Here is a 114,975-nt window from a genome sequence, read left to right as displayed (position 1 = left end):
AAGCGGAAGTCCTGGCTGCACTTCTTTACTTTTAGGTTCAAACGGGTGCGAACCGGGCGTGAATGTGCTGTCGGTGCAGCTGTGACGTGCTCACATCGCCATCCCGCGTCGTCGGCTGGCGTACCAGACGAGCCCCGCGGTGGCCGCCGCCGCGCCTATGGCGGCCACGGCGACGAGTGCCGGTCGGGGCGGTACGGACAGTGCGGGCAGCCGCTGCTTCAGGCGCACCGGACGGTGGAAGTCCAGAATCGGCCACGAACGGGCGAGTGCGGCGCGGCGCAGCGCGCGGTCCGGATTCACCGCGTGCGGATGGCCGACGGACTCCAGCATCGGCAGGTCGGTGACCGAATCGCTGTAGGCGTAGCAGCGTGCGAGGTCGTACCCCTCGGACACGGCCAGCTCCTTGACCGCCTCGGCCTTCGTCGGCCCGTACGCGTAATACTCCACTTCGCCGGTGAAGCAGCCGTCCTCGCCCACGACCATGCGGGTCGCCACCACGCGGTCGGCGCCGAGCAGTTCGCCGATCGGCTCGACCACCTCTGCTCCGGACGTGGACACGATCACCACGTCGCGCCCGGCGGTGTGGTGCTCCTCGATGAGGGACGCGGCCTCGTCGTAGATGATCGGGTCGATCAGGTCGTGCAGCGTCTCGGCGACGATCTCCTTGACCTGCTGGACGTTCCAGCCGCGGCACATCGCGGACAGGTACTTGCGCATCCGCTCCATCTGGTCGTGGTCGGCGCCGCCAGCCAGGAACACGAACTGGGCATATGCGGTACGCAACGCGGCCCTGCGGTTGATCAGGCCGCCTTGGTAGAACGACTTGCTGAACGTGAGCGTGCTCGACTTCGCAATGACCGTCTTGTCCAGGTCAAAGAAGGCTGCTGTGCGAGGCAAGGAGTGGTTTTCCACGAGCTTGAGCATAGGGGCCCACCATTCGGCGTAAGGTGAGGCGCGTGGGTTTGCCTGAGAGGGCTCTCGGGTACACCATGGAAGTCACGGATCGTTCGCGACCGTGCTAACCCGGTCCGACTCCTCCCCCCCCGAGTCGGCCGTGGGGACGACCCCCGCTCTCCCCCCCGGCGGGGGTCGTCGCATGTCCGGATGGGTTTTCCCCTCTCTTGCGCGGCCTCGGACCCGTCTCGTCACCGCTGTGGCCGCTCTCTTCGCACGCTCATGATCCGTCACTGTGTGTATCCGTGGGGCTGCTCTGCGGAAGTTGCGCGAGGGTCACCGGTATGGGTGAAGGCGATATTCACATCCACTGAGTTGTCCACGCTTATCGACCAAGATCCACACGATTTCCGGGATCGCTGCACCGTGATTCCTGCGCGCTCCGCTCGCGGCGAGTTCCTCGCGGCAAGTACATGGCCGGTTCCGTTTGCCGGGCGCGTTTGGCCGGTTCGTATCGGCCGTTCATATGGAGGCCGCTTGCCGGTTCTTCGGACGAGCGGGAATCGCGGGGTCGCAGAGGGCCCCGCGCAGGAAGCAGCGGAAGCAGCGAAGGGGGCTGGAGATCGTGGCGGGAGCCATCACACATGACCGGCCGCCCGCCGCCGAGGGGCGGCAGGGCGGACCGTTGATCGTTACTGAAGACGCGGAACTCCTTGACGACCTGTTGCGCCTGTGCGCGGCGGCGGGCGCCAGGCCGGAGGTCCACCACGGGGTTCCGGAGCGCAGAGGCGGCTGGGAGGCGGCACCTCTCGTCCTCGTCGGCGACGATGCCGCGCGGCGCGTGCGCGGGGCATCGCGCAGACGCGGAGTGGTGCTGGTCGGTCGGGACCAGGACGACTCGGGCGTCTGGCAGCGGGCCGTCGAGATCGGTGCCGACCATGTCCTGGTGCTGCCCGATGGCGAGCAGTGGCTGGTCGACCGCATCGCCGACGTGGCCGAAGGCGTCGGCAGGCCCGCCCTCACGGTCGGCGTGCTCGGCGGCCGTGGCGGGGCCGGAGCCTCCACGCTGGCCTGCGCGCTCGCCATCACCTCGGCGCGCGAGGGGCGGCGCACCCTGCTCGTGGACGCCGATCCGCTGGGCGGCGGACTCGACGTACTCCTGGGCGGCGAGGCGGCCGAAGGTCTGCGCTGGCCGGCGTTCGCCGCGTCCCGCGGCCGGGTCGGCGGCGGCGCGCTGGAGGAGTCGCTGCCCGAACTGCACGGGCTGCGGTTCCTGAGCTGGGATCGCGGTGACTCCGTCACCATTCCGCCGCAAGCCGTACGAGCGGTGCTGGCCGCCGCCAGACGACGCGGCGGCGCGGTGGTCGTCGACCTGCCCCGCCGGATCGACGAGGGTGTCGCCGAGGCACTCGCCCAGCTCGACCTGGGAGTCCTGGTGGTCCCGGCCGACCTGCGTTCGATCGCGGCGGCCGGACGGGTGGCGTCCGCGGTCGGCATGGTCCTGCGCGATCTACGGGTCGCCGTGCGCGGTCCCTACGCGCCGGGCCTCGACGACCGCGAGGTGGCCCGGCTGCTCGGACTGCCCCTGGTCGGCGAAGTGCCCGCCGAATCCTCGCCGTTGGACGGGGGGCCGCCGCCCGGCGGAGTGGCGCGAGGGCCGCTGGCCCGGTTCTGCGCCGCCTTCTGGAAGCGGGTTCCGGTGGAAGGCGGGGGCGTATGAGCTGGGACGCCGCCACGGGGATGGACTGCGGGGCGGGCCTGCAGGGACGTACGGCGACGGAGGGCGCCGGAGGGCCGTACGGGCGTACGGGCCTGCTGGACGGCGTACGGCAATGGCTCGCCGAGAGCGGCTCCGAGCCGACACCCGCGCGCGTGGCGCAGGCGCTGCGCGAGCAGGGGCGGGTGCTCGGGGACGCCGAAGTCCTCGGCGCGGCTGAGCGGTTGCGCTCCGAGCTGGTCGGCAGCGGTCCACTGGAACCGTTGCTCGCGGACCCGTCGGTGACCGATGTCCTGGTGTCCGCGCCGGACCGGGTGTGGGTGGACCGGGGCGGCGGCCTGGAGCTGACGGCCGTCTCCTTTCCGGACGCGGCGGCCGTACGACGCCTAGCGCAGCGCCTCGCGGCCGTGGCCGGACGACGGCTGGACGACGCACGCCCCTGGGTGGACGCGCGGCTGCCGGACGGGACCCGCCTGCACGCGGTGCTGCCACCGGTCGCCGTCGGCTCCACCTGCCTGTCCCTGCGGGTCGTACGGCCGCGTGCGTTCACGCTCGACGAGTTGGTGGCGGCGGGGACGGTGCCGCCCGGCGGGGACCGGGTGCTCAGAGCCCTGCTGGAGGCCCGGCTGTCCTTCCTGATCAGCGGAGGCACCGGTTCCGGGAAGACGACGCTGTTGAGTGCGCTGCTGGGGCTGGTCGGCCCCGGGGAGCGGATCGTGCTCGCCGAGGACTCGGCGGAACTGCGGCCCGACCATCCCCATGTGGTGCGCCTGGAGGGGCGGCCCGCCAATCAGGAGGGTGTCGGGCTCGTCGCGCTCCAGGACCTGGTCCGTCAGGCCCTGCGCATGAGACCGGACCGGCTGGTCGTCGGAGAGGTGCGCGGACCGGAGGTCGTCTCCCTGCTGGCCGCGCTCAACACCGGCCACGAGGGCGGCTGCGGCACCGTGCACGCGAACGCGGCGGCGCAGGTCCCGGCCCGCCTGGAGGCACTGGGCACCGCCGCCGGGCTCGACAGGGCCGCTCTGCACAGCCAGTTGGCGGCGGCGTTGTCCGTGGTCCTGCATCTCGTACGCGATCGGGCCGGGCGGCGGCGGATCGCCGAGGTGCATGTGCTGGAGCGCGATCCGTCCGGGCTGGTGGTGACGGTCCCAGCGCTGCGGTGGGGCGCGGAGGCGTTCGCGTACGAGCGGGGGTGGGAGCGGCTGCGGGGGCTGCTTCGGGACGGGGCCGAGGGGAGTGGTCTGGCGTGACGGAGATCGGCGGGATGTCGGTGGGGGCGGCCATGGCGTGCGCCGGGGCGGCGGCCTGGTTGATGGGCGGCTGGGACTCGGGGGCGCGCAGGGCGCGGTCGCTGTGCGCGGGCGGCGGAGTCGTGGCGCCCGGTCCGCCGCCGTGGGAGAAGGCGCTCGCAGCATGGCGGCGGGTGCGGGGGCGGCTGCGGGCCGAAGGGTGGTCGGTGGCTGCCGGGTTGGTGATCGCACTGCTGGGCGCGTCCGTGGTGCCTCTGCTCCTCGGGGCGGCGGGAGTGCCGCTGCTCAGGCGAGTACGGCGGGCCGGGGAGGCGCGGCGCGAGCGGGAGCGCCGGGGCGATGCGGTGATCGCCCTGTGCGGGGCCCTCGCTGGGGAGGTGCGGGCCGGGCGGCAGCCGGGCGAGGCGCTGCTGCGGGCCGCACGCGACTCGGGCGGGCTCGGCGAGGCGCAGGCGTTCGTGCTGGCGGCGGCGAGGTTCGGCGGGGATGTGCCGGGCTCGCTCACCGATGCGGCACGTCAGCCGGGGGCCGACGGGCTGGTGGGGCTCGCCGCGTGCTGGCGCGTGGCGGTGGACCGGGGAGCGGGCCTGGCGGCGGGGCTGGACCGCTTGGAGGGTGCACTGCGTGCGGAGCGGGACCAACGAGCCGATCTACGCGCCCAATTGGCGGGATCACGGTCGACGGCGGTGATGCTCGCGGGACTGCCGGTCCTGGGACTCCTCCTCGGCACAGCGCTGGGCGCCGATCCGCTGCACGTGCTGCTGCACACCGGCCCCGGACTGGGCTGCCTGCTGGCCGGAGGGGTGTTGGAGGGCGTGGGGCTGTGGTGGGCGCTGCGCATCGTGAGGGGAGCGGAGACGGCATGAGTGCGGAAGTTGTCCACAGGCTGGGGGCGGTGGTGTGCGGGGCGCTGGCGCTCGGGTGGCTCGTCCAGTCGCTCGGGGCGGCGCGCCGCGAGCGGCGGGCGCGCGGCAGGTTGGCGGAGTTACTGGCCCTGGAGCGGGCGCCTGCGGCGCGGCGGAGGTTCGCGGTACGGGACGGGACGCGGCGGTGGTTGCCGGTGGCGGGTGTCGTATGCGCCGGCTGGGTGCTGGTCGGCGGTCTTGCCGGGGTTCTGGTGGGGCTGGCGGCCGGGTTCGGGGTCTGGCGGTGGCGCCGACGGCGTCGATCCGCGCCGGCGGAGGAGTACGACTCGGCATGGTCCGCCCGGCAACTCCCGCTCGCGGCCGACCTGGTGGCGGCCTGCATCGCAGCCGGTGCGGGCCCCGTAGTGGCGGCCCAGGCCGTGGGCGAGGCCCTCGGTGGGCCCGTCGGGGAGCGGCTGGCGCGGGGCGCGGCGGAGGTGCGGCTCGGCGGCGAACCGGCCGAGGCGTGGCGGAGGTTGGCATCGATACCGGGGGCCCGGGCGTTGGCGCGGCTGCTGGAGAGGGCGGGCGAGTCGGGCGTACCGGCGGCCGTGCCGGTCGGGCGTCTCGCGGCGGAGGCCCGCGCCGAGTGGGGGCGTACCGCGACGGCGCGCGCACGCCGGGCGGCCGTCATGGTCACCGCTCCTGTGGGCCTGTGTTTTCTGCCCGCCTTCATCGCGATCGGTGTGCTGCCCGTGGTGATCGGGCTGGCCGACGGGCTGTTGGGAGGAGGTGGTGGATGACGGGCGACGGTGACCGCGACGGCATGCGGTGAACGACAAGTGATCGACAGCGACTGACCAACTGCAAGTGACCGACAGCACGTGACAAGTGGCCAACAGGGCTGAACCTTACGGGGGTTGAAATGCGCAAGACGGTACGAGGTCTGGTACGAGGACGTGCACAGGTGGTGCGGGCATGGCTGCTCCGCCGGGTGCGCGGAGACGCGGGAATGGTTACCTCCGAGTACGCGGTGGGGGTCATTGCCGCGGTGGCCTTCGCGGCAGCGCTCTACAAGGTGGTGACGAGCGGGCAGGTCGGCGAGGAGCTGCAGGGCATCGTGGGGCGGGCGCTGAATGTCCAGATGTGAACGGGCGCCCGGCGGCCCGGCTCGGTATCGGGACCGTGGATTCGTGACCGCCGAGGCCGCTGTGGTGCTGCCCTCGCTGGTGCTCGTCGGCATGGCGCTGGTCTGGGCCCTGCTCGCCGCGTCCGCGCAGATCCAGTGTGTGGACGCGGCGAGGGCGGGCGCCCGGGCGGCGGCGCGCCAGGACCCGCCCGACGTGGTCCTGGCGACGGCCCGCCGCGCCGCACCGCGCGGCGCGAAGATCACGGTGAACCGGGAGGACGGCCTGGTCCGGGTGACTGTCACCGCGAGCGCGCCGGGTCCCGATGCGCTGTCCGTGGAGCTGAGCCACGAAGCGGTGGCTCTGGCGGAGGAGACGGTGGGGGTGGTGGGGGGATGACGGGAGGTGGTTGGGTCGGGCGGGTCCGCCGAGCGGGGCGGGTTCCCTGGGCCGTACGGGTCCTCCGGGCCGTGTGGGTCCCCCGGGCCGGGCGGACCCTTGGGGAGGCACGGGCCGCCTTCGCCGACGGCGGACCGGCGCCCTCAGACAGAGGATCGGCGACCGTCTGGACCGTCGGGGCGATCGCCGTGCTGTGTGTCGTGTTCGGGGCGGTTCTGGCCATGGGGCAGGCCGTCGTGGTTCGCCACCGTGCGGCGGGGGCGGCCGACTTGGCGGCACTCGCGGCGGCGGACCACTGGATGAATGGAAGTACGGCGGCCTGCGCCCAGGCGGACCGGGTGGCACGGACGCAGCGCGCACGACTCGTCCGGTGCGCGGTCGAGGGCGAGATCTCGGACGTGACGGCGGCGTCGGGGAAGGGGCCGTTCGCTGCGGAGGTCAGGTCCAGGGCGGGACCTGCGGGGCCGGTCGATCCTCGCCCGCCTGCGCGAGCGCTCCGGGCGGATCCGGAGTCACCGCCTGCCGGCCCGACCTGGGGCGGCCCCAGAGCCACCGCCCGCCGGACCACCCGGGCGGATCCGGAGTCACCGTCGGTCGGCGCAACCTGGGGCGCCGCCAGAGCCGCCGTCGGTCAATCCACCCGGGCGGATCCGGAGTCGGCACCGGCGCTCAGTCCTCCGGCGCCGCTCGCAGCAACTCCGTAAGCAGGCGTACAGCCCCCCTCTTGTGCAACGGATCGTTCCCGTTGCCGCACTTGGGGGACTGGATGCAGGACGGGCAGCCGGCGTCGCACTCGCAGGATGCGATGGCCTGACGGGTGGCGGTGAGCCAGTCACGGGCCGTGTGGAAGGCACGCTCCGCGAAGCCGGCGCCGCCCGGGTGGCCGTCGTACACGAAGACGGTGGGCAGGAGCGTGTCCGGGTGGAGGGGGATGGAGACGCCGCCGATGTCCCAGCGGTCGCACGTGGCGAAGAGCGGCAGCATGCCGATCGACGCGTGCTCGGCGGCGTGCAGGGCGCCGCCGAGGATCTCCGGGTTGATCCGGGCCGCGTCCAACTGGTCCTCGGTGACCGTCCACCAGACGGCGCGCGTGCGGAGCGTACGAGGAGGGAGGTCGAGTTTCCCCTCGCCCAGGACCTCACCGGTGATGACACGTCGACGCAGGAAGGAGACGACTTGGTTGGTGACCTCGACGGAGCCATAACACAACCGGCCCTCGCCCCAGGGGACTTCGATGTCGGTCTCCAGGACGGAGATGGACGTCGTGTCGCGGGCGACCGTCGAATACGGCGGGTTGGCCTCCTCGACCAGCGCGACGGAGTCCTCCAGGTCCAGCTTGCGCACCAGGTACGTACGGCCCTGGTGCAGATGGACCGCGCCCTCGTGGACCGCCGTGTGCGCCGCGTCCTCGTCGACCGTGCCGAGCAGCCGCCCGGTCCCGGCCTCGACGACCTGCACCGGGTTGCCGCCTCCCCCGCGGATGTCGGTCAGGTCGGCGGCCCGCTCCCGGCGCGTCCAGTGCCAGGCCTTGGTCCGGCGGCGCAGCAGTTTCGCGGCCTCCAGCTGCGGCAGCAGGTCGGCGGTGGCCGGGCCGAACAGCTCCAGGTCGTCGTCCGTGAGGGGTATTTCGGCGGCGGCGGCGCACAGGTGCGGGGCGAGGACGTACGGGTTGTCGGGGTCGAGGACCGTGGACTCCACGGGCTGGTCGAACAGGGCCTCGGGGTGGTGGACGAGGAACGTGTCCAGCGGGTCGTCGCGGGCGACGAGGATCGCCAGCGCGCCCTGCCCGGAGCGGCCCGCGCGCCCCGCCTGCTGCCACAGGGAGGCGCGGGTGCCCGGATAGCCGGCGATGACGACGGCATCGAGGCCGGAGACGTCGACGCCGAGTTCGAGGGCGGTGGTGGCGGCGAGGCCGAGGAGTTCGCCGGAGTGCAGGGCGCGCTCGAGGGCGCGGCGTTCCTCGGGGAGGTAGCCGCCGCGGTAGGCGGCCACGCGCCGGGCCAGCGCGCGGTCGACCTCGCCGAGGCGTTCCTGGGCGATCACCGAGATCAGCTCGGCGCCGCGCCGGGACCGTACGAAGGCGATCGAGCGTTCACCCTGGACGGTGAGGTCGGTCAGCAGGTCGGCCGTCTCGGCGATCGCGGTACGCCGAACGGGTGCACCCTTCTCGCCGTGCAGTTCGGTAAGCGGGGGCTCCCAGAGGGCGAACACCAGTTCCCCGCGTGGGGAGGCGTCGTCGGCGACCTCGACCACGGGGAGCCCGGTCAGGCGGCGCGCCGCGACCGACGGCTCGGCGGCGGTCGCGGAGGCCAGCAGGAAGACGGGCGACGCGCCGTAGCGGGCGCACAGGCGGCGCAGACGGCGCAGCACCTGGGCGACATGCGAGCCGAAAACGCCGCGGTAGGTGTGGCACTCGTCGATGACGACGTACTTCAGGGCACGGAGGAAGGAGGACCAGCGGGGGTGGGAGGGCAATATCCCCCGGTGCAGCATGTCGGGGTTGGTCAGGACGTAGTTGGCGTACTGACGTACCCATTCGCGTCCTTCGACCGGAGTGTCCCCGTCGTACACGGCTGGGCGAATGGCATTGCCCAAAGTTTGTGAAAGTTCCTTCACGGAACGCCACTGGTCGGCGGCGAGGGCCTTCGTCGGGGCCAGGTACAGGGCGGTGGCGCCGCGCCCGTTCGGGGCAGCGGAGCCGTCCAGGAGGGCGGTCAGGACCGGGACGAGATAGGCCAGGGACTTGCCCGAGGCCGTGCCCGTGGCGACGACCACCGACTCGCCGTCCAGGGCGTGCTCGGCGGCGCGTGCCTGGTGGGCCCAGGGGTGTTCGATGCCCGCGGCCTGCACCGCTGCGATGACCTCGGAGCGGATCCGGTCGGGCCAGACGGCATGGCGACCCTCGCGCGGGGGCAAGTGCTCCGTATGAGTGATGCGCGAAGCCCGGCTCGGTCCCGAGGCGAGCCGGTCCAGGATTGTGCCTGGCGAGGGGCGGGAAGCGGTGTCCGTCGAGGGTCGACCGGATCGGAGATTCTTGGCCATCGGCATCGAGTGTGTCACTGGCGTGACGGACAATGGGTCCAAGGCGTCGTGCGCGCCTGCCGGTAAGTGATTGAATGCCATCACGGCTGGCGAACCGTTCAGGGGGCTCTGCCGAGGTGTCCCATGGGGCGACCGCTCGATAGCAAGGTGCTGGAGGATCCGTGGACCTGTCCTTGTCGACTCGCAATGTGCCCGGCCCTAACGGCGACCGTACGGTCGTCGAGGTCGGCGGCGAAATCGATGTATATACCGCGCCCAAGCTGCGGGAGCAGCTGGTCGAGCTGGTGAACGACGGCAGTTTCCACCTTGTCGTCGACATGGAGGGCGTGGACTTCCTCGACTCCACTGGGCTCGGCGTGCTGGTGGGCGGCCTGAAGCGCGTACGGGCCCATGAGGGCTCGCTGCGGCTGGTCTGCAACCAGGAGCGCATTCTCAAGATCTTCCGTATTACTGGTCTCACCAAGGTGTTCCCGATCCACACCTCGGTGGAGGAGGCGGTCAACGCCACCGACTGACCACTGGTCTTCCCGGGCCGTGGGCCCGGGTTCGCAGCAGGTGGGGGTCCGGGCCGGCGGCCCGGCCCCCTGACAGCACGCCCGTAGTTCAGAGGGGGATGCATGGCCACCGTTGAACTCCGCTTCAGCGCGCTGCCCGAGCACGTCAGGACCGCCCGACTGGTGGCGGCAGCGGTGGCGCGCAGGGCCGGAGTGGACGAGGCCGTACTCGACGAGGTCAGGCTCGCCGTAGGTGAGGCCTGCAGCCGTGCCGTCGGGCTTCACCAGAGCAGCGGGATCTCAGAGCCGGTGCGCGTGTCGCTGATCGAGGACGAGAAGCAGTTCTCCATCGAGGTCGGCGACGAGGCACCGCGTACGGCGCCCGGTGAGTCGGTGCCCGGCGCCTCCCCAGGTGACGCGGACGCGGAGACCGAGGAGGACGACATGGGCCTCGCGGTCATCAGCGGCCTTGTCGACGACGTGGAGGTCACCGCCGGGGAGAACGGCGGACTGATCAGGATGAGCTGGCCCACCACGCCGCCGGCCACGCTCCTTCCCTGACCGGCCGCATCCCCGACCCCGGCCTAGGCCTCGACCCTGACCTCGTGGTCGATCCCGTCTCCTCGCAACAAACCCGAAGGGCCCTGCTCAGCAGGGCCCTTTTCGCATGTCCGGGCCGCGCTCCGCCTTTTCGTGAATTCATTCACGATCAATCACGCGATCATTTGATCAAGCGTCAACGCTTTTGGGGCATTACCTCTTTTGGGTTCCATGGATGGACTGCGATCATTCGCTGAAGGGCATGTGAAGGGCAATTCTGTTTGCCGCCCACTGTTTTGATCAGGTTCCGGTACCTAGAATCCGTCCACATCTTGAGCTCAGCACAGGCGTCAAGGAGGACGAATGGCGGGGCTTTTTACCCCTCATCAGTTTGACCAACCCACAACCTTCGCAGCCGCAGTACTGACCGACGACAACCGTCTCATCGTGATGGTCATCGGAGCCGTCGCGCTGACGGCGCTCGTAGTCGCCGGGATCCTGGTGCGCCAGGTGCTCGCGGCGGGCGAGGGCACCGACAGCATGAAGAAGATCGCGGCGGCGGTCCAGGAAGGTGCGAATGCCTACCTGGGGCGCCAGATGCGCACCCTCGCGGTATTCGCCGTCGTGGTGTTCTTCCTGCTCATGCTGCTGCCCGCGGACGACTGGAATCAGCGCGCGGGCCGATCGATCTTCTTCTTGATCGGCGCGGCGTTCTCGGCGACCACCGGCTATATCGGTATGTGGCTCGCCGTACGGAGCAATGTCCGCGTGGCCGCCGCGGCAAGGGAAGCGACCCCGGCGGAGGGTGAGCCCGAAAAGGATCTCACCGCCGTCTCGCACAAAGCCATGAAGATCGCTTTCCGCACGGGCGGCGTCGTCGGCATGTTCACGGTGGGGCTCGGTCTGCTGGGCGCCTCTTGTGTGGTGCTCGTGTACGCCGCCGAGGCGCCGAAGGTCCTGGAGGGCTTCGGCCTCGGGGCCGCGCTGATCGCCATGTTCATGCGTGTCGGCGGCGGCATCTTCACCAAGGCCGCCGACGTCGGCGCCGACCTGGTCGGCAAGGTCGAGAAGGGCATTCCGGAGGACGATCCGCGCAATGCCGCGACCATCGCCGACAACGTGGGCGACAACGTCGGCGACTGCGCGGGAATGGCCGCCGACCTCTTCGAGTCGTACGCCGTCACACTCGTCGCCGCGCTGATCCTCGGCAAGGCGGCGTTCGGCGACTCCGGGCTCGCGTTCCCGCTGATCGTGCCCGCGATCGGCGTACTCACCGCGATGATCGGCATCTTCGCGGTGGCGCCACGGCGCTCCGACCGCAGTGGCATGTCCGCGATCAACCGCGGCTTCTTCATCTCCGCGGTGATCTCGCTGGTGCTGGTGGCCGCGGCCGTCTACATCTATCTCCCGGCGAAGTACGCCGATCTGGACGGTGTCACGGACGCGGTGATCAAGGCCAAGGACGGCGATCCGCGGATTCTCGCGATCGTCGCCGTCGCGATCGGCATCGTGCTGGCCGCGCTGATCCAGCAGCTGACCGGCTACTTCACCGAGACCACCCGCCGTCCCGTACGGGACATCGGCAAGACCTCGCTCACCGGCGCGGCCACCGTCGTCCTCGCCGGTATCTCCGTGGGTCTCGAATCGGCCGTCTACACCGCCCTGTTGATCGGCCTCGGCGTGTACGGGGCATTTCTGCTCGGCGGTACGTCGATCATGCTGGCGCTCTTCGCGGTGGCCCTCGCCGGAACCGGACTGCTCACCACGGTCGGCGTCATCGTCGCCATGGACACCTTCGGCCCGGTCTCCGACAACGCGCAGGGCATCGCCGAGATGTCCGGCGATGTCACCGGCGCCGGCGCCCAGGTGCTCACCGACCTGGACGCCGTGGGCAACACCACCAAGGCCATCACCAAGGGCATCGCCATCGCCACTGCCGTCCTCGCGGCCGCGGCGCTCTTCGGCTCGTACCGGGACGCGATCGTCTCGGCCGCGAACGAGGTGGGCGAGAAGGTCTCCGGCGCCGGCGCGCCGATGAACCTGATGATGGACATCTCGCAGCCCAACAACCTGGTGGGTCTCATCGCGGGCGCCGCGGTCGTCTTCCTCTTCTCGGGGCTTGCGATCAACGCGGTCTCGCGGTCCGCCGGGGCCGTGGTCTACGAGGTGCGGCGGCAGTTCCGTGATCACCCCGGGATCATGGACTACACCGAGAAGCCCGAGTACGGGCGCGTCGTCGACATCTGCACCAAGGACGCGCTGCGCGAGCTCGCTACGCCCGGCCTGCTCGCCGTCCTCACGCCGATCGCGATCGGGTTCACGCTCGGGGTCGGCGCGCTCGGTTCGTTCCTCGCGGGCGCGATCGGCACCGGCACGCTGATGGCGGTCTTCCTCGCCAACTCCGGTGGCGCGTGGGACAACGCGAAGAAACTCGTCGAGGACGGCCACCACGGCGGCAAGGGCAGTGAGGCCCATGCCGCGACGGTGATCGGCGACACCGTCGGCGACCCGTTCAAGGACACCGCGGGCCCCGCGATCAACCCGCTGCTGAAGGTGATGAACCTGGTGTCGCTGCTGATCGCCCCGGCGGTCGTCAAATTCTCGTTCGGCGAGGACAAGAGCGTGGCTGTACGGGTGCTCATCGCCGTCCTCGCGATCCTCGTGATCGTGGGCGCGGTGTACATCTCCAAGCGGCGCGGGATCGCCGTAGGTGACGAAGACGACGCGGAAAGGGTGTCCAAGTCACCTGACCCTGCGGTGGTTTCGTAGCTCACAGGTCCCACACCTGGCCGGGTACGGACTCTTGTGCCTGGTCAGGTACCGGTCAACGGGCGGGCGGGCGGCACGCATTGGCGCGCTGCCCGCCCGCCCTGTGTGCGTTCACGCCTTCTCCGTGAGCCTTCTCTCGCTTGGAGTAAATGGCTAAATATGGGTTTTTTCGGACGTTCGACATGCCGTTGTGGCCCACATGGCGTGTATCTTCCGGGGCCGAAGGCCATGGAAGGGACCAATCCGGTGAACAAGAAGCTCGCGGCCGCACTGTCCGGCGGTGCGGTACTGGTACTGGCGCTGTCCGGATGCGGCAGCGACAACAACAACGACAAGCTGAATTCCTGGGCCAAGCAGGTCTGCGACGCGGTGCAGCCGCAGGCAACGAAGATCGAGGCCGCCAACGCCGCGATCCAGAAGGAGACCTCGGACAACAGCAAGCCGGAGAACGTCCAGAAGACGGACGCGAAGGCCTTCCAGGACATGTCCGACGCCTACAAGGCCATCGGCGCCGCCGTCGACAAGGCGGGAGCGCCGAACGTCGACAACGGCGAGACGAAGCAGACCAACGCGGTCAAGGAGCTCAACGGCATCTCCACGTCGTACGCCGACCTGAAGAAGCAGGTCGACGAGCTCGACACCAAGGACCAGGCCAAGTTCGCGGACGGCCTCAAGGACATCGCGACCCAGCTCGACAAGCTGAGCCAGAGCGGGAACGACGCCCTGAAGACGCTCGAGGAGGGGGACGTCGGCAAGGCGATGGCGCAGCAGGAGAGCTGCAAGAGCGCGTCCGCTTCCCCGGCGGGCACCAAGAGCTGAGCTTCGGCTACGAGGTCCCCGGCGCCGGGCGCTGATTGCGCCTCTACGGCGCCGGGGCCGGCCCCATGGCCCCGCGGAACGACTGCCCACAGCGGCGCCGCGGGGTTGAGGGTCACAATGGGGGCGTGAGTCATACCAGCCTGTCACCGTTGCCCTCGTCCGATCGTCTCGACGTCGCCGCTCGGCTGCGGGACGCCCTGCTGGGCGCCTCCTTCACCGCCGACGGACTGCTCGAGCTGCTCGGCGCCCCCGCGTACGCGGCGCTGGCGCGCAGCGAGACCGTGCCCGCGCTCCGGGCGACCCGTGGGGACACGCCGCTGGAGACACTCGTACGGCTCTTCCTGCTGCAGCAGCCCGTGCCGCACGCGCGCGTGGCGGACCTCCTGCCGGTCGAGGACTGTCTGGAGAGCGGCTGGCTGACCCGGGTGGACGGGGACGAGGTCGCCGCGACGGTGGACGTCCGGCCGTACGGCGGGCCCGGCGGCGAGGACTGGTTCATCGTGTCCGACCTGGGGTGCGCCGTCGGCGGCGCGGGCGGGATCGGCAGCAGGGAGCAAGGCGTCGTCCTCGGGGTGGGTGGGGCCTCCACGACCCTCGCCGGCATCACCGTCCGTACGCCCGTCGCCTCCGCGCTCGACCTCGGCACCGGCTCCGGCATCCAGGCCCTGCACGCCGCGCAGCACGCCACGCGCGTGACCGCGACCGACCTCAACCCCCGCGCGCTGCACATCACCGCGCTCACCCTCGCGCTCTCCGGCGCCCCGGCGGCCGATCTGCGCGAGGGCTCGCTCTTCGAGCCGGTCGCCGACGACGAGACGTACGACCTGATCGTCTCGAACCCGCCCTTCGTGATCTCCCCCGGCGCCCGGCTCACCTACCGCGACGGCGGGATGGGCGGGGACGATCTGTGCCGCACGCTCGTTCAGCAGGCGGGGGACCGTCTCAACGAAGGGGGGTACGCGCAGTTTCTGGCCAACTGGCAGCACGTGGAGGGCGAGGACTGGCAGGACCGTCTGCGCTCCTGGGTGCCGCGCGGGTGCGACGCGTGGATCGTGCAGCGCGAGGTCCAGGACATCACGCAGTACGCCGAGTTGTGGCTGCGGGACGCGGGCGACCACCGCAGCGACCCGGCCGCGTACGAGGCGCGGTACGACGCGTGGCTGGACGAGTTCGAGGCGCGCAAGGTCAAGGCGGTCGGCTTCGGCTGGATCACGCTGCGCAAGACGGCGGCTGAGGGGCCCTCGATCACGGTCGAGGAGTGGCCGCACCCCGTCGAGCAGCCGCTCGGTGACACCGTGCGCGCGCACTTCGACCGCGTCGACTATCTGCGGGCGAACGACGACGCGGCCCTGCTCGCCGGGCACTTCAAGCTCGTGGAGGAGGTCGTCCAGGAGCAGGTCGGGCTGCCCGGCGCCGAGGACCCGGAGCACGTGGTGCTGCGTCAGCAACGCGGGATGCGCCGGGCCACCAAGGTGGACACGGTCGGCGCGGGCTTCGCGGGCGTGTGCGACGGCACGCTGAGCGCGGGCCGCATCCTCGACGCCATCGCTCAACTGGTCGGCGAGGACCCGGTGTTGCTGCGCGACCGGACGCCCGCACAGATCCGGCTGCTGGTGGAGCAGGGGTTCCTCGAGCCTGCCGGGTAGCGGGGCTGCTGGGTAGCGGGGCTGCCGTGTGCCTCGCAGGGGCCGGCTGCGCCGGGGGCGGGCGCCGCGGCCGGACCCGGCGCGGCCGGACCGGGCGGTCACGCCACGCCGGGTGGCCCACGCGGACCGGTCGCCGGTACCCGTCGCCGTACGCCTCGTGGAGTTCAGTGGCACCGCACAGTGCGTACGTCGTCCGCCCCCTATGCGAGCGGTCCGGACTTACGCGGGGACCGGCCGGCGCGCTTCAGTCCCTGGTGACCGACAGTGCCAAGCCGCGCACCGACCGGGTCGACGAGTTCGAGTCGAGTTGGGCGCCCGGATCGGAGTCGCGGCCACGGTCGGCTGAGCGACAAGGAAGACAGGGAAGACCGGAACGACAGATTCGCCACAGTCGTGATCGCGGTGGGCCTCGCCGAAAAGAAAGAAAAGAAAAAAGACGACCGGGAAGATACCGGCGCCGGGTACGGTCTGAGCACCCCATGGGATGCCGGTTGCCCGGCGTTCACGGCAGGTTCGCCCGTCGGTTTCCGGGGCGTGCCAGCCTCCCGACTCTGAGGATTCGGGGCGGAAGGACACACCCATGGAAAGCGGACCGGCGATCTTCGCGGGGACGGTGTTCGCCCTGTTCGGAGGCGGACTGCTGGCCTGGACCGCGGTCCGGCTGCGGCAGGGCGAGCCGGTCGCCCTCGGTGTGAACCGCGTCGCATCGGTGACGCTCGCGAGTGTCGTCGGAACCGCTGCGCTGGTGGTCGGGATGTGGTGCTTGACGCGCGCGTGAGGACCGGCAATCCGGTAACTGGGAGGTCACGCTCCGGATAGGCCCGAAAGTGCTGGTCGACACTCTGGGCGGCAGGAATGGCGGTAGTCGGGTTACCGTTCGAGTGGCCGTTGCGGGCTTTTCCCGTTTGACACGGGGACGGGATGTACCGTCACACTCCGCAGCGTCAGCATGACCCGACCCCCGGGAGCAAGACCTGGGGAGCCCCCCTCGTCGACCGGAGAGAAGAGCGAAGTTGTCCCCGACCAGCGACACCGCACACGGCGGCCGCCGACTCGTCATCGTCGAGTCGCCTGCCAAGGCGAAGACGATCAAGGGCTACCTCGGCCCCGGCTATGTCGTCGAAGCGAGCGTCGGGCACATCCGCGACCTCCCGAACGGCGCCGCGGAGGTGCCGGAGAAGTACACCGGCGAGGTGCGCCGCCTCGGCGTCGACGTCGAGCATGACTTCCAGCCGATCTACGTGGTCAACGCTGACAAGAGAGCCCAGGTCAAGAAGCTCAAGGACCTGCTGAAGGATTCCGACGAACTCTTCCTCGCCACCGATGAGGACCGCGAGGGCGAAGCCATCGCGTGGCACCTCCTGGAGGTCCTGAAGCCCAAGGTCCCGGTCAAGCGGATGGTGTTCCACGAGATCACCAAGGACGCGATCCGCGAGGCCGTGGCCAACCCGCGCGACCTGAACAAGCGCATGGTCGACGCCCAGGAGACCCGCCGCATCCTCGACCGCCTCTACGGCTACGAGGTCTCGCCGGTCCTGTGGAAGAAGGTCATGCCCCGTCTGTCGGCGGGCCGTGTCCAGTCCGTGGCGACCCGCCTCGTCGTCGAGCGCGAGCGCGAGCGCATCGCGTTCCGCTCCGCCGAGTACTGGGACCTGACCGGCACCTTCGGCACCGGCCGCGTCGGCGACAACAGCGACCCGTCCTCGCTGGTCGCCCGCCTGGCGTCGGTCGACGGCCGGCGCGTCGCCCAGGGCCGCGACTTCGACTCGCTGGGCCGGCTGAAGAGCGCGAACACGCTGCACCTGGACGAGGCGAACGCCCGCGCGCTCGCCGCCGCCCTGGAGAACACCGACTTCGCCGTCCGCTCGGTCGAGTCCAAGCCGTACCGCCGCTCGCCGTACGCGCCGTTCCGTACGACGACGCTTCAGCAGGAGGCCTCGCGCAAGCTCGGCTTCGGCGCCAAGGCGACCATGCAGGTGGCCCAGAAGCTGTACGAGAACGGCTTCATCACCTACATGCGTACGGACTCCACGACCCTCTCGGACACCGCGGTCGCCGCCGCCCGTGCCCAGGTCACGCAGCTGTACGGCGCCGGCTACCTGCCGGCCCAGCCGCGTACGTACGCCGGGAAGGTCAAGAACGCGCAGGAGGCGCACGAGGCGATCCGTCCCTCGGGTGATCGTTTCCGCACCCCGGCCGAGACGGGTCTGACCGGCGACCAGTTCAAGCTGTACGAACTGATCTGGAAGCGGACCGTCGCCTCCCAGATGAAGGACGCGACCGGGAACAGCGTGACGGTCAAGATCGGTGGCACGGCCGCCGACGGCCGCGACGTCGAGTTCACCGCGTCCGGCAAGACGATCACCTTCCACGGCTTCCTCAAGGCGTACGTCGAGGGCGCGGACGACCCGAACGCCGAGCTCGACGACCGCGAGCGCCGGCTGCCCCAGGTCAACGAGGGCGACCCGCTGTCCGCCGAGGAGATCACGGTCGACGGGCACGCCACCAAGCCCCCGGCCCGCTACACCGAGGCCAGCCTGGTCAAGGAGCTCGAAGAGCGCGAGATCGGCCGCCCGTCGACGTACGCGTCGATCATCGGCACGATCCTCGACCGCGGATACGTGTTCAAGAAGGGCACGGCCCTTGTGCCGTCCTTCCTGTCCTTCGCCGTGGTCAACCTCCTGGAGAAGCACTTCGGGCGGCTCGTCGACTACGACTTCACGGCCAAGATGGAGGACGACCTCGACCGCATCGCGCGCGGTGAGGCCCAGTCCGTGCCGTGGCTGAAGCGGTTCTACTTCGGCGAAGGCGTCGGCGACGGCGGCGCCGCGGACGCCGGAAACGGCGACGGGGACCACCTCGGCGGCCTCAAGGAGCTCGTCACCGACCTGGGCGCCATCGACGCCCGCGAGGTGTCGTCCTTCCCGGTCGGCAACGACATCGTGCTGCGCGTCGGCCGCTACGGCCCGTACATCGAGCGCGGCGAGAAGGACGCGGAGAACCACCAGCGCGCCGACATCCCCGAGGACCTGGCACCCGACGAGCTGTCCGTCGAGCTCGCGGAGGAGCTGCTCGCCAAGCCGAGCGGCGACTTCGAGCTGGGCGCCGACCCGGCGACGGGCCACCAGATCGTCGCCAAGGACGGCCGCTATGGCCCGTACGTCACCGAGGTGCTCCCCGAGGGCACCCCGAAGACGGGCAAGAACGCCGTCAAGCCGCGTACGGCGTCGCTGTTCAAGTCGATGTCACTCGACACGGTGACTCTCGAGGACGCCCTCAAGCTGATGTCCCTGCCGCGCATCGTCGGCACGGACGCCGAGGGCGTGGAGATCACCGCGCAGAACGGGCGCTACGGGCCCTACCTGAAGAAGGGCACGGACTCGCGCTCCCTGCAGTCCGAGGACCAGCTCTTCACCATCACCCTCGAAGAGGCGCTGGAGATCTACTCGCAGCCCAAGCAGCGGGGCCGCGCGGCCGCCAAGCCGCCGCTGAAGGAGCTGGGCGAGGATCCGGTCAGCGGGAAGCCCGTCGTCGTCAAGGACGGCCGCTTCGGGCCGTACGTGACCGACGGCGAGACCAACGCGACCCTGCGCTCCGGCGACAGCGTCGAGGACATCACCGCCGAGCGCGGCTACGAGCTGCTCGCCGAGAAGCGCGCCAAGGGCCCCGCCAAGAAGACGGCCGCGAAGAAGACCGCCGCGAAGAAGACGGCTGCCAAGAAGGCACCTGCCAAGAAAACGGCCGCAAAGAAGACGACGACTTCGAAGACGGCCGCCAAGAAGGCGCCTGCGAAGAAGGCCGCCGCCAAGAAGACGGCTGCTTCGGAGGGCTGATCCCTTCGGTGCCTGATGTCGGTGCCTGATGTCGGCTTCGGATGCGCGTGCGCCCCTACACCATCCGGTGTGGGGGCGCCCGTATGTTCGGACACCCCTTCGGGGAGTCAGTGGGTCCGGATAGGCTTGCAGGATGACGCGAGCCGAGCAGCCAACGGCCCACACCCCGGCCCCCGACGACGCCCTGGTCGCGGATTCCCGCGAGCGCGCCGTCCGCGCGCTGCTGCGCCAGCCGCAGCTGAAGCGGCTGTGGAGCGCACAGCTCGTAGGAGGGGTCGCCGACGCGCTGGCCCTCCTCGTGCTGGTCGTCCTGGCCCTCCAGGCGGCGATCTACGAGGGTTCCTTCGGCGGTGGCTACCGCGGAGTGGCCCTCGCCGTGGCGGCCGTCTTCGGGGTACGCGTCCTCGCGACGCTGCTCTTCGGAGCCGTACTCCTCGGTCCGCTCACGTCACTGACGTCCCCCGAGGGGCCGCTCGACCGGCGCTGGACCATGGCCGGAGCCGACGGCCTGCGGGCCGCGCTCCTCATCGTCGCGCCCCTGTGGATCGACTGGACGCCGGACGACGCGCTGGCCATCCTCCTTGTCATCGCGTTCGTGACCGGTGTCGCCGACAGGTTCTGGACGGTGTGCCGGGAGAGCGCGGCGCCCGCGCTGCTGCCCGCGCCGCCGCCGGAGGGCGCCGCGGTGCGGCCGCTGCCGGACCACATGGACGCGCTGCGGCGCCTGTCGCTGCGTACGGGATTCCTGGCGGTGCCGCTCGCGGCCGCCGCACTCGTCGTGGTGTCGCTGCTCAACAATCTGCTGGGTGCCGGTATCGAGTGGTTCGACCAGCACCAGGTGGCGCTCGCCTCGTACGTCGCGGCCGGACTGTTCGCCGCCTCGCTCTCGGTACTCGTGTTCCTCGAACTGCCCGACGCGCGCACCCCGCGCGCGCGGTCGCCGCTCGAGGGACTGCGCCGCCCCAAGACGGGCACCGGTGTCGACAAGGGCCGCACCGGTGCGATTCCGCTGCTGGTCCTCGCCTGCGCGGCTGTCGCCGGGGCCATCGCGGCGGCCGTCGCCGTCTCCGTGCTGCACGCCAAGGACCTGGGCGGCGGACCGGTGACGTACGGGCTGCTGGTGCTGGCCCTGACCGGGGGTGTCGTCATCGGCATCCGTACGGCCCCTTCCCTGCTGCCGTCGCTGTCACGGCGCAGGCTGCTCGCGCTGGCGATCGCCTTCACCGGGGTCGCGCTGCTGGCCGCCGGGCTGGTCCCGGACGCCACCACCGTGCTGCTGATCGCCGCCTTCGCCGGCATCGGCGCGGGCACGGCCGCGAACACCGGGCACGCGCTGCTCGACCAGGAGGCCGAGGAATTCCGCCGGGGGCGTACGACCGAACATCTGCACGCGGTCGTACGGGTCTCCGTGGCGCTCGGCGCGCTGGTGGCGCCCGTGGTGGCCGCCGCGATCGGTCCGCACCGCCTGGAGAACGGCAAGTTCGTGTTCGCGCACGGGGGCGCCGCCTTCACGCTGATGCTGGTCGGCGCGCTGCTGCTGCCCGTCGCCGCGGTGGTGCTCGCCAAGGTCGACGACCGTTCCGGAGTGCCGCTGCGGCACGACCTGCGCGACGCGCTGCGCGGCGGCGACGACCCGGCGCAGGCACCCGCCGCGAGCGGCTTCTTCATCGCCTTGGAGGGCGGTGACGGGGCCGGCAAGTCCACCCAGGCCGCGGCGCTCGCCGAGTGGATCCGCGCCAAGGGCCACGAGGTCGTGGTGACCCGGGAGCCGGGCGCCACGCCGGTCGGCAAGCGGCTGCGGTCGATCCTGCTGGACGTGTCCTCGGCGGGGCTCTCGCACCGTGCGGAGGCGCTGCTGTACGCCGCCGACCGCGCGGAGCACGTCGACACGGTGGTGCGGCCCGCGCTGGAACGGGGTGCCGTCGTCATCTCCGACCGCTACATCGACTCCTCCGTGGCCTACCAGGGCGCCGGACGTGATCTGTCCCCGACGGAAATCGCTCGCATTAACCGGTGGGCGACGGATGGGCTCGTACCGCATCTGACGGTTTTGCTGGACGTGTCGCCCGAGGCGGCCCGCGAACGGTTCACGGAGGCGCCGGACCGGCTGGAGTCGGAGCCCGCCGAGTTCCACACGCGCGTGCGGTCCGGTTTCCTGACGCTCGCCGCCGCCGACCCGGGCCGCTACCTGGTCGTCGACGCCGCGCAGGAGCCCGAGGCGGTCACCACCCTCATCCGCCACCGGCTCGACGTGATGCTGCCCCTCTCCGAGGCCGAGGAGAAGGCCCAGGAGGAGGCCCGCAAGGCCGCCGATGAGGAGGCCCGGCGCCAGGCGGAGGAAGAGGCCGCGCGCAAGGCCGAGGAGGAGCGGCTCCAGCGCGAGCGCCAGGCGCAGCTCGCCCGGTTGCGCGCGGAGGAAGAGGAGCGCAAGCAGCGCGAGCTGGAGGAGGCCCAGCGGCGCGAGGCCGAGCGCCAGGCGGAGGAGGCCCGGCAGCGCGCCGAGGAGGCCCGCCTCCGGGCCGACGAGGAGCGGGTGCGCCGGCTGGCCGAGGAACAGGCCCGGGCGGCCGAGCAGGAGCGTCGGCGCAAGCAGGCCGACGAGGAAGCCCGACTGCGGGCCGAGGCGGAGGCGCGCCGTCTGGAGAAGCAGCGGAGGGCCGAGGAGGCGTTGCTCCGGGCGGAGGAGGCTCGACGGGTGGCGGCGGAGCCCTCGGCCGCGGCTGAGGCGTCGGGCTTGGGTTCCGGTTCCGGTTCGGGTGCGGGTTCGGACGCGGCTGGCACTTCCGCGTCCGACAGTGACACGACGGTGCCTACGCCGGTTGTGACGCCGTCGAACGCGCCGGGTGGGCCGGCGGACGAGACGGCTGTGCTGCCGCCGGTGCGGGCGGACGAGGGCCGTGCCGGTTCTCGTCCCGGCGCCCGCTCCGACGGGGAGGAGACGGCGAAGCTGCCGCGGCCGCCGGCGCCCGAGGGGGCGACGGACGAAACCGCTGTGCTGCCACCTGTTGCTCCGGGTGCGGCCGATGAGACCGCGGTGCTTCCTCCCGTACGGGACGGGGGCGCGGGTGCTGCGCCGGCTGCACCCACGGCGGGTGCTTCCGCCGGCGATCCGGCGGGCCGGGTCCCGCCCGGATTCTTCCGGGACGAGCAGCAGGCGCCGCAGCCGGGCGATTTCGGCGACCGTACGCGCGAGCTGCCCCAGGTCGACGACGCGGGTGCCCCGCGCCGTCGGCCCCGCCCCGACTGGGCCGAGGAGACTCCGCTGGACGACCTCCCGACCCTGGCGGACGAACTGCTGGGCCCGCGCGAGGACGACGAATGGGATGAGGAGCCGGGTCGGGGGCCGGACGGCCGCCGCTGATTTTTCAGCCCCGTCCGGCGTTTGAGGACGAGCGCGAAGCGCGACAGGGGGTCTGGGGACGGAGCCTCCAGGTAAGGGACGGGTAGGGGCGGAGGGGGCGAGAACCCGCTGGTCTGCGCTGGCACCGTAGGGTTCACCGGGGCTCGCGTTCACCGGGGCTCGCGCGGCTGGAGCCGGGCGAGGCTCCGCGGTGGGGGAGCGACCACGGCGGCCCGCTGACGCGGCCACGGCGGCCCGCCGCCACCGGCCGGGACCGATTGTCAGTGGCGACCCGCACAATGGACGCGGCAAGGCAAAGTGCGACGAAAGGGCGGTTCCCCATGCCCGTGTGGGACGACCTGGTGGGCCAGGAGAAGGTGAGCGGGCAGCTCGCCGCCGCTGCCCGGGACGCCGACGCCCTCGTCACGGCGGTCGCCGCGGACGCCCCGCCCCCCGAGGCGTCCAAGATGACGCACGCCTGGCTGTTCACCGGCCCGCCCGGCTCGGGCCGTTCCACCGCGGCGCGGGCTTTCGCCGCCGCGCTCCAGTGCGTGAGCCCCGACCGCGCGCTCGGCGGCGTCCCCGGCTGTGGCTTCTGCGACGGCTGTCATACGAGCCTGGTGGGCACCCACGCCGACGTGGAGATCGTCCGCACCGACCTCCTGTCCATCGGTGTGAAGGAGACCCGTGACCTGGTCCGCCGCGCCCAGATGTCGCCCGCCGGCGGTCGCTGGCAGGTCATCGTCCTGGAGGACGCGGACCGCCTCACGGAGGGCGCGGGCAACGTCCTGCTGAAGGCCGTGGAGGAACCGGCGCCGCGCACGGTCTGGCTTCTGTGCGCCCCGTCCATCGAGGACGTCCTGCCCACCATCCGCTCCCGCTGCCGCCTCCTCACGCTCCGCACGCCTCCGATGGACGCAGTAGCCGACATCCTCGTACGTCGTGACGGCATCGAGCCCGACGTCGCGGCGGCCGCCGCCCGCGCGACGCAGGGCCACATCGGCCGGGCCCGCCGCCTGGCCACGGACCCGCGCGCGCGTGAGCGCAGGGCCGCCGTCCTCAAGCTCCCGCTCCGGATCGACGACGTCGGGGGCTGCCTCAAGGCGGCCCAGGAGCTGATCGACACGGCTTCGGAGGACGCCAAGCAGCTCGCCGAGGAAGTCGACGTGAAGGAGACCGAGGACCTGAAGACGGCCCTCGGCGCGGAGAAGGGCGGCCGTATGCCGCGCGGCACCGCGGGCATCATGAAGGAGTTGGAGGACCGGCAGAAGCGTCGAAGAACGCGTACGCAGCGCGACAGCCTGGACCTGGCCCTGATCGACCTCACCGGGTTCTACCGCGACGTCCTCGCTCTCCAGCTCGGTTCCCGTGTGGCCCTCGGCAACACGGAGGCCGAGGACACGCTGGAGCGCCTGGCCCGCGGCAGCTCGGCGGAGGCGACCCTGCGCCGCATCGACGCGATCGCGGCGTGCCGCGAGGCCCTCGACCGCAACGTGGCTCCGCTGCTCGCGGTGGAGGCGATGACGATGGCGCTGCGGGCGGGCTGAAGCCGCCCGGAGCGCCTCAACCGCTCGCCGCGCCCGGAGCACCGGGCGTGACCGGCAGGACAAGGCCCACTATGAAGGTGCACGACGGGCTAGCGGCGAGGCGCACGACGGGTACACGACGTACGCACGGCGAGGCGCACGACGGGCCCACGGCGAGGTGCACGACGGGTTGACCGAATAACTCGTACGAGGCACGCAGGCGACTGAAGGTGATCAATTGATCGCGCAAGGTTACGCTCGCGGGATGTACATCAGGCGCACCCTTCGGCCGAACCGGTCCCGCCGGCCGAGCCGTTCCCCCTGGCCGTCTTCGTCTTTCCGCGCGAGCGGCGTGCTGCTGGCGGCAGCAGCGCTGCTCATCTCCGCCTGCTCCTCCGGGAGTTCCTCGACGGCGACGACGTCGACGGCGGGCGCCGCGCTGGCCGCGCTGCCGCGCTCCACGCCGTCGACACTGTCGCCGTACTACGAACAGAAGCTGACCTGGCGCACCTGCGGGGTCCCCGGCTTCGAGTGCGCCACGATGAAGGCGCCGCTCGACTACGCGAAGCCGGCCTCGGGTGACATCAAACTGGCGGTCGCCCGCAAGAAGGCGACGGGTCCGGGCGAGCGCCTGGGTTCGCTTCTGGTCAACCCGGGAGGGCCGGGCGGCTCGGCGGTCAACTATCTGCAGTCGTACGCCGGCATCGGCTATCCGCCGGAGGTCCGCGCCCGCTATGACATGGTCGCGGTCGACCCGCGCGGCGTGGCCCGCAGTGAGCCGGTCGAGTGCCTCACCGGCCGCGAGATGGACACGTACACGCAGACGGACACCACTCCCGACGACAAGAAGGAGACGGGGCAACTGGTCGACGCGTACAAGAAGTTCGCCGAGGGCTGCGGACAGCGCTCGCCGGACCTCCTGCGGCACGTCTCCACGGTGGAGGCGGCGCGGGACATGGACATCCTGCGTGCCACGCTGGGCGACCAGAAGCTGACGTACGCCGGGGCGTCGTACGGGACGTTCCTCGGGGCGACGTACGCCGGCCTCTTCCCGGACCGGGCGGGCCGCATGGTCCTGGACGGAGCGATCGACCCGTCCCTGCCCGCGCGCAAGCTGAACCAGGACCAGACGGCGGGGTTCGAGACGGCCTTCCAGTCGTTCGCGAAGGACTGCGTACGCCAGAGCGACTGCCCGCTGGGTGGCGAGGGCGCGAGCCCGGACCAGGTGGGCAAGAACCTGAAGGCGTTCTTCCAGCAGCTCGACAAGACGCCCATCCCGGCGGGCGACGCGGACGGCCGCAAGGTCGGCGAGGCCCTCGCGACGACGGGTGTGATCGCGGCGATGTACGACCAGGCGGCCTGGCCGCAGCTGCGCGAGGCGCTCACCGCGGCGATGAAGGAGAAGGACGGCGCAGGCCTGCTCGCCCTCTCCGACAGCTACTACGAGCGTGACGCCAACGGCAAGTACGCGAACCTGATGTACGCCAACGCCGCCGTGAACTGTCTCGACCTCCCAGCAGCCTTCTCCACCCCCGACCAAGTGGAGAAGGCCCTCCCCGCCTTCGAAAAGACGTCGCCCGTCTTCGGCGCGGGCCTGGCCTGGGCCTCGCTGAACTGCGCTTACTGGCCGGTCAGGTCGACCGGCGAACCCCACCGCATCGAGGCGAAGGGCGCGGCCCCGATCCTCGTGGTCGGCACCACCCGCGACCCGGCGACCCCCTACCCCTGGGCCCAGGCCCTCGCCTCCCAGCTCTCCTCAGCCCGCCTCCTCACCTACGTCGGCGACGGCCACACCGCCTACGGCCGCGGCAGCACCTGCGTCGACTCCACGATCAACCGCTACCTCCTCCAGGGCACCCCTCCCCCCAAGGAAAAGCGCTGCTCATAGCCGTGCCCCACACCCCGGAACGGGCCCCTCCGGGGTGTGTACGGAGCACCACCGGAAACTGTGTAGACTTACCGACGTTGCTGATCGCACCATAGTGCGGACAGCGTGCCGCCTTAGCTCAGATGGCCAGAGCAACGCACTCGTAATGCGTAGGTCTCGGGTTCGAATCCCGAAGGCGGCTCCAGCGAAAGCCCGGGTCAGATACAGCTGACTCGGGCTTTCTCTTATTCTGGGGCGCTTTCTCTGTCGCCGGCAGCCTGGCGCAGCGGGAGTCGGACATTCGCGGACAACGTCGGAGAGTGTCGGCGTGCGTGCCACACGTATATGCACGCGCATAGGCAGGTACGTCCGGTCTGCGGGCAGTATCGGGCCGCGAGCCCCAGGGAGCGGAACGTCCAGAGGTATGGCCGCCACCTCGAGGTCACCGGTGGGCGTGGCCATGGCCGTATCGCCGTTGCTGATGCTCATGGTGACCGGCCCGCCCAGCGCGGAGCACTGCCCGTGGACCAAGCTGATCCAGGGCATGGTCTTCGGCGTGGCACTGACCCTTGTGATCTTCGCCGGTGCCGAGCTGTACACCAGCAACATGATGACGATGGTGCAAGGTGCCTGTCGCCGACGGGTGTCGGTCGGCGGCGCGGGGGCCGTCATCGTCGTCTCCCTCCTCGGAAACCTGGTCGGTTCTGTCGTCTTCTCCTGGTCGGCGCGGCACACACGCTTGCCGGCCGCCGCACCACGCCGGACACCGTGCCGCCGCAGCGGGCGAACGAGGAACCCACGCCGCCGGTCGAGGTCCAGGTCGCGGTCGCGGCGGGCAAGAGCGCCTGACCCCCGCAACCTCGGGCAGTCCCATCTGACCTGCTGTCACCTTCTGCCGCATCTCGGGGGTACTTCACCATCGTGCCGAGGGGTGCATCGCTCCGTCCGGCGCCTGCGGCGGGTGATGGCGATGGCCGGTGGCAGGGGCGACGAGCGGACGTGATCCGTGGACTTGACGAAGGGTCACTAGCCCGATCGCCATCTTCTCGTATTTCTCCGGCGGCAGCCGTGTCCGCCTCGATGACCTGCGCAAACGGCAGAGCGGGCGCAGGCACTCCGCCTGCCCGGGGGACACGCATGGCGATGCGTCGTGTTGCGGAGGTGACGGGGTGTCGGTTGCCTCGTGGGTGGAGCACAGCAGACGTGCCCTGCGGATAGGCCGGTTACTGCCCCGTTGGAGGAAGCTCATGCGTTACGCACACATTGCCGCCGGCATCGGCCTGGTTCTCGGCGCCGTTGCCCTACAGGCTCCGGCCGCTGTCGCCGGGGACTCGGACATCGACATCAACCCGAGGAACGCCTCCCCGGGCTCCAAGGTCTTCGTCGAGACCACGGCCTGCGGTTCGGAGACCTATGGCAAGGGCGAGTCGAAGGCGGGAGGGTCCTTTCACCTCTTCGAGGGGGATCGTGAGGGCGTACTCGCCGGAGAGTTCCAGGTGCCGGAGGGGATGGATCCGAGCAGCGACGAAGTCACCGTCAAGTGTCCGCCGCGGACCCAAGTGACGGGAACGTACGAGGTCACGATGGGCGGCCAGCCACACGGCGCCGTCGGGGCCGGCTTCGGGGACGCCGGGAGTGGAGACACGCAGCCGCTGGTTCTGGGCGGTGTGCTGCTCGCGGGAGCCGCCGCCGGAGGTCTGATGCGGTGGCGCCGCTACCGCTCGGACAGCGTAGGTACGTGACAGCCAGGCTCCCGCACCACGTCGGCCCTCGGGCAGAGCATCAGCTGCTAGCCGCTGACCGGATACGCCAACGGCGTCAGCGCATCGGCCCGAGGTCCGGAGCCCGAAGACGAGGTCCGGGAGCCGGGGCGGGGGATCCCGGGTCCCTGGTCCGCGAGGCCCACCTCGCCCCACTGCGAGCAAGAGACCAGAGACATGGGGGCAGAGGGGCAGGGGCGCAGGGAGGGCAGAAGCGCAGAGGCGCGGGGGACAGGGGGCAGAGGGACGTAGGCGTAGAGAGGCAGGCTCGACCTCATGGAAACCCAGCGCAGGACCGATGCTTCCCTCTACTCGTCGGTCCTTTCGGTCAAGGTGCTGGCCTGCGCCGCGGCGGCAGGCATCGTGCTGGTGATCGGCGGGGTGCATGACGCGCAGCCACCGCAGCCCTCCGCTGCCCAGGGCTTCGCACCTCCCGCTGCCACCGCCCCCTCTCAGGGCTTCGCTGAACTCCCCGCTTCCGGCCGCACCCCCTCCGCCGTCATTCCCGCCGTCCAGCCGCTGCCCCCGGCGGATCCGGTGCGGATTCGTGTTCCCGCCCTCAAGGTTGACGCTCCCATGATGAGGCTGGGCCTCGACCGGGCGGGGGCGCTGCGGCCTCCGCCTGCCGACAAAGCCAACCTCGCCGGCTGGTACGGCGACGGCACGGCGCCCGGCTCGACCGGGACGGCTATCACCACCGGGCATGTGGACACACGCACCGGCAGCCCCGGCGTCTTCTTCGGCCTCGGCGCCCTGGCCAAGGGCTCCGTCATCGAGATCAGCCGGAAAGACCGGCGCACAGCCCTGTTCACCGTCGACGCCGTGGAGTTCTACAGCCGGAAGGAGTTCCCCAGCAAGAAGGTCTACGGCCGCTCCGAGCTGCCCCAACTGCGCGTGATCACTTGTGGTGGCCGTTACGCCAAGAAGACCGGGTACCAGGGCAACATCGTGGTCTATGCGACGCTCACCGAGGCGAGATAGCCGGCCGACGAATGCGGGTCCGCAGCCTTCCGATGCGCCGCGCCCCGGGCTCGCAACAGTCAGGTCCTAGTCCCCGTCGCCGAAGCCGAAACCTCCGCCGTCGCGTTTGGGTATGGAGAAACCGAGGACCGTGCTGGTGTCGCGTAGGACTTCGGGGAGGGGCTCCACGGCTCCGATGCCGCGGGCGCGGTCCAGTCTCTGGCGGTGGGTCAACGTGAGGCCGAGGTCTTTGGTGAGTTCGGCGCCGTCCAGCAGATCGCAGAGGAGCAGCAGGTGTCCGGTGAGCGGGCTCTGGCTGGTGTACGCGGTGCGGACCTCGTTGATCAGGGCATTGCGCACCCCGGGGTCGGGGTAGTAGCGCTCCTTCCCGAGCAGTTTCCCGGGCCTGTGGTGCAGCACGCCGCGTTCCGTGAGCGTCTGCCTGTGCAGAGGCAGCGCTTTACGGTGGCGTCGGCGGAGCCATCGATATACGGCGTGGGTCTCCAGGCCTGTCATGTCTGCCAGGTCTGCCAGCAGCTCGTCTGCCCAGGCGAGACCCGTGCGGCCCCTGTCGAGCAGTTCGATCTCGCCTTTGTGCCGGTAGACCTCGACGCCGAACTTCCTGGACTTGTGGGGCCGGACCAATACCTTGCGGCGCAGGGCGAGTTCGGCGAGTTCGGCTGCCGCGCAGCCGAACGCCGTTTGAGTGGTGTCGTGGACTTTGCCGGAGTCCAAGTGGGAGAGGACGATGAATTCCTCGGGCAGGGACAGGTAGCGCGATGTGGGACCAGGCGTGTCACTCCGCATGTCCCTCATCCTGCCCGGCGCCGCCCCGGCGCAGCAGGGTGGCGCCGGGCGCTCTTCGGGCGATCTCCTCGAACTCCGCAGGGTGGGTGGGCTGTTCGAGATGAGTGTCCGTACTCAGGTGCCCTGCCGGCTCTTCTGTCAGCCTGGCCTCATGCCTCTCCGGAAGAGCCGCCAGAGCCGCCAGAGCCGTACGAGCCGTACGAGCGTCGCTCGGCGCTCCGCCCTTCTGGCCGTGACCGCCGTCGCGTGCCTCGCCGCGTGTGGCACCCAGAAGCCGGGCCTGGGGCCGGCCGCGCCCGCGACGTCGGGTTCCGGCTCCGTCTCCCCGGGCGCGAGCCCGCACGCCGAGCCGGACCGGGGCGACAGCGCGCCGCACAACGCCGAGAACAACATCGGCCGCAGGGCGAAGGACATGAGTCCGGCGGACGAGGCGGCGGCTGAGGAGAAGGCGAAGCAGGTCAAGCCGCTGCTGGAGAAACTGCGCGGCGAGGGGAAGATCAGCCCCAAGGACGTACGCCCCGCGCTCGCCTCCCTCGGCTTCCGTGCCGAGGACATGCGGGTCCAGGACCCGTGGTCGCGTTGGAACGTGGACCACTCGGAGAAGGTGCCGGGCACCGCGTACGGCATCTGGGTCGGCAAGACCGCGTGCATCTCGGGCGTGGTGAGCGAGGACCACGTGTGGACCGAGGTCACCGGCCCCTACCCGGAGACGGCCTGCATCGCCCCGCCGGTGGCCCACTGACCCCGTCCCCCGTCGCTGTCACCCAACTCCATGCAAACCCACACAACTCACCGCAACTCCGCCGGGCGTACGCGGCCCGACCGATGCCGTCCGGACGTACGGAAGGACGTACGTGGAGCATATTTTCGGTGAACGGCTAGCATCGCGGGCACAGTTGTCGGCCGGGATGGGGTGGATGTCGTGTCACAGGCGGAGGAGGGGCCGCGGCTTGCCGTTGCCGTGGTGACCATGGGGAACCGGCCCACCGAGGTCGACGCGCTGCTCACCTCCGTGGCCAAGCAGGACGTCCCGCCCGCGCGGATCGTGATCGTGGGCAACGGCTCCCCGCTGCCCGAGTTCGCCGAACGCCTCGGCCTCCCCGGTGAGGTGACCACCATCGAGGTCGACGAGAACCTCGGGTGTCCGGGCGGCCGCAATGTCGGCCTGCGATGCCTGCAGGAGTTCGGGGACGTCGACGTCGTCGTCGAACTCGACGACGACGGGCTGCTGATCGACGGGGATGTGCTGCGGAAGGTACGGGACCTGTACGCCGCCGACCCGCGCCTCGGCATCGTCGGTTTCCGCATAGCCGACGAGAACGGGGAGACGCAGCGCCGGCATGTTCCCCGCGTCGGGGCCAGTGACCCGATGCGGGGAGGGCCGGTCACCGGGTTCCTCGGCGGTGGGCACGCGCTCTCGATGCCCATGCTCGCCGAGATCGGTGACTGGCCCGCCGAGTTCTTCTTCGCGCACGAGGAGACCGACATGGCCTGGCGTGCCATCGACGCCGGGTGGACCGTGCGGTACGAGCCCGAGCTGCTGCTCCAGCACCCGAAGACCTCGCCCGCCCGGCACGCCATCTACTACCGGGTGACCGCGCGCAACCGGGTCTGGCTCACCCGCCGCCGGCTGCCCCTCCCGCTGATCCCCGTGCACCTGGGCATCTGGATCCTCGCCACGCTCGTACGGACCCGGTCCGTCGGCGGGCTCAAGGCCTGGTTCGGCGGGTTCGCGGAGGGCCTGCGGCAACCCGGCGGGGAGCGCCGACCGATGCGGTGGCGCACGGTGTGGCGGCTCACCCGGCTGGGACGCCCGCCCGTCATCTGACTCGACCGACGGGAACGCCCGCCTGTCATCTGATCCGTCCGACGAGAACGCCTCCGGTGGCTGACAGACGGAGGCCCCGGTCGTTCACCTCCGACGACCGGGGCCTCTGGCACCCCGGATCCGGCCGCGGCGGCGACACTCCCCCGAGTTACGCCTCATACGCGCGCACCGTCGGGCCAGATCCGATGAACTGATCACATCAGGTCACGCCAACGGATCGCTAACATGAGGCACACGGTTCGGTCGGGAAGGCAGTGGGGCGGCGTGATGCGGGACGAGCTGCGGTTCGGGCTGCTGGGGCCGCCGGTCCTGTACGACGCCGACGGCGAGTTCAGGCCGATCGGCAGCGCTAAGATGCGTGCCCTGCTGGCGGCGCTGCTCCAGGAACCGGGCCGGGTCGTCCCGGTCGACGTACTCAAGGACGCGCTGTGGGGCGGAGCGCCCCCGGCGTCCGCGCAGGCCTCCCTCCACAACCATGTGACGCGCCTGCGCCGCCTCCTCGACGACCCGGAGCGCCTGCGCGCGGTGCCTCCCGGCTACGTCCTGCGGGTCGGCGAGGGCGAGTTGGACGTCCGTGTCTTCGCGCACCACGCCACGGCCGCGCGCGTCGCGCACGCCGGGCGCGACTGGGAACGGGCCCTGCGCGAAGCCACGGCGGCGCTCGCGCTGTGGCGCGGCACCCCGCTGAGCGGGCTGCCGCCCGAGACCGGCGGACACGCCTTCGTCCAGCGTCTGGAGGAGGCCCGGCTGCTGGTCCTGGAGTGGCGGTACGAGGCCGAGCTGATGCTCGCTTCCACAGTCGCCCGACGCGACCGGCTGGCCCCCGAGCTGGCCGCCCTCACCGCGGAGTACCCCCTCCGCGAGGCCTTCCACCGCCTCCTGATGCTCGTACTGCACCGCACGGGCCGCCAGGCCGAAGCCCTCGCCGTTCACCGCGACCTGCGGGCCCGCCTGCTGGAGGAACTCGGCATCGAGTACGCCGGTGTCGCCGCCCGCTCCCTGGAGGCGATCCTCGAACCCGGCCTCGACCGCGAGGACCGCAGCCGCCCGACCGCCGCACAGCCGCACGCGCACGCGGCGGACGTCGTGGCCACACCCCCGTTCCGCTCCGCGAAGGAGGCCTTCGCCTGGGGCGACCTGGAGCTGGAGAACCTGGTGGCGCTGGTGGAACGCCACGCCGCGACCTCCCCGTACGTCCCGGTCCTGGTGCGCCACGCCACGCCGAATCCAGCGAGGCGCTCCTCCAAAGCCTTGAACTCTCCCGCGAGTTGGGCGATCCGCACACGGAGGCCATCACCTACAGCCACCTCGGCAACCTGTACGAGCACACGGATCCCCGGGCCGCCATCGACCACCACAAGCGCAGCCTCACGATCGGCGTCGCGCTCGACGACGTCATCATCCGCCACTCCGCGCACTGCAACATCGGCTACGCCCACCTCGCCCTCGGCGAACCGGCCGCGGCCCTACCGCACTTCGAGGAGAGCCTGCGCATCCTTGGCACCCACGGCGACTGGCACGGCGAGTCGCAGACCCGGCTCGGCCTCGTGCGGGCGCTGCGCGGGGTGGGCCAGTGGGAGCGCGCCGCGTGCGAATGCGACCTGCTGCTGCGCAGGGCCGACTGCCGGGCCGACCGTTACACCGGAGGACTCGCCCGCCACCAGCGAGGGCTGCTCCTGAGCACGCGAGGGGACGCCGAAGCGGCATACGAACAATGGGAGTCGGCGCTGAAGGCCCTGGAGGAGACGGACAGCCCGGTGGTGGCGGAGCTACGGGAGCTCCTGAACGACAAGCCGGAACAGCCGGAACAGCCGGAAAAGCCAGAGAAACCGAAGCGGACGTAGGCCTCGGAGCGGGCGGGCGCGATCACGTGCCGTCGATACGACACTCACGTGCTGTCGGCGGAACACTCACTTGGCGTCGGCATAACACTCCACCACGGCCGTAGTGAACGGAAACCGAACCGGCGTCTCCCCGAACGTGAGCCGCCCCGCGAGTTCCGCCGCCTCACGGATCGCGGTCACCACGGCGTCCGCTTCCTCCGCCGGACAGTGCACGATCACCTCGTCGTGCTGGAAGAAGACCAGCTCGGCCGCGAGATCCGAGCAGGTGCGCCGCAGCGCGGCGAGCACCAGCAGGGCCCAGTCGGCGGCGCTGCCCTGGACCACGAAGTTACGGGCGAACCGGCCGCGAGCACGGGAGTTGGAGGAGGCGTACCCCGGGACCCAGCCCTGGTCGACGGGGGCCTCGGAGGGATCGTCCTGCGGAATACCCGCCTCCTCCGCGAAGTCGTCCGACGCACCCGCCGCGGGCGGAGAGGTCCGCCCCAGCCAGGTCCGCACAAGCCGCCCCTCCTCGCCGGCCCGCGCCGCGTCGTCCACGTACGCCACGGCCTTGGGAAACCGGCGGCGCAACAGCGCGAGGTTCTTGAGGCCGTCACCCGAGGTCTGTCCGTACACCGCGCCGAGCACGGCGAGCTTGGCCTGGGCACGGTCACCGGCGAACGCCCGGTCCGAAACCGCCTGGTACAGATCACTCTCGCGCCCGGCGACCTCCATCAGCCCAGGATCACGGGAGATCGCGGCCAATACTCGGGGCTCCATCTGATCGGCGTCGGCGACGACGAGCCGCCAGCCCGGGTCGGCGACGACGGCACGCCGGATCACCTTGGGGATCTGGAGGGCGCCCCCGCCATTGGTCACCCAGCGCCCGGTGACCGTCCCGCCCGGCAGGTACTCGGGCCGGAACCGCCCGTCCCGCACCCAGTCCTGAAGCCAGGACCACCCATGGGCGACCCAGATCCGGTACAGCTTCTTGTACTCGACGAGGGGCTTCACGGCCGGATGGTCGATCGACTCGATCTCCCACCGCCGCGTGGACGTGACCTTGATCCCGGCCTGCGCAAAGGCTCGGATGACATCCGCGGGCAGATCAGGTCGGACCCTCCTCCCGAAGGCGGCCGAGACCTCATCCGTGAGCTCGGCGAGTCGCCGTGGCTCACCCCCGCCTGCGTACCGCTCTCCAAGGAGCTCGTGCAGCACGTCCCGGTGGACGTCCGCGCTCCATGGCAGCCCTGCCCGGTTCATCTCGGCGGCGACCAGCATCCCCGCCGACTCGGCGGCCGTGAGCAGCCTCATCCGCGCCGGGTGCGCGGTGGCGTCATGCCGGCGCTGCTGGTCGGCGTACACCTCGAGGAGATCCGCCACCGGCACATGCACTGGGCGCGGTTCGAAGAGGGACGACTGCGCGCCGGGCTCGGCGGAGCGCTGCGGCGGATCGGGCGGTACGGGGCCGCCGCGCAGCCGGGCCAGCGCGGCGGCCGCCGATCTGGGCAGGCCGAGCCGCCCCTCGTGTCCGAGCAGCAGGGTCTCGGCGGCCTCGATGTCGTAACACCGCTCCACTCGCACCCCCGCGGCGAGCAGACGCGGATAGACGTCGGCCGTGGACCGCCAGACCCACCGGCTCACCTGCGGCCTGGTCCGCACGGCCGCCGCGAGATCGGGCTCCGTGTGGACCGGTCCCGCGGGCAGCCCGTCGGGGCCGAGGGCGGCGACCTCCGCGCCACCGTCCTCGGCCGGCGCGAGAGCCCAGCGCTCGGTCATGATGACGAGTCTCGCAGGAGGGTCTGACAATCCGGCCGCTCAGCTGCCGCCCTGCTCCCGGGCCTGCTGAGTGATCCCTTCGAGCAGCTGCGCGATGTACTCCTCGGTCGCCGCCTTGTCGACGCCGACCGAGCTGAGGACGCCCTCGCCGTTCTCGAACTCCAGGAGGGCCAGCAGGATGTGTTCCGTGCCGACGTAGTCGTGGCCGAGGCGCAGCGCCTCGCGGAAGGTGAGTTCCAGGGTCTTCTTGGCGGCGGGGCCGTACGGAACGAGCTCGGGAACCTCGTCGGCGGCGGGCGGCAGGGCGGCCGTGGCCGCCTCGCGCACGGCGTCCAACGACACGCCCTGCGCGACGATCGCCCGCGCACCAAGGCCCTCGGGCTCAGCGAGTAGACCAAGGACCAGGTGCTCGGGGAGCCCTTCCGTGCTGCGCGACGCCTTGGCCCCCTCATGCGCGGCCATGACGACGTGCCGGGCGCGGGGGGTGTAGCGGCCGAAGCCCTGGTTGGGATCGAGGTCGGCCTCGGCCTTCGGCACGAACCGCTTCTGCGCGGCCTGCCGTGTGACCCCCATGCTCTTACCGATCTCTGTCCAGGACGCGCCCGAGCGCCGTGCCTGGTCCACGAAGTGGCCGATCAGGTGGTCGGCTACGTCGCCCAGGTGATCAGCTGCGATTACCGCGTCCTGCAGCTGTTCGAGTGCGTCGGTGTGGACCTTCTTGATGGCCTCGATGAGGTCGTCGAGGCGTACGGATGCCGTTCCGGGTGGTTTCGAAGTCATGCGTCAACCGTAGGTTGACGATCCTACGGCGTCAACCCACAGTTGACACCCCGGGCTGGGGGTGCGCCAGCCGATCGAAGGCCCGTCGCCCCCGTCTGCGGGCGGGATGTTTTTCGCCCCCTCCGCCCCTACCCATTCCCATACCTGGGGGCTGCCGCCCCCAGCCCCCCGCATCGGCCTGAACGGCCTCGTCCTCAAACGCCGGACGGGCTAAAAGGCTTCGCCGGACGGGCTGAAAGATCTGGGCGCACGCCCCCACGCACCCGCAGTCGCCAGCGCGCGGGAGGGGCCGTGCCGGTACATCACATGCCCGTCGCCCCGTTCGGATCTGGAGAGGGTTCCTGTATTCCCACGTCTGATCCACCGGCCACGACGGGCGGATGTACCGGCACGGCCCCGACCCCCGACGCAGCAGGAGGCGCGTGACACGATCGACGCATGAGCAGCAGCAGTACGCCCGGCCCCGGCACGGTGGAGCGGGCCTTCCAGGCGGCCCTCTACGCCGACACCGACGCGACCCTCGACACCGGGGCCTCGCTGCTCGCCGCCGACCCCGCCTCCGATGCCGAACTCACCCGCCGAGGTGAGGAGTTCGTAGCCGCGGCCTGGCGACGCGGCTGGCAGCCCGCCGACGTCGTACGGTTCGTGCGACGCGAACTGGACGACGTACACGTACGCCTGGTGTCGGCATTGATCCTGAGCGAGAACCGCGCGCCGCAGGGTCCCCGCTGGTCCGCCCAGCTCGAAGAACTGCACGCCCAAGCGGAGCAGGAGCCAGCCCCCCGCACCGACCGCTTCTCGCACGCCACCGCCGTACTGGAGCTCTACCGCCTCCTCCTCCGCCTCCCCACCCTCGAACCACTGGACGCACCGGGGCCCCACCCCGCAGCGAGCCCGGCCACCCCCCACGACTCCCGCATGCTCACCCGTATCCGCGCCCTGCTGGCGAAGGCCGAGGCGACCGGCTTCCCCGAGGAGGCCGAGGCGCTGAGCGCCAAGGCACAGGAACTGATGGCGCGGCACAGCATCGACGAGGCGCTGCTCGCTGCGCGGACGCACGCGAAGGACGCGCCCGGCGCCTGCCGTGTCGGCGTCGAGCCGCCGTACGAGACGGCCAAGGCGGTGCTCCTGGACGCGGTGGCCGGGGCGAACCGCTGCCGGGCCGTGTGGAACGAGGCCCTCGGCTTCTCGACCGTCGTCGGCTTCGAACCCGATCTGGAGGCGGTCGAGCTCCTCTACACCTCGCTGCTCGTACAGGCCACGGCGGCGATGACGAAGGCGGAGGCGGCACAGCGGGCAGGAGGGCGGAAGCGTACGAAGACCTTCCGGCAGTCCTTCCTCGCCGCGTACGCGCACCGGATCGGAGACCGCCTGGCGTCCGTCGCGGAGGGCCAAGTGGCGGCCTCGGAGGGGGAGTTGCTGCCGGTCCTCGCGGCCCGCGACGTGGCGGTCGCGGACCGCATGGACCGCATGTTCCCGGAGACGGTGACCACCCGGCTGCGCGGGGTCAGCGACGCGGCCGGATGGCAGGAGGGAGCCGCGGCGGCGGACCGTGCGCAGGTCAAAGGCCGCCGCCCGATCCCCTGAGCCGCATCCTCAGCGCTCCGGCAACCTGCATCCTCAGCGTTCCGGCGACCCGCAGCCTCAGCCCTCCAGCAACCCGCAACCTCGGGCCCTCCCGTGACCCGCAGCCTCGGCCCTACCGACCCGCAACCTCGGGCCCTCCCGTGACCCGCAGCCTCGGCCCTACCGACCCGCAGCCTCGGCCCTACCGACCCGCAGCCTCGGCCCTACCGACCCGCAGCCTCGGCCCTACCGACCCGCAGCCTCGGCCCTACCGACCCGCAGCCTCGGCCCTACCGACCCGCAGCCTCGGCCCTACCGACCCGCAGCCTCGGCCCTACCGACCCGCAACCTCGGCCCTACCGACCCGCAACCTTGGCCCCACCGACCCGCAACCTTGGCCCCACCGTGGCCCGCAACCTCAGCCCCCCGCCCCATCGGCCCTACCGTGACCCACGGCGTCAGTCGCCCGCGTGCTGGAACGGACTCGTGGAGGCGTTCAGCGTGCCCGCCCCGTCCTTGCCCGCGACCGGCCCGAAGGACCAAGCGAAGTCCTGAGTCTTGTCGGACCCCGGCAGGCTGATCTTCAGCGTCTTCAGGTCGAGGGTCTTCGCATCGCCGCCCTCGCCCCGTACGTAGGTGATGGTGAACGACGCGGCGCCGTCCTTGGCCAGGGGCAGCTTCACCGGCTGCGCGGACTTGTCCGGGAGGATCTCCGTCGAGGTCTCACCGGCGCGCACTTCGAGGCCGGGGAAGCCTTCGAGGGTGCACTGGGTCCCAGGGTTGGTGATCGTGACCGGGACATTGCCGGTGTCCCCGGCCGCCTGGGCGGCGTTGGCGGGCCCGACCTGGATGCCCACCTCGTCGATCTTGCAGTCGGTGGAGGCGGAGGCATTGGCGGAAGCGGAGGTGGAAGCGGCATGGGCGTCGCCGCCACCACCGCTGTCGCCGCAGGAGGTCAGGGCAAAGGCGCCGGCGAGGACGGCGACGGCGATGGGCAGGACGCGCATGGGTTCCCCCGGAGTTCGTGACGGTGTTTCCGGATCATGACGCAAACGGATCCGTGACCGTCACGCACCCCCGGCCGTTGGCTCCTCCCAAGGCCTTCCCATGTCCCTCCCGGGTCCTTCCCGAGCCCCGCGAGGGCGACGTCCACCCGGACGGCTCCGAGGCGTTCGTCCGCCGTGCGCCGACCTTTTCCTGAACGCCCTCACGGACCCCTCCGAGGCCCTCGAGTACCGCCCATGACCGTCACCTTCTTGGCCGTGGCCGTGGAACACGAAGGGTTCCACGGCCACGGCCAAGAACGACCTGCACAGGAACAACTGCGCGATCAAGACCCCAGATTCGCCGTGGCCAGCCCCGTCGGTATCTGCCCGCCCTCGCTCTTCGTGTACGACTCCTTGCCGAGCCCGCCCTCCCAGGTGACCTTCAGGCTCGTACCGCTGACGGAGTCGACCATGCCGACCTCACGGTCCTTGTTGCCGTCCGTGCACTTAAGGCGGATCATCCGCGTGCCCGACTCCTCGGCGGCGGTCCCGCTGCACACCGTGCCCCCGGTCGCGAAGAGCCCGGCCTGCGTGCCGGTGATCACCAGCGCGACGGCCTTGCCGTCGGTGGTGGCCAGCCAGCTGCCTTCCAGCTCGCCCTTGGCGCCGGACGTGCTCCCCGAGCCGCCGCCCGTGCCGGCCGTCTCCGTCGAAGAAGCGCTGGGGCTTGCGGACTTGCCGCCGCCGGAGCCGGAGCTGGAGTCGTCGCCGTCGTCGCCGCTACAACCGGTCAGCGCGAGCGCGGCCGCCAGACCCGCGGCCGCGACCGCTGTACGCGCCTGCTTGCGCGGGAAGGTCGCCGAAGTCACTGAAGCCCCCAAGGGTGGGTGATGATGCCGGGGTCGTCCGAAAACGACCGCAGCAAGCTACCAGGAGGACTTGCGCACCCCGGGAAGGAATCCGGCGTGCGCTTGCTCACGCAGATTCACCCGGGAGAGGCCGAAGGCGCGCAGATAGCCGCGCGGACGGCCGTCCACACTGTCGCGGTTGCGTACGCGGGTGGCGCTGGCGTCGCGCGGCTGCTGCGCAATTCCTCCTGGGCGGCGGCCCGTTCGGCATCGGTCGAGGACGGCCGGCGTAAGCCCGTCAAGTCCCGCCCCAATCCGCTGGACCAGGCAGGGATCACGTACATCGACTACAAGGACACCGATCTGCTGCGGAAGTTCATCTCCGACCGCGGCGAGATCCGCAGCCGCCGCGTCACGCGGGTGACCGCGCAGCAGCAACGCATGCTGTCGCGCGCGATCAAGAACGCATGGGAGATGGCGCTGCTGCCGTACTCCAGCCGCTGAGCAACGGCTGACGGCCGACGGACTACGGCGGACAGCCGACGACTGGTGACCGATGATTGATAGGTAGGAGATTCCCTACGCTTGACGCATAGGGAATCTCCTACCTATTGTCGTCCCCATGAACATCACTCACGCCTCATTCGTCACCCTCCCCGTCGCCGACCAGGAGCGGGCTCTGCGCTTCTACACGGACGTGCTGGGCTTCGAGGTCACCGCCGACCTGGACATGCCTCCTGGGCGCTGGCTGCAGGTCGCGCCCAAGGGGGCGCAGACCGTCTTCACGCTCTCGGGTCCGGGCATGGGGGATTTCCGGCCCGGCGAGACCCGGGGGATCATGTTGGTCACGACCGATGTCGACGCCGACTGTGTGCGGCTCACGGCCGCGGGCGTCGCGGTGGAGGGGCCCGACGACCTCCCGTGGGGCCGTATGGCCTCGTTCCGCGACCCGGACGGCAACGGTCTGATGCTGATCACGGAGAAGGAAGGCTTCTGAGAGCGCCATGACTGCGACCAGGACCGGGGCCGGGGCTCGCGAGGACCAGATTTTCGCCGCGCTCGCCAACGCCACGCGCCGCGAGGTGCTGCGGCTGCTGCGCGAGCAGGGACCCCAGCCCGTCCAGGTCCTGGCCGACCACTTCGACATGCGACGGCCCAGCCTCTCGGAGCACCTCAAGGTGCTCCGAGAGGCTGGGCTCGTGTCGGAGGAGCGTGCGGGACGGCAGCGCATCTACCGCCTGGAGGCCGCGCCGCTCGCCGACGTGCAGGACTGGCTCCATCCGTACGAGCGGTTCTGGCGCGACAGGCTCAGGGGTCTGGGCGATCTCCTGGACCGTATGCCGGACGATGACGTGACATGAGCCCCACGCACCACTCCCGTTCCGGTGACGACCTCACCACGATCCACGTCGATCAGTTCTTCCCCCACCCTCCCGCCAAGGTCTGGCGCGCCCTCACCGAGCCCGAGCTGCTCGTGCAGTGGCAGATGCAGGGGTCGGAGGACTTCCGGCTCGAAGTCGGCCACCAGTACACGCTGACGTCCGTGCCGCGGCCCAACACGAAGTTCTCCGGCGCCGTTGACGTGCGCGTTCTCGCGTACGAGCCGGAGCGGATGCTGCGCGTCCGGTGGGCCGACACGGATCCGGACAATCCCGCGGACTGGACCATCACCTGGACATTGAAACTTGAAGGGCGCGGAACGCGTCTCTTTCTAGTACACGAGGGATTCGATCCGGACGATCCCGCACAGATGATGGCGCGGAAGATCATGGACGGGGGCTGGAGGTCGCATGTGATGCGAGCTCTGGGGAATGCGCTGGACCGGTTGTAGCCCAAGGCAGCCCGGCGAGCAGCAGGCCGTAGTCAAGCGAGCAACAGCCGGTAGTCAAACGCCGGTAAAAACTGTAACCGCAGGACCACCCCGCGTGCACGTGCATCTGCCCATGCATCTGCACATGAACAGAGTTATGATCCGGGTCAGTTGACCACTGCATCAATGGCCACTTCAGCCACTGCACGACCGGGGAGCGACCTGTGGACCACGACGTGTACGACGTGGATGACGTGTACAACGGCATGGCTGACGACGTGTACAACGGCATGGCGGCGACCGAGTTGAACGGGGTGGCCTGGCAGAAGAGCCGGCACAGCAACTCGCAGGGCTCATGCGTGGAGTTCGCGCGGCTGCCCGGCGGGGACGTGGCCGTGCGCAATTCGCGGTTCCCCGAGGGGCCCGCGCTCGTCTACACGCGCGCCGAGATCGAGGCGATGCTTCTGGGCATCAAGGACGGCGAGTTCGACCACCTGATAGCGGGCTGATGGCCGGTGCGGACGAGGCGGCCGACGCGGTCGGCTGACGACCGACGAAGGCGACCGACGGCAGGCGACCGGTGCCGGGAGGCTCCCGCCACTGAGCGCGACAGTCATGCGACGTTGCGTGAACGCGCGTAGAACCGCGGCGCCACAAGGCGCCGCGGTTCGCTATTCGGCCGGAAGTGCGGCGGCAAGCGCGCTTGGCCCCGACGGTGGCAGCCGGAACAGCGCCCATACGACCTTGCCGCTGAGGGTGCCCGCGAGCGGGTGCCAGCCCCAGCTGTCGGCGAACGAGTCGACCAGGAAGAGGCCGCGCCCCGACTCCGCGGAGAAGTCGTCCGAGTCGCCCGCGACCGGGCTGCCGTGACTGGGGTCGCGCACCGCGCACACCAGGCGCGAGGTCCACGACATCAAGTGCAGCCGCACGGGCGGCCCTTGGTCCGGGCGGGGTGTGTCCGAGGGAAGTGCGTGGCGCAGCGCGTTGGTGACGAGCTCGGAGACCACCAGGCCGACGTCGTCGAAGCGGTCGCCGATGTCCCACTGGTCCAGCGTTCTTCGGGTGAACTGCCGTGCTTCGCGCACCGCTTCGAAGCGGGCGGGCAGGGCGCAGCAGGCGGCGTTGGACACGGCCGCGGGATCGAGCGGCGGAAGTCCCTGCCGTAAGGGCTCGAGCATGGTCGATCCATTCGTCCCCATGCGAGGCACTCCCGGGTGTTCGCGGTCGTTGCGATGCAGCGGTGGCGCGGGGACCATGGTTCCGAATGCGACAGGCAGATGCAAGGGCAGATGCACGTGCACACGCCCGAATTGGACCTTCCTCTGCCGCTTATTGCTCATTTCTTCTGTCACCTTCTTCCCCTTTGTTGACGCCCCTCTGACCTTTTCCTGTAGGGCACGGTTGGCTACTTTCCGTTTCCGTAACCGAACGAGTACTGCTTGAAGTGTTTTAGTGGCAGACTTCGGCGTCGGAAGACGGTTGGGGAGGCGGACGAACGTGAGCGCTGGTGAGTCGAGCGGCTCGGTGGTGCGGCGCATGCTGCTGGGGTCACAGCTCCGGCGCCTGCGGGAGGCGCGCGGCATCACCCGGGAAGCGGCCGGTTATTCGATCCGTGCCTCCGAATCGAAGATCAGCCGCATGGAGTTGGGACGGGTGAGCTTCAAAACGCGCGACGTCGAGGACCTGTTGACGCTGTACGGCATCACGGACGAGGCGGAACGCACGTCCCTGGTCTCGCTCGCCAAGGAGGCCAACGTCGCCGGCTGGTGGCACAGCTACTCCGACGTCCTGCCCAGCTGGTTCCCGACCTACGTCGGCCTCGAGGGCGCGGCCCACCTGATCCGGGTGTACGAAGTGCAGTTCGTGCACGGCCTGCTGCAGACCGAGGCGTACGCGCGCGCGGTCGTCCGGCGCGGCATGAAGGGCGCGTCCGCCGCCGACATCGACCGGCGTGTGGCGCTGCGCCTGGAGCGCCAGAAGTACCTCGTCTCCGAGAACGCCCCGGAGTTCCACATCGTCCTCGACGAGGCCGCGCTGCGCCGCCCGTACGGCGACCGCGAGGTGATGCGCGAACAGCTCCAGCATCTGATCGAGGTCTCGGAGCGCCCCAACGTACGCCTTCAGGTCATGCCGTTCAGCTTCGGCGGGCACTCCGGCGAGAGCGGCTCGTTCACCATCCTGAGCTTCCCGGAGTCCGACCTGTCGGACGTCGTCTATCTGGAACAGCTCACCAGTGCGCTCTATCTGGACAAGCGTGAGGACGTCCTGCAGTACGAGGGCGCGCTGAAGCAGTTGCAGCAGGACAGCCCGGGTCCGTCGGAGAGCCGCGACCTGCTGAGGGGGCTGCTCCAGCTCTCCTGACGCCCGCCGGTCCGGCCGCGTGACCCTCCTGTGGATCTTCACAGGGTCTTCGAAGGCTCTCCCGTGATGTTCTCCAACTCCCTTGAAACACAAGTACGATGACGTCCGATCAGGCGTTGATCGGATGTCTGCCTCGGCAGCGCAGGGATTGAGGGATTGAGGGAGCACATGTCGTCCTACTTCACCGACCTGGCCCAGCAGTACATCGACGGCGAGTGGCGCCCAGGGACCGGTTCCTGGGACATCATCGACTTCAACCCGTACAACGGCGAGAAGCTGGCGTCGATCACCATAGCCACGACGGACGAGGTCGATCAGGCCTACCGCGCCGCCGAGCGCGCCCAGAAGGCATGGGCCGCGACCAACGCGTACGCCCGTCGCGCGGTCTTCGAGAAGGCCCTGCGCCTCATCGAGGAGCGCGAGGCCGAGATCACCGAGGCGATCATCGCCGAACTCGGCGGCACGCACCTCAAGGCGGGCTTCGAACTGCACCTCGCCAAGGAGTTCCTGCGCGAGTCGATCCAGCTGGCGCTGCGCCCCGAGGGCAAGATCCTCCCCTCGCCGATCGACGGCAAGGAGAACCGCGTCTACAGGGTCCCCGTAGGCGTCGTCGGCGTCATCAGCCCCTTCAACTTCCCCTTCCTGCTCTCGCTGAAGTCGGTGGCGCCCGCCCTGGCGCTCGGCAACGGCGTGGTCCTCAAGCCGCACCAGAACACCCCGGTCGTCGGCGGCTCCCTGATCGCGAAGATCTTCGAGGACGCGGGCCTGCCGAAGGGCCTGCTGAACGTCGTCATCACCGACATAGCCGAGATCGGCGACGCCTTCCTCGAGCACCCGGTCCCGAAGCTCATCTCCTTCACCGGCTCCGACAAGGTCGGCCGCCACGTCGCCACCGTCTGCGCCTCGCACTTCAAGCGCGCGATCCTCGAACTCGGCGGCAACAGCGCGCTGGTGGTCCTGGACGACGCCGACATCGACTACGCGGTCGACGCGGCGGTCTTCAGCCGGTACGTCCACCAGGGCCAGGTCTGCATGGCCGCCAACCGCGTCCTCGTGGACCGTTCGATCGCCGACGAGTTCACCGAGAAGTTCGTCGCCAAGGTCAGGACACTGAAGGCCGGCGACCCGAGCGACCCGCAGACCATCATCGGCCCGGTCATCAACTCCTCGCAGGCGGACGCGATTTCAGGCACCGTCGAACAGGCCATCGCGGAGGGCGCCACCGCCCTCGTACACGGCGCGACGACCGACAACCTGGTCGAGCCCTCCGTGCTGACGGGCCTTCCCGCCGACTCGTCCCTCCTCCGGCAGGAGGTCTTCGGCCCGGTCGTCTTCCTCGTCCCCTTCGACGGCGAGGAGGAGGCGGTCCGCATCGTCAACGACACCCCGTACGGCCTCAGCGGCGCCGTCCACACGGGCGACATCGAGCGCGGCGTCTCCTTCGCCAAGCAGATCGACACCGGCATGTTTCACGTCAACGACGGCACCGTCCACGACGAGCCCCTGGTCCCCTTCGGCGGCGAAAAGCACTCCGGCATCGGCCGCCTGAACGGCGAGACGACCGTCGACGCCTTCACCACCCAGAAGTGGATCTCGGTCCAGCACGGGCGGAGCTTCTTCCCGTTCTGAGCCTTCGGACGTGGTCGCCCGGCGGACGTGCGCCCAGGTGCACACAGGGTGCATGTCCGCCGTGTCAGCGCGACCGCCTTCGCGGTGGTGGCCCGGGAGCAGGCGGTCTGACCCCCGCACTCTAGGCTGGACCGCATGTCAGCGATCCGTCTCCTCGTGCTGGGTGCCGTCCGCCAGCACGGGCGGGCCCACGGCTACCAGGTGCGCAACGACCTGGAGTACTGGGGCGCGCACGAGTGGTCCAACGCCAAGCCCGGCTCGATCTACCACGCGCTCAAGCAGATGGCGAAGCAGGGGCTGCTGCACGCCCACGAGATCGCACCGTCCACGGCCGGCGGCCCGCCGCGCACCGAGTACGAGATCACGGACAAGGGCACCGAGGAGTTCCTGGCGCTGCTGCGCGAGTCCCTGACGTCGTACGACCAGAAGATGGACGTCCAGTCGGCGGCGATCGGCTTCATCGTCGACCTGCCGAGGGACGAGGCGGTGGCCCTCCTCAAGGAGCGGATCCGGAAGATCGAGGAGTGGCGGGGCGCCGTCACCCAGCACTACGTGCCCGAGGACGGCCCTCAACAGCTCGGCCACATCGGCGAGATCATGAACCTGTGGGTCCACTCCGCCGACGCCGACGCCGAGTGGACGCGTGGTCTGATCGCCCGGATCGAGAGCGGGGCCTACACGTTCGCGGGGGAGGGTGAGCCGTTCGTGGGGGTCCTCAAGGAGGGCGAGGAGAACCCGTACGCGACCGGGACCCCGCATCCCGGGGATCGCGGCTAATCAAGTTGACGAGTGCCTCTCGGGGGAATACTTTGGATAGGTAGTCAAGTTTGACTAGAGGCCTTGGTTCGGAGAGTGAGCCAGAGGGTGGAGGGAGTCGGATGACCAACGCGGTCCTCGCCGAGGGTGTACGGAAGCGGTACGGGGACAAGGCGGCCCTGGACGGACTCGATCTGGCGGTGCGGCGCGACACCGTCCACGGCCTGCTCGGTCCGAACGGCGCCGGAAAGACCACCATGGTGCGCATACTGACCACGCTGCTGCGGCCCGACGAGGGCCGGGTGGAGGTCGCCGGACACGACGTCGTGCGCGAGGCCCGCCGGGTCCGGCTCCGCATCGGCCTGCTCGGCCAGCGCGCCGCGCTCGACGAGGAACTCGGCGGCCGCCAGAACCTGGAGATGTTCGGACGCCTGCACCACCTGGGCGCCCGGCACGCGCGCGTGCGGGCCGACGAGCTGCTGGAGCGCTTCGGTCTCACGGACACCGGACGCAAACCGGTCCGCGCCTACAGCGGCGGCATGCGGCGCCGCCTCGACCTCGCCGCGTCCCTGATCACCGAACCGGAAGTGCTCTTCCTGGACGAGCCGACGACCGGGCTCGACCCGCGCGGCCGGGCGGAGGTGTGGTCGGCGGTGCGCTCGCTGGTCGGCGGCGGCACCACGGTCCTGCTCACCACCCAGTACCTGGAGGAGGCCGACCAGCTCGCCGACCGCATCTCCGTCGTCGACCACGGGCGCGTCATCGCGGACGGCACCGCGGACGAGCTGAAGGCCCGCACGGGCGGCGACCGCATCGACGTGGTGCTGCGCGGCGGCGGCCAACTGGGCGCGGCGGTGGCCCTGTTGCCGTTCCCCGCCGAGGGCGTCTCGGTGGACGCCGACCGGCGGCTCCTCAGCGCCCCGGTCACCGACCGCATGGCGGCGCTCGCCGGAGCCGTACGCGCCCTGGAGGAGGCCGGGATCGAGGCGGAGGACATCGCCCTGCGCCGCCCGACGCTGGACGAGGTGTTCCTGCACCTCACCGGAGACCACCACCGACTGAAGGAGCCCGCCGCGTGAGTAGCTACGAGGGAGGCCGCGTGAGCGCCTATCCCCTGATCGACTCCTGGACGATGACCCGCCGCGAACTGGCCCACTGGGCACGGCAGCCGGTCCAGATGCTCGTCGGGCTCGTCTTCCCCGTGATGCTGCTGCTGATGTTCGGCTACCTGGTCGGCGGCGGCAGGGGCATCGAGGGCGAGTACGTGGACTTCCTGGTACCCGGCATGCTCGCGCTCACCATGGCCTTCGGCCTGGAGGGCACGATGCTCGCCGTCACCCAGGACCTCAACAAGGGCGTGATCGACCGCTTCAGGTCCATGCCCATGGCCAACGGCGCGGTCCTGGTGGGCCGTTCGGTCGCCGACATGCTCCAGTCGGGACTTGGTCTCGCCATCCTGCTCGGCGTCGGGTACGCGATCGGCTGGCGCGTCCATGGCACGCCCGGCGCCTTCCTGGGAGCCGTAGGCCTTCTCCTCCTCTTCCGTTTCGCGATGCTGTCGATCGGCATCGAGCTGGCGCTGGTCGCGGGGAAGCCGGAGTTGGTGCAGGCCGTGCAGATCCTGGTCTGGCCGGTCGGCTTCCTGTCCAACGCCTTCGCGACCCCCGACTCAATGCCCGGCTGGCTGGGCACGGCGGTCGAGTGGAACCCGATGTCCCAGACGGCGACCGCGGTACGCGACCTCTTCGGCAACCCCGGCGGGGAGCCGGGGCACGTCTGGGCGGCCGTGATCTGGCCGCTTGCCCTGCTGGCGGTCTTCTTTCCGCTGGCGGTACGGAAGTTCGCCCGGCTCAGCGCGTGAAGCGGGACTAGGGATTGTCCGGCGGATCAGGTCGGGCGTGGCAGGCCCCGCCTCTGCGGCATGATCCGCCGGACAGGCCCTAGTGGTGGAAGCTGATCGCCTTGCTCTTGTCGTGTGTCAACGGGTGCGGCTGGCGGCGCAGTGCGGGCATCAGGCGGCTCAGGTCCTCCAGGAACAGTTCGGCGAGGTCGCTCGTGAAGCCGTTGCGGCACACCACGCGCAGGACGGACAGGTCCTCGCGGTTGGCCGGGAAGGTGTACGCGGGCAGCAGCCAGCCGTGTTCCCGCATCCGCCGGGACACGTCGAAGACGTCGTACGAGGTCACGTCGGGCCCCGTGGTGAAGGCGAAGACCGGCAGCTGGTCGCCCCGGGTGAGCAGGGTGAAGTCGCCCAGCGCCTCGATGCGCTCGGCGAGTCCCTGGGCCACGTCCCGGGTGGTCTGCTGCACGGCCCGGTAGCCCTCCCGGCCGAGGCGCAGGAACGTGTAGTACTGCGACACGACCTGGGCGCCCGGCCGGGAGAAGTTGAGCGCGAAGGTCGGCATGTCGCCGCCCAAGTAGTTGACCCGGAAGACGAGTTCCTCCGGCAGCTCGGCCGGCGACCGCCACAGCGCCCAGCCGACGCCCGGGTAGACCAGGCCGTACTTGTGCCCCGAGGTGTTGATCGACGACACCCTCGGCAGCCGGAAGTCCCAGACCAGGTCCTCGTCGATGAAGGGCGCGATCATCGCTCCGGAGGCGCCGTCGACATGGACGGGGATGTCGAGGCCCGTGCGTTCCTGGAGCGCGTCGAGGGCCGCGCACAGCTCGTCGATCGGCTCGTACGACCCGTCGAAGGTGGAGCCGAGGATGCCGACGACCCCGATGGTGTTCTCGTCGCACAGCTCGGCGGCCGCTTGGGGGTCGAGGTGGAACCGGTCGCCCTCCATGGGGACTTGGCGTGCCTCGACCTCCCAGAAGGTGCAGAACTTGTCCCAGCAGACCTGGACGTTGATGCCCATCACGAGGTTCGGGCGGACGTCCCTGGAGGGGTAGCGGTCCGCGTTCCGCGCGGCCCAGCGCCGCTTCAACGCCATTCCGGCGAGCATGCACGCCTCGCTCGACCCGGTGGTCGAACAGCCCGTCGCGGCCGACGGATCCGGCGCGTTCCACAGGTCGGCGAGCATCGCCACACAGCGCCGCTCCAGCTCGGCCGTGCGCGGGTACTCGTCCTTGTCGATCATGTTCTTGTCCCGGCACTCCGCCATCAGGACCCCGGCCTGCGGCTCCATCCAGGTGGTGACGAAGGTGGCGAGGTTCAGTCGCGCGTTGCCGTCCAGCATGAGCTCGTCATGGACGATCTGGTACGCGGTCGTGGGCGCCAGCGGGCTGTCGGGGATCCGGTGCTTGGGCGGGGCCTCGATCATGCCGCTGACCGGGTTCGTCTCCCCGTAGAACGGGTTGACGGACATCGGGCGCTCGTCGGGCTTTTCGTGTCCTCGGTGCAGCGGCATGGTGTCTCCCATCTGATCGGCGGTCGGTGCGGTGGGGTGGTCGGCACTGGTTCAGGGGGCCTTGGCGGTTCACCGGATCGGGGTTCCGTCGTCGTGAAGTTGCATCTGGGGTCTGCCGGTCACCAGCAGCCAGGCCGGCAGGGACGCGATGCACATCAGGGGGAGCATCGCGGGAGAGGCCACCAGGACGGCGGCCGTGAACAGGCTCAGCCAGGCCTGCCGGGTGACCGCGAGGAGCAGGCCCAGCACGCCCGCGGACACGCCGACCGCGGGATCGACCGCGGGCATCAGCGCGTGGGCGCACAGGCCGAAGGCGCCGCCGACGAAGACGGACGGGAAGATCCGGCCGCCGCGGAACCCGCAGGACGCGGCGACGAGCAGTGCCGTCAGCTTCACCACGGTCATCGTGGCGAACTGCCCGGCCGACCAGCCGCCGGGATTCCTCGCCAGGTCCCCGATCTCGTCGAGGCCCTTGAAGAGCGTCAGATGCCCGCCGACGGCTGCCAGCAGGCCTAGCACGAGACCACCGGCCGGAAGCGCCGCCATCGGGTGTCCGAGCCGGGCGAAGGCGCCATGGACGTACGGGAAGGCATGGACCGCGGCCATGCCGAGCAGCGCGGCGAGGGGGGCGAGCACGAGCGCGGCGAGGAGGTCGTCCCAGCCGGGCCGCCCGAGCACGGGCAGCCCCAGGTCGAAGGCCGGATGGGCCACCAGGGTGGTCGTGAGCGCACCCGCGGCGGCCGCGACCAGCGGGCCGAACAGGTTGTCCCACAGCAGGCTTTGATGTGCCGCAGGGCGAGCGCTTCGGACAGGAGCAGCGCCGCCGCCACCGGTGTCCCGAACAGCGCGCCGATCGTCGCGGACTCGGCCAGCCCCGCCCACAGGCCGCCCGGCAGCCGTGGCGCGAGTCTGCGTCCCAGCCAGAGCGCCAGCGCGATGTTGCTGGCGATGACCGGGTTCTCCGGTCCCAGGCTCGGACCGCCGGCCAGCATCAGCATGGTCGCCACCAGCAGGCCCGGCACCACGACGGGCGGCATCGGGGCGGACGCCAGACCGAGGGTCGCCGGTTCGGGGCCCGCGTGTCCCGGCGCCTTCCAGACCACGAGACCGACCAGCACGCCCGTCGCGGTGAGGACGACGACCATCCAGAGCACGGAGTACCGCCCGAGGCCCAGCGCGTCCGGCAGTTCCCGCCAGAGGGCGTTCTGGAGCCGCCCGGCGAGCGCGGTCACACCGAGGAGGAGCAGGCTCGCCAGGACACCGACGACGAGCGCCGGGAGGACCAGCGGCAGCAGCGACCGCGTGGGGGCCGCAGGGGCGGGTGACGGTGCCGTCCGGGCCGCTTCGTGGGTCACGCGGTCACCCTAAGCGGGCGAAAGGGACATTACGTGGAGGTGTGGCCCTCCCGAAGGTTTCGGCTTGCACCTCACGCGACGTGAGGGGCCAGCCTGGAGCACGTACCGAGAAGGGAGCGGAAGTGAGCTACTCAGTGGGCCAGGTCGCCGGTTTCGCCGGGGTCACGGTGCGCACGCTGCACCACTACGACGAGATCGGCCTGCTCGCGCCCAGCGAGCGCAGCCACGCGGGCCACCGGCGCTACAGCGACGCCGACCTCGACCGGCTGCAGCAGATCCTGTTCTACCGGGAGCTCGGCTTCCCGCTCGACGAGGTCGCCGCCCTGCTCGACGATCAGGCCACCGGAAAAGCAGACCCGCGCGCGCATCTGCGCCGCCAGCACGTCCTGCTGACCGCCCGGATCGAGAAGCTGCAGAAGATGGCCGCGGCCGTGGAGCACGCCATGGAGGCACGCACGATGGGGATCAACCTCACGCCCGAGGAGAAGTTCGAGGTGTTCGGGGAGTTCGACCCGGACCAGTACGAGGAGGAGGTGCGGGAACGCTGGGGCGGCACCGACGCCTACCGGGAGTCCCGGCGGCGGACGGCCTCCTTCACCAAGGAGGGCTGGAAGCGCGTCACCGAGGAGTTCGACGCGATCCACCGGCGCATGGCCGGCCTGATGGCGGCCGGTACCCCAGCCGACTCCGAGGCGGCGATGGACACGGCCGAGGAGCACCGCCGCTTCATCTCGAACTCGTACTACGACTGCTCGTACGAGATGCACAGCGGTCTCGGCGAGATGTACGTCGCCGACCCACGGTTCACGGCGACGTACGAGAAGATCCGCCCGGGGCTGGCGACGTACATGCGCGACGCGATCACGGCGAACGCGGCGCGCCACGCCTCCTAGGGACCTGGCCCGGCCCGGGAGCCCTGCCCCCGGGCCAGGAACACCGCCGTCCCGTACGCGCACGCGCGCGTGCCGCCAATTTGTACGCACGCGCGCGTGCCACCCACGGCGAGTGGGCTCACAGATTCGTCCCGGCCGGCGCACAGTGCATCCTGGAGACACCGGTGGAACCCGGGGCGGTCACCTTGCGTTGATAGCTTTGTCCAGCCGTACAGGACGCCGTACCTTCCACCACCCCTCAGGAGCCCGGAACCGTGACGACGCTTGCCCTTGGCCCAAGCTGGCTGGATCCGAACACACTCCTGGACAACTTTGGCATCTGGGGCCTGCTGCTCATCGTCTTCGCCGAGTCCGGCCTGCTCATCGGGTTCTTCCTGCCGGGCGACTCGCTGCTGTTCACCACGGGTCTGCTCATCACCGCGGGCACCCTGGACTTCCCGCTGTACGCGGCGATCCCGCTGATCTGCCTTGCCGCGATCCTCGGCGACCAGGCGGGCTACGCCTTCGGCAAGAAGGTCGGCCCCGCGCTCTTCAAGCGGCCCGACTCCCGCCTGTTCAAGCAGGAGAACGTGGTCAAGGCCCACGAGTTCTTCGAGAAGTACGGGCCCAAGTCCCTGGTGCTGGCCCGCTTCGTGCCCATCGTGCGCACGTTCACGCCGATCATCGCCGGCGTCAGCGGCATGAAGTACCGATCCTTCCTCACCTTCAACGTCATCGGTGGCGTCCTGTGGGGCGCGGGCGTCACGCTGCTCGGCTCCTGGCTCGGCAACATCGACTTCGTCAAGAAGAACATCGAGGCGATCCTGATCCTGATCGTCCTCGTCTCGGTGGTGCCGATCATCATCGAGTTCCTGCGGGCCCGCTCCCAGGCCAAGAAGAACCCGCCGCAGGCCCAGAACCAGCCCCAGCAGCCGGCCTTCCAGCAGCAGCCGCCGGTCATGGACGACGCGACGACCCAGCTGCGCCGCGTACCGCCGTCCCACGAGGGCCAGGACCGGGGGTACGGCAACCAGGGCTACCCGCAGGGCAGCCAGCAGCCGCAGCAGCCCCAGCAGCCGTACGGTTCGGACCAGGCCGGCTACGACGAGTACTACGGCTACCCGCAGCAGCCGTACGACCAGCAGTACCCCCAGCAGTACCCCCAGGGCTACCCGCAGCAGCCGTACGGCGGCCAGCAGGACTACCAGCAGGGCCAGCAGGACTACCAGCAGGGCCAGCAGCCGCAGCCGTACCCGTACGGCCAGGGTTATCCGCAGAACTGAGGCACACGTGGGAGGAAGCTCCCCGCAAGGGGCGCCCGAGCTCTCGGGCGCTCAGAACCCCCGCGTCCGCTTGGCCGCACGCCGCCCGGCCGCGCGGCCGGCGCCGGGCACCCGCAGGAACAGCCGGGAGATCTCCGACCCCAGATTCACCCCGATCGCGATGGCCATGGCGAGCGACGCGGCCTTGGCCAGCGAAACCAGCCCCTGGTCGATCTCGTTCTGGGCGATCGACAACAGCCCGAAGTAGGTGGCCGAACCGGGCAGCAGGGGCCCGATCGCCGCAGTGGTGTAGGGCAGCGCGGAAGCGAACCGGTAGCGCGACAGCAGCTGCCCGAACAGCCCCACCAGACCCGCCGCGACGGCCGTGGAGGCGACCGGTGAGAGGCCGCCCACGAAGTGCATCGCCCCGTACACCGACCAGGCCACGCCGCCGTTGAGGGTCACCGCGAGCACGGTGGATCGTTCCTGCTGAAGCAGGACCGCGAAGGTGAGCGCCAGCAGCATCGACGCGGCGATCTGCAGCACGGGCCGCTCGGAGATGTTCAGGGCCGCATCCGGATTGAGCTGGGCGCCCAGCTTCACGCCGAAGTAGAGCACCACGAGGACACCGACGACGATGCCCACGAAGAGGTAAACAATCTCCAACAGGCGTGCGGACGCGGTGATGTAAAAGCCGGTCAGCCCATCCTGCACGCCCGCGACGAGCGCCCGTCCGGGCAGCAGCGCGAACAGCCCACCGGTGATCACCGCTGACGCGTTCACGTCGACGTGCGCCAGCGTGAGCGCGACACCGACCGCGGCCGGCGGCATCGCGGCCGCCGTGAACTGGTAGAACTCCGGCAGCCCGCGCCCCGCGCACAGCCACGCGAGCCGGTCGCCCAGCATCGCGCCGAGCGCCGCGGCGACGAACACGACCGGGCCACCGCCGACGAGCACCGAGGCCGCACCCGCGAGCAGCCCGCCGGCGGCGGTCAGCACCCACCCGGGATACGGGTGCCGGTTGCGCCGGATCTCGGCGAGCCGCCCGTAGGCCTCCTCCAGGGAGATCGCGGCCTCCGGCTCGCTGAGGTCGTCGACGAGCCGGTAGACGGCCGCGAGCCGTGTGTAGTCGGTGCCGCGACGGCGTACCGTCCGTGATGCCGTCACGGGGTCGTCCACCAGGGACGGCTGGTACGAGATCGACAGCAGGGTGAAGGTGACGTTCGGTTCGCAGCGGTCCAGGCCGTAGGAGCGGCAGACGGCGAACATCGCCGCCTCCACGTCCTCGGCGCCCTCGCCGCCCGCGAGGAGCAACTCGCCGATACGCAAGGTCAGGTCGAGCACGCGCGGGACGGCGGGCCCCGCTTCGTCCTCCTTGTGCACCGCTTCGGGCGCGGGACGCTCGGTCACCGGCATCCGCAACATCGTGCGCATCCGGTCCTGCCAGGGTGCGTCCTTGGTCAGACTGACCAAGGGCATGCCCGTCGGCGGCGTGAAGGCGGCCGGGGCGTGCCGGGCGCTGTACGTGCGCGGGGTACTGAACGCCGAACCCTCGGGCTCGGCGCCCGGCGCTTCGGGCGGCAGCAGCCCCTGGGGGACCGCGAACTCCGACGTGGTCCCCGACTCGTCCTCGACCGTCGGCGTCACACCGTCCGGCTGGGCGAAGGCACTCCTCGCCTCGTCCGACTGCGGCTTGCGGTCCTCCGCGTCCGTCACCCACTGCTCCCGACTACGCACCTCCAGTACGCCCAGTATGCGCACAGATAAGCGAACGGGCCGCGCCACCCTCAAGGGGTCACGCGGCCCGCAGGGCACAGGAGGGGTCAGTGACCGCCCTGGTCCTTGAAGCGCTTGTAGGAACGCTCGATCTCGGCCTCGGCCTCGGTGCGGCCCACCCAGTCGGCGCCCTCGACGGACTTGCCGGGCTCCAGGTCCTTGTAGACCTCGAAGAAGTGCTGGATCTCCAGGCGGTCGAACTCCGACACGTGGTGGATGTCGCGCAGGTGCTCCACACGCGGGTCGTGCGCCGGGACGCACAGCAGCTTGTCGTCGCCGCCGGCCTCGTCCGTCATACGGAACATGCCGATCGCGCGGCACTGGATGAGGCAGCCGGGGAAGGTCGGCTCGTCCAGGATGACCAGCGCGTCCAGCGGGTCGCCGTCCTCGCCGAGGGTGTTCTCGACGAAGCCGTAGTCGGCCGGGTAGCTGGTCGAGGTGAAGAGTCGACGGTCCAGGCGGATCCGACCGGTCTCGTGGTCCACCTCGTACTTGTTCCGCGAACCCTTCGGAATCTCGATCGTGACGTCGAACTCCACCGGTGGCTCCTCCATGATCAGCACATAGTTCTGGTGGTTAAGTGTCCCTCACGCAGGTGGGTGATCGCGAAAGGGGCTGGTGGTCGTGCCAGAGCTGAGGGCTTGGCGGGCCGCGAGACCGCATGTGGTGCGGGTCGCGCGGACGGTGAAACCGCATGTGGCGCGGATCACTCAGGCCGTACGGCCGCCTTCCGTGCGGCTCACGACTCCCCAGGTCACAGCCATCGCCGCCACCGTGGGCCTGGCGCTCGCGGCCGGGGCGGTGGCCGCGGCCGGTCCCTGGGACTCCACTGGTCAGCGTACGGCGGAGCGCGACTGGGCCGCATCGCAGGAAGGGGAGGGTGGCGCAGATCACGGACGCCGCTCCGATACGTCCCAGAAGCCGGCCCAGCCCCAACCCGCGCCCAGCGCGGCCTCCGTCCTGGCCCGAGTCGGCGGCTCGGCGAGCGCGGTGCCCGCGCCCGCCGAGAAGGCCCTCGCGGACGTCCTCGACCCGCTCCTGGACAAGGCGGCCGTCCTCGGCGCGCGCCGCACCGCCGTCGTCGTCGACGTGGCGACCGGCAAGCGGCTGTACGGCAAGGGCGCGGACGAGGTCCAGATCCCGGCCTCCACCACCAAGATCGCCACCGCCGTCGCCGCGCTCTCGGCGACGGGACCCGAGCACCGCATCAAGACGCGTACGGTCCTGGAGCCCGACACCAAGGAAGTCGTGCTCGTCGGCGGCGGCGACCCGACACTCACCGCCGAGAAGGACGCGGACGGCTGGGCCAGCCTGCACACCCTCGCCGACAGGACTGCCACCGCCCTGAAGGACCGTCACATGGACCGCGTGACGCTCTCGTACGACACCTCGCTGTACGCGGGTCCCGCGCTGCACCCCATCGGCGTCAACGACAACATCGCGCAGGTCACGTCCCTGATGGTCGACGAGGGCCGTTCCGACGACTCGACCGGCGGACCGGCCGCGCGGGTCCCGGACCCGGCCGCGGACGCGGCCCGTCAGTTCGCCGACCTGCTCCACGACAGGGGCATCAAGACGACGAACCCCGGCCCCTCGAAGGCGACGAACCGCGCCGAGGCCCTCGCCTCGGTCTCCTCGGCGCCTCTGTCCGCCCTGGTCGAGCGCATGTTGACCAACAGCGACAACGACATCGCGGAGGCCCTGGCCCGCCAGGTCGCCCTCGCCTCCGGCGAGCAGCCCAGTTTCGAGGGTGACGCGAAGGCGATGCACGCGCAGCTGAAGAAGCTCGGACTCCCGCTGTCCGGCACGAACTTCGCGGACGGCAGCGGCCTGAACCGCGCCGACCGGCTCTCGGCCGACCTGCTCACCGCGCTGCTGGCCAAGGCCGGCGACCCGGCCCACCCCGAACTCCGTCCGGTCCTGACCGGTCTGCCCGTCGCGGGCTTCACCGGCACCCTCAGCACCCGCTACAGCGACGACCCGGCCGCCACCGGTGTGGTCCGCGCCAAGACCGGCACGCTGACCGGCGTGAACACCCTCGCCGGCACCGTCGTGAACGCCGACGGCCGCCTCCTGGCCTTCGCCTTCCTGGCATCCGACGAGGCCGACCCACCGAACACCGTGGAGGCAAGAGCAGCCCTGGACCACGCGGCAACGGCACTGGCGGCGTGCGGCTGCAGGTAGGTACCGGGGCAGGTACCGCTGTGGGCGCTGGGCGCGCCGCTTACTGCTGTGGCCAGTCACCCCGCCAGTCGCAACTGCTGTGGCCAGTCACCCCGCCAGTCGCAACTGCTGTGGCCAGTCACCCCGCCAGTCGCAACTGCTGTGGCCAGTCACCCCGCCAGTCGCAACTGCTGTGGGCAGTAACCCCGCCGGTCGCAACCGCTGTGGGCAGTCGTCCCGCAGGGCGGGACGGGTGGGTACAGCCGACAGCGCCGGGTGCCAGCCCGAACAGGCCCCGGCCCCAGTCGACCCAGAGGGTGCCAAGGACACCGCGAGCCTCACGACAAGGGGCCCCCGGCCTCGTATCCCTAACCGCAGCCGGACACGCTCACGTACGGTTGACGCATGACGAGCATCGGTGGTGCCGAGATGGTCGACTGGAATCTCGCGGTGGCGACCGCGACCCGGCTCGTGCGGCCGGGCCCCGAGGTGAGCCGCGACGAGGCCAGGTCCGTCGTCGCGGAACTGCGCCGGCACGCGAAAGCCTCGGAGGAGCATGTCCGGGGCTTTACTCGTATGGGCGAGGACGTCGTGCACGACACCCCCGTACTCGTCGTCGACCGCCCCGGCTGGGTGCGGGCGAACGTCGCCGGGTTCCGGGAGATCCTCAAGCCCCTCCTCGACAAGATGCAGGAGCGGCGGGGGAACACCCCGGGCGGAGCCGTTCTCGGCGCCGTCGGCGGCAAGGTCACCGGCGTGGAGCTGGGCATGCTGCTGTCGTTCCTGTCGTCGCGGGTCCTCGGGCAGTACGAGACCTTCGCCCCGGCCACCCGGGAACTGCCCGCCGGGGCGAACGGCGGAGGCAGGCTCCTGCTGGTCGCGCCGAACATCGTGCACGTGGAGCGCGAACTCGACGTGGAGCCGCACGACTTCCGTCTGTGGGTGTGTCTGCATGAGGAGACGCACCGCACCCAGTTCACGGCGGTGCCCTGGCTGCGCGACCACCTGGAGGGCGAAATCCAGTCGTTCTTGGGGGAGACCGACGTCGACCCCATGACCGTCCTTGAGCGCATCAGGGAGGCCGCCCAGTCCCTCGCGGGGTCGCGCCCCGACACCGAGGAGGACGACGGCGGCCGCTCCCTCGTGGAAATCGTGCAGACGCCCGCCCAGCGGGAGATCCTCGCCCGGCTGACCGCCGTGATGTCCCTTCTGGAGGGCCACGCGGACTTCGTCATGGACGGAGTGGGCCCCGCCGTGGTCCCGTCCGTGGGCGAGATCCGCGAGAAATTCCAGCAGCGCCGCGCCAAGGGGGCCTCCCGCCTGGACATGGCCCTGCGCAAGCTGCTTGGTTTGGACGCCAAACTCAGGCAGTACAGGGACGGCGAGCGGTTCGTGCGGTCGGTCGTCGAACAGGCCGGCATGGACGGGTTCAACCGCGTGTGGACCTCCCCGAACACCCTCCCGACCAAGGCGGAGATCTCCAAACCGGCGGACTGGGTCGCGCGGGTGCACCGCACAGCAGAGTCGTGAACCCTACGGGAAGGTCGTGAAACGAATCCGGCCGACGGCAGGCGAACGCCCCTCCAATCACCCGTCCGAGGGACCGTGAGCCATGGGTAGGCGTGCAATGCTCGGGGAACGGCCCGGTTCTGTCACCATCTACACACTCTGAGTGACCGACCTCGGGCTCACCCCCCGAAAACTTCATGAAGGGAACCGGACATGGGTCCCCATCCTGCGGTCGCGGCGATACGCCTGGCGGTTCGCCGCGTACTCCACGACATCCTCTCCGAGCACACGCCCGCCCCCGACACCGCGCGCACGCCCGCCGCCGGTGTCGCGCGCCGGTTCGCCCCCGACGCGGAGCGGGTGCCCGCTCCCGGTACGCGGCGCACCACCCCGGCCAGGGCCCCGCACGAGCAGCTGCCCCCGCCGCTCGTCCTGGTCGCCTGCTCCGGCGGCGCCGACTCCATGGCGCTCGCCTCCGCCCTCGCCTTCGAAGCCCCCAAACTCGGCATCCGCGCCGGTGGCATCACCGTCGACCACGGTCTTCAGGACGGCTCCGACCTGCGCGCCGACGAAGTCGTGCTGCGCCTCACCGAGCTGGGGCTGACCCCGGCCGAGTCCATCGCCGTCGACGTCGGCCGCGACGGCGGTCCGGAGGCCGCCGCCCGCGACGCCCGGTACGCAGCCCTGGACGCCGCCGCCGAGCGCCACGGCGCCGCCGCGATCCTGCTCGGCCACACCCGCGACGACCAAGCCGAAACCGTCCTGCTGGGCCTCGCCCGCGGCTCCGGCATCCGCTCCCTGTCCGGAATGGCCGCGGTCTCGGGGGCCGACGGCCGTTACCGCCGCCCCTTCCTGCATCTGGACCGGCAGACCGCCCGCAAGGCCTGCATGGTCCAGGCGCTGCCCGTCTGGGACGACCCGCACAACGCCGACCCGGCCTACACCCGCTCCCGGCTGCGCCACGAGGGCCTGCCCGCCCTGGAGAAGGCGCTCGGCAAGGGCGTCGTCGAGGCACTCGCCCGTACGGCCCAGCTCTCGCGCGACGACGCCGACGCCCTCGACGCGTGGGCCAGCCAGGCCGAGGCCTCCGTGCGCGACGCGGCCGGCCTCCTGGAATGCGCCAAGCTCTACGCGCTGCCCCCCGCCGTACGCCGTCGCATCCTGCGCCGCGCCGCCATCGAGGCAGGCGCCCCGGCCGGTTCGCTGTTCGCCCGTCACATCGAAGAAATCGACCGGCTGATCACCGGCTGGCGCGGCCAGGGGGCCATCAATCTCCCCGGCAAAGTCGTCGCTCAGCGACAGGGTGGCAGACTGGTGATTCGGCAAGGCTGAAATGCGCCCCTTCAGGGAGGCGCCCGGTCTCCCCTCCGGGGAGGGAGCGATCAGCCGGTGGGACGACCGAAAGTGATGCGGGTGGACGCGAAAGACATGGGCACCGACCTCAAGTCGGTGCTCATCACCAAGGAAGAGATCGACGCGAAGCTGGCCGAGCTGGCCGCGAAGATCGACGCGGAGTACGCGGGCAAGGACCTGCTGATCGTCGGGGTTCTCAAGGGCGCCGTCATGGTCATGGCGGACCTGGCGCGTGCGCTGTCCACCCCGGTCACCATGGACTGGATGGCCGTGTCCTCGTACGGCGCCGGCACGCAGTCCTCCGGTGTGGTGCGGATCCTCAAGGACCTCGACACCGACATCAAGGGCAAGCACGTCCTCGTCGTCGAGGACATCATCGACTCCGGGCTGACCCTCTCCTGGCTGATCTCCAACCTCGGCTCCCGCGAGCCCGCCTCCCTCAAGGTGTGCACGCTGCTGCGCAAGCCGGATGCGGCGAAGGTCGCGATCGACGTGGAGTGGGTCGGCTTCGACATCCCGAACGAGTTCGTCGTCGGCTACGGCCTCGACTACGCCGAGAAGTACCGCAACCTCCCGTTCGTCGGTACGCTCGCGCCTCACGTCTACGGCGGCTGAGCCTCCGCCCTTCCGAGGGCGGCTCAGTCCCGGTAGGACGTTCGGGAACCCCAGCGGGTTTCGCGCCGTTGGAGCATGCGTAGGCGGGATTGCCAGCAGTCCACTGCGGCTTCGGGTGACAATGCTGGGGTACCGTCCGAAGAACAGTCTTTATCAAACTCACTATGGCAGGAGGGACGGGGCGGCACCGCTCCGTATGGATGGACGTGAAGCGATACTTCCGTGGGCCGGTCATGTGGATCGTGCTGGCCGTCCTTGCCGTGGTCGTGTTGATGCAGGTCGTCGGTTCGTCCGGCGGCTACAAGACGGTGGACACCGGCCAGGTCGTCCAGGCGATCAATGACAACAAGGTCGAGTCGGCCAAGCTCACCACCGGCGACGAGCAGATCATCAAGGTCTCGCTCAAGGACGGTGTGAAGGTCGACGGCAGCTCAAAGATCCAGGCGAGCTACATCGGCGACCAGGGCGCGGCCCTGGCCAACACACTGCAGGACAAGTTCCAGAACAAGCAGATCACGGACGGCTACACGGTCTCGCCGTCCAAGCAGAACCCCTTCGTGGGCATCCTGCTGTCCCTGCTTCCCTTCGTCCTCATCGTCGTCGTCTTCCTGTTCCTGATGAATCAGATGCAGGGCGGCGGCTCCCGTGTCATGAACTTCGGGAAGTCCAAGGCGAAGCTCATCACCAAGGACACCCCGAAGACGACGTTCTCGGACGTCGCGGGCTCGGACGAGGCGGTCGAGGAGCTCCAGGAGATCAAGGAGTTCCTCGAGGAGCCGGCGAAGTTCCAGGCCGTCGGGGCGAAGATCCCCAAGGGCGTGCTCCTGTACGGGCCACCTGGAACGGGTAAGACACTGCTCGCGCGCGCCGTCGCGGGCGAGGCCGGCGTTCCCTTCTACTCGATCTCCGGCTCCGACTTCGTCGAGATGTTCGTCGGTGTCGGTGCCTCCCGAGTCCGTGACCTGTTCGAGCAGGCCAAGGCGAACGCTCCGGCGATCGTCTTCGTCGACGAGATCGACGCGGTCGGCCGCCACCGCGGCGCCGGCCTCGGCGGTGGTCACGACGAGCGCGAGCAGACGCTGAACCAGCTGCTCGTCGAGATGGACGGCTTCGACGTGAAGGGCGGCGTCATCCTGATCGCCGCCACGAACCGGCCCGACATCCTCGACCCGGCCCTCCTGCGCCCCGGCCGCTTCGACCGCCAGATCGCGGTCGACCGCCCGGACATGCAGGGCCGTCTGGAGATCCTCAAGGTCCACCAGAAGGGCAAGCCGGTCGCTCCGGACGTCGACCTGTCGGCCGTCGCGCGGCGCACGCCGGGCTTCACCGGCGCGGACCTGAGCAACGTCCTCAACGAGGCCGCGCTGCTCACCGCCCGCAGCGACAAGAAGCTGATCGACAACTCCATGCTGGACGAGGCGATCGACCGCGTGGTCGCGGGCCCGCAGAAGCGGACCCGGATCATGTCGGACAAGGAGAAGAAGATCACCGCGTACCACGAGGGCGGCCACGCCCTGGTCGCGGCGGCGTCTCCGAACTCCGACCCGGTCCACAAGATCACGATCCTGTCGCGTGGCCGTGCCCTCGGCTACACGATGGTCCTGCCGGAGGAGGACAAGTACTCCACGACGCGCAACGAGATGCTGGACCAGCTCGCGTACATGCTGGGCGGCCGCGCGGCCGAGGAGCTCGTCTTCCACGACCCGACCACGGGTGCCGCGAACGACATCGAGAAGGCCACCACCACGGCCCGCGCGATGGTCACGCAGTACGGCATGACCGAGCGTCTCGGCGCGATCAAGTTCGGCGGCGACAACACCGAGCCCTTCCTCGGACGTGAGATGGCTCACCAGCGCGACTACTCGGAAGAGGTCGCCGCGCTCGTCGACGAAGAGGTCAAGAAGCTCATCGAGAACGCGCACAACGAGGCCTGGGAAATCCTGGTCGAGAACCGCGACGTCCTCGATCAGCTGGTGCTCCAGCTGCTGGAGAAGGAGACGCTGAGCAAGGAGCAGATCGCCGAGATCTTCGCTCCCATCGTCAAGCGCCCGGCCCGCCCCGCGTGGACCGGCTCCTCCCGCCGCACCCCGTCCACCCGCCCGCCGGTGCTCTCCCCCAAGGAGCTGTCACTGACGAACGGGGCGAACGGCTCGACGCCGGCCATCGCCAACGCGACGGAGTCCGTCCCGGCGGCGGAGGCGGTCCCGGAGGATCGCGCCGAGAGCTGATCCCGGCTCCCGGTGGCCTCACCAGGCCCGGAATGAATGCCGTGCCCCCCAGGTTTTAGCCTGGGGGGCACGGCGTTTTTCGGCCGTACGTTGTGGACGCGTCGACCGGCACGCGCAGGATCCATAGGAACGAGGACCAGATGACCGACCCTGTGACGCTGGACGGCGAAGGTGTGATCGGCGAGTTCGACGAGAAGCGCGCCGAGAACGCCATTCGGGAGCTGCTCATCGCCGTGGGAGAGGACCCGGACCGCGAGGGCCTCAAGGAGACGCCGGGGCGCGTGGCCCGGGCGTACAGGGAGATATTCTCGGGGCTGTGGCAGAAGCCCGAGGACGTGCTCACGACGACGTTCGACCTTGGGCACGACGAGATGGTCCTGGTAAAGGACATCGAGGTCCTGAGCTCCTGCGAACACCACCTCGTGCCGTTCGTCGGAGTCGCCCACGTCGGGTACATCCCGTCCACCGACGGTAAGATCACCGGCCTGTCGAAGCTGGCCCGGCTCGTGGACGTCTACGCGCGGCGGCCTCAGGTGCAGGAACGGCTCACCACGCAGATCGCCGACTCCCTCATGGAGATCCTGGAGCCGCGTGGCGTGATCGTCGTCGTGGAGTGCGAGCACATGTGCATGTCGATGCGCGGAGTGCGCAAGCCCGGGGCGAAGACCATCACGTCGGCGGTGCGCGGCCAGCTGCGGGACCTTGCCACCCGCAATGAGGCGATGAGCCTCATCATGGCGCGCTGACGCCGCACGCGTGCCCTGGGGGCCTGTCCGGCGGACAGGCCCCTAGGCCACGGGAGCCGTGCCGCCGTTGGTGTCCTCGTCCTCCGGGAGCTTGCAGACGCGCTCCAGGAAGAAGGCGGCCGCTATGACGCCGATGCCGGCGACGACGGAGAAGCCGGCGTAGATGGCCTGGTCGCGGCGGGTGGGGATCTCCAGGGATTCCAGGAGGAACGCGCCCGCGCCGCCGTACATCCCGGCGACCAGGGCGGCGACCAGGGCGCTCGCCTGGCCGAAGACGACCGCGCGGGCCGCCATCAGCGGGTCGACGCCCTTGGCGCCGGGGCGGCGCTCGCGCTGGGCCTTGAGGCGGGCGCGCAGCGAGAGCGCCGTCGCCAGGAGGACGACGGCGATCAGGGCCAGGACGATGGGGGCGGCGATGGGGACCCGGGGGAGCGTGCCCACCGCGTTCCACAGGCGGGCGCCCGCCCAGGACAGCACACCTGCCACGACGAACACGACGGCCAGCGTCCTGATGCGCAGCTCTTTCACTCAGTTCCCCTCGCGCTTGCGTGTCCCGGCCCGTGGCTTTGAGGCCGGGGGCCGGGGGTTGCCCCCCGGGAAGACACAGCCACGTCGCCCCTTCGGTATGCCCGCCGCCGGACGGTTGTCCGGCCTCGGGCCGTCTTGACCTTAACGACTATTCGGGCAGCCGGAGTTCCAGGTCGGCGCGGGGTGTGACGCCCTCGCGGGTGACCCCCACGAGCAGCTCGGCCACGGGGCCGCGGCCGGGAAGCTGGGCCTCGGGTTCCACGTCGTACCAGGGGGCCAGCACGAAAGCCCGTTCGTGGGCGCGGGGGTGAGGGAGGGTCAGGACCGGGTCGTCGGAGATCACATCGGCGTACGCCACGATGTCCACGTCGATCGTGCGCGGGCCCCAGCGCTCGTCGCGTACGCGGTGGAAGGCCTCCTCGATCGCGTGCGCCCGCTCCAGGAGCGAGGACGGGGGGAGGGTGGTCTTGAGGACCACGACCGCGTTGAAGTAAGCAGCCTGGCTGCCCGGTTCGACGCCCCAGGGCTCCGTCTCGTAGACGGGGGAGACCGCTTTGACGCGGAGGCCGGGGGTGTCCTCCAGGGCGTCGATGGCGCCCTGGAGCGTCTCCAGGCGGTTGCCCAGGTTCGAGCCGAGGGAGATCACCGCGCGCTTCGGGTTCTGCAGGGTCGTGTCGGCGGCGTCCACGCGTTCCACCACGGAGGCGGGCACCGGTTGTACGGTCGGGTCGCTGTGTCCCTCGGTGAAAGCGGTCATACTCGGCTCCGGGTGATGGTGACGGTCACGTCGTCGAAGGGGACCGTGATCGGCGCGTCCGGTTTGTGTACGCAGACCTCGACCTCCTGGACTCCTTCGTGCTTGAGGCACACCTGGGCGATGCGCTCGGCGAGCGTCTCGATGAGGTCGACGGGCTCGCCCTCGACGATGGCGACGACCTCCTCCGCCACGACGCCGTAGTGCACGGTCTTCGTCAGGTCGTCGTCGGCCGCGGCCGGCCGGGTGTCCAGGCCCAGCGTCAGGTCCACGATGAAGGTCTGGCCCTCCTCGCGTTCCTTCTGGAAGACGCCGTGGTACCCGCGGGCCTTCAGGCCGCGCAGCGCGACACGATCCACGCGAATCACTCCTGCAATCGTCGGTAGCGGCCGTCATGAGACGAGTGCGGTCGGCACACCGGCCTCAAACGAATCTACCTGCGGGCACGGACAACACTCGCCCACGGGGGCGTGCGCCCGGGCGAAGGCCGTCAGGCTTCACCGGGCGTTTCCCCTGGGGAACGCGGCGGCTCACGGGTTGGTAGCCGCCCATACCCCGGGGCTCGTGATTCCAACCACTTCTTGGTTCCTGTGCGTCGCGTACCCACTCGACCGGAGGTATCGACGCCTCAGCCCGGAGTTTCCTCGTCCTCGTCCTCGCCGGACTCGGTCAGTACGGGCGAGGCGTGGTGCGTCCAGAGCTTCCAGCCGTCGGCTGTGCGACGGAACACATTGGTGGCGACGACCAGCTGGCCCACGAGCGGGCCGAGCTCGTCGCTGTCGTCAGGGGCAGGGCCGCCGCTGAGGATGTTCTCGGTACAGGTGACAAGGGCGGTGTCGCCGGCCACGGAGACGTGCACGTCGGTGAGGAAGAACTGGATGTACTCGGTGTTCGCCATGATCAGCGCGTACGAGCGCAGCACCTCGCCGCGGCCGTTCAGGACGGGCCAGCCGGGGTGGACGCAGGAGATCACCGCGCCCTCGCCCTCGATGTCATCGTCGGCCGTGTCCAAGGGGGCGAGCCACAGCGCGGACAGCAGTTCGAAATCGCCCCGCTCCATCGCCTCGTAGAAGGCCGTGTTGGCGCGTTCGACCTGCTCGACGTCGGTGCGGGGGGCGCTCACCGGGCTCCCTCTGCGGCCCGCGTTCCCGTGTCGCGGGCGCCCTCGACGGCCCGGGCGACGCGTACGGCGTCGGCGGTGGCCCGTACCTCATGGACGCGGACGGCCCAGGCTCCCTGGTGGGCGGCGAGCGCGGAGACGGCGGCGGTGGCGGCGTCCCGCTCGCGCGCGGGCGGCGGGGAACCTTCCGGGCCCGCCAGGACGCGGCCCAGGAACCGCTTGCGGGACGCGGCGACGAGCAGGGGGTGTCCGAGGTCGTGCAGGCGGTCGAGGTGGGCGAGCAGCGCCAGGTCGTGCTCGGAGTCCTTGGAGAAGCCGAGGCCCGGGTCGACGACGATCCGGTCGGGGGCGATGCCGCCCGCCAGAACGGCCTCCACGCGTGCGTGCAGCTCGTCGACGACTTCGGAGACGACGTCCTCGTACGTCCCCCGCACGTTCCCGCCCTGCAGGAAGCCGCGCCAGTGCATCACCACGAAGGGAGCGCCGGCCGCCGCGACGGCGGGGATCATCGCGGGGTCGGCGAGGCCTCCGCTCACATCGTTGACGAGGGCGGCGCCCGCGGCGAGCGACTGCTCGGCGACGCTCGCGCGCATGGTGTCCACGGAGATGGTGACGCCCTCGGAGGCGAGGCCGCGGACCACCGGGATGACGCGCTTGAGCTCTTCCGCCTCGTCGACGCGAGGGGCACCGGGGCGGGTGGACTCGCCGCCGACGTCCACGAGGTCGGCGCCCTCGGCGACCAGGTCGAGGCCGTGCTTGACGGCGGCCGTCGTGTCGAACCAGCGGCCGCCGTCGGAGAAGGAATCAGGGGTTACGTTCACCACACCCATGACCGCGCAGCGGTCCCATGTCGGCAGTCCCGCCACTCGGCCACGCCCGCGCTCATTGCTCATATGCCCAGCCTAGGCCTCTGGAGGGGGGCCGTTTCGCCCACGGCGGGGTTCGGCTTCCGTCGGTCGGCGGTCGCGGGTCGCCTCCGGCGGGAGCTTCTCGGCCGCTCGGCGGCCTGTTTGCCTGGAGCCTGTCCGGGGGGCCGGGCCTACGCCGTCCTCACCGCGCGCTCCGCCACCGCGTGCGCGCACGGACGCGGTGCGGGCGCGCGGCGTCGCAGCACGCGCGGCAGCGCAAGGTTCACGAAGCCCTCCGCCTGCAGGGCGGCGAGGCCGATGCGCGGGAGGTCGCGGGAGGAGGCGTAGACGACGAAGCGGGGCTCCCAGCGGGGGCGGAACTTGGCGTTGAACTTGTACAGGGACTCGATCTGGAACCAGCGGGACAGGAAGACCAGCAGGCCCCGCCAGATGCGCAGTACGGGCCCCGCGCCGAGCTTCTCGCCGCGGGCGAGCGCCGAGCGGAACATCGCGAAGTTGAGCGAGACCCGCTTGATGCCGAGGCGGGGCGCCGCCTCGAGTGCCGCCACGATGAGGAGTTCGTTCATGCCGGCGTCGGCCGACCGGTCGCGTCGCATGAGGTCGAGCGACACGCCGTCCGTGCCCCACGGGACGAAGTGCAGGACGGCCTTCAGGTCGCCGTACGGGCCGGGTCCGGCGTCCGCCCACCCGTCACCCGCCTCTGCCCTGCCGGGGGCCACCACCGCTCTGCCTGGGGCCATCACTGCCCTGACTGACGTTCCCCCAGAGCTGAACGCCTGGGGGGACCCCCATCGCGCCGCCCCGTCGATTCTGTGGGCGGTGGCGATCAGGCAGTCCCCGTCGGCCGGGTCGCCGATGCGGCCGAGCGCCATGGAGAAGCCGCGCTCGGTGTCCGTGCCGCGCCAGTCCTCCGCGGCGCGCCGTATGCGGTCCAACTCGCCCTCGCCGAGGTCACGAACGCGTCGTACCCGTGTCTCGTAACCGGCCCTCTCGATGCGCTTGACCATCTGGCGCACGTTGCGCATCGCGCGCCCGGCCAGGGAGAAATCCGCGACATCCACCACCGCCTCGTCACCCAGTTCGAGGGCGTCCAGGCCGGTCTCGCGGGTCCACACCTCCCCGCCCGTCTCGGAACAGCCCATGACGGCGGGCGTCCAGGAGTGCGCCCTGGCCTCGTCCATGAAGCGCTCGATCGCTCCGGGCCAGGCCTCGACGTCGCCGATGGGGTCGCCGCTGGCGAGCATCACTCCGGAGACGACGCGGTAGGTGACGGCCGCCTTGCCGCTGGGCGAGAAGACGACGGCCTTGTCGCGGCGGAGGGCGAAGTGGCCGAGGGAGTCGCGGCCGCCATGCTTCTCCAGCAGGGCCCGCAGCCGGGTCTCGTCGTCCTCCGTGAGCCGTGCGGCGGGGTGTTCGGGCCGGAAGGCCAGGTAGATCGTGGTGACGGCGGTCAGCAGGCCGAGCGCGCCGAGCGAGAAGGCGACCGTCCAGGAGCTGGGCTCGCTGTAGTCGACGGGCCCTTCGAAGCCGGTCAGGCCGTACAGGACGTGGGTCAGGCGGTCGGCCAGGCTCGGGTCGCCGACCATGCGGTTCGCGTGGACGCTGACGATGACGAGCCCGAGGGCCAGAGAACCGGCGCCCATGAGAACGAAGTTGGCGAGCGCGCGCCAGCGGCTGCGCGGATCGGGCAGGGCCGTGAATTCGTCGCGGTGGCGCAGCAGCGGCGCGAGCAGCGCCGCGGAGATGACGACACCGGTGATCGAGTGGCGGTACGTGAACTGCGCGACCGCACCGGCCGGCAGCAACGCGACGGCGGCCCGCCATGCCCGGCGCTTGCGACGGCGCAGCCCATGAGCGAGCAGCAGCAGAAGTACGCCGGCGCTGAGCGACAGCGCGGCGGCGAACGGGCCGAGCGCGCCGGGCAGTACCTCGGCGATGGCGTGCATACGGCTGCGCCGGAAGTGCGGGAAGACCCCGGCGGCGATGTCCAGGAGTCCGACGAGCGTGCAGGCTCTGGCGATCAGGGCGGGGACGGCCTCGGGGCGCGGACCGTGGAGCAGGCGCCGTGTCCGGCCTGTTCGACCAGGAACCTGGACCGACATTTCCCCATCCACCCTGACAGACATCGCATCCCGTGGTTCCGCGAGAGACCTTGAATCCGGTGCCATTCAGGCATCCGGCGACATTGCGCCCTCTAGGACGGTGTCTCGGGGAGACAGGTTCACTCCCCTCAGGGAAGCCGTTTCAAAGGGCAGGCAAAGTCCGGGGCAAGCGCTCGCGAAGGAGCTGCGCAGGCCAGGGACGGACCCGCGGTGGCACCGCGGAGCCACGCTGAAGTTCACCGGCATCGTCAAGTCCAAGCGTTTCCCCCGGATTTCGTCGGTCATCCGCGATAGCGGCCGTCGCAACGGTGGCCTGTGGGTTCAATCCCAGTTGGAGAAGGCGCCGTCGACGTCGATGCTGAATACGTCGCGACGCTCGCCGAATGCGGCTCCGCATTCGCGGAGTTCGCCGAGTCCCCCCAGAAGCGCCGCACTTCAAGATCATTTCGGATCTCGGGAAGCCCGGCCTCAAGTTCAAGATCGCGGCCGATGACGAATACCGCGAGGTGGCCGTATTTTTACCGGGCGGGGCACCAAGATTCGCCTACGCGCGGTAAGTTTCTGGCCATGCCACGTGGACGTCACCGCCATTCCCCGCCCTTGCACAGGCTGCTGCCTCCTTCGGCGATCGCCGGCGTCTCGATCGTCTGTGCCGTGGGGCCCTGGCTGTTCACGGAGCCGCTGGTGCTCCGTGGGCTGGCCGCGGCTGCTGCGGTGACGGCGGTCATCGGCGCGGTCGTCATGCGCCGCTGGGACGCCGCCGCGGGCAAACGCGTCGCGGACCTCACACGCGCGCGGGCGAGCGACGAGTGGCGTCACGAGGAGCGCGTCGCCGAACTGGAGAGTGACCTCGACGAGTCGCGCGAGCTGCGCACCAAGCTGGAGCGGAATCTGCGCGCGAAGCGGGCGGAGCTGGCGGGCCTGCGCAACGAACACGCGGCGCTGCTGCGGCGGTACGCCACGGCGGAGACGGAGCGGGCGAGCGCCCTGGAGGGGCGTCGGCAGCTCGCGATAGAGGCGGCGGTTCCGGCCCGTGCGGCGCTGCCCGCCGGCCCGACGGTGCCGCCGGATCCGGAGCCTCCGGCCGCGGCGGCTTCCCCGGAGGCGCCCGAAGTACCCGAAGCACCCAAGGGCGGGGCGGGCGAGGCCTCCGTGGCGCCCTCGGAGTCCTCCGACGTGGCGACGGACGCTCCGGCGTCTCCCAAGACCTTCTCCCCGGCCGGGTCGTCGCTCTTCCTGCGGGCCAACGCGGCGTTGAACCGGATCGCGAGCGGCGCCGCGGTGGTGGAGAACCCAGCACCGGGCGAGTCGGCCGATGCCGGCCCGGCGCAGGCCGCGTCCGTGAACGGCGCGTCCCCGGAGGGCCGTTCCGCCGAGACGGGTCCGTCCTCGGACGCCGTCGCGGAGGAGGGCGAGGCGCAGGGGAAGCCCGAGGCGGCCGACGGGCACACGCGCGCGGCCGCCGAGGCGAAGCTGCCCGAGCCCTCCCTGCCGTCCCAGCCGCCGGCTCAGTCCTCGGCGTCACCCCAGGCGTCGACGCCCGTCAAGCCTTCCGGGCACTTCGCCGTGCCGACCGCGGTGGCCGTCGTACCGGCCACGCCCGTGCGGCGGCCGAAGGTCGAGGGCGGGTTCGACTTCTTCGGTACGCAGAAGGCGTCGTCCGCCGACGCCCTGCAAGCCGTACAGAACGAGGACCTCGCGGACGTCGTCGGCCAGGAGGCGCTCGCCCTGCACAAGGCCGACGCCGAGGCCGGGTTCAAGCCGGTGGACGACGGCGCGCGCGGCATCGGCCAGGTCATCGACCTGACGGCGCACGACGAGACGGAGCCGATCGACGTGGGCGTACTGCGGGGCGCGGCCTCGTAGCCGAGGGCGGCCCAGCCCCCGCACCGGGCACCCACTCCGCAGGCGGGGGCTACGCCATCCACCGGTCCGGCCGGGCCTCCCGCCGCCCCGTACGGGAACGGTCCGCCTGCCCCTGAAGCAGCTCCGCCGCCTCCTCAGTGCCCCGCAGCCGCGCCGTCACGGTCTTGTTGGCCCCCGTGTCCACGTGGACGTCGGCGAGCCGCCTGAGGCGCTCCCACGGCCCTTGTGAGAGCCGTACGCTCTGCACCTTCGCGTGCGGTACGAGCGCGAGGCTGCGGCGCAGCAGTCCATGGCGCGCCGCGAAGACCGTGTCGGTGACGGCGATCCCGTACCCCCGCCACCAGAACGGCACGCACCAGCCGGCCCGCCGCGGCGGCCGGGACAGGGACGACGGCACCGTCACCCCCGGCAGCACCCCCGCGATCACCGACTCGGCGACGTCGCGCGGGGCGACGGGCACGAGCACGGAGTTCGACGATCCGGCCACGTCCAGCTCGACGCGCACCCACCCGCGCCGCCGCCACAGCAGCGGCTCGACGATCCGTACGGTCTGCACGCGTCCGGGCGGCACCGTCTCGTGCGTACGGTCGAGGAGCCCGTGGTCGATGCGGAGCCCGTCCGGCGATTCGCCCAGCGTCCAGTCGTACTCGGCGACGAATCGCCCCACACTGCTCGCGCCCGCCGCGCCGAGCAGCGGCACCGCGGTCGCGAGGACCGTCCACACGTTGTGGGTGCCGAACCACAGCAGTGGGGGCACGACGATCGCGGCGGCCAGCGAGCCCCAGGTGGCGCCGGTGAGCACCAGGGAGACGGCGAGGACGCCGGGTGGTACGCGCAGCAGTTGCCGCGCCGGAGCCTCGCCGACCTCGTGCGCGGTCTCGGGCGCGAAACCGGCCGCTCGGGCGAGGAGTTCGGCGCGCAGCGCACGGGCCTCGCCCTGACTCAGGTACGCCAGTTCGTCCTTCGCGTCCGTCCCTATGACGTCGAGTTTCAGCTTGGCGACGCCCGCGACGCGGGCCAGCAGCGGCTGGGTGACGTCGACGGCCTGGAGCCGGTCGAGCCGGATGTGCGCGGTGCGGCGGAACAACAGGCCGGTACGGATGCGCAGTTCCGTGTCGGTCACCGCGAAGTGCGTGAACCACCAGCTCAGAAAGCCGTAGAGGGCGGCACCGGGGACGAACACGGCGAGCCCGGCGACCAGCGCGGTCGTCGTGAGCCCGGTCAGCTGTTCCTGCGCCTGGTTGGGGTCGTGCACGGCCCATCCGGCGAGTACGGCCACGGGCGCCCAGGCGCGCCGGAACGGTGTCACGGGGTGCAGCCGCCGCTCGGCCAGCGGCTTCTCCTCGCGTACGGCCTCGCCGGTTCCCGGCGTCGGCGTCGTCACAGCCCCGCCGATCGTGCCTCGCCCAGCTCCGTCAGCCGGTCCCGCAGCCGCTCGGCCTCGGCCGGGTCCAGGCCCGGGATGCGCGCGTCGGTCGCCGCGGCCGCTGTGTGCAGCTGCACGCTCGCGAGCCCGAAGTGCCGTTCGACCGGCCCCGAGGTCACCTCGACCAGCTGCATCCGCCCGTACGGCACGACGGTCTCCTCGTGCCACAGCACACCCCGGCTGATCAGCAGGTCGTCCGCGCGCTCGGCGTAGCGCCAGGAGCGCCAGTTGCGTCCCAGCATGTGCCAGCCCCAGATCATCAGCGCGAGCGGCAGCAGGGCGAAGGCCGCCCAGACCGGTCCGGCCAGCAGCCCGAGCACCAGCCCCAGGGCGATCGTCAGCAGCCCCAGCCACACCACGAGCAACAGCCGTCGCATTCGGAGCAGCCGCGGGGGCAGTCCGGTCCAGACCGGCTCCGTTGCCGCATGTCCGGTGGTCTCCATGCTCCCCCTCTCCATGAGGCAAGCGTACGTACGAGACACTGTTCCCATGACTCCTACGACGGAGACCATGGTCGGTATCGGCGGCGCCGCGGAGAGCACCGACATGGTGCTCAACATCGGGCCCCAGCACCCGTCCACGCACGGCGTGCTGCGGCTGCGGCTCGTGCTCGACGGCGAGCGGATCCAGCACGCGGAGCCGGTCATCGGCTATATGCACCGCGGGGCGGAGAAGCTCTTCGAGGCGCGTGACTACCGCCAGGTCATCGTGCTCGCCAACCGCCACGACTGGCTGTCCGCCTTCTCGAACGAGCTGGGTGTGGTCCTCGGCGTGGAGCGGATGCTCGGCATGGAGGTCCCCGAGCGCGCGGTGTGGACGCGCACGCTGCTCGCGGAGCTCAACCGGGTCCTGAACCACCTGATGTTCCTTGGTTCGTACCCCTTGGAGCTGGGCGGGATCACCCCGATCTTCTACGCCTTCACGGAGCGCGAGGAACTCCAGCACGTCATGGAGGAGGTCTCCGGCGGGCGCATGCACTACATGTTCAACCGGATCGGCGGCCTCAAGGAGGACCTGCCCGCCGGTTGGACCGCACGCGCGCGTGCGTCCGTCGAGGCCCTGCGCTCGCGGATGGACGTGTACGACGACCTGGTGCTCGGCAACGAGATCTTCCGCGGGCGTACGCGGGGCGTGGGCGTCCTTGCGCCGGAGACCGTGCACGCGTACGGCGTGAGCGGGCCGATCGCGCGCGCCTCCGGCGTCGACTTCGACCTGCGTCGCGACGAGCCCTACCTCGCGTACGGGGAGCTGCAGGACACCCTGAAGGTCGTCATGCGCCAGGAGGGCGACTGCCTGGCCCGCTTCGAGTGCCTCCTGGCACAGACCCACAACTCGCTCGACCTCGCGGCGGCCTGCCTCGACCGGCTCGCCGAGCTGCCGCCGGGGCCGATCAACCAGCGCCTTCCCAAGGTCCTGAAGGCGCCCGAGGGCCACACGTACACCTGGACCGAGAACCCCCTCGGCATCAACGGCTACTACCTCGTCAGCAAGGGCGAGAAGACCCCGTACCGGCTGAAGCTGCGCTCGGCCTCGTTCAACAACATCCAGGCGCTCACCGAGCTGCTGCCCGGCACGCTGGTCGCGGACATGGTGGCGATCCTGGGGTCACTGTTCTTCGTGGTCGGCGACATCGACAAGTAGGTCCGCCGGTACGCCGACGGGCTGCAGCAGCCAGCCGAAGTCGCCGAGGCCGCCGGGCGCGGTGAGCTCTGCCGCCGCGCCGGCGCTCGCGAGGGCGCGCACGTAGGCGGCGGGGTCCGTGGAAGCGAGCGCGAGCGGGGGCCGTGCGCCGCTCACGCCCAGCGCGCGCAGTGCCGCGCGCTGCGTGATCACGTGCCCCCCGGGCACCGCGCACGCGTCGAGCGCCACGTGCGCGGTGATGTCGCACGACCCGTCCGGCACCGGCAGCGTCTCCCGCCCCTGACGGAACCCGGTGAGCGTCCCGAAGGGCGGCCGCGCGGCGGCGACGTGCGCGTAGTCGACGGCGACGGCGAGACCCCGGTCGAGGGCGGACACGGCGGAGGCCCAGGCGAGGTCCCTGGGGAGGCCGATTTCGGCGCGGGCTCCTTCGGCGGGCGCGTGTGCTTGTTCGGCGGGTGCCTGTGCTCCTTCGGGGAGCGCGTGCCCGCCTTCGGGGCGCACGTGCGGTCCTTCGGATGCCGGGTGCGGTCTTTCGGGCGGCACGTGCGGTCCTTCGGAAGCCGCGTGCGGTTCTTCGCACGGCAACGGCCACCACTTCCGCAGCCACTCCGCGTCCGCCCCCTCCACGGGCTCCCCGAGGCGTTCGGTCCCGTCCCTGCGTACGAGAACCAGACGCCGTACGCCTTCGGAGTCCACCTCGGCGATGTCCACCGGCACGTTGTCCAGCCACTCGTTGGCGAACAGCAGCCCGGTGATCCCCTTCGGCGGCTCGGCGAGCCACTCGATCCGGTGATCGAGGCCTGCGGGGCGGTCGGCGCGTTCGACCGCGTACCCGCGCGCGCGGGACGCCACGTCGGCGGGGAGCGCGGCGAGAACACCGGTCACCAGCTCGCCGCGGCCCGCCGCCATGTCCACGAAGGCGAGCGAGCCGGGCCGGCCGAGCGCCTCGTCGACGCGGCACAGCAGCCGGGCCACGGCCTGGGCGAAGAGGGGCGACGCGTGCACCGAGGTGCGGAAGTGGCCCGCGGGCCCCTCGGGCCTGCGGTAGAAGCCGGAGGGCCCGTACAGCGCCTCCTCCGTCGCCTCGCGCCAGCCCCGCCACTCACCCGTCGCCTCACGTCTCACCGGGCCAGGCTAGGGCCTGTCCGGTGTGACCCGCCGGACAGGCCCCAAGCGCCGGAAAGAGGCAAGCCTCCACCTTGGGGAGTACGAGCGCCGGTTACGGATCGACCCTCCGGTTGACCCCTGCACGCTGCACGCTTACCTACTCTGGGTTACGTGCAGCGCCTCTACGACTTCCTCCGCAGGCACCCGACGTGGGTCGACAGCTTCTGGGCCGTCTTCCTACTCGGGGTCACCTGCGCGAATTTCGCGAGCGTCAACGAGGCCTCGGACCGTCGCTGGAACCTGGCCGCGGCGGTCCCGATCGCCGTCGCCCTGTGTCTGGTGGTCGCACTGCGCCGCCGTCTGCCCGAGAAGATGCTGCTCCTGGCCGCGGCGATGGGCCTCGCCCAGCTGGTGTTCGACGTCGAGGTCATGCCCGTCGACTTCGCGATGCTGGTGATCATCTACACCGTCGCCGCGGACGGCGCCCTCTGGGCCTCCCGCTTCGGGCTGATCGGTGGCCTGTGCGCGGGGACCCTCGCGCAGATTCGCTGGCCCGAGGAACGGGCGGGCGCCGTGGGCGGCGTACTGATAGCGGTCTTCCAGACGGTTCCGTTCGCGCTCGCCTGGGTGCTCGGCGACTCCCTCCGCACACGCCGCGCCTACTTCGCCCAGCTCGAGGAGCGCGCCGCCCGGCTGGAGAAGGAGCGCGAGGCGCAGTCCAAGGTCGCGGTGGCCGCCGAGCGCGCCCGGATCGCGCGCGAGCTGCACGACGTCGTCGCGCACAACGTCTCCGTGATGGTGGTCCAGGCCGACGGCGCCGCCTACGTCATGGACACCGCCCCGGACCAGGCCAAGAAGGCCCTGGAGACCATCTCCGGAACCGGCCGCCAGGCCCTCGCCGAGATGCGCCGCCTGCTCGGCGTGCTGCGCACCGGCGAGCACCAGGAGAGCGGCGAGTACGTGCCGCAGCCCGACGTCGAACAGCTCGACGACCTCATCGAGCAGTGCCGCACCGCGGGCCTCCCCGTCGACTTCAAGGTGGAGGGCACCCCGCGCCCCCTCCCCACCGGCGTAGAACTCACGGCGTACCGCATCGTGCAGGAGGCGCTCACCAACACGCGCAAGCACGGGGGACCGAACGCGGGCGCGAGCGTGCGCCTGGTCTACTTCGACGACGGCCTCGGACTGCTCGTCGAGGACGACGGCAAGGGCGCACCCCACGAGCTGTACGAGGAGGGGGGCGCCGACGGCCAGGGCCACGGCCTGATCGGCATGCGGGAGCGCGTCGGCATGGTCGGCGGCACCCTGGACGCGGGACCGCGCCCCGGAGGAGGCTTCCGCATCAGCGCCCTGCTCCCGCTCAAGTCCGCCAACTGACACCTGCCCCCCGACACCCGTAACGCGCACCTTTGACCCGCGCCCCTTGAGATGGAAGAGGACCCGATGGCGATCCGAGTCATGCTCGTCGACGACCAGGTGCTGCTGCGCACCGGTTTCCGGATGGTGCTCGCCGCCCAGCCGGACATGGAGGTCGTGGCCGAGGCGGGCGACGGCGTCGAGGCCCTCCAGGTGCTGCGCGCCACGGCGGTCGACGTGGTGCTGATGGACGTCCGCATGCCGAAGCTGGACGGCGTCGAGACCACTCGCCGCATCTGCTCCGAGCCCAACCCGCCGAAGGTGCTGATCCTCACCACCTTCGACCTCGACGAATACGCCTTCACGGGGCTGAAGGCGGGCGCCTCCGGCTTCATGCTCAAGGACGTACCGCCCGCCGAACTGCTCGCCGCGATCCGCTCCGTGCACAGCGGTGACGCCGTGGTCGCGCCCTCCACCACCCGGCGCCTGCTGGACCGTTTCGCGCCGATGCTGCCCGCGGCCGGCAAGAAGCCCCAGCACAAGGAGCTGGAGCGGCTCACCGACCGCGAGCGTGAGGTCATGGTGCTGGTCGCGCAGGGCCTGTCCAACGGGGAGATCGCGGCACGTCTGGTCCTGTCCGAGGCGACGGTGAAGACGCATGTCGGACGCATCCTGACCAAGCTGGGCCTGCGGGACCGGGTGCAGGTGGTCGTGCTCGCGTACGAGACGGGGCTGGTGCGGGCGGGCGGACACGGCTGACGCGGGGCGCGTAGGCATGGCTGTCCCGCGGGCGGGCGCGGCGCGTACGGCGCACGAAGGCGGGTGTGAGCGTGCGGAGTTGCGCGGGGGCGTGACCGAGGCGTAACCGGCGCCCACTAGGGTCTGCGCATGCTCCTGTGGATCAACGGCCCCTTCGGGGGCGGCAAGACACAGACCGCACACGAGATCCAGCGACGGCTGCCCGGCAGCGTCGTCTGCGACCCGGAACACGCCGGCTTCGGCCTGCGCCGCATGCTGCCGCCCGAACTGCGCGGGGACTTCCAGGACTTGGAGTCCTGGCGGCGGGGCGTGGTCGAGGTGCTCGACCTCGCGCTCAGCAAGCACGACGGCGTGGTCATCGCCCCCATGACGGTCACGAACTCCCGCTACTTCGAGGAGACCGTCGGGCGGCTGGGCGAACTGGGCCACGACGTACGGCACTTCGCGCTTCTGGCCGAGCGCGAGACCGTACTGAAGCGGCTGCGCGAGCGCGGCTTCGGGCACATCCTTCGGTACGTCGCCGACAAGGACGCCCCGCTGCGGCGTGAGAGCTGGGCCGTGCGGCAGCTCGACCACTGCCTGGAGCGGCTGCGCGAGCCGGAGTTCGCCGAGCACCTGTGGACCGACCACACGACGGTCGCCAAGACCGCGGACCGGATCGCCGTACTGGCGGGGCTGACGCTCACGCCGAACCGCGACGGGGTGGTACGGGGGCGGCTGCGCAAGGCGTGGACTGGCGCGAAGCACATCCGGCTCGACTGAGCGCCTTCCGTACGCCCCAGGCCTCGCTGAGCGCCCATCGCGCCTCGGCGACCGGGGCTGGCCACGCGCCCAGAGCCCACCGCCCCTCGCCGCGAGGCGCGCTACCGGGATTCATTCGCAGTGCATCGGCCTTCAGGCCGGTGGTGAAGCGAATCTGTGACTGTGGCGCGGAGCGTCACGGATGCTGTCCTGCGGAGCATGAGAGCGCAGGCGCCACCACGGCCGGCGCGGAGCGTCACGGGGTCCGATCCGGAGAGGCCGGGCAACGCCTCCCCCGTTCGGCCCGCTCTGTCCTGCCTGGTTTCAAGGGAGTACCGACCGTTCATACGTTCCCTCTGGTAGCGGGCGGCGCTCGTTCGTACGATCACCGCATGCAGCTTCGGTACGCCTTCAGGCTGTACCCGGAACCTGGCCAACGCCTCGCGCTGGCCAGGGCGTTCGGGTGCGCCCGCGTCGTGTACAACGATGCCGTGCGTGCTCGCGAGGACGCCCGCAGAGCGGGCGAGCCATTCCCGACGGCCGGCGAGTTGTCCAAGAAGCTGATCACCGCCGCGAAGCAGACCGCTTCACGGGCCTGGCTGGGCGAGGTCTCCTCGGTGGTGCTCCAGCAGTCCCTGCGTGACGTGGAGACCGCCTACAAGAACTTCTTCGCCTCCCTCAAGGGCGAGCGTAAGGGCGCGAAGACCGGTGCGCCCCGCTTCAAGTCCCGCAAGGACAGCCGTCAGTCGATCCGGTTCACGGCCAATGCCCGCTGGTCGATCACTGGTTCCGGGAGGCTGAACCTCCCGAAGATCGGCGCGGTGAAGGTGAAGTGGTCGAGGACCTTGCCCGCGCGGCCCTCCTCGGTCACCGTGGCAAGGACGCGGCCGGACGGTACTTCGCCTCGTTCGTCGTTGACACCGACCCGGGCGCGGACGCCGCCCGGATGCCCGGCACCGACCAGACGGTCGGCATCGACCTGGGCCTGACCCACTTCGCCGTCCTCTCCGACGGGACGAAGATCGACTCTCCTCGGTTTCTGCGCCGGGCGGAGAAGAAACTGAAGAAGGCCCAGCGGGAGCTGTCCCGCAAGCAGAAGGGATCGAAGAACCGGGCCAAGGCCCGTCTGAAGGTCGCCCGCGCCCACGCGAAGGTGGCCGATGCCCGCCGCGAGTTTCACCACCAGCTCTCCACTCAGCTGATCCGCGACAACCAAGCGATCGGCGTGGAGGACCTGGCGGTCCAAGGACTCGCGCGCACCAGGCTGGCCAGGAGTGTCCATGACGCCGGATGGTCGGCGTTCGTGAACATGCTGGAGTACAAGGCGGCCCGGTACGGGCGGACCCTGGTCAAGATCGGCCGGTTCGAGCCGACCTCCCAGACCTGCTCGGCCTGCGGTATCAAAGACGGCCCCAAGCCCCTGAACGTCCGGGAATGGACCTGCACCGCCTGCGGCACCGTCCACGACCGGGACCACAATGCCGCGAAGAACGTCAAAACGGCCGCCGGACGGGCGGTGACAGCCTGCGGAGCGCCGGTAAGACCAGGACTCGTCCCGGCACAGCGCGAAGAAACAGGAAGCCACGGATTCCCGCCCGAACCCTGTGCCGCGTAGCGGCACAGCAACGGACGAGAAGGCCAGAATCCTCGGGCTTCAGCCCGAGGAGCAAGTCAACGCAGGACACCCTCCAGGAAGTCGCTGCCCAGCCGGGCCACCACGGTGACGTCGAGCTGGTGCAGGACATACCGCCCGCGACGCCTTGTGGTGATCAGGCCCGCCTTCTTGAGCACGCTCAGATGCCGGGATATCTCGGGAGCCGTCATCCCGTGCACCTGCGCCAGCTCGCCCGTGGTGTACGCGCTGCGGGCCAGATGGCGGCAGATCCGCATCCGGACCGGGTGGGACAGCGCGGTCATCCGCAGGGTCAGCTCCTCGACGGAGGGCGGGGCGGCGAGCCCGGGGGAGCCGATCGGGTAGTGCAGCACCGGCCATGGATGAGGCCGCGGGCCTTCTGACTCCTGTCCCTCGTCCCGGGAGGCGATCTGCCATGAGCATCACGCAGCAGTACCTCCTCGACGCCTACCGGGCTTCGCAGCACGGCGAGGCCGCCCCTCCGGCACCCGGCGGGCACGACTGGCAGGTCGCGCGAGAGGTGCGCGACTACCGGCGGTTCCGATCGGTGGTGGCGGGCCACCCGGCCCAGGGGCGGATACGGGAAGCCCTGGGCCGGTGGCTGCACGGGCGACGGCGGCACGCCGGCTGCTGAGCCGGCCCCCGTCGTTCGTCGACATCGCGACGCCTCGCCCGAGGCCCTGCCGTCACGTTCCCGTCCGCCTCGCGACGCCGGGGCCTAGCCGGACGCCCCGTCGGTGAGCCGCTCCACGAAGTCCCGTACGGCCGCCTTGACGTCCTCCGCCGTCCACTGCAGGCCGGGCTCCGCCACCGTGACCTCGGTGAACGCCACCCCCGGGCCGGCGCGCAGCCAGCTCTGCGCGAAGAGGCCGGTCTTCGTCTCCTCGGTCTGCCGTAGTCCCGCGACCGTCAGGGTGTCGGGGTCGTACGGCAGCCAGACCTGGAACTGGTGGGTGTGCGGGTCCTCGGGGTGGACGCGCGCCCAGGGGATGCCGGCCTCCGCGAAACCCTCCCGCAGCGCCGTGGCGACCACGCGCGCGTGGGCCACGTATTCCGGCAGCCGGGGCAGTTCCCGCTCCAGGCCGATGAGCGCTGCCAGCGCCGTCGGGAACTGCTGGAGGACCATGCCCCCGTAGCGGTGCCGCCAGGTCTTCGCCTCGTCGATCAGCGTCTTCGGGCCCGCGATTGCCGCCCCGCCGAGGCCGTCGAGTGATTTGTAGAACGACACATAGACGCTGTCCGCGAGGTCCGCGATCTCCTCCAGAGGGCGGCCGAAGTGCGTCGTGCACTCCCACAGCCGGGCCCCGTCGAAATGGACCACCGCGTCGCGCTCACGGGCGGCTTCCACAGCCTCGGAGAGCTCCTCCCAGGAGGGCAGGACGAAACCGGCGTCCCTGAGCGGCAGTTCCAGCATCAGCGCCCCGAAGGGCTCCGCGAAGTCGCGTATCTCCTCGGCGGTCGGAAGCCGTGGCTCGTCCGTCACGCGGACCGGACGCAAGCCGCTGACCTGGCTGAACGCATGCCGCTCATGGACCTCTGGATGGCTGAGGGCGTGCACCGCGACGGCCGGGTTGCCGGTATGGCCCGCCCAGCAGCGCAGGGCGACCTGCTGGGCCATCGTGCCGGTGGGGAAGAAGGCGGCGGCCTCCTTGCCCAGCAGCTCCGCGACCCGCCCTTCCAGGGCCTCGACGATCCCGTCGCCGTACATGTCGACGCGCCGGCCGAGGTCGTACACGCCCTCGGCCGCGTCGTTCAGCCAGGCCAGACGCTCGCGGACGGTCTGCTGGTAGCTGGGCCTCCACAGGACCCGCTGCGCCGCCTTCCAGGCCGCGGCACGCCGCTCGAAGCGTTGCTCCCGGGACAGCTGCGCCGCCTCCACCGGGACCTGCTCGGCCGTCTCGTCCACGGACCGCTCCGCGGGCTCTTTCTCGGTCTCCGCCGCCGTATCGCTCATCCCCGGATGATGTCGCGCCCCCGCCTCGCCGGTCACCCCGATTTCCGCGCCCTCGTGACCAGCGGAAACCCACAGCCTGTGGACAACCGGACGGCCCTCGAACCGATCGCGTTAACATGACGAGAAATCGTCCGGTACCCCGAGCGGACTGGAACGGAAGGCCGCCGACGAGTGAGTACATTCCCACAGTCAGACCCCAAGGACCGCCCCGCGCGGCTCTCCGTCGGCGTTGTCGGCGCGGGCCGCGTCGGCCCGGTGCTCGCCGCGGCACTGCAGCTCGCCGGGCACCGCCCGGTGGCCGTCTCCGGTGTCTCCGACGCCTCCAAGCGGCGAGCCGCGCTGTTGCTGCCCGACGTGCCGCTGGTGTCCCCGGCACAGGTCCTGGAGCGCGCTGAGCTGGTGCTGCTGACCGTCCCTGACGACGCCCTGCCCGGGCTCGTCGAGGGACTGGCCGAGACAGGGGCCGTACGGCCCGGACAGCTGCTCGTGCACACCTCCGGGCGGTACGGCGCCCAGGTGCTCGACCCGGCCCTCAGGGCGGGCGCGCTGCCGCTCGCGCTGCACCCCGCGATGACCTTCACCGGCACCCCTGTGGACGTCCAGCGGCTGGCCGGATGCTCCTTCGGGGTCACCGCGCCCGAGGAGCTGCGGCTGGCCGCCGAGGCCCTGGTGATCGAGATGGGCGGCGAGCCCGAGTGGATCGCCGAGGAGTCCCGCCCGCTCTACCACGCCGCCCTCGCGCTCGGCGCCAACCACCTGGTGACCCTGGTCGCCGAGTCCATGGAGCTGCTGCGCGCCGCGGGCGTGGAGGCCCCCGACCGGATGCTGGGCCCCCTGCTCGGCGCCGCCCTGGACAACGCGCTCAGGTCGGGCGACGCGGCCCTCACCGGCCCCGTTGCGCGCGGTGACGCGGGCACCGTCGCCGCGCACGTCGCCGAGCTGCGCAAGCACGCCCCGCAGACCGTCGCCGGCTATCTCGCCATGGCCCGCGCGACCGCCGACCGCGCGCTCGCCCACGGACTGCTCAAGCCGGAACTCGCCGAGGACCTCCTGGGGGTACTCGCCAACGGAGCCGACGAGATCACCGGGACCGACGGCACCGACGGGCCCAACGGGATCGAGGGAGACGCCCGATGACCACCGCCCTGCTGCACACCGCCGACGAACTGCACGCACGCACGCGTGCAGGCCGCCGAGCCGTCGTGATGACCATGGGCGCCCTCCACGAGGGCCACGCCACGCTGATCCGCGCCGCCCGCGAGATCGCCGGAGACCAGGGCGAAGTGGTCGTCACCGTCTTTGTGAACCCGCTCCAGTTCGGCAAGGGCGAGGACCTCGACCGCTACCCGCGCACCCTCGACGCCGACATCAAGATCGCCGAACAGGCGGGTGCGGACGTCGTGTTCGCTCCCTCGGTGGACGAGGTCTACCCCGGCGGCGAGCCCGAGGTCCGCATTTCCGCGGGACCCATGGGCGGGCGCCTGGAGGGGACCGCGCGCCCCGGCCACTTCGACGGCATGCTCACCGTCGTCGCCAAGCTGCTGCACCTCACCCGGCCCGACGTCGCGCTGTACGGGCAGAAGGACGCCCAGCAGCTCGCCCTGATCCGGCGCATGGTCCGCGATCTGAACTTCGGCGTGGAGATCGTCGGCGTGCCCACCGTGCGCGAGGAGGACGGGCTCGCCCTCTCCAGCCGCAACCGCTACCTGTCGCCCGAGGAACGGCGCACCGCGCTCGCCCTCTCGCAGGCCCTGTTCGCCGGCCGCGACCGGCACGCCGCGCAGGAGGCCCTGCGCGCGCGTGCCCGTGAAGTGCCCGCCACGCACGCGCGTGCCGAGGCCCTCAGCGCCATAGGGGAGTCCCGCGCCGCGGCCGACGCGCACGCCGTGGCCAAGGCGGTCCCGGGCGGTCCCACCGGTGTCCGCGCGGCCGCCCGGCTGGTCCTCGACGAGGCGGCCCGCAGGCAGCCTTCCCTGGCCCTGGACTACCTGGCCCTGGTCGACCCGTCCGACTTCACGGAGGTCGGGGACGACTTCACCGGCGAGGCGGTCCTCGCCGTCGCCGCACGGGTCGGCACGACCCGGCTGATCGACAACATCCCCCTCACCTTCGGAGCCGCCTCGTGACCGGCACAGGCACAGGTTCGGATACCTCTACAGGTACTGGCATACGGCTGCACGCGCCCGCCCCCGGCTGGGCCGTCACCGCGGACGTCGTGGTCGTCGGCTCCGGCGTCGCCGGTCTCACCGCGGCCCTGCGCTGCGAGGCAGCGGGCCTGAAGACCGTCGTGGTCACCAAGGCCCGCCTCGACGACGGCTCCACGCGCTGGGCGCAGGGCGGCATCGCCGCGGCCCTCGGCGAGGGAGACACCCCCGAGCAGCACCTCGACGACACCCTGGAGGCGGGCGCGGGCCTGTGTGACGAGGACGCCGTACGCATCCTCGTCACCGAGGGCCCTGACGCCGTACGCCGTCTCATCGCGACCGGCGCCCACTTCGACGAGTCCACCGAGGGCGGCCTGGCGCTCACCCGCGAGGGCGGCCACCACCGCCGCCGTATCGCGCACGCGGGCGGCGACGCGACCGGCGCGGAGATCTCCCGGGCGCTCGTTGAGGCGGTACGCGCGCGTGGACTGCGCACGGTCGAGAACGCGCTCGTCCTGGACCTCCTCACGGACGCCGACGGCCGCACCGCGGGCGTCACCCTGCACGTCATGGGAGAGGGCCAGCACGACGGCGTGGGAGCCGTTCACGCCCCCGCTGTGGTCCTCGCGACCGGGGGCATGGGCCAGGTCTTCTCGGCGACCACCAACCCGTCGGTCTCGACGGGCGACGGCGTGGCGCTCGCCCTGCGCGCCGGGGCGGAGATCAGCGACCTCGAATTCGTGCAGTTCCACCCGACCGTGCTGTTCCTGGGCCCGGACGCGGAGGGCCAGCAGCCGCTCGTCTCCGAGGCAGTGCGCGGCGAGGGCGCCCACCTGGTCGACGCGGACGGCGTGCGCTTCATGGTCGGACAGCACGAACTGGCCGAACTGGCGCCGCGGGACATCGTCGCCAAGGGCATCATGCGCCGCATGCAGGAGCAGGACGCCGAGCACATGTTCCTCGACGCCCGGCACTTCGGCGCCGACATGTGGGAGCACCGCTTCCCGACGATCCTGGCCGCCTGCCGGGCCAACGGCATCGACCCGGTCACCGAGCCCGTCCCGGTCGCCCCGGCCGCCCACTACGCCTCCGGAGGCGTCCGCACGGACGCCCGGGGCCGCACCACCGTGCCGGGCCTGTACGCGTGCGGCGAGGTCGCCTGCACCGGCGTGCACGGCGCCAACCGGCTCGCCTCCAACTCCCTCCTCGAAGGCCTCGTCTACGCCGAGCGCATCGCCGCCGACATCGCGGCAGGGCGGTCGGAAAACGGCCTCCACGCGCGCGTGCCCCAACCGGTCCCGCACCCCGAGGTACCCGCACACCCGCTGCTCGGCCCCGAGGCCCGCTTCGCGATCCAGCGGATCATGACCGAGGGCGCCAGCGTCCTGCGCTCGGCCGAGTCCCTCGCGAAGGCCGCCGACCAGCTCCAGCAGCTGCACACCGACGCCCGCGACGCCCTCGACGAGAACGGCAAGACCGCCGAGCCCGGCGTCGACACCTGGGAGGCCACCAACCTCCTGTGCGTGGCCCGGGTCCTGGTCGCCGCCGCACGCATGCGCCAGGAGACCCGCGGCTGCCACTGGCGCGAGGACCACGCCGACCGGGACGATTCACAGTGGCGCCGCCACATCGTCGTACGGCTGAATCCCGACCGGACGCTCGCGGTACACACCACCGACACAGCAGACTTCCCCCCGACCCTCCCGCAAGGGGGGACCCCCATGCCCCAGCCGGCGCCCCCTTCCCAGGAGCAGTGAGAGCAGTGAGCACCCCCGACCTTCCCCTCGCCCAGAGCGGCGGCTGCGGCGACGGCTGCGGCTGCGGCGCCGACATGGACGAGACGTACATGGAGTGCGGCCTCGACCCCGCGCTCGCCCAGCTCCTCGCCGACGCCGGTCTCGACCCTCTGGAGGTCGAGGACATCGCGAACGTCGCCATCCAGGAGGACCTCGACCACGGCGTGGACGTGACGACGGTCGCGACCATCCCCGAGCACGCCGTCTCCACCGCCGACTTCATCGCCCGGGATGCCGGCGTCGTCGCGGGCCTCAGGGTGGCCGAGGCGGTCATCTCCGTGGTCTGCACCGACGAGTTCGCCGTCGAGCGGCACGTCGACGACGGCGACCGCGTCGAGCCCGGACAGAAGCTCCTGAGCGTCACCACCCGCACCCGCGATCTGCTGACGGCCGAACGCAGCGCGCTGAACCTCCTGTGCCGCCTCTCCGGCATCGCGACCGCCACGCGCGCGTGGGCGGACGTCCTGGAGGGCACCAAGGCCCGAGTCCGGGACACCCGCAAGACGACGCCAGGCCTGCGCTCCCTGGAGAAGTTCGCGGTGCGCTGCGGCGGCGGCGTCAACCACCGCATGTCCCTCTCGGACGCGGCCCTGGTGAAGGACAACCACGTGGTCGCCGCGGGCGGCGTGGCGCAGGCCTTCGAGGCCGTACGCGAAACCTTCCCGGAGGTCCCGATCGAGGTCGAGGTCGACACCCTGCACCAGCTGCGGGAGGTCGTGGACGCGGGCGCCGACCTGATCCTTCTGGACAACTTCACGCCCGTCGAGTGCGAGGAGGCCGTCGCCCTCGTCGCCGGCCGCGCCCTCCTGGAGGCCTCGGGCCGCCTCACCCTGGCCAACGCCAAGGCGTACGCCGAGACGGGCGTCGACTACCTGGCGGTGGGTGCCCTCACGCACTCCTCGCCGATCCTGGACATCGGCCTCGACCTGCGCGAGGCGTCGACGGACGAGGCGGATCAGGGCTGATGCTGCTCACGATCGACGTCGGCAACACCCACACCGTCCTCGGCCTCTTCGACGGCGAGGAGATCGTCGAGCACTGGCGCATCTCCACGGACGCCCGTCGCACGGCCGACGAGCTCGCCGTGCTCCTCCAGGGCCTCATGGGCATGCACCCGCTGCTCGGCGAGGAGCTCGGCGACGGCATCGACGGCATCGCCATCTGCGCCACCGTCCCGTCCGTGCTGCACGAGCTGCGCGAGGTGACCCGGCGCTACTACGGCGACGTGCCCGCCGTCCTCGTCGAGCCCGGCGTCAAGACCGGCGTGCCGATCCTCACGGACAACCCGAAGGAGGTCGGCGCGGACCGCATCATCAACGCCGTCGCCGCCGTCGAGCTCTACGGGGGGCCGGCGATCGTCGTCGACTTCGGTACGGCGACGACGTTCGACGCGGTGAGCGCGCGGGGTGAGTACATCGGCGGTGTCATCGCACCCGGCATCGAGATTTCCGTCGACGCGCTGGGCGTCAGGGGGGCGCAGCTGCGCAAGATCGAGGTGGTCCGGCCGCGGTCGGTGATCGGCAAGAACACCGTCGAGGCGATGCAGTCCGGGATCATCTACGGGTTCGCGGGGCAGGTCGACGGGGTCGTGAACCGAATGGCGCGTGAGCTGGCCGACGACCCCGACGACGTCACCGTGATCGCAACGGGTGGGCTGGCGCCCATGGTCCTGGGGGAGTCCTCCGTCATCGACGAGCACGAGCCGTGGCTGACGCTGATCGGGCTGCGCCTTGTGTACGAGCGGAACGTGTCGCGTACCTGACTTTTCTTCGCCCCCTCCGCCCCTGCCCATTCCCGTACCTGGGGGGCTCCGCCCCCCAGACCCCCCATATCGCGCTTCGCGCGCGTCCTCAAAACGCCGGACGGGCTCATCCTTAGACGCGCTAAGACGCGCCGTGATCGTTTCGCTATGCGGCTTTTGTCTGATTAGCGCGTATCGTCGGCGCATGCCCACGCCATACGGATCCCGCGGCGGCATGGCGTTCGGTGCGGAGGAGCTGCGTGTGCTCCGTCGCGCTCTCGCCCTTGCCCTCCACCCCAGCCCCGCCTCGGCCGAGGACGTCCACGACTGTCTCCGACTCGCCGAGTCCGTCGACGAGGCGGCCCGCGAGGGAACCAGGCTCCGGGCCTTCCTGCTGGCCGACCTCGCCCGCTACCGAGCCGCCCTGCCGGGTACCGCCCGCGGCTACCTCGCCCTCCTGGAGGAGGTCCTCGCCGCCGGCTACCGCCCGAACCCCGACGACCTCGCCGCGCTCCGCGCCCTGCGCGGCAACCCCGCCGCGGCCGCCCTCCTGGACCGCTGCCGGGCCGAGTCCCGCACGCACCTGCTGGCCCTCCCGGGGGGCCGGGCCGCCGAGGAGCCCGCGCGGAAGCCGGCGGAGAAGCCCGCCGCCGACCCGAAACCGGGACCCAAGCCCCCGGCCCCGGTGAGGTCCCCGCGCCCGGACCGGCCCATCCCCACGCCGGGCGAGGTCTTTCCTCCGCGGCGCAAGCCCGCGCCGCCATCGGCGAACCCCCCTCAGCAGCTCGCCGCGGGGTAGCTACCCTGGGGGCATGGACTACGTCTCCGCGCTCCTGCCCCCGGTAGTGATGGCCGTGTTCTTCACCGCACTGATCGTGACGATCGTCAAGTCCCAGGGCGGCGCCAACAAGGCCAAGGAGGACGCGGCCGTCGACGCCGCCCTCGCGCGCGCGGAGAGCACCCGCCAGGCATCCCGCGACACCGACGCCTGAGCCCCGCCCACACGGGCTCCAGAGAGCCCTGCCGCGCCCTCATCGGCGTACGGCAGCCCCTCATCGACGCGCGACGGCGTACGACTCATACGTTTTTCGAGTCGTACGCCCTTTTTGTTGCCGTTCTCAGACTATTGTTCTGAGTTGTGCCTCGCCCATTGGGAGATCTCGAAGACGCGGTCATGACGCGGGTGTGGAACTGGAACCGCCCGGTGACCGTTCGAGAAGTCCTGCAAGATCTTCAACAGGAACGGTCCATCGCGTACACCACGGTGATGACCGTTTTGGACAATCTCCATCAGAAGGGCTGGGTGCGCCGGGAGGCGGAAGGCCGGGCCTATCGATATGAGGCGGTCTCCACGCGTGCCGCCTACGCGGCCGCACTGATGAACGACGCCTGGTCGCAGAGCGACAACCCCGCCGCCGCTCTCGTCGCCTTCTTCGGCATGATGTCCCAGGAACAGCGCGAAGCCCTGCGCGATGCCATGCGCATCGTCCAAGGACCGGAAACCCGCGCGGCGGAGAAGCCGCCCGCGAAGCCCGCGGACGAGAACCCCGCGGACGAGAACCCCGACGCCGTCGAGGGCGACGACGGGCGATAGCGTCCGCCCATGCCAGCAGAGCATCCCGAAGCCGCCGCAAAAGCCATCACCGTCCGGCGGGCCAGGACCAGCGATGTCGCCGCCGTACGCCGCCTCCTTGACGCGAACGTCCGGCGCCGCATCCTGCTCGACAAAGCGACGGTGACGCTTTACGAGGACATCCAGGAGTTCTGGGTCGCGGAACGGGGCGCCGGCTCAAGTACTGAGGTGGTCGGCTGTGGCGCACTGCACGTGATGTGGGAAGACCTCGCGGAAGTCCGCACTCTTGCCGTGAACCCCGCACTCCGGGGGCTGGGCGTCGGTCATCAGTTGCTGGAGAAGTTGCTGGAGACCGCCCGCTGGCTCGGCGTTCGGCGCGTTTTCTGTCTGACCTTCGAAGTCGACTTCTTCGCGAAGCACGGCTTCGTGGAGATCGGCGAGACGCCCGTGGACACGGATGTCTACGCGGAGCTCCTGCGTTCCTATGACGAGGGCGTCGCGGAGTTCCTCGGTCTCGAACGAGTGAAACCGAACACCTTGGGCAACAGCCGCATGCTTCTGCATCTGTGATCGTCAGCAACTATTCCGGCGGACTGGCTTGCCCAGGTTCCCTATGTCCGAAACGCGCACGTTTCCGGTCTGCCAGTGCCGTGTGAGTCTCCGCCAGGGGTTTGTGTTTTTCCAGCAAAAGCGGTTTGCTTTCCGACGTACTGCAGTACTGCATATAACAGGGGACGGCGAAACGGCGGACGCCGCAGACCCCCGCCCTGAAGTTATCGATGAAAGGAAATCCGGTGGCACAGAAGGTTCAGGTCCTTCTTGTCGACGACCTCGACGGTGGCGAGGCGGACGAGACCGTGACGTTCGCGCTGGACGGCAAGACGTACGAAATCGATCTCACGACCTCCAACGCGGACAATCTCCGTGGCCTTCTCGACCCGTACGTGAAGGGTGGTCGTCGTACCGGAGGCCGCGCTTCGGGAGCACGCGGAAAGGCCCGCGTCGCTTCCGGTGGCAGCCAGGACACCGCGCAGATCCGCGCATGGGCGAAGGAGAACGGCTACGAGGTCAACGACCGTGGCCGAGTTCCCGCGTCCATTCGCGAGGCTTACGAGAAGGCCAACGGCTGAGCCGAGAAGGCCAACGGCTGAGCGCACGCGCGCCGCAGCCTTACGCGATGGCACTGCGTTGCCATCGTCTCCACGAGTCGTACGAGATCGGGGGCGCCCCCACCGCCCCCTCCGACCGCTCCGCCGCTCAGCGCCGACAGCGTCGGCAGCGTCAGCTCGACCTCGCGGCCGGGCTCCGGGGGCCGCAGCCAGACGGCGGCCCCTGGCGGGCCGACCGCGAGCCCATCGGCTGCAGCCCGTGGGTGCCCGGCCGCCGTTGAGTCCACTCCAGGTGGCAGAGGAGCCTCGATGCTCCCGCCCGCGCCGATGGCCGTGAGGTCCAGCGCGAGAGCACCCCACTCCAGCCAGTCGAGCAGCCCCGGCAGCTCCTCCGCGCTTCCCGCGGCCACGAGCAGCCGCATCCGGTCGCCGAGCAGGGCCACCGGCGACGTGGGCCCCAGATGCCGCAGCGCCGCGCGCCCCGCCTCGGCCGGCACATCCAGAACGTCGAAACGCAGGCCTGTGACCAGCCGTAGCGGCGCTCCGGGCACTGTCGCCCAGCCCAATTCGTTCTCGTACCACGGCCGCATCGGATCGTTCCGGTTGAACGGCCGCCGAGGGAGAGGGACGGTGGGAACCATGACAGGAGCAACAGCCAGAAGAGCTATGGAGTTACGCTGGGTGTTCCGGTGCATGCGGAGAGTGCCGGAAAAGGGGGCGTCCAGGGGTGTGCGGTGGCGCAAGGATGTTCGCCCGTAGCGGAGGGAACCGGTGCGCGCTGCATGGAGTGTCAGTGCGTACGGGTAAGACATCCCTAGTGGGAGGGGCGACACGCATGGTTCGGGCATCTCGCGTTCGCCATCGGCGTACAGATGGTGAGGGTAACTGCCTGGCCTGCGGGAACATCGTCTCGCACCATCGGGTTGGAGCAGATGTCGGCGTTCGGTCTCAGGAGGCAGGGACTCTGTCTTCGCGCGAGCGGAGGTGATCCGGACGGTGTCGGCAGTTGGAATGAGCGGTCCCCGCTTGCGGGACTAAGCTGCGGAAGGACAGTGAGGGGAGCGTCCCTTCACCGCCTGACCGCTCTGAGGAGCGATTAACGATGTTCGAGAGGTTCACCGACCGCGCGCGGCGGGTTGTCGTCCTGGCTCAGGAAGAAGCCCGGATGCTCAACCACAACTACATCGGCACCGAGCACATCCTCCTGGGCCTGATCCACGAGGGTGAGGGTGTCGCCGCTAAGGCCCTGGAGAGCCTCGGGATTTCGCTCGAGGCGGTCCGCCAGCAGGTGGAGGAGATCATCGGCCAGGGCCAGCAGGCGCCCTCGGGCCACATTCCCTTCACCCCCCGTGCCAAGAAGGTCCTGGAGCTGTCGCTCCGCGAGGCCCTTCAGCTGGGCCACAACTACATCGGCACGGAGCACATCCTGCTCGGCCTGATCCGAGAGGGCGAGGGCGTCGCCGCCCAGGTCCTGGTCAAGCTGGGCGCAGACCTCAACCGGGTGCGGCAGCAGGTGATCCAGCTGCTCTCCGGCTACCAGGGCAAGGAGACCGCCGCCGCCGGTGGTCCTGCCGAGGGCACCCCCTCCACGTCCCTGGTCCTCGACCAGTTCGGCCGGAACCTCACCCAGGCCGCTCGTGAGTCCAAGCTCGACCCGGTCATCGGGCGCGAGAAGGAGATCGAGCGGGTCATGCAGGTGCTGTCCCGCCGTACGAAGAACAACCCGGTCCTGATCGGTGAGCCCGGCGTCGGCAAGACCGCCGTCGTCGAGGGCCTCGCCCAGGCCATCGTCAAGGGCGAGGTGCCCGAGACCCTCAAGGACAAGCACCTCTACACCCTGGACCTCGGCGCGCTGGTCGCCGGTTCCCGCTACCGCGGTGACTTCGAGGAGCGCCTGAAGAAGGTGCTCAAGGAGATCCGCACCCGCGGCGACATCATCCTGTTCATCGACGAGCTCCACACGCTGGTCGGTGCGGGTGCCGCCGAGGGCGCCATCGACGCGGCTTCGATCCTGAAGCCGATGCTGGCCCGTGGCGAGCTGCAGACCATCGGTGCGACGACGCTGGACGAGTACCGCAAGCACCTGGAGAAGGACGCGGCCCTGGAGCGCCGCTTCCAGCCCATCCAGGTCGCCGAGCCGTCCCTGCCGCACACGATCGAGATCCTCAAGGGCCTGCGCGACCGCTACGAGGCGCACCACCGTGTCTCCATCACGGACGAGGCCCTGGTCCAGGCCGCGACGCTCGCGGACCGCTACATCTCGGACCGGTTCCTCCCCGACAAGGCGATCGACCTGATCGACGAGGCGGGCTCCCGGATGCGCATCCGCCGGATGACCGCTCCGCCGGACCTCCGCGAGTTCGACGAGAAGATCGCGGGCGTGCGCCGCGACAAGGAGTCCGCGATCGACTCGCAGGACTTCGAGAAGGCCGCCTCCCTGCGCGACAAGGAGAAGCAGCTCCTGTCCGCGAAGGCCAAGCGGGAGAAGGAGTGGAAGGCCGGCGACATGGACGTCGTCGCCGAGGTCGACGGCGAGCTGATCGCCGAGGTCCTGGCCACCGCCACGGGCATCCCGGTCTTCAAGCTGACCGAGGAGGAGTCCTCGCGGCTGCTCCGCATGGAGGACGAGCTCCACAAGCGGGTCATCGGCCAGAAGGACGCCATCAAGGCGCTCTCGCAGGCGATCCGTCGTACGCGAGCGGGTCTGAAGGACCCGAAGCGCCCCGGTGGTTCGTTCATCTTCGCGGGCCCGTCGGGTGTCGGTAAGACGGAGCTGAGCAAGACCCTCGCCGAGTTCCTGTTCGGTGACGAGGACGCGCTGATCTCCCTCGACATGTCCGAGTTCAGCGAGAAGCACACGGTCTCGCGTCTCTTCGGTTCGCCCCCCGGATACGTGGGTTACGAAGAGGGCGGCCAGCTGACCGAGAAGGTCCGCCGGAAGCCGTTCTCGGTGGTCCTCTTCGACGAGGTCGAAAAGGCTCACCCGGACATCTTCAACTCGCTTCTGCAGATCCTGGAGGACGGTCGCCTGACCGACTCCCAGGGCCGGGTCGTGGACTTCAAGAACACGGTCATCATCATGACGACCAACCTCGGTACCCGGGACATCTCCAAGGGCTTCAACCTCGGCTTCGCGGCCGCGGGTGACGTCAAGACCGGCTACGAGCGCATGAAGGCCAAGGTCAACGACGAGCTGAAGCAGCACTTCCGCCCCGAGTTCCTGAACCGTGTCGATGACACGGTGGTCTTCCACCAGCTCACCGAGGAAGACATCATCCAGATCGTCGACCTCATGATCGCCAAGGTGGACGAGCGGCTGAAGGACCGGGACATGGGCATCGAGCTCAGCCCGACCGCCAAGTCGCTCCTCGCGAAGAAGGGTTACGACCCCGTCCTGGGCGCCCGGCCGCTGCGCCGGACCATCCAGCGCGAGATCGAGGACATCCTCTCCGAGAAGATCCTCTTCGGCGAGCTGCGTCCCGGCCACATCGTGGTCGTCGACACGGAGGGTGAGGGTGAGGCCAAGAAGTTCACCTTCCGCGGCGAGGAGAAGTCGGCACTCCCCGATGTCCCGCCGATCGAGCAGGCGGCCGGCGGTGCCGGGCCCAACCTGAGCAAGGAGGCGTAACCTCCGGGTTCGCCGAACAAGAGGGGCTGCCCCGGGACTTCGGTCCCGGGGCAGCCCCTTTTTTGCTGCCCTTGAAGGGCCGCTTCCATTGGTCCAGCGGCTCCCGCGACGCCGTGTTCCCCACGACGCGCGGGGTGGTCAGGCGGGGCCGATGCCGTCAATGGCCGCCTGCACGACGCGGGACAAGTCCTCTTCCGTAGGAACGAGTTCGGGGTCCGCCGGAGAGAGCGTCGAATAACTGGTCACGGCCAGTGGATGGTTGCTCGCGTCGAGCGCCAGCTGAACCCTGGCCTTGTTGTGGCGGGCTCCGACGAGGAAGCCGATTGTCGAGTCGTCCCGTTAAGGACAGTGACGTGGCCCCACGGCAGTTGTCCAACAGGCTGTTGGACAACTGGCTCCGGCCAGGTGCGGGCCATCTTGTGCATGTACATCAGATTGCTTCGGGAGAAGCCGCGCTGGTTGGGGAAGGCCGCCTTCAGGTCCGCGGCGAGCCGGGCCACGACCTGGTGCCCCAGCCCTCCTGCTCCTGGCGGGCCAGGTTGAGCTTGCCGGCCTGCCAGTACATCTGGACCAGTTCGGTGTTGACGGCTCGCTGAACGCGGACGCGTGCGCCGGCGACTGTTTCCTTGACCTGGCTCAGGAGGTCGCCGTACCAGGAGGGCAAGGCGCCGAGCTGGGCGGGGACGGTGGCTTCGGCCTCGGTGTTGTTGTGCATGGGCTCGAGGCTTGCGCACGGTGATCTTTACGCGGAGGTGAACTGTGTCATGTCATCCGAACGGGTGGGTGGGTGGCGAGCGTTCGTATGAGGGCGGCAAGCGTGGTGGGGGTTGTGGTGAGGGTGACGTGGGGGGAGTCGCTTTCGCGGAGGTAGTGATCGTCACGGAGCGTCAGTGAATGTTCAGCGCCACGGAGTCGGGGCGGATGTCGATCGGCCCGGATCAGGCATGAATCGAGTGTAGGCCCCGTCACATTCCCGGGGGCCTGGATCTTGCCTTTCAGTGATATGCCGCACAGGCGTTTTGTCCGCTACTAGGCAGAATAGTGGAAAGGGATAAGTGGGCAAAAAGGACTTTTGGCCCAGGGTGTGAGAGAGTGCTCGCGCGTCGGGGGTGGGAGTCCCGGAGGTGGGGATTTTCTGTGGGACGTAACCCTCTCAAGTGGGGTTAAACCAGGATTCGGGGGAGGAATCGCAAGATCCCCTGTCGGGGTGTCCGGGTTGTCAAGGTTCGTTGATTTTTCAGGCGAACTACTACCAGACGCCGTAGATCAGCGTTTTGGGCGTTTGCTGGGGTGTGGGTTACCAAGGGATAGCCCACCCGGTGGCCGGCTGTGCTCCGGGTGGTTTCTCGAGCCTTTGTCTTCGCCCCCGAGAGGTCCCTATGTCGCAGCGCGTCACGTCCCGTCCCTCCCGTACGTCCCGTATCCGCAATCGGGTGGCCTTCCTCGCCGCCGGACTGAGCATCTCGACCGTGCTGGGCGCCGGAGTCGCGACCGCAGCCGACACCATGGCCACCGGAACCGTCACCGCGAACACCGTCCACACGCAGGCCGCCGCCAAGTCGGCCGCCTCCTGGGTCGACCCGGTGAAGCACTACGTGCTGTCCGCCAGCTTCGCCCAGGCCGGCGGCATGTGGGCGCACAAGCACAGCGGCCAGGACTTCGCCGTGCCGACGGGCACCCAGGTCGTCGCCGCGCACGGCGGCACCGTCGTCAAGGCCGGCGGCAACGGCGCCGGTGACGGTCCCGCGTACGGCAACGCCGTCGTCATCAAGCACGGCAGCGGGACCTACTCGCAGTACGCCCACCTGTCGCGGGTCGACGTGCAGATCGGCCAGGTCGTCGCCACCGGCCAGCAGATCGCGCTGTCCGGCAACACCGGCAACTCCAGCGGTCCGCACCTGCACTTCGAGATCCGTACGACCCCCAACTACGGGTCGGCCATCGACCCCGTCGCCTTCCTGCGCTCCAAGGGCGTCACCGTCTGAGCAGTGAGGTGATCACGCGCCGCCGTGCGCTTGTGTCACCAAGTCGATCGCGACCTCCAGGACCGCCTTGCGCTTGTCCTCGGGGTCGCCTTCGACGTCCTTGAGGACGAACATCCCGGCGTGCATCGTGAAGAGCGCGCTGATGCAGCGGACCTGGTCGGTCAGTGGCGCCTCGGGCTCCTTGATGATCTCGAGCATGCTCATCATGCGGTCCTTGAAGGTCTCGCCGACGCTCAGCTCTCGTACCGTCGCCTGGTTCTCCTGCATGAAGCGGAAGAGCGGGGCCGCGCCGGTGAGGGCCTCGCTGTAGCGACGCAGCACCTCCTGCTTGGTCTCAAGGGTGTGCTGCTGCTGCCTGCCCCACTCGATCAGCTCGTCGAGCGGCCTCGTCAGGTCCTCGAAGAGGCTGATGAGGATCTCTTCCTTGGTCTTGAAGTGGTAGTAGAGCGCCGCCTTCGTGACGTCGACGTGCTCGGCGATCTCGCGCAGTGAGGTCTTCTCGTAGCCCCGCTCGGAGAAGAGTTCGAGGGCCACGTCCTGGATGCGCTGGCGGGTGTCCCCGCGGCGCTGACGCTTGGTGCCGTCCATGGTGCCGCCCATCCTCGTACTCCTCGTACCCCTTGCGCTGACGAAACTTACCTGTCGCCCGGCTGGTTACTAAACTTACTTGACGCCCGGCTAGTTACGGGTCTACTTTCCCTGAGTGTATTCAACTTGCCGGGCGGCAAGTAAGTGGCCGGACGGCGGCAGCTCAGCTGGACCGACGGCGGCAGCAGTACCCAGGGGAGTGGGAGTAATGGCGGACAACACCGCAGCGGTCGCATCGGCCGGCCAAGAAGAGAAACAGCCACGCAGCGTACGGGTCGTGCTGTTCTCGCTCATGATCGCGATGCTGCTGGCGATGCTCGACAACATGATCGTGGGTACGGCGATGCCCACGATCGTCGGCGAACTGGGCGGGCTCGAACACCTGTCGTGGGTCGTCACCGCGTACACGCTCGCCACCGCCGCCTCCACCCCCATCTGGGGCAAGCTCGGCGACCTGTACGGGCGCAAGGGCGCCTTCATGACCTCGATCGTGATCTTCCTGATCGGCTCCGCGCTGAGCGGCATGGCCCAGGACATGGGCCAGCTCATCGGGTTCCGTGCCATTCAGGGGCTCGGCGCCGGTGGTCTGATGGTCGGCGTCATGGCACTCATCGGTGACCTCATACCGCCGCGGGAGCGCGGCAAGTACCAGGGCATGATGGCCGGCGTGATGGCGGTCGCCATGATCCTCGGACCGCTGGTCGGCGGCACCATCACCGACCACTGGGGCTGGCGCTGGTCCTTCTACATCAACCTCCCGCTCGGCGTCGTCGCGCTTCTCGCGGTCAGCGCCGTACTGCACCTGCCGAAGAAGCGGGGGCAGGGGACCATCGACTACCTGGGTGCCGGTCTGCTGGCGCTCGGTATTTCCGCAATCATCCTGGTGACCACCTGGGGCGGCACCGAGTACGCCTGGGGCTCCGCCCGGATCATGGAGCTGATCGGGATCGGCGTCGCCGCGCTCGTGGGCTTCGTCTTCTGGCAGACCAAGGCGTCCGCGCCGGTCGTGCCGCTGCATATCTTCCGCAGCCGCAACTTCACGCTGATGTCGGTCATCGGCTTCATCATCGGCTTCGTGATGTTCGGCGCGGTGCTCTTCCTGCCGCTGTACCAGCAGTCCGTGCAGGGCGCGTCCGCCACCAACTCCGGGCTGCTGCTCCTGCCGATGCTCGGCGCGATGCTCGCCGTCTCGATGGTCGCCGGGCGGGTCACCACCAAGAGCGGCCGCTACAAGATCTTTCCCCTGGCGGGCAGTGCCCTGATGCTGGTGGGGCTGTTCCTGCTCGCGCAGATGGACACGGAGACGAGCCGGCTGACGTCCGGGCTGTACATGGCGGTCCTCGGCGCCGGCATGGGCTGCCTGATGCAGATCACCATGCTGGTCGCGCAGAACAGCGTCGAGATGAAGGACATGGGTGTCGCGTCCTCGACCACCACGCTGTTCCGGACTCTGGGGTCGTCGTTCGGTGTCGCGCTCATGGGGGCGCTGTTCAACCACCGGGTGCAGGACGTGATGGCCGAGCGGGCCGGATCCCTGTCCAAGGTGACCGAGCAGTCCGCGCAGCTCGATGCCGCGAGCCTGGCGAAGCTGCCGGAGGTGGCTCGGGAGGCGTATCAGCACGCTGTCTCCACCGGTACGCACTCCGCGTTCCTGTTGGGGGCCGGGGTGGCAGTGATCTCGCTGGTCGCGGCGGTGTTCGTGAAGGAGGTTCCGCTCAAGGGCGAACCCCAGAAGCCGTCGGCGGACGACAACGCCGACGCGTCGCCCGCGGCGATGGCCGAGGCCGTCTGAGTTCTAGCGGGCAGTGAGCCGCCTGAGGCCGAGACGGCAGTCAGACGAAGCCCCCTGGTGGTGTGCGCCCCGGGGGCTTCGCCATGCGCCGAGCGGTACGGGCGGCGTTGTCAGTGCCGTGTGCCACCATCGGGCCCATGGACAAAATGCGCCAGTTGCGCCTGGCCAAGGACGCCATGGACCGCGACTGGGCCGACCCGGGGCTCGACCTGGACGCGGTGGCCGCGCACGCCGGCTACTCGCGCTACCACTTCGTACGCGCCTTCAAGGAGGCATACGGCGAGACGCCCGGCCAGTATCTGACGCACCGCCGAATAGAGCGGGCGGAGGACCTGCTGCGTACCGCCGACCTGTCGGTGACCGAGATCTGCCACCTGGTCGGCTTCAGCAGCCTGGGCACCTTCTCGACCCGGTTCAAGGCCTGGACCGGGCTGACGCCCAGCGAGTACCGGTCGAAGCACGTGGGTCGCGGGGCCGCCCTCATACCGGGGTGCTACGCGATGCTGTGGGCGGGCGGGTTCCGCAGTGGCCCGGGCCGCGCAGAGCGCAATTCTGGAGAAGCGGGCTGATCCTGCCGCTGCCTACGGTGGCAGGGCAAGCCAGTACCGACACCCCGCACAGGAGCACGCCGTGATCAAGGGACTCAAGATATCGACCGTCTGGGTACTCGACCAGGACCGGGCCAAGGAGTTCTACACCGAGAAGCTGGGCCTGGAGGTCCGTACGGACATGACGATGGGCGAGGGCGGAATGCGCTGGCTCACCGTCGGTTCCCCGGACCAGCCCGATGTCGAGCTCACGCTGATGGTGCCCGGCCAGCCTGCCATGGACCCCGAGTCCGCCGAGATGATCAAGAAGCTGGTGGCCAAGGGGGCGCTCGGGGCGGGCGTGCTGACCACCGACGACATCCACGGCGACTACAAGAAGCTCAAGGACCGCGGGGTGGAGTTCCTCCAGGAGCCGCAGGAGCGCCCCTACGGCACGGAGGCGCTCTTCCGCGACGACTCCGGGAACTGGTTCTCCTTCACACAGCCCCGTGAGGGCGGACTCGACATGGACAAGGACTGGGCCTGCTGAGCCGGGCCCCGGACAGGCCCTAGAGGGTCTGTCCGCAGGACAGACCCTAGGATCTAGTCTTGCGGCAGCATCGGGAAGCTTCCCGTGTTCGTCGGTGCGTGTTCCGGGAGCCACAGGACCGCGACCGCGCCCTCGGCGGGTACGTCGTCCGGTGCGCCGGCGGGGCGGACGTTGCGGAAGGTGAGGCGGGCGCCCAGCACCCGGGCCTGGCCGGCCGCGATGGTGAGGCCCAGCCCGTGGCCGTGCCCCGCGCGGTCGGTGCTCCCCGTGCGGAAGCGGCTCGGCCCCTCGGCGAGCAGGGCCTCGGGGAAGCCGGGCCCATGGTCGCGGACACGGATGACTCGGCCCTCGACGGTGACCTCGATGGGCGGCTTCCCGTGCCGTGAGGCGTTCGCGAGGAGGTTGAACAGGACGCGCTCCAGACGGCGCGGGTCCGTCGTGACCTCCGACTCGTGCACCACGCGTACGTCGGCATCCGCGTCCTTGGCGGCCACGCGCCGCGACACGAACTCGCCGAGCAAGATGTCCTGCAGCTCGGCCCGCTCGGACGCGCCGTCCAGCCGGGCGACCTCCAGGACGTCCTCGACGAGCGTACGCATGGCCTGGGCGCGGTCGCGGACGAGTTCCGTGGGGCGGCCGGGCGGCAGCAGCTCCGCCGCCGTCAGCAGCCCGGTCACCGGCGTACGCAGCTCGTGCGCGATGTCCGCCGTCACCCGGCGCTCGGCCTCGATGCGCTGCTGGAGGGCGTCCGCCATCGCGTCCACGGCGCGCGCGAGGTCGTCGGTCTCGTCGCGTACGACACCGCCGATCGCGTCCCGTACGCGTACCTCGGTCTCGCCCTTGGCGACCTGATTCGCGGCGGACGCGGCCTTGCGCAGTCGGCGAGACAGCTGGCCGCCGATGAGCACGCCGAGCGCGCTGCCGCCGAAGACGACGGTGATGGAGCCGATGATGAGGGCCTGGTCGAGGTCCTTCATGACGTCCGCGTTGCGGTCCGTGAACGTCTCGTGCCAGGACAGCACCCGGCCGTCCCTGAGGGGGACGGCGGCCCAGATGTCCGGCGCCCCGTTCGGGCTGTCGGAGACATAGGTGGCCCGCCGGCCCTCCGCGACCTTCGCCAGCAGCTCCGCGGGGATGGCCGGATCGTCGACCTTGGCGCCGAAGGGGGGCTGCCGGCCGGGCCCGTACATGCGCTGCGCGAGCTGGATGCGCTCGTCCGCCAGCTCGCGCGAGTTGTCGAGCATCGAGACACGTGCCGCGTTGTGCACGACCAGGCTCAGCGCAACCGCGACCAGGGCGCCGACCAGGGCGATCGCCGCGCTGAGCTTCCAGCGGATGCCGGTACGGATGGCCAGGCCATCCCTCGTACCGCCGCCGCTGCCACTGCCCGTACCGACGGCGCCGTCCGGGCCCCTGCCCGCGCCACCCCGGTGCCGGTCCCGGTCCCGGCGCTGAAACATCCCCCGCATACCCCTGCTCAGGCCTTCAACTTGTAGCCGAAGCCACGGACCGTCTCGATCCGGTCCTGGCCGATCTTCGTGCGCAGCCGCTGTACATGTACGTCGACGACGCGGGTGTCACCGCCCCAGCCGTAGTCCCACACGCGTTCGAGCAGCTTGTCGCGGCTCAGCACCGTACCCGGCGCCGACGAGAACTCGAGGAGCAGGCGCATCTCGGTGGGTGTGAGCCCCACCGGCGTACCGCCCTTGCGCACCTCCATGCCCTCGGTGTCGATCTCCAGATCGCCGAAGGCGAGCACGCCGTCCACCGGCGGGGCGCTCTCTGCGGCCTGGGCGCCGCCGCTCGCGTGCCCGAAGCGCCGCAGCACCGCGCGGATGCGGGCGACCAGGACGGCGCCGTCGAAGGGCTTGGTCACGTAATCGTCGGCGCCCGCCTCCAGGCCCAGCACGACGTCGATGGAGTCGGCGCGGGCGGACAGCATGATCACCGGGACGGTGGACTCGTCACGGATGCGGCGGCACAGCGAGACGCCGTCGAGCCCCGGGACCATCACGTCCAGCAGGGCGATGTCGGGGCGGTTCGCGCGGAACGCCTCCAGGCCGGACAGCCCGTCGGGCATGGCGGTGACCGCGAAGCCGTCGCGCTCCAGGGCGAGCTGCGTGGCCTCGCGGATGACGTCGTCGTCCTCGACGAACAGGACGTGGGTCTGCTCTGCCATCCAGCTGCTCCGTGTGCTCTCGGTTCGACTCAGGTCGAGGGGGCGGGTCTCAGTGCGACGTCTCAGAGGTCTCAGGTCGAGGGGGCGGGTGAGACGGCGCCGCCCACCGCGTTGCTGTACTCGTTGTGGATCCGGGACTGCTCGGTGAAGCGGGACGCGGACCAGCCGTAGGTGATCACCTCTTCGCTGGAGGGATACGACACGGGGTCCCCCTTCTCGTACAGCTGCTGGGTGACCACCAACGCGCCCCGGTCGATCTCCGCGTAGACCGGAGGCTGCTCGGCCCTGAAGACGTTCCGGTACGCGCCGCCTTCCTCGCGGTACACGTACGAGCCGACGCCGACGGCATCACCGCAGGTCATCACGTTGACCACGATGTCGTCCGAGCGGCCCCCGGTCAGGTCCCCGTACGACACGTCGACCGGGTACTCGTCGGCGCCGCACGGTTTCAGATCGCGCTTGACCGACTCGCTGACCTCCGGGTCGTCCTTGACGAGCCGCACCGCGTCCACCCGCCGGGGCGGCCCGCTGGGCGAGGCGGAGGCGGTGGGCGAGGTCCCCTTGGCCACCGCGTCACCGCCTGCCGGACCCTCGTCGCGGGCGCCCGTACCGCCCGTGGCGCAGGCGGTCATGAAAAGGCTGAGGGCGGTGAGCCCGGCCGCTGCCGTACTCCCCGCCTTCAGGACCTTCCTGGCCCGAGTTCCTAGGCCGCGCAACGATCCCGCTCCTTACCCGGTTCGAGCGCGCGGGCGTCGCGCCCCTGGTAGTCGCGGCTCTCCAGCTCCTCGCGGAGCCGGGCCAGCGCCCGGTGCAGCGTGCTCTTGACCGTACCGGCCGACATGCCGAGGGCGGCGGCCGTCTCCTCCGTGGACATCTGCTCCCAGTGTCGCAGCACCACGACACTGCGCTGCTTCGGAGCCAGGACCTTCAGGATGTCCATGAGCAGCGCGCGGTCCGCGTGCTGCTCGGCGGAGTCCTCGACGCTCGCGTCCGGAAGCTGCTCGGTGGGCACCTCTTCGAGCTTCCGGGCCCGCCACCACTCGGTGCGCGTGTTGATCATCACGCGGCGCAGATACGCGTCGGCCAGCCGCTTGTCCGCGATGCCGTCCCAGCGGCCGTACGTCCGTACGAGCGCGGTCTGCAGCAGATCCTGGGCGTCGACCGGGTCGGGGACCAGGCGGCGGGCACTGCGCAGCAGCGCGTCCTGCCGAGTGCGGACGTACTCCTCGAATTCGAGCACCTCGCCCTGCGCCATGATCAGCCGCCTCCATCCCCGTTTCCGGCCTGCCTGCTGCCGGTTTTCCGTCTGCCGGTGAACCGCTGTCCTTCCGCTGTGTCGCGGCTGTCCTGCGGTACGGCCATGAAGCTACGGAGGCGTTGTCACGAGGTTGTCCGAGACAGCCTGCGGCGAGCACTCGGCTGTCCGTCGGTTGTGTAACGGATGTGGGTGGCGGGTAGGGCGAGGCGGAGTTCCGTCCCGGTTGATCCGGTTTGGCGCTCTCTGCTTCCCCGCGTTGGGTCAACTCCTATGTCAAGGGCAGGCGATACAGCCCGCCCGGGAGCGGTTCCACGAGTCCGTCGGAGACGAGACCGTCGAGAGCGCGGGCCCGCTGCACCGGTTCGTCCCATACGCGGTCCAGCGTCGCCTGCGGGACCGGCGCGAGGGCCTCCCTGAGTACGGCGAGGAGCTTGCCGCGCACCTGGCGGTCCGTGCCCGCGTACGTCTGCCCCTTGCGGGGTGGGCCCGCGTGCTCCGGCTTGCCCGCCAGCCGCCATGCGCACTGCGCGGCGATCGGGCAGCGGTGGCAGGTCTCGTTCTTCGCCGTGCAGACCAGCGCGCCGAGCTCCATGGAGGCGGCGGCCCAGCGCGAGGCCGTGCGCTCGCTCTCGGGGAGCAGCGCGCGGGCGAGCTTGCGCTCGGCGGCGGTGGTGGCGTTCGGCGGGTACTGCACGCCGGTGACGGCCCGCGCGAAGACCCGCCGCACATTGGTGTCCAGTACCGCGTGCCGCTGGCCGTACGCGAAGGACGCGACCGCCGCCGCCGTGTACTCCCCGATGCCGGGGAGCGCGAGCAGCTGCGCGTGCTCCGCCGGTACGTCGCCGCCGTGCCGTTCCGTTATGGCCACCGCGGCGCCGTGCAGCCGCAGGGCGCGCCGGGGGTAGCCGAGCCTGCCCCAGGCGCGGACGGCCTCGCCCGGGGCCTCCTTCGCGAGGTCGGCGGGGCGGGGCCAGCGGGCCAGCCACTGCTCGTACACGGGCAGTACGCGGTTCACCGGGGTCTGCTGCAGCATGAACTCGCTGACCATCACTCCCCAGGGGCCGGCGTCGGGGCGGCGCCACGGGAGGTCGCGGGCGTGCGCGTCGAACCAGGCGATGACGGGGGTATGGAGGGTCTCGCCTGGGGCGGTTCCGGGGGCGGTGCCGGGGGCGGTGCCGGGGGTGTTCTGGGTGGGCTTGGTGGGTGCAGTCATCGAGGTCGATCCTGCCATGTGGGGGGTGGCTTTTGCCCGAGGCGGAGGAGTCTCAGCCCGTCCGGCGCTAGAGGTCATTTAGCCCGTCCGGCGTTTGAGGACGAGCGCGAAGCGCGACAAGGGGTCTGGGGGCGGAGCCCCCAGGTACGGGACGGGTAGGGGCGGAGGGGGCGAATCGCCGCCTGCGCCCGGGATGATGATCCGGAAAAGTTGACGCCGAGGCGGCGGGTGGGGCAGGCGGCGGCACGGATCTCTCGTACAGTTTGCGCCGTGGGATCTCTGCGCAATCCGGTCGGGCCGCTTCCCTCCACCATCTACTGGCGGCGGAGGGCCGTACTGCTGTCCGTAGTCGCCCTGTTGGCACTGCTCATCGTGTGGGTGGTCGGCTTCGGTGGCGGAGGAGGAAACAAGAACAGCTCCGACGGGTCCAACGGCAAGAATCCCGCGCCCACGATCACTCCGGGCCCCTCCGGATCCGGCCCCGCGATCAGCCAACGCCCGGGCGGACGTGACGAGTCGGGCGGCAGCGACAGCGGCGGCGGAAGCGGAAGCGGGAGCGGGAGCGGGAGTGAAGGTGGGAACGGGACCGGCGAAGGATCCGGTTCCGAGTCCGGTTCCGGGGATTCCGCTGGCAGCGCGTCGAACGGCGGGTCCGGCGACGGTTCCAACGGCGGCGGAGGCGCGGGGGAACAGCTTCCCGCCGGGTCCGCCCTCCCCAACTGCACCGCGAATGCGGTCAAGTTGGCGCTGAAGAGCCTGCGCAACACGTACGCGCCCGGCGAGAAGCCCAGGCTGGAGCTCACCGCCAAGAACTCCTCGGGCAGCGACTGCAAGCTCGATCTCGGCCCGAAGAACACCGTGCTGACGATCACTCAGGCAGGCGACGACACCGACATCTGGTCCTCGGACGACTGCCCGAAGACACCCGGAAGCGTCCTCTTCCGGGTCCCCGCCGACGACCAGGTGACCTACACGGTGGAGTGGGACCGCAAGGCCGGCGTCCCCGAGTGCGCCAGGCCTCCGGCGGGTTCGGCGCCGGCGGGTACGTACTTGGTGGAAGCGAAGGCGCCTGGGCTGACGAAGGCCCAGACGTCGTTCGTCCTGTCCAAGGACTGACGGGCCGGGGGGCCGCGACGACCGCCCGGCCCTCGCGCCCCCACGCTCATCGGGCGTCCGGTTGGACGTACGGCTGCAGCGCCAGTCACGAGGTACGGCTTCGGGGCGGGTCAAGGGGTACGGCTCCAGGGCCGGTAACGGCGTACGGCTTCGGGGCGGGTCAAGGGGTACGGCTCCAGGGCCGGTAACGGCGTACGGCTTCGGGGCGGGTCAAGGGGTACGGCTCCAGGGCCGGTAACGGCGCACGGCTTCGGGGCGGGTCAAGGGGTACGGCTCCAGGGCCGGTAACGGCGTACGGCTTCGGGGCGGGTCAAGGGGTACGGCTCCAGGGCCGGTAACGGCGCACGGCTCCAGAGCGGGTCAAGACGTAAGGCTCCGGAGCCAGTTAGACGTACCGCTCCAGGATCGACGACTCCGCCAGCCGTGACAGTCCCTCGCGGACGCTGCGTGCCCGTGCCTCGCCCACCCCGTCGACCGTCTGCAGGTCGTCGACGCTGGCGGCGAGCAGTTTCTGCAGTCCGCCGAAGTGCTCCACGAGGCGGTCGATGATCGCGCCGGGGAGGCGGGGCACCTTGGCGAGGAGGCGGAAGCCGCGCGGGGAGACGGCGGAGTCCAGCGCCTCGGGGGAGCCGGTGTAGCCCAACGCCCGTGCCACGGTGGGCAGTTCCAGGAGCTCGGCGTGACTGAGCGCGTCCAGCTCGGCGAGGGCCTCGTCGACGGTGCGGGAGCGCTTGGCGGTCGGCTCGGGCACGTAGTCCCGTACGACGAGCTCGCGCTCGGGCTCGACCCCGGCGATCAACTCGTCCAGCTGGAGGGCGAGAAGACGCCCGTCGGTGCCCAGTTCGACAACGTACTCGGCGATCTCGGTGGCGATGCGCCGCACCATCTCCAGGCGCTGGGCGACCGCCGAGACGTCCCGAACGGTGACCAGGTCCTCGATCTCCAGCGCTGACAACGTTCCCGCGACCTCGTCGAGGCGGAGCTTGTAACGCTCCAGGGTCGCGAGGGCCTGGTTGGCGCGGGAGAGGATCGCGGCGGAGTCCTCCAGGACGCGGCGCTGGCCGTCGACGTACAGGGCGATCAGGCGCATCGACTGGGAGACCGAGACGACGGGGAAGCCGACCTGCTTGCTCACCCGGTCCGCGGTGCGGTGCCGGGTGCCCGTCTCCTCCGTCGGGATCGTCGGGTCGGGCACCAGCTGCACGCCCGCCCGGAGGATCTTGGTCATGTCCTTGTCGAGCACGATGCCGCCGTCCAGCTTGCACAGCTCGCGCAGCCGGGTCGCGGTGAACTCGACGTCCAGGACGAATCCGCCCGTACACATCGCCTCGACGGTCTTGTCGGAGCCGAGCACGATGAGTCCGCCCGTGTTGCCGCGGAGAATCCGTTCAAGCCCGTCGCGCAGGGCCGTGCCGGGTGCCACGGCGCTCAGTGAGGCGCGCATCAGGCCATCGGCACCGGAGCTCCCACCGGATTTTCCGGGAGCTGCTGCCCGGTCGTTGGCTGCCACTGCACTCCTCCGGTCGCAGGTTCTGGGCGCCCGCTTCGCGCACACTCGGTTCGTACGGACGGGCGAGACCAGGGCAAAGTCTACCGGCGCTCCTCGTCCTCCCGCGGGGCCTCTCGGTGACGGGAGCGTGGAAGGACCCGCAGCGCGTCGCCTATGTCGGCGACTTCCAGGACCTTCATACCGGGAGGGATCTTGCCCGGATCGGTCGGTACGAGGGCGTGCGTGAAGCCCAGGCGGTGGGCTTCGGCGAGCCGGCGCTGCACGCCCGTGACCCGTCTGACCTCGCCCGCGAGACCCACTTCGCCGATCGCGACGAGGTTCTTGGGGAGCGGGCTGTCACTGGCGGCGGACGCGAGGGCGAGCGCGATCGCGAGGTCCGCGGCGGGCTCGGAGAGCTTCACGCCACCGACCGTCGCCGAGTAGATGTCCCGCTTCCCCAGCGCGCTGATCCGGCCGCGCTGCTCCAGGACGGCGAGCATCATCGAGACGCGGGAGGTCTCCAGGCCGGACGTCGTACGGCGCGGGGAGGGGATCTGCGAGTCCACGGTGAGGGCCTGGACTTCGGCCACCAGGGGGCGGCGGCCCTCCAGGGTGACGGTCAGGCAGGTGCCGGGGACCGGCTCGTCACGGCGGGTGAGGAACAGGCCGCTCGGGTCGGCCAGGCCCGTGATGCCCTCGTCGTGCAGCTCGAAGCAGCCGACCTCGTCCGTCGTCCCGTAGCGGTTCTTGACGCCGCGGACGAGCCTGAGGCGTGCGTGCCGGTCGCCCTCGAAGTGCAGAACGACGTCCACGAGATGCTCCAGCAGGCGGGGGCCCGCGATCGCGCCGTCCTTGGTGACGTGGCCCACGAGGAGGGTGGACATCCCGCGCTCCTTGGAGGCGCGGATGAGCGCTCCCGCGACCTCGCGCACCTGGGCCATGCCGCCGGGCGCCCCGTCGATCTCCGGGGAGGCCACGGTCTGTACGGAGTCCATGACGAGCAGGGACGGCTTCACCGCGTCCAAGTGACCCAGTACGGCCGCCAGATCCGTTTCCGCCGCGAGGTAGAGGTGGTCGTCGATCGCCTTGATGCGGTCGGCGCGCAGCCGTACCTGGCTCGCCGACTCCTCACCCGTCACGTACAACGTGCGGTGCTCGTCGCTCGCAGACTTCGCCGCCACGTCGAGGAGGAGGGTGGACTTGCCGACGCCCGGCTCGCCCGCGACCAGGACGACCGCGCCGGGTACGAGGCCGCCGCCGAGGACGCGGTCCAGCTCGGGGACGCCGGTGGAGCGGGCGGTCGCCTGCCGGCCGTCCACCTGGCCGATGGGCACCGCGGACGTGGTGACCCGGCCCGGTGTCGTCGTCCGCGCCGCGGGCGCGCCGTACTCCTCGACCGTCCCCCACGCCTGGCACTCGGGGCAGCGGCCGAGCCACTTGGCCGTCTGCCAGCCGCACTCGGTGCAGCGGTAGGACGGCCGGTCCTTCGCGGTTTTCGTACGGGCAGCCATGCGACGAACCGTAGCCGAGGGCACTGACAGCGCGGCCTCCAGCCCGTCCGGCGCTTGAGGATGAGCGCGAAGCGCGATGGGGGGCGCGGCATCTGCCATCAACCGCCATCGCCGCCCGTGACGCCCTGGGCCACGGAATCGGACGTTCCTGTCCTCTTATGAGGGATCGTTTCACCCGTACGGATTAAATGTGCTCAAGGGGGAAGAAGGTGCCACCTCAGGGCGCCTACGGTCGCACAGGTGATGAGCAGCAGTCCGGAGACCTCGACGCACACCACCGGCGCACACCGGGCGCACGGAGACGCGCGCACGCGGCTGACCGCGCCCCGCGGCGCGACCGCCCGCACGACGGCTCAGCGCCCTCCCGCGCGCTACGAGCCCTACCTGGACGGCCTGTTCACCTACTGCCTGTCCGTGCTGTGCGACCACGACGCGGCCACCGCCGCCCTCGGGGACGTCCTCGCGCTGGCCGAGCGCCGCAGCCCGCGCGGCCCGGAGTCCGCGAACGACCGCCGGGCCTGGCTGTACGCGCTCGTCCGCTGGTCCTGCCTGCGCAAACTCACCGAGGCACGGCGCACACGCCAGGCGTCGCACGCCTCCGGGCGGCGCACGACCCGCAAGAGCGACCCCGAACGAGCCCACAAGAGCACCCACAAGAGCAGCCACAAGAGTGCCTACAAAAGTGCTCAGAAGGGTGCCGGCAACGGCGCCGCCGACCGGCGCGCGGCCGAGGCCCTGAGCGCCCCTGTCTCCGAAGAAGCCGAGGCACAGCGCCGGCGCGAACTCGCCCTGCTGGCCTGGCCGGAGGCCGCCGGCACCACCCCCGAGCAGCGCGAGGCGCTCGAACTCGCCGTGCGCCACCAGCTCGCCCCCCGCGAGGTCGCCGCCGTCCTGGGCATGGACCTCGCCCGCGCCCGCGAGCTGCTCGCCTCCGCCGCCTGCGAGGTTGAACGCACCCGCGCCGCGCTCGCCGTCGTCGAGACCGGCACCTGCCCGAGCGTCGCCCGGCTCACCGGCGACAACCAGCTCGTCCTGAGCAAGACCCTGCGCGGCGAGCTGGTCCGGCACGTCGACGACTGCCCGCGCTGCCGCCACACCGCCGAGCGCGCGGTGCCCGGCGCCTGGCCCGGCACCAGCGTCACGCCCGCCGCGCTCCCCGTACTGGAGGCCCCGCGCGCGGCCCTGCACGTCGCGATGGTGCACGCCCCGCGCGCGCGGGGCAGCGCTCCGCGCTTCGACCGGCGCGGTTTCCCGATGGACCCCAAGGACCACGCCGCGCGAAGGGACCGCCTCCGCGCGCGTGCCGTCACGACCACGGTCGTCGCCACCGTCGTCGCCGCACCCGTCCTCGCCCTGTGGGCGGCCCACCGCGGTGCGCCCCTCACCGGCGAGGGCACCGACGGCAGCTCGGTCACGGCGAGCGAGGCGCACGGCCCTGACGGCATCGACGGCGAGGAGACGGGCGATTACGAGCACGCCGGCAACGCCAGCACCGATCCCGACGCCCGCTTCACCAAGGGCAGCCGCTCGCCCGACGTCTCCGTGGAGGTCATCAGCTCCCCCGGAAGCACTCCGGAACAGGGAGCGGGACACCTCTCCGTCACGGCGGGCAACAGCGGCGACACCACCCTCATCACGCTGACCGCGTCCGGGAGTTCACCGGTGCACTGGTCCGCGCACACCGGAGCGTCCTGGCTCTACCTGAGCCAGTCGTCGGGAACCCTCGCACCGGGCGAATCGTTGACGATCAAGGTGTACGTCGATCATCTTCGCGAGCCGGTGGGCCCCTGGAGCGCGCGGGTGTCGATCGCACCGGCGGGCGCCACGGTCACGATCGACGGCTATGGGAACGCGGGCCCCTCCCACCCCGGCGGCCACGACCCCGCTCCCCAGCCGACGCCAAGCCACCCGACCCCCTCCGACCCCGGCCCCACCCCGAGCGACCCGACCCCGAGCCCGACTCCGACGCACACTGATCCGACCCCGTCCGAGCCCCAGCCGACTCCGACGCCCACGGACTCGGCCCCGTCCGAGCCGGGCGGCTCAACGCCACCGCCGAGCGACAGTGGCACCCCGAGCCCGTCCTCGTAACCGGTGCCGGGCCTCAGCCGGCGTTACCGGTGCCGGCGTAACTGGTGCCGGCGTAACCGGTGTCGCCGTAACTGGTGCCGGCGTAACCGGTGTCGGCCTCAGCCGACCGGATCCGCCGGATGCGGTGCCAGCAGCGGCAGCTGCGAGGCCAGCCGTTCCTCGCAGAGCTCGACCAGGCGGTCGTACCCCTTCTTGCCCATCAGCTCGATCAGCTCCGGGCGGTACGAGACGTACACCGGGTCGCCCGCACCGTGCGCCGAGGTCGCCGACGTGCACCACCAGTGCAGGTCGTGGCCGCCAGGACCCCAGCCGCGGCGGTCGTACTCGCCGATGGAGACCTGGAGCACCCGGGTGTCGTCGGGCCGGTCGATCCACTCGTACGTCCGGCGCACGGGCAGCTGCCAGCAGACGTCCGGCTTGGTCTCGAGCGGCTCCCGGCCCTCCTTCAGGGCGAGGATGTGCAGCGAGCAGCCCGCGCCACCGGCGAAGCCGGGACGGTTCTGGAAGATGCACGAGCCCTGGTACGGCCGGGTCTGGCGGTCGCCGTCCTCGTCCTCGGAGACCCAGCCGGTGGCCACGCCCACGTCATGGTTCTGCCAGATCTCCGGTGTGAGTCTCGCCACATGCTCGGCCACCCGCTTCTCGTCGTCCTCGTCCGAGAAATGGGCCCCCAGCGTGCAGCAGCCGTCGTCGGCGCGGCCCGCCTGGATGCCCTGGCAGCCGCTCCCGAAGATGCAGTTCCAGCGAGAGGTCAGCCATGTCAGATCGCACCGGAAGACCTGCTCGTCATCGGCCGGATCCGGAAATTCCACCCATGCACGAGCGAAGTCGAGCCCCTTCTCGTCGGGCATGGCGACCTGCTTCGGGGACTTCGAGGACTTCGAGGGCTTCGGGGACTTTTTGGACGCCTTCGCCGGCGAGGAGCCCTGCGAAGAGCCCTGCGAGGAATCCGTCACAGATCCCTTGGGTGATTTGTCGGGATTCGCCTTTTTCGTCTTTGGCACTCGTCCAGGGTAAGTCGCTTCTGCCCGCTCCGAGGACGGCCGATCGCCGGACCCGCAGTAGCGTTCCGTACATGAGACTCGGTGTCCTCGACGTGGGTTCGAACACGGTGCATCTGCTGGTGGTGGACGCCCACCCCGGCGCGCGCCCGCTGCCCGCGTACTCCCACAAGGCCGAACTGCGGCTTGCCCAACTGCTGGACGAGAGCGGGGCCATCGACCCCGAAGGTGTCGGCAAACTGATCGACACGGTCCAGAGCGCGCTGGAGGTGGCCGAGGACAAGGGCGTCGAGTCCCTGCTGCCGTTCGCGACCTCCGCCGTGCGCGAGGCCAGCAACGCCGATGAGGTACTGGCCCGGGTGAAGGCAGCGACCGGCGTCGAGCTCCAGGTCCTGACCGGCGAGGACGAGGCCCGGCTCACCTTCCTGGCCGCCCGCCGCTGGTTCGGCTGGTCGGCGGGCAGGCTGCTCGTCCTCGACATCGGCGGCGGGTCCCTGGAGATCGCGTACGGCATGGACGAGGAGCCGGACGCGGCCGTGTCGCTGCCGCTCGGCGCCGGGCGGCTGACCTCGGGCTGGCTGCCCGCCGACCCGCCCGATGCCGCCGACGTCAGGGCGCTGCGCCGCCATGTGCGGGCGCAGATCGCCCGTACCGTCGGCGAGTTCAGCCGCCTGGGCTCCCCCGACCACGTGGTCGCCACCTCCAAGACCTTCAAGCAGCTCGCCCGCATCGCCGGCGCCGCCCGCTCCACGGAGGGCCTGTACATCCAGCGCGAGCTCAAGCGCCGCACCCTGGAGGACTGGGTCCCCCGTCTCGCCTCGATGACCGCCTTGGAGCGCGCCGAACTCCCCGGCGTCTCCCCGGGCCGCTCGGGCCAGCTCCTCGCCGGCGCCCTCGTCGCGGAGGGCGCCATGGACCTCTTCGGCGTGGAAACCGTGGAGATCTGCCCGTGGGCGCTGAGGGAGGGCGTGATCCTGCGTCGGCTGGACCACATGCCGACGGAGTAAGCCTCCCGCCATCGAGGGCCCGCGCCCCGACAGGGGCCGCGGGGAACGGCGCGACCAGCCCCAGACAACCCGCACCCGCGCGGCAGAGCGAGCCCCAACGGCGACCAGGCGCCCCGCCCCCGGCGGCCAGGCGCCCCGCCCCCGGCGGCCAGGCGCCTCGCCCGAGGGGTCCACAAGACCCCCACCGGGGCCAACGCCCCGGCCAACCGCCGGAGGCACCCCGTACGCTGTCCCTCGTGGCAGAACCAGTGGTGCGCATCCCGGATGCGAAGGTCGCGCTGTCCACGGCCTCCGTGTACCCGGAGTCGACGGCGACGGCCTTCGAGATCGCCGCGCGCCTCGGGTACGACGGTGTCGAGATCATGGTGTGGACCGACCCGGTCAGCCAGGACATCGAGGCGCTGCGCCGGCTCAGCGACTACCACCAGATCCCGATCCTGGCCGTGCACGCTCCCTGCCTGCTCATCACCCAGCGCGTCTGGTCCACCGACCCGTGGGTCAAGCTCCAGCGCGCCCGGGCGGCGGCGGAGAAGCTGGGAGCGAGCACCGTCGTCGTACACCCCCCGTTCCGCTGGCAGCGCCAGTACGCGCGCGACTTCGTCACCGGGATCTGGCGGATGTCGAACGAGACGGACGTACGGTTCGCCGTTGAGAACATGTACCCCTGGCGCTACCGCGACCGCGAGATGCTCGCGTACGCCCCCGACTGGGACGTCACCAAGAACGACTACCGACACTTCACGATCGACCTCAGCCATACCTCGACCGCCCGCACCGACGCCCTGCAGATGGTCGGCCGCATGGGCGACCGCCTCGGCCACGTCCACCTCGCCGACGGCAGCGGCTCCAACAAGGACGAGCACCTGGTCCCGGGGCGCGGCACCCAGCCCTGCGCCGAACTGCTGGAACGTCTCGCCTTCTCCGGCTTCGACGGTCACGTCGTCATCGAGGTCAACACCCGCCGCGCCATGTCCAGCGCCGAACGCGAGGCCGACCTGGCGGAGGCCCTGGCCTTCACCCGGCTCCACCTCGCCTCCGCGGTGAGGGTGCCCCGCCGATGACGAACGCCGCCGCTCCTCGCCGCCGGGGACGCCCTTCCCGTACGCAGACGGAGGCGGGCCCCGCCACCCGCGACCGCATCCTGGAGGCGGCCCGCGAGGAGTTCTCCGAGCGGGGCTACGACAAGACGTCGGTCCGCGGCATCGCCAAGGCCGCCGGGGTGGACTCCGCGCTCGTGCACCACTACTTCGGCACCAAGGAGCAGGTCTTCGAGGCGGCCGTCGAGGTCGTCGTCGCGCCCGCCCTGAACGCTCCGGCCGCCGTCGAGGAGGGCCCCCTGGACGGCATCGGCGAGCGCCTGACCCACTTCTTCTTCGGCATCTGGGAGAACCCGGCCACCCGTACGTCGCTCCTCGCGGTCCTCCGTTCCGCCGTGAACAACGAGACCGCGGCGGCCGTCTTCCGCCGCCTCGTCGTCGCCCAGCTGCTCCGCCGTATCGCCGAGCGCATCGACGTCCCGGACGCCGAACTGCGCGCCGAGCTCGCCGCCTCCCAGCTGGTCGGGATCGCGATGCTGCGCTACGTGATCAAGATCGAGCCGCTGGCGTCGGCGGACGTGGAGCAGATCATCAGGAGGGTCGCGCCGGTGGTGCAGGGCCACCTGACCGCGACGTGACGTAGCACCCGCCCTCAGTAGAGCCCCGGGCCGGACAACTGCAGCGCCCGAGGACGGACAGCCGGCAGAGCCCCAGGACGGACAACTACTGGACCCCCGGGCCGGACAGCCGACCACCGAGACCTGCGTCCCGCATTCCGGACGCGCTGTCCGAATCCTGGCGCACCGGCGTACGCTCGACGTGAGTCATAACTCTCCGAAGGAGCGAGCGACGATGCCCGAGCTGAGGTCCCGCACAGTCACCCACGGCCGCAACATGGCGGGCGCACGCGCCCTTATGCGCGCCTCCGGTGTACCGGGCGCGGACATCGGACGCAAGCCGATCATCGCGGTCGCCAACTCCTTCACGGAGTTCGTGCCGGGCCACACCCACCTGCAGCCGGTCGGCCGGATCGTGAGCGAGGCGATCACGGCGGCCGGGGGCATCGCGCGCGAGTTCAACACGATCGCGGTGGACGACGGCATCGCGATGGGCCACGGCGGCATGCTGTACTCCCTGCCCTCCCGTGACCTGATCGCGGACTCGGTCGAGTACATGGTCGAGGCCCACTGCGCCGACGCCCTGATCTGCATCTCGAACTGCGACAAGATCACACCGGGCATGCTGATGGCGGCCCTGCGCCTGAACATCCCGACGGTCTTCGTCTCCGGCGGCCCCATGGAGTCCGGCCGCGCCACGCTGGTCGACGGCACGGTCCGTACGCTCGACCTGGTCGACGCGATCTCCGACGCCGTGAACGACAAGATCTCGGACGAGGACATCCTCCGTATCGAGGAGAACGCCTGTCCGACCTGCGGATCCTGTTCCGGCATGTTCACCGCCAACTCGATGAACTGCCTGACCGAGGCGATCGGCCTGTCCCTCCCCGGCAACGGCTCGGTCCTCGCCACCCACACGGCCCGCAAGGCCCTGTACGAGGACGCGGCCCGCACGGTCGTGGACATCACGCGCCGCTACTACGACCAGGACGACGAGTCGGTCCTGCCCCGCAACATCGCCACCTTCGCGGCCTTCGAGAACGCCATGGCCCTCGACATCGCCATGGGCGGCTCCACCAACACGATCCTGCACCTGCTCGCCGCCGCGCAGGAGGCGGGCGTCCCCTTCGGCCTGGAGGAGATCAACGAGGTCTCGCGCCGCGTGCCCTGTCTCGCCAAGGTCGCCCCTAACGTCGCCAAGGACCGCACGTACTACATGGAGGACGTGCACCGCGCCGGCGGCATCCCGGCCCTGCTCGGCGAGCTGCACCGCGCCGGCCTGCTGAACGAGGACGTGCACGCGGTCCACAGCCCGTCCCTCTCCGACTGGCTGAAGACGTGGGACGTGCGCGCCGGCTCCCCGTCGCCCGAAGCCATCGAGCTGTGGCACGCGGCCCCCGGCTGCGTCCGCTCCGCCGAGGCCTTCTCCCAGTCCGAGCGCTGGGAGGCCCTCGACGAGGACGCCGAGGGCGGCTGCATCCGCTCCGCCGAGCACGCGTACTCCAAGGACGGCGGTCTCGCGGTCCTCAAGGGCAATCTGGCGGTCGACGGCTGTGTCGTGAAGACGGCGGGCGTCGACGAGTCCATCTGGACCTTCGAGGGCCCGGCGGTCGTCTGCGAGTCGCAGGAAGAGGCCGTCGAGAAGATCCTCAACAAGCAGGTCACGGATGGCGACGTCGTGGTCATCCGCTACGAAGGCCCCAAGGGCGGCCCGGGTATGCAGGAGATGCTCTACCCGACCTCCTTCCTCAAGGGCCGCGGCCTCGGCAAGACCTGCGCCCTGATCACCGACGGCCGCTTCTCCGGCGGCACCTCGGGCCTGTCCATCGGCCACGCCTCCCCCGAGGCGGCCTCGGGCGGCACCATCGCCCTGGTCAAGGACGGCGACCGGATCCGCATCGACATCCCGAACCGCTCGATCGAACTCCTCGTCTCCGGCGAGGAGTTGGACACCCGCCGCGACGCCCTGAACGGCGTCTACGCGCCCGTGGCCAGGGAGCGCAAGGTCTCGGCCGCCCTCCGCGCGTACGCCGCGATGGCGACGAGCGCGGACAGGGGCGCGGTGCGGGACGTCACGAAGCTGGGTTGACGACGAAGCTGGGCTGACGCGTTTCCTGACGATCACGCGTCTGTG

At 70.6% G+C, this 114,975-nt stretch carries 101 protein-coding genes, 1 tRNA gene and 5 pseudogenes; 71 read left to right on the top strand and 36 right to left on the bottom strand.

All coding sequences use genetic code 11. The features are described 5' to 3' along the window. Positions 1-90 precede the first annotated feature (90 nt). Positions 91-924 carry an HAD family hydrolase gene (locus tag C4B68_RS18090; protein WP_099504952.1) on the bottom strand — a complete coding sequence of 278 codons (834 nt, stop codon included), beginning with the start codon at positions 922-924 and terminating at the stop codon, positions 91-93. Positions 925-1,519: 595 nt separating this feature from the next. Between C4B68_RS18090 and ssd the strand changes: the two genes are divergently transcribed. The 7 genes from ssd (at position 1,520) to C4B68_RS44750 (ending at position 6,936) form a co-directional block, all read left to right on the top strand. Then, positions 1,520-2,614: a septum site-determining protein Ssd gene (gene ssd / locus C4B68_RS18085; protein WP_099504951.1), complete on the top strand. Its 1,095-nt coding sequence runs from the start codon at positions 1,520-1,522 to the stop codon at positions 2,612-2,614. Next, the gene (locus C4B68_RS18080; protein ID WP_240634392.1) at positions 2,611-3,861 is read left to right on the top strand and encodes a TadA family conjugal transfer-associated ATPase; all 1,251 of its coding nucleotides are present in this window, start codon (positions 2,611-2,613) and stop codon (positions 3,859-3,861) included. The genes ssd and C4B68_RS18080 overlap by 4 nt, the downstream gene beginning before the upstream one ends. Before the next feature lie 14 nt (positions 3,862-3,875). Continuing rightward, positions 3,876-4,727 carry a type II secretion system F family protein gene (locus C4B68_RS18075; protein ID WP_099504982.1) on the top strand — a complete coding sequence of 284 codons (852 nt, stop codon included), beginning with the start codon at positions 3,876-3,878 and terminating at the stop codon, positions 4,725-4,727. Next, on the top strand, positions 4,724-5,509 hold the full coding sequence (locus C4B68_RS18070; RefSeq protein WP_099504950.1) for a type II secretion system F family protein: 786 nt from the start codon (positions 4,724-4,726) through the stop codon (positions 5,507-5,509). The genes C4B68_RS18075 and C4B68_RS18070 overlap by 4 nt, the downstream gene beginning before the upstream one ends. A gap of 122 nt (positions 5,510-5,631) precedes the next feature. Beyond that, positions 5,632-5,856, top strand: a complete 225-nt coding sequence (locus C4B68_RS18065; protein ID WP_099504949.1) for a DUF4244 domain-containing protein — start codon at positions 5,632-5,634, stop codon at positions 5,854-5,856. Next, positions 5,843-6,232 carry a TadE family type IV pilus minor pilin gene (locus C4B68_RS18060; RefSeq protein WP_099504948.1) on the top strand — a complete coding sequence of 130 codons (390 nt, stop codon included), beginning with the start codon at positions 5,843-5,845 and terminating at the stop codon, positions 6,230-6,232. Before C4B68_RS18065 ends, C4B68_RS18060 begins: the two co-directional genes overlap by 14 nt. Further along, complete coding sequence (locus tag C4B68_RS44750; RefSeq protein ID WP_373682258.1) at positions 6,229-6,936, top strand: Rv3654c family TadE-like protein; 708 nt, start codon at positions 6,229-6,231, stop codon at positions 6,934-6,936. Before C4B68_RS18060 ends, C4B68_RS44750 begins: the two co-directional genes overlap by 4 nt. Here the strand turns inward: C4B68_RS44750 and C4B68_RS18050 are convergent. Beyond that, positions 6,902-9,355 (bottom strand): DEAD/DEAH box helicase, encoded by a 2,454-nt coding sequence (locus C4B68_RS18050; RefSeq protein ID WP_099504947.1) that lies wholly within the window; start codon positions 9,353-9,355, stop codon positions 6,902-6,904. The two genes, C4B68_RS44750 and C4B68_RS18050, sit on opposite strands and share 35 nt — an antisense overlap. Before the next feature lie 80 nt (positions 9,356-9,435). On the opposite strand from C4B68_RS18050, the gene bldG reads away from it, so the two are divergent. The 14 genes from bldG (at position 9,436) to C4B68_RS17975 (ending at position 28,849) form a co-directional block, all read left to right on the top strand. Next, positions 9,436-9,789, top strand: coding sequence for an anti-sigma factor antagonist BldG (gene bldG / locus C4B68_RS18045; RefSeq protein WP_099504946.1), 354 nt, complete (start codon positions 9,436-9,438; stop codon positions 9,787-9,789). 102 nt (positions 9,790-9,891) lie between these two features. After that, positions 9,892-10,329, top strand: coding sequence for an ATP-binding protein (locus tag C4B68_RS18040; RefSeq protein ID WP_099504945.1), 438 nt, complete (start codon positions 9,892-9,894; stop codon positions 10,327-10,329). A 342-nt stretch (positions 10,330-10,671) separates the two neighbouring features. Next, positions 10,672-13,077, top strand: a complete 2,406-nt coding sequence (locus tag C4B68_RS18035) for a sodium-translocating pyrophosphatase (protein WP_099504944.1) — start codon at positions 10,672-10,674, stop codon at positions 13,075-13,077. Between the two features lie 228 nt (positions 13,078-13,305). Then, a complete protein-coding gene (locus C4B68_RS18030) occupies positions 13,306-13,896 on the top strand; it encodes a small secreted protein (RefSeq protein WP_099504943.1) in 591 nt (196 codons plus the stop codon). 125 nt (positions 13,897-14,021) lie between these two features. Continuing rightward, on the top strand, positions 14,022-15,542 hold the full coding sequence (locus tag C4B68_RS18025; protein WP_099504942.1) for a DUF7059 domain-containing protein: 1,521 nt from the start codon (positions 14,022-14,024) through the stop codon (positions 15,540-15,542). A gap of 580 nt (positions 15,543-16,122) precedes the next feature. Next, a complete protein-coding gene (locus tag C4B68_RS18015) occupies positions 16,123-16,320 on the top strand; it encodes a hypothetical protein (protein WP_099504941.1) in 198 nt (65 codons plus the stop codon). 235 nt (positions 16,321-16,555) lie between these two features. Then, positions 16,556-19,375: a type I DNA topoisomerase gene (topA, locus tag C4B68_RS18010; protein WP_099504940.1), complete on the top strand. Its 2,820-nt coding sequence runs from the start codon at positions 16,556-16,558 to the stop codon at positions 19,373-19,375. 133 nt (positions 19,376-19,508) lie between these two features. Further along, positions 19,509-22,736, top strand: coding sequence for a dTMP kinase (tmk, locus tag C4B68_RS18005; RefSeq protein ID WP_099504939.1), 3,228 nt, complete (start codon positions 19,509-19,511; stop codon positions 22,734-22,736). Positions 22,737-23,056: 320 nt separating this feature from the next. Further along, a complete protein-coding gene (locus tag C4B68_RS18000) occupies positions 23,057-24,262 on the top strand; it encodes a DNA polymerase III subunit delta' (protein WP_099504938.1) in 1,206 nt (401 codons plus the stop codon). Between the two features lie 244 nt (positions 24,263-24,506). Beyond that, on the top strand, positions 24,507-26,129 hold the full coding sequence (locus C4B68_RS17995; RefSeq protein WP_099504937.1) for an alpha/beta hydrolase: 1,623 nt from the start codon (positions 24,507-24,509) through the stop codon (positions 26,127-26,129). A gap of 107 nt (positions 26,130-26,236) precedes the next feature. Beyond that, positions 26,237-26,313: transfer RNA gene (locus C4B68_RS17990), tRNA-Thr, on the top strand. Between the two features lie 219 nt (positions 26,314-26,532). After that, on the top strand, positions 26,533-27,111 hold the full coding sequence (locus C4B68_RS17985) for a formate/nitrite transporter family protein (protein WP_099504936.1): 579 nt from the start codon (positions 26,533-26,535) through the stop codon (positions 27,109-27,111). A 244-nt stretch (positions 27,112-27,355) separates the two neighbouring features. Continuing rightward, the gene (locus C4B68_RS17980) at positions 27,356-27,850 is read left to right on the top strand and encodes a sortase (RefSeq protein WP_099504935.1); all 495 of its coding nucleotides are present in this window, start codon (positions 27,356-27,358) and stop codon (positions 27,848-27,850) included. 294 nt (positions 27,851-28,144) lie between these two features. Next, entirely contained in the window at positions 28,145-28,849 is a 705-nt protein-coding gene (locus C4B68_RS17975; RefSeq protein WP_099504934.1) for a class F sortase, read from the top strand. A gap of 66 nt (positions 28,850-28,915) precedes the next feature. Here C4B68_RS17975 and C4B68_RS17970 read toward each other — a convergent pair whose 3' ends face one another. Next, entirely contained in the window at positions 28,916-29,635 is a 720-nt protein-coding gene (locus C4B68_RS17970; RefSeq protein WP_099504933.1) for a GPP34 family phosphoprotein, read from the bottom strand. Positions 29,636-29,786: 151 nt separating this feature from the next. Between C4B68_RS17970 and C4B68_RS17965 the strand changes: the two genes are divergently transcribed. From C4B68_RS17965 to C4B68_RS17955, 3 genes and pseudogenes are all read left to right on the top strand, one after another. Next, positions 29,787-30,377: a hypothetical protein gene (locus C4B68_RS17965; RefSeq protein ID WP_143674413.1), complete on the top strand. Its 591-nt coding sequence runs from the start codon at positions 29,787-29,789 to the stop codon at positions 30,375-30,377. 228 nt (positions 30,378-30,605) lie between these two features. Continuing rightward, a complete protein-coding gene (locus C4B68_RS17960) occupies positions 30,606-31,463 on the top strand; it encodes a glycosyltransferase (RefSeq protein ID WP_240634713.1) in 858 nt (285 codons plus the stop codon). A gap of 267 nt (positions 31,464-31,730) precedes the next feature. Further along, positions 31,731-33,307 (top strand): annotated as a pseudogene (locus C4B68_RS17955) (AfsR/SARP family transcriptional regulator). A gap of 66 nt (positions 33,308-33,373) precedes the next feature. Here the strand turns inward: C4B68_RS17955 and C4B68_RS17950 are convergent. Beyond that, positions 33,374-35,065, bottom strand: coding sequence for a bifunctional 3'-5' exonuclease/DNA polymerase (locus C4B68_RS17950; RefSeq protein ID WP_099504930.1), 1,692 nt, complete (start codon positions 35,063-35,065; stop codon positions 33,374-33,376). A gap of 39 nt (positions 35,066-35,104) precedes the next feature. Further along, positions 35,105-35,845 (bottom strand): Clp protease N-terminal domain-containing protein, encoded by a 741-nt coding sequence (locus C4B68_RS17945; RefSeq protein ID WP_099504929.1) that lies wholly within the window; start codon positions 35,843-35,845, stop codon positions 35,105-35,107. A 438-nt stretch (positions 35,846-36,283) separates the two neighbouring features. Between C4B68_RS17945 and C4B68_RS17935 the strand changes: the two genes are divergently transcribed. Then, positions 36,284-37,432 (top strand): DUF2786 domain-containing protein, encoded by a 1,149-nt coding sequence (locus tag C4B68_RS17935; protein WP_099504928.1) that lies wholly within the window; start codon positions 36,284-36,286, stop codon positions 37,430-37,432. Between the two features lie 437 nt (positions 37,433-37,869). On the opposite strand, the gene C4B68_RS17930 is transcribed toward C4B68_RS17935, so the two are convergent. The 3 genes and pseudogenes from C4B68_RS17930 to rpsN form a co-directional block, all read right to left on the bottom strand. Next, positions 37,870-38,418, bottom strand: coding sequence for a DUF4232 domain-containing protein (locus tag C4B68_RS17930; protein WP_099504927.1), 549 nt, complete (start codon positions 38,416-38,418; stop codon positions 37,870-37,872). A 323-nt stretch (positions 38,419-38,741) separates the two neighbouring features. After that, positions 38,742-39,266 carry a hypothetical protein gene (locus C4B68_RS17925; protein ID WP_099504926.1) on the bottom strand — a complete coding sequence of 175 codons (525 nt, stop codon included), beginning with the start codon at positions 39,264-39,266 and terminating at the stop codon, positions 38,742-38,744. 57 nt (positions 39,267-39,323) lie between these two features. Then, a pseudogene (gene rpsN / locus C4B68_RS17920) lies at positions 39,324-39,538 on the bottom strand (30S ribosomal protein S14); the annotation flags it as partial. 25 nt (positions 39,539-39,563) lie between these two features. On the opposite strand from rpsN, the gene rpsR reads away from it, so the two are divergent. From rpsR to C4B68_RS17895, 5 genes are all read left to right on the top strand, one after another. Next, positions 39,564-39,749, top strand: a complete 186-nt coding sequence (gene rpsR, locus C4B68_RS17915) for a 30S ribosomal protein S18 (protein ID WP_218963939.1) — start codon at positions 39,564-39,566, stop codon at positions 39,747-39,749. 118 nt (positions 39,750-39,867) lie between these two features. Further along, positions 39,868-40,242, top strand: a complete 375-nt coding sequence (locus C4B68_RS17910; protein ID WP_099504925.1) for a VOC family protein — start codon at positions 39,868-39,870, stop codon at positions 40,240-40,242. A gap of 7 nt (positions 40,243-40,249) precedes the next feature. After that, positions 40,250-40,606 carry an ArsR/SmtB family transcription factor gene (locus C4B68_RS17905; RefSeq protein WP_099504924.1) on the top strand — a complete coding sequence of 119 codons (357 nt, stop codon included), beginning with the start codon at positions 40,250-40,252 and terminating at the stop codon, positions 40,604-40,606. Beyond that, the gene (locus tag C4B68_RS17900) at positions 40,603-41,076 is read left to right on the top strand and encodes an SRPBCC family protein (protein ID WP_099504923.1); all 474 of its coding nucleotides are present in this window, start codon (positions 40,603-40,605) and stop codon (positions 41,074-41,076) included. The genes C4B68_RS17905 and C4B68_RS17900 overlap by 4 nt, the downstream gene beginning before the upstream one ends. Before the next feature lie 203 nt (positions 41,077-41,279). Continuing rightward, positions 41,280-41,564, top strand: a complete 285-nt coding sequence (locus tag C4B68_RS17895; protein WP_099504922.1) for a DUF397 domain-containing protein — start codon at positions 41,280-41,282, stop codon at positions 41,562-41,564. Positions 41,565-41,726: 162 nt separating this feature from the next. Here C4B68_RS17895 and C4B68_RS17890 read toward each other — a convergent pair whose 3' ends face one another. Next, positions 41,727-42,254 carry an ATP-binding protein gene (locus C4B68_RS17890; RefSeq protein ID WP_167459104.1) on the bottom strand — a complete coding sequence of 176 codons (528 nt, stop codon included), beginning with the start codon at positions 42,252-42,254 and terminating at the stop codon, positions 41,727-41,729. Positions 42,255-42,591: 337 nt separating this feature from the next. Here C4B68_RS17890 and C4B68_RS17885 point away from each other — a divergent pair, with 337 nt between their 5' ends. The 5 genes from C4B68_RS17885 to C4B68_RS17865 all read left to right on the top strand — a co-directional run bounded on the left by C4B68_RS17885 (position 42,592) and on the right by C4B68_RS17865 (position 47,662). Then, positions 42,592-43,416: a helix-turn-helix domain-containing protein gene (locus C4B68_RS17885; protein WP_099504978.1), complete on the top strand. Its 825-nt coding sequence runs from the start codon at positions 42,592-42,594 to the stop codon at positions 43,414-43,416. A gap of 168 nt (positions 43,417-43,584) precedes the next feature. Then, the gene (locus C4B68_RS17880; protein ID WP_099504920.1) at positions 43,585-45,045 is read left to right on the top strand and encodes an aldehyde dehydrogenase family protein; all 1,461 of its coding nucleotides are present in this window, start codon (positions 43,585-43,587) and stop codon (positions 45,043-45,045) included. 135 nt (positions 45,046-45,180) lie between these two features. Next, positions 45,181-45,822, top strand: a complete 642-nt coding sequence (locus tag C4B68_RS17875) for a PadR family transcriptional regulator (RefSeq protein WP_099504919.1) — start codon at positions 45,181-45,183, stop codon at positions 45,820-45,822. A 101-nt stretch (positions 45,823-45,923) separates the two neighbouring features. Then, on the top strand, positions 45,924-46,880 hold the full coding sequence (locus C4B68_RS17870) for an ATP-binding cassette domain-containing protein (RefSeq protein WP_099504918.1): 957 nt from the start codon (positions 45,924-45,926) through the stop codon (positions 46,878-46,880). 53 nt (positions 46,881-46,933) lie between these two features. Further along, entirely contained in the window at positions 46,934-47,662 is a 729-nt protein-coding gene (locus tag C4B68_RS17865; RefSeq protein ID WP_099504977.1) for an ABC transporter permease, read from the top strand. Between the two features lie 79 nt (positions 47,663-47,741). Here the strand turns inward: C4B68_RS17865 and gad are convergent, their stop codons facing one another. Both gad and C4B68_RS17855 read right to left on the bottom strand, forming a co-directional pair. After that, the gene (gad, locus tag C4B68_RS17860; protein ID WP_099504976.1) at positions 47,742-49,154 is read right to left on the bottom strand and encodes a glutamate decarboxylase; all 1,413 of its coding nucleotides are present in this window, start codon (positions 49,152-49,154) and stop codon (positions 47,742-47,744) included. A 69-nt stretch (positions 49,155-49,223) separates the two neighbouring features. Beyond that, positions 49,224-50,440: pseudogene (locus C4B68_RS17855) on the bottom strand (ion channel protein). Positions 50,441-50,631: 191 nt separating this feature from the next. Between C4B68_RS17855 and C4B68_RS17850 the strand changes: the two are divergent. Together C4B68_RS17850 and C4B68_RS17845 are read left to right on the top strand one after the other, a co-directional pair. Next, complete coding sequence (locus C4B68_RS17850) at positions 50,632-51,402, top strand: MerR family transcriptional regulator (RefSeq protein ID WP_099504917.1); 771 nt, start codon at positions 50,632-50,634, stop codon at positions 51,400-51,402. Positions 51,403-51,656: 254 nt separating this feature from the next. Then, positions 51,657-52,664, top strand: a complete 1,008-nt coding sequence (locus C4B68_RS17845) for a DedA family protein (protein ID WP_099504916.1) — start codon at positions 51,657-51,659, stop codon at positions 52,662-52,664. 51 nt (positions 52,665-52,715) lie between these two features. On the opposite strand, the gene C4B68_RS17840 is transcribed toward C4B68_RS17845, so the two are convergent. Beyond that, entirely contained in the window at positions 52,716-54,359 is a 1,644-nt protein-coding gene (locus C4B68_RS17840) for a threonine/serine exporter family protein (protein WP_099504915.1), read from the bottom strand. Between the two features lie 107 nt (positions 54,360-54,466). After that, entirely contained in the window at positions 54,467-54,958 is a 492-nt protein-coding gene (locus C4B68_RS17835; protein ID WP_030599677.1) for an inorganic diphosphatase, read from the bottom strand. A 79-nt stretch (positions 54,959-55,037) separates the two neighbouring features. Here C4B68_RS17835 and dacB point away from each other — a divergent pair, with 79 nt between their 5' ends. The 6 genes from dacB to folE all read left to right on the top strand — a co-directional run bounded on the left by dacB (position 55,038) and on the right by folE (position 63,033). Then, positions 55,038-56,603: a D-alanyl-D-alanine carboxypeptidase/D-alanyl-D-alanine endopeptidase gene (gene dacB, locus C4B68_RS17830; RefSeq protein ID WP_099504914.1), complete on the top strand. Its 1,566-nt coding sequence runs from the start codon at positions 55,038-55,040 to the stop codon at positions 56,601-56,603. A 384-nt stretch (positions 56,604-56,987) separates the two neighbouring features. Further along, complete coding sequence (locus tag C4B68_RS17825; protein WP_099504913.1) at positions 56,988-58,112, top strand: zinc-dependent metalloprotease; 1,125 nt, start codon at positions 56,988-56,990, stop codon at positions 58,110-58,112. 192 nt (positions 58,113-58,304) lie between these two features. Beyond that, on the top strand, positions 58,305-59,423 hold the full coding sequence (tilS, locus tag C4B68_RS42470; protein ID WP_099504912.1) for a tRNA lysidine(34) synthetase TilS: 1,119 nt from the start codon (positions 58,305-58,307) through the stop codon (positions 59,421-59,423). Positions 59,424-59,498: 75 nt separating this feature from the next. Next, a complete protein-coding gene (gene hpt / locus C4B68_RS42465) occupies positions 59,499-60,059 on the top strand; it encodes a hypoxanthine phosphoribosyltransferase (protein ID WP_099504911.1) in 561 nt (186 codons plus the stop codon). A gap of 200 nt (positions 60,060-60,259) precedes the next feature. Further along, positions 60,260-62,287, top strand: a complete 2,028-nt coding sequence (gene ftsH / locus C4B68_RS17810) for an ATP-dependent zinc metalloprotease FtsH (RefSeq protein ID WP_099504910.1) — start codon at positions 60,260-60,262, stop codon at positions 62,285-62,287. A 140-nt stretch (positions 62,288-62,427) separates the two neighbouring features. Further along, entirely contained in the window at positions 62,428-63,033 is a 606-nt protein-coding gene (gene folE, locus C4B68_RS17805; RefSeq protein ID WP_099504909.1) for a GTP cyclohydrolase I FolE, read from the top strand. Positions 63,034-63,075: 42 nt separating this feature from the next. On the opposite strand, the gene C4B68_RS17800 is transcribed toward folE, so the two are convergent. From C4B68_RS17800 to C4B68_RS17775, 6 genes are all read right to left on the bottom strand, one after another. Continuing rightward, positions 63,076-63,561, bottom strand: a complete 486-nt coding sequence (locus C4B68_RS17800; RefSeq protein WP_099504908.1) for a DUF3180 domain-containing protein — start codon at positions 63,559-63,561, stop codon at positions 63,076-63,078. Positions 63,562-63,709: 148 nt separating this feature from the next. Then, positions 63,710-64,318, bottom strand: coding sequence for a 2-amino-4-hydroxy-6-hydroxymethyldihydropteridine diphosphokinase (gene folK / locus C4B68_RS17795; protein ID WP_099504907.1), 609 nt, complete (start codon positions 64,316-64,318; stop codon positions 63,710-63,712). After that, positions 64,315-64,674 carry a dihydroneopterin aldolase gene (folB, locus tag C4B68_RS17790; protein WP_099504906.1) on the bottom strand — a complete coding sequence of 120 codons (360 nt, stop codon included), beginning with the start codon at positions 64,672-64,674 and terminating at the stop codon, positions 64,315-64,317. The genes folK and folB overlap by 4 nt, the downstream gene beginning before the upstream one ends. Before the next feature lie 269 nt (positions 64,675-64,943). After that, positions 64,944-65,438, bottom strand: coding sequence for a nuclear transport factor 2 family protein (locus tag C4B68_RS17785; protein WP_099504905.1), 495 nt, complete (start codon positions 65,436-65,438; stop codon positions 64,944-64,946). Continuing rightward, complete coding sequence (gene folP / locus C4B68_RS17780) at positions 65,435-66,328, bottom strand: dihydropteroate synthase (protein ID WP_099504904.1); 894 nt, start codon at positions 66,326-66,328, stop codon at positions 65,435-65,437. The genes C4B68_RS17785 and folP overlap by 4 nt, the downstream gene beginning before the upstream one ends. A gap of 146 nt (positions 66,329-66,474) precedes the next feature. Beyond that, entirely contained in the window at positions 66,475-68,406 is a 1,932-nt protein-coding gene (locus C4B68_RS17775; RefSeq protein ID WP_099504903.1) for a phosphatidylglycerol lysyltransferase domain-containing protein, read from the bottom strand. A 567-nt stretch (positions 68,407-68,973) separates the two neighbouring features. Here C4B68_RS17775 and C4B68_RS17770 point away from each other — a divergent pair. Beyond that, positions 68,974-70,272: a hypothetical protein gene (locus C4B68_RS17770; RefSeq protein WP_099504902.1), complete on the top strand. Its 1,299-nt coding sequence runs from the start codon at positions 68,974-68,976 to the stop codon at positions 70,270-70,272. A 49-nt stretch (positions 70,273-70,321) separates the two neighbouring features. Here the strand turns inward: C4B68_RS17770 and C4B68_RS17765 are convergent, their stop codons facing one another. Both C4B68_RS17765 and C4B68_RS17760 read right to left on the bottom strand, forming a co-directional pair. Next, complete coding sequence (locus tag C4B68_RS17765) at positions 70,322-71,656, bottom strand: PH domain-containing protein (RefSeq protein WP_099504901.1); 1,335 nt, start codon at positions 71,654-71,656, stop codon at positions 70,322-70,324. Next, positions 71,653-72,156, bottom strand: coding sequence for a PH domain-containing protein (locus C4B68_RS17760; protein WP_099504900.1), 504 nt, complete (start codon positions 72,154-72,156; stop codon positions 71,653-71,655). The genes C4B68_RS17765 and C4B68_RS17760 overlap by 4 nt, the downstream gene beginning before the upstream one ends. A 31-nt stretch (positions 72,157-72,187) precedes the next feature. On the opposite strand from C4B68_RS17760, the gene C4B68_RS17755 reads away from it, so the two are divergent. Further along, positions 72,188-73,339 carry an NADH-quinone oxidoreductase subunit D gene (locus tag C4B68_RS17755; protein WP_099504899.1) on the top strand — a complete coding sequence of 384 codons (1,152 nt, stop codon included), beginning with the start codon at positions 72,188-72,190 and terminating at the stop codon, positions 73,337-73,339. Here the strand turns inward: C4B68_RS17755 and C4B68_RS17750 are convergent. After that, positions 73,304-74,464, bottom strand: coding sequence for an SAM-dependent methyltransferase (locus C4B68_RS17750; RefSeq protein ID WP_099504898.1), 1,161 nt, complete (start codon positions 74,462-74,464; stop codon positions 73,304-73,306). The genes C4B68_RS17755 and C4B68_RS17750 overlap by 36 nt on opposite strands. Before the next feature lie 153 nt (positions 74,465-74,617). On the opposite strand from C4B68_RS17750, the gene C4B68_RS17745 reads away from it, so the two are divergent. From C4B68_RS17745 to C4B68_RS17730, 4 genes and pseudogenes are all read left to right on the top strand, one after another. Next, positions 74,618-75,823, top strand: a complete 1,206-nt coding sequence (locus C4B68_RS17745) for a sensor histidine kinase (protein ID WP_099504897.1) — start codon at positions 74,618-74,620, stop codon at positions 75,821-75,823. 66 nt (positions 75,824-75,889) lie between these two features. Then, a complete protein-coding gene (locus C4B68_RS17740; RefSeq protein ID WP_099504896.1) occupies positions 75,890-76,561 on the top strand; it encodes a response regulator transcription factor in 672 nt (223 codons plus the stop codon). 129 nt (positions 76,562-76,690) lie between these two features. Continuing rightward, complete coding sequence (locus C4B68_RS17735; RefSeq protein ID WP_099504895.1) at positions 76,691-77,323, top strand: AAA family ATPase; 633 nt, start codon at positions 76,691-76,693, stop codon at positions 77,321-77,323. A 371-nt stretch (positions 77,324-77,694) separates the two neighbouring features. Beyond that, positions 77,695-78,917, top strand: a pseudogene (locus C4B68_RS17730) (RNA-guided endonuclease InsQ/TnpB family protein). A gap of 56 nt (positions 78,918-78,973) precedes the next feature. Here the strand turns inward: C4B68_RS17730 and C4B68_RS17725 are convergent. Next, positions 78,974-79,291 (bottom strand): annotated as a pseudogene (locus C4B68_RS17725) (ArsR/SmtB family transcription factor); the annotation flags it as partial. A 59-nt stretch (positions 79,292-79,350) separates the two neighbouring features. On the opposite strand from C4B68_RS17725, the gene C4B68_RS17720 reads away from it, so the two are divergent. Next, the gene (locus C4B68_RS17720; RefSeq protein ID WP_099506205.1) at positions 79,351-79,569 is read left to right on the top strand and encodes a hypothetical protein; all 219 of its coding nucleotides are present in this window, start codon (positions 79,351-79,353) and stop codon (positions 79,567-79,569) included. A gap of 84 nt (positions 79,570-79,653) precedes the next feature. Here C4B68_RS17720 and C4B68_RS17715 read toward each other — a convergent pair whose 3' ends face one another. After that, the gene (locus C4B68_RS17715; RefSeq protein WP_099506206.1) at positions 79,654-80,889 is read right to left on the bottom strand and encodes a threonine aldolase family protein; all 1,236 of its coding nucleotides are present in this window, start codon (positions 80,887-80,889) and stop codon (positions 79,654-79,656) included. A 171-nt stretch (positions 80,890-81,060) separates the two neighbouring features. On the opposite strand from C4B68_RS17715, the gene C4B68_RS17710 reads away from it, so the two are divergent. The 10 genes from C4B68_RS17710 to C4B68_RS17665 all read left to right on the top strand — a co-directional run bounded on the left by C4B68_RS17710 (position 81,061) and on the right by C4B68_RS17665 (position 89,273). Further along, entirely contained in the window at positions 81,061-82,026 is a 966-nt protein-coding gene (locus C4B68_RS17710) for a Rossmann-like and DUF2520 domain-containing protein (protein ID WP_099506207.1), read from the top strand. Beyond that, positions 82,023-83,015: a pantoate--beta-alanine ligase gene (gene panC, locus C4B68_RS17705; protein WP_099506208.1), complete on the top strand. Its 993-nt coding sequence runs from the start codon at positions 82,023-82,025 to the stop codon at positions 83,013-83,015. The genes C4B68_RS17710 and panC overlap by 4 nt, the downstream gene beginning before the upstream one ends. Beyond that, positions 83,012-84,790: an L-aspartate oxidase gene (locus C4B68_RS17700; RefSeq protein ID WP_099506209.1), complete on the top strand. Its 1,779-nt coding sequence runs from the start codon at positions 83,012-83,014 to the stop codon at positions 84,788-84,790. Before panC ends, C4B68_RS17700 begins: the two co-directional genes overlap by 4 nt. A gap of 5 nt (positions 84,791-84,795) precedes the next feature. After that, on the top strand, positions 84,796-85,794 hold the full coding sequence (gene nadC / locus C4B68_RS17695) for a carboxylating nicotinate-nucleotide diphosphorylase (protein ID WP_099506210.1): 999 nt from the start codon (positions 84,796-84,798) through the stop codon (positions 85,792-85,794). Then, positions 85,794-86,591, top strand: a complete 798-nt coding sequence (locus tag C4B68_RS17690; protein ID WP_099506211.1) for a type III pantothenate kinase — start codon at positions 85,794-85,796, stop codon at positions 86,589-86,591. The genes nadC and C4B68_RS17690 overlap by 1 nt, the downstream gene beginning before the upstream one ends. Before the next feature lie 184 nt (positions 86,592-86,775). Then, positions 86,776-87,369 (top strand): hypothetical protein, encoded by a 594-nt coding sequence (locus C4B68_RS17685; RefSeq protein WP_099506212.1) that lies wholly within the window; start codon positions 86,776-86,778, stop codon positions 87,367-87,369. Positions 87,370-87,382: 13 nt separating this feature from the next. Next, complete coding sequence (locus tag C4B68_RS17680; protein ID WP_099506213.1) at positions 87,383-87,562, top strand: hypothetical protein; 180 nt, start codon at positions 87,383-87,385, stop codon at positions 87,560-87,562. 182 nt (positions 87,563-87,744) lie between these two features. Beyond that, on the top strand, positions 87,745-88,164 hold the full coding sequence (locus C4B68_RS17675) for a BlaI/MecI/CopY family transcriptional regulator (RefSeq protein ID WP_240634712.1): 420 nt from the start codon (positions 87,745-87,747) through the stop codon (positions 88,162-88,164). Between the two features lie 9 nt (positions 88,165-88,173). Continuing rightward, entirely contained in the window at positions 88,174-88,713 is a 540-nt protein-coding gene (locus tag C4B68_RS17670; protein WP_099506215.1) for an amino-acid N-acetyltransferase, read from the top strand. A 224-nt stretch (positions 88,714-88,937) separates the two neighbouring features. Further along, positions 88,938-89,273, top strand: coding sequence for a histone-like nucleoid-structuring protein Lsr2 (locus C4B68_RS17665; RefSeq protein WP_099506216.1), 336 nt, complete (start codon positions 88,938-88,940; stop codon positions 89,271-89,273). Here the strand turns inward: C4B68_RS17665 and C4B68_RS17660 are convergent. Then, positions 89,252-89,893, bottom strand: coding sequence for an SCO3374 family protein (locus tag C4B68_RS17660; protein WP_099506217.1), 642 nt, complete (start codon positions 89,891-89,893; stop codon positions 89,252-89,254). The genes C4B68_RS17665 and C4B68_RS17660 overlap by 22 nt on opposite strands. A gap of 461 nt (positions 89,894-90,354) precedes the next feature. Here C4B68_RS17660 and C4B68_RS17650 point away from each other — a divergent pair, with 461 nt between their 5' ends. After that, complete coding sequence (locus C4B68_RS17650; RefSeq protein ID WP_099506218.1) at positions 90,355-92,880, top strand: ATP-dependent Clp protease ATP-binding subunit; 2,526 nt, start codon at positions 90,355-90,357, stop codon at positions 92,878-92,880. A 242-nt stretch (positions 92,881-93,122) separates the two neighbouring features. Here C4B68_RS17650 and C4B68_RS44745 read toward each other — a convergent pair whose 3' ends face one another. Together C4B68_RS44745 and C4B68_RS44740 are read right to left on the bottom strand one after the other, a co-directional pair. Continuing rightward, positions 93,123-93,380, bottom strand: a complete 258-nt coding sequence (locus C4B68_RS44745; protein WP_373682275.1) for a DUF1016 N-terminal domain-containing protein — start codon at positions 93,378-93,380, stop codon at positions 93,123-93,125. Beyond that, the gene (locus tag C4B68_RS44740) at positions 93,356-93,595 is read right to left on the bottom strand and encodes a DUF1016 N-terminal domain-containing protein (protein ID WP_257217524.1); all 240 of its coding nucleotides are present in this window, start codon (positions 93,593-93,595) and stop codon (positions 93,356-93,358) included. The genes C4B68_RS44745 and C4B68_RS44740 overlap by 25 nt, the downstream gene beginning before the upstream one ends. Positions 93,596-94,259: 664 nt before the next feature. Between C4B68_RS44740 and C4B68_RS17640 the strand changes: the two genes are divergently transcribed. Continuing rightward, positions 94,260-94,865 carry a M23 family metallopeptidase gene (locus C4B68_RS17640; RefSeq protein ID WP_099506219.1) on the top strand — a complete coding sequence of 202 codons (606 nt, stop codon included), beginning with the start codon at positions 94,260-94,262 and terminating at the stop codon, positions 94,863-94,865. A gap of 12 nt (positions 94,866-94,877) precedes the next feature. On the opposite strand, the gene C4B68_RS17635 is transcribed toward C4B68_RS17640, so the two are convergent. Then, entirely contained in the window at positions 94,878-95,465 is a 588-nt protein-coding gene (locus C4B68_RS17635) for a TetR/AcrR family transcriptional regulator (RefSeq protein WP_099506220.1), read from the bottom strand. Between the two features lie 196 nt (positions 95,466-95,661). Here C4B68_RS17635 and C4B68_RS17630 point away from each other — a divergent pair, with 196 nt between their 5' ends. From C4B68_RS17630 to C4B68_RS17620, 3 genes are all read left to right on the top strand, one after another. After that, positions 95,662-97,245, top strand: coding sequence for an MDR family MFS transporter (locus C4B68_RS17630; protein WP_099506221.1), 1,584 nt, complete (start codon positions 95,662-95,664; stop codon positions 97,243-97,245). A gap of 137 nt (positions 97,246-97,382) precedes the next feature. Next, complete coding sequence (locus C4B68_RS17625) at positions 97,383-97,814, top strand: helix-turn-helix transcriptional regulator (RefSeq protein WP_373682276.1); 432 nt, start codon at positions 97,383-97,385, stop codon at positions 97,812-97,814. A gap of 61 nt (positions 97,815-97,875) precedes the next feature. After that, positions 97,876-98,322: a VOC family protein gene (locus C4B68_RS17620; protein ID WP_099506223.1), complete on the top strand. Its 447-nt coding sequence runs from the start codon at positions 97,876-97,878 to the stop codon at positions 98,320-98,322. A 53-nt stretch (positions 98,323-98,375) separates the two neighbouring features. On the opposite strand, the gene cseC is transcribed toward C4B68_RS17620, so the two are convergent. The 5 genes from cseC to C4B68_RS17595 all read right to left on the bottom strand — a co-directional run bounded on the left by cseC (position 98,376) and on the right by C4B68_RS17595 (position 102,972). Then, positions 98,376-99,791 carry a two-component system sensor histidine kinase CseC gene (cseC, locus tag C4B68_RS17615; RefSeq protein ID WP_099506224.1) on the bottom strand — a complete coding sequence of 472 codons (1,416 nt, stop codon included), beginning with the start codon at positions 99,789-99,791 and terminating at the stop codon, positions 98,376-98,378. Positions 99,792-99,799: 8 nt separating this feature from the next. Beyond that, entirely contained in the window at positions 99,800-100,501 is a 702-nt protein-coding gene (cseB, locus tag C4B68_RS17610) for a two-component system response regulator CseB (RefSeq protein WP_099506225.1), read from the bottom strand. Positions 100,502-100,572: 71 nt separating this feature from the next. Further along, complete coding sequence (locus C4B68_RS17605) at positions 100,573-101,217, bottom strand: hypothetical protein (RefSeq protein WP_099506226.1); 645 nt, start codon at positions 101,215-101,217, stop codon at positions 100,573-100,575. After that, on the bottom strand, positions 101,205-101,756 hold the full coding sequence (locus C4B68_RS17600; RefSeq protein WP_099506227.1) for a SigE family RNA polymerase sigma factor: 552 nt from the start codon (positions 101,754-101,756) through the stop codon (positions 101,205-101,207). The genes C4B68_RS17605 and C4B68_RS17600 overlap by 13 nt, the downstream gene beginning before the upstream one ends. Positions 101,757-102,027: 271 nt before the next feature. Further along, a complete protein-coding gene (locus C4B68_RS17595) occupies positions 102,028-102,972 on the bottom strand; it encodes an HhH-GPD family protein (RefSeq protein ID WP_099506228.1) in 945 nt (314 codons plus the stop codon). A 270-nt stretch (positions 102,973-103,242) separates the two neighbouring features. Between C4B68_RS17595 and C4B68_RS17590 the strand changes: the two genes are divergently transcribed. Beyond that, on the top strand, positions 103,243-104,088 hold the full coding sequence (locus C4B68_RS17590) for a hypothetical protein (protein WP_099506229.1): 846 nt from the start codon (positions 103,243-103,245) through the stop codon (positions 104,086-104,088). Positions 104,089-104,473: 385 nt separating this feature from the next. Here C4B68_RS17590 and disA read toward each other — a convergent pair whose 3' ends face one another. Next, the gene (gene disA, locus C4B68_RS17585) at positions 104,474-105,598 is read right to left on the bottom strand and encodes a DNA integrity scanning diadenylate cyclase DisA (RefSeq protein ID WP_099506230.1); all 1,125 of its coding nucleotides are present in this window, start codon (positions 105,596-105,598) and stop codon (positions 104,474-104,476) included. An 80-nt stretch (positions 105,599-105,678) separates the two neighbouring features. Continuing rightward, a complete protein-coding gene (gene radA, locus C4B68_RS17580) occupies positions 105,679-107,088 on the bottom strand; it encodes a DNA repair protein RadA (RefSeq protein ID WP_099506231.1) in 1,410 nt (469 codons plus the stop codon). Between the two features lie 240 nt (positions 107,089-107,328). On the opposite strand from radA, the gene C4B68_RS17575 reads away from it, so the two are divergent. Next, a complete protein-coding gene (locus C4B68_RS17575) occupies positions 107,329-109,179 on the top strand; it encodes a BACON domain-containing protein (RefSeq protein ID WP_099506232.1) in 1,851 nt (616 codons plus the stop codon). Positions 109,180-109,277: 98 nt separating this feature from the next. Here the strand turns inward: C4B68_RS17575 and C4B68_RS17565 are convergent, their stop codons facing one another. Then, positions 109,278-110,183: a DUF3109 family protein gene (locus tag C4B68_RS17565; RefSeq protein WP_099506233.1), complete on the bottom strand. Its 906-nt coding sequence runs from the start codon at positions 110,181-110,183 to the stop codon at positions 109,278-109,280. 71 nt (positions 110,184-110,254) lie between these two features. Between C4B68_RS17565 and C4B68_RS17560 the strand changes: the two genes are divergently transcribed. The 4 genes from C4B68_RS17560 (at position 110,255) to ilvD (ending at position 114,930) form a co-directional block, all read left to right on the top strand. Next, positions 110,255-111,187 carry a Ppx/GppA family phosphatase gene (locus C4B68_RS17560; RefSeq protein ID WP_099506234.1) on the top strand — a complete coding sequence of 311 codons (933 nt, stop codon included), beginning with the start codon at positions 110,255-110,257 and terminating at the stop codon, positions 111,185-111,187. 236 nt (positions 111,188-111,423) lie between these two features. After that, positions 111,424-112,248, top strand: coding sequence for a sugar phosphate isomerase/epimerase family protein (locus C4B68_RS17555; RefSeq protein WP_099506235.1), 825 nt, complete (start codon positions 111,424-111,426; stop codon positions 112,246-112,248). Then, on the top strand, positions 112,245-112,862 hold the full coding sequence (locus C4B68_RS17550) for a TetR/AcrR family transcriptional regulator (RefSeq protein WP_099506236.1): 618 nt from the start codon (positions 112,245-112,247) through the stop codon (positions 112,860-112,862). Before C4B68_RS17555 ends, C4B68_RS17550 begins: the two co-directional genes overlap by 4 nt. Before the next feature lie 214 nt (positions 112,863-113,076). Continuing rightward, on the top strand, positions 113,077-114,930 hold the full coding sequence (ilvD, locus tag C4B68_RS17545; RefSeq protein WP_099506237.1) for a dihydroxy-acid dehydratase: 1,854 nt from the start codon (positions 113,077-113,079) through the stop codon (positions 114,928-114,930). The last annotated feature ends 45 nt before the right edge of the window (positions 114,931-114,975 follow it).

This window comes from Streptomyces dengpaensis (assembly GCF_002946835.1).
Classification (GTDB): Bacteria; Actinomycetota; Actinomycetes; order Streptomycetales; family Streptomycetaceae; genus Streptomyces; species Streptomyces dengpaensis.
The sequence above is the reverse complement of the archived record's forward strand: the minus strand, read 5'-3'. Positions and strand labels throughout refer to the sequence as shown.

Bases quoted from the DNA above. Each gene is read 5' to 3' on its own strand.
- C4B68_RS17735 (WP_099504895.1), top strand. From the start codon at position 76,691: ATGCTCCTGTGGATCAACGGCCCCTTCGGGGGCGGCAAGACACAGACC.
- C4B68_RS17905 (WP_099504924.1), top strand. From the start codon at position 40,250: ATGACTGCGACCAGGACCGGGGCCGGGGCTCGCGAGGACCAGATTTTC.
- C4B68_RS17945 (WP_099504929.1), bottom strand. From the start codon at position 35,845: ATGACTTCGAAACCACCCGGAACGGCATCCGTACGCCTCGACGACCTC.
- C4B68_RS17600 (WP_099506227.1), bottom strand. From the start codon at position 101,756: ATGGCGCAGGGCGAGGTGCTCGAATTCGAGGAGTACGTCCGCACTCGG.
- C4B68_RS17875 (WP_099504919.1), top strand. From the start codon at position 45,181: ATGTCAGCGATCCGTCTCCTCGTGCTGGGTGCCGTCCGCCAGCACGGG.
- gad (WP_099504976.1), bottom strand. From the start codon at position 49,154: ATGCCGCTGCACCGAGGACACGAAAAGCCCGACGAGCGCCCGATGTCC.
- C4B68_RS18065 (WP_099504949.1), top strand. From the start codon at position 5,632: ATGCGCAAGACGGTACGAGGTCTGGTACGAGGACGTGCACAGGTGGTG.
- C4B68_RS18030 (WP_099504943.1), top strand. From the start codon at position 13,306: ATGGAAGGGACCAATCCGGTGAACAAGAAGCTCGCGGCCGCACTGTCC.
- C4B68_RS17870 (WP_099504918.1), top strand. From the start codon at position 45,924: ATGACCAACGCGGTCCTCGCCGAGGGTGTACGGAAGCGGTACGGGGAC.
- C4B68_RS17760 (WP_099504900.1), bottom strand. From the start codon at position 72,156: ATGGAGAGGGGGAGCATGGAGACCACCGGACATGCGGCAACGGAGCCG.
- C4B68_RS44740 (WP_257217524.1), bottom strand. From the start codon at position 93,595: ATGCACAACAACACCGAGGCCGAAGCCACCGTCCCCGCCCAGCTCGGC.
- C4B68_RS17880 (WP_099504920.1), top strand. From the start codon at position 43,585: ATGTCGTCCTACTTCACCGACCTGGCCCAGCAGTACATCGACGGCGAG.
- C4B68_RS17595 (WP_099506228.1), bottom strand. From the start codon at position 102,972: ATGACTGCACCCACCAAGCCCACCCAGAACACCCCCGGCACCGCCCCC.
- C4B68_RS17635 (WP_099506220.1), bottom strand. From the start codon at position 95,465: ATGGGCGGCACCATGGACGGCACCAAGCGTCAGCGCCGCGGGGACACC.
- C4B68_RS18075 (WP_099504982.1), top strand. From the start codon at position 3,876: ATGTCGGTGGGGGCGGCCATGGCGTGCGCCGGGGCGGCGGCCTGGTTG.
- C4B68_RS17720 (WP_099506205.1), top strand. From the start codon at position 79,351: ATGAGCATCACGCAGCAGTACCTCCTCGACGCCTACCGGGCTTCGCAG.
- C4B68_RS17935 (WP_099504928.1), top strand. From the start codon at position 36,284: ATGAGCAGCAGCAGTACGCCCGGCCCCGGCACGGTGGAGCGGGCCTTC.
- C4B68_RS17960 (WP_240634713.1), top strand. From the start codon at position 30,606: ATGGGGAACCGGCCCACCGAGGTCGACGCGCTGCTCACCTCCGTGGCC.
- C4B68_RS17930 (WP_099504927.1), bottom strand. From the start codon at position 38,418: ATGCGCGTCCTGCCCATCGCCGTCGCCGTCCTCGCCGGCGCCTTTGCC.
- hpt (WP_099504911.1), top strand. From the start codon at position 59,499: ATGCGGGTGGACGCGAAAGACATGGGCACCGACCTCAAGTCGGTGCTC.
- C4B68_RS17900 (WP_099504923.1), top strand. From the start codon at position 40,603: ATGAGCCCCACGCACCACTCCCGTTCCGGTGACGACCTCACCACGATC.
- C4B68_RS17560 (WP_099506234.1), top strand. From the start codon at position 110,255: ATGAGACTCGGTGTCCTCGACGTGGGTTCGAACACGGTGCATCTGCTG.
- C4B68_RS17675 (WP_240634712.1), top strand. From the start codon at position 87,745: ATGACGCGGGTGTGGAACTGGAACCGCCCGGTGACCGTTCGAGAAGTC.
- C4B68_RS18040 (WP_099504945.1), top strand. From the start codon at position 9,892: ATGGCCACCGTTGAACTCCGCTTCAGCGCGCTGCCCGAGCACGTCAGG.
- C4B68_RS17980 (WP_099504935.1), top strand. From the start codon at position 27,356: ATGCGTTACGCACACATTGCCGCCGGCATCGGCCTGGTTCTCGGCGCC.
- C4B68_RS17690 (WP_099506211.1), top strand. From the start codon at position 85,794: ATGCTGCTCACGATCGACGTCGGCAACACCCACACCGTCCTCGGCCTC.
- C4B68_RS17680 (WP_099506213.1), top strand. From the start codon at position 87,383: ATGGACTACGTCTCCGCGCTCCTGCCCCCGGTAGTGATGGCCGTGTTC.
- C4B68_RS17640 (WP_099506219.1), top strand. From the start codon at position 94,260: ATGTCGCAGCGCGTCACGTCCCGTCCCTCCCGTACGTCCCGTATCCGC.
- C4B68_RS17550 (WP_099506236.1), top strand. From the start codon at position 112,245: ATGACGAACGCCGCCGCTCCTCGCCGCCGGGGACGCCCTTCCCGTACG.
- C4B68_RS17625 (WP_373682276.1), top strand. From the start codon at position 97,383: ATGGACAAAATGCGCCAGTTGCGCCTGGCCAAGGACGCCATGGACCGC.
- ftsH (WP_099504910.1), top strand. From the start codon at position 60,260: ATGGACGTGAAGCGATACTTCCGTGGGCCGGTCATGTGGATCGTGCTG.
- C4B68_RS17975 (WP_099504934.1), top strand. From the start codon at position 28,145: ATGGAAACCCAGCGCAGGACCGATGCTTCCCTCTACTCGTCGGTCCTT.
- C4B68_RS17985 (WP_099504936.1), top strand. From the start codon at position 26,533: ATGGCCGCCACCTCGAGGTCACCGGTGGGCGTGGCCATGGCCGTATCG.
- C4B68_RS17885 (WP_099504978.1), top strand. From the start codon at position 42,592: ATGCTGCTGGGGTCACAGCTCCGGCGCCTGCGGGAGGCGCGCGGCATC.
- ilvD (WP_099506237.1), top strand. From the start codon at position 113,077: ATGCCCGAGCTGAGGTCCCGCACAGTCACCCACGGCCGCAACATGGCG.
- C4B68_RS17660 (WP_099506217.1), bottom strand. From the start codon at position 89,893: ATGGTTCCCACCGTCCCTCTCCCTCGGCGGCCGTTCAACCGGAACGAT.
- C4B68_RS18060 (WP_099504948.1), top strand. From the start codon at position 5,843: ATGTCCAGATGTGAACGGGCGCCCGGCGGCCCGGCTCGGTATCGGGAC.
- C4B68_RS17770 (WP_099504902.1), top strand. From the start codon at position 68,974: ATGCCACGTGGACGTCACCGCCATTCCCCGCCCTTGCACAGGCTGCTG.
- C4B68_RS17715 (WP_099506206.1), bottom strand. From the start codon at position 80,889: ATGAGCGATACGGCGGCGGAGACCGAGAAAGAGCCCGCGGAGCGGTCC.
- C4B68_RS18035 (WP_099504944.1), top strand. From the start codon at position 10,672: ATGGCGGGGCTTTTTACCCCTCATCAGTTTGACCAACCCACAACCTTC.
- C4B68_RS17950 (WP_099504930.1), bottom strand. From the start codon at position 35,065: ATGACCGAGCGCTGGGCTCTCGCGCCGGCCGAGGACGGTGGCGCGGAG.
- C4B68_RS17650 (WP_099506218.1), top strand. From the start codon at position 90,355: ATGTTCGAGAGGTTCACCGACCGCGCGCGGCGGGTTGTCGTCCTGGCT.
- C4B68_RS18000 (WP_099504938.1), top strand. From the start codon at position 23,057: ATGCCCGTGTGGGACGACCTGGTGGGCCAGGAGAAGGTGAGCGGGCAG.
- cseC (WP_099506224.1), bottom strand. From the start codon at position 99,791: ATGCGGGGGATGTTTCAGCGCCGGGACCGGGACCGGCACCGGGGTGGC.
- folE (WP_099504909.1), top strand. From the start codon at position 62,428: ATGACCGACCCTGTGACGCTGGACGGCGAAGGTGTGATCGGCGAGTTC.
- C4B68_RS17970 (WP_099504933.1), bottom strand. From the start codon at position 29,635: ATGCGGAGTGACACGCCTGGTCCCACATCGCGCTACCTGTCCCTGCCC.
- C4B68_RS17670 (WP_099506215.1), top strand. From the start codon at position 88,174: ATGCCAGCAGAGCATCCCGAAGCCGCCGCAAAAGCCATCACCGTCCGG.
- C4B68_RS17890 (WP_167459104.1), bottom strand. From the start codon at position 42,254: ATGGGGACGAATGGATCGACCATGCTCGAGCCCTTACGGCAGGGACTT.
- C4B68_RS18090 (WP_099504952.1), bottom strand. From the start codon at position 924: ATGCTCAAGCTCGTGGAAAACCACTCCTTGCCTCGCACAGCAGCCTTC.
- C4B68_RS18070 (WP_099504950.1), top strand. From the start codon at position 4,724: ATGAGTGCGGAAGTTGTCCACAGGCTGGGGGCGGTGGTGTGCGGGGCG.
- C4B68_RS17995 (WP_099504937.1), top strand. From the start codon at position 24,507: ATGTACATCAGGCGCACCCTTCGGCCGAACCGGTCCCGCCGGCCGAGC.
- C4B68_RS17865 (WP_099504977.1), top strand. From the start codon at position 46,934: ATGACCCGCCGCGAACTGGCCCACTGGGCACGGCAGCCGGTCCAGATG.
- C4B68_RS17910 (WP_099504925.1), top strand. From the start codon at position 39,868: ATGAACATCACTCACGCCTCATTCGTCACCCTCCCCGTCGCCGACCAG.
- folP (WP_099504904.1), bottom strand. From the start codon at position 66,328: ATGAGCAATGAGCGCGGGCGTGGCCGAGTGGCGGGACTGCCGACATGG.
- C4B68_RS18080 (WP_240634392.1), top strand. From the start codon at position 2,611: ATGAGCTGGGACGCCGCCACGGGGATGGACTGCGGGGCGGGCCTGCAG.
- tilS (WP_099504912.1), top strand. From the start codon at position 58,305: ATGGGTCCCCATCCTGCGGTCGCGGCGATACGCCTGGCGGTTCGCCGC.
- panC (WP_099506208.1), top strand. From the start codon at position 82,023: ATGACCACCGCCCTGCTGCACACCGCCGACGAACTGCACGCACGCACG.
- C4B68_RS17740 (WP_099504896.1), top strand. From the start codon at position 75,890: ATGGCGATCCGAGTCATGCTCGTCGACGACCAGGTGCTGCTGCGCACC.
- C4B68_RS17825 (WP_099504913.1), top strand. From the start codon at position 56,988: ATGACGAGCATCGGTGGTGCCGAGATGGTCGACTGGAATCTCGCGGTG.
- C4B68_RS17775 (WP_099504903.1), bottom strand. From the start codon at position 68,406: ATGTCGGTCCAGGTTCCTGGTCGAACAGGCCGGACACGGCGCCTGCTC.
- folK (WP_099504907.1), bottom strand. From the start codon at position 64,318: ATGACCGCTTTCACCGAGGGACACAGCGACCCGACCGTACAACCGGTG.
- C4B68_RS17630 (WP_099506221.1), top strand. From the start codon at position 95,662: ATGGCGGACAACACCGCAGCGGTCGCATCGGCCGGCCAAGAAGAGAAA.
- C4B68_RS18050 (WP_099504947.1), bottom strand. From the start codon at position 9,355: ATGGCATTCAATCACTTACCGGCAGGCGCGCACGACGCCTTGGACCCA.
- C4B68_RS17755 (WP_099504899.1), top strand. From the start codon at position 72,188: ATGACTCCTACGACGGAGACCATGGTCGGTATCGGCGGCGCCGCGGAG.
- C4B68_RS44750 (WP_373682258.1), top strand. From the start codon at position 6,229: ATGACGGGAGGTGGTTGGGTCGGGCGGGTCCGCCGAGCGGGGCGGGTT.
- tmk (WP_099504939.1), top strand. From the start codon at position 19,509: ATGACGCGAGCCGAGCAGCCAACGGCCCACACCCCGGCCCCCGACGAC.
- radA (WP_099506231.1), bottom strand. From the start codon at position 107,088: ATGGCTGCCCGTACGAAAACCGCGAAGGACCGGCCGTCCTACCGCTGC.
- C4B68_RS17965 (WP_143674413.1), top strand. From the start codon at position 29,787: ATGCCTCTCCGGAAGAGCCGCCAGAGCCGCCAGAGCCGTACGAGCCGT.
- cseB (WP_099506225.1), bottom strand. From the start codon at position 100,501: ATGGCAGAGCAGACCCACGTCCTGTTCGTCGAGGACGACGACGTCATC.
- C4B68_RS17685 (WP_099506212.1), top strand. From the start codon at position 86,776: ATGCCCACGCCATACGGATCCCGCGGCGGCATGGCGTTCGGTGCGGAG.
- C4B68_RS18015 (WP_099504941.1), top strand. From the start codon at position 16,123: ATGGAAAGCGGACCGGCGATCTTCGCGGGGACGGTGTTCGCCCTGTTC.